A 115,343-nucleotide genomic window follows, 5' to 3' on the forward strand; every position below is an offset into this window, starting at 1 on the left:
ATTTAGGTGCCTATATCGGTGGTGTCCACCTCTTCCCATTCCGAACAGAGAAGTTAAGCCCACCAGAGCCGATGGTACTGCGGTAACACGTGGGAGAGTAGGTCGGTGCCAAATCTTAAAAGAAACCCTTTAACAGCAATGTTAAAGGGTTTTCTTTTTTTATAGGCTTTTCTATTTTTATGCCACTTGTACGGAAAGCTTAAAGGCCAAAGCATAAAATCGGTTTTCCTTCAAGCTTTTTGAATCATTAAGGAGTAAGCAAGTTAAGGTTGTTTTAGGATGGTAAGATTTATAAAGCCATTCTTAATGGCCTTAAGTTCTTCATGATAAAAAAATGTGAGTATGATACATTCTTAGATTAACAGTAGGTATCCTGCTCCTGTTAAAAAATGTAAAATCTTTTAACCTCAAGGCAATAAAACCGTATTATTGTAATATTACGTAGATATTGCTATCATGAATTTGAACCTGAAGAAACTGGCTTTCCTTGCTTTTTTATGCGGTGTTAACTTTGCTGTTTTTGCACAGAATAAAAATGTACAACTTCCTGCCAATTGGTTTAATCTCGATTTAACCGAAAATGGTTATTTCGGTATCAGTACAGAAAAGGCTTACCGCGATTTATTAAAGGATAAAAAGCCCAAACAAGAGATTGTAGTGGCCGTAATTGATGGCGGTATAGATACCGACCACCCCGACTTAAAAAATGTACTTTGGACCAATAAAAAGGAAATTCCAGGCAATGGGATTGACGATGATGGTAACGGATATATCGATGATATTCATGGCTGGAATTTTATTGGCTCAAAGAAAGGAAACCTTGAATTTGATAACCTCGAACTTGTACGGTTATTACGTATTTATACACCAAAATATCAGTCTACAACGAATTTAACACCTTTAGATAGTGCACAGAAGGAAGAGTTTAGGCTATACAAGAAAATGGTAGGAGATTTCGGTAAGAAATATGAGGATGCCAGCAATACATTCTCTGTGCTGATTGCCATTAATAAGGTTTTAGATTCTGTTGCAAAGATCAATAAAAAGGAAATTCCAACCTTAGTTGATATTGACCAATATAAAGCTGACGATGAAACGGAAGAACAGGTAAAAACGATTATCAGAAAGGGCGCCAAAGAAGATGGCGGTTTCGAGAAGTTTTATAAAAGTATCAAAGATGGCTACAAACAGTACGATGCCATGCTTAAATACAATTTAAATCCTAAATACGATGTACGGGCTGATCTGGTTGGAGATGATTACAGCGATGCAAATCAACGTAATTACGGAAATAACGACGTAAAAGGGCCCGATGCTTTTCATGGTACTCACGTAGCAGGGATTATTGGTGCCGATCGCATCAATTCAATAGGTATTTTAGGAGTGGCGAATAGCGTAAAGATTATGGCCATCCGAGTAGTGCCCACAGGCGATGAACGCGATAAGGATGTGGCGAACGGCATCCGTTATGCAGTAGATAATGGAGCCAGGGTTATTAACATGAGCTTTGGTAAAAGTTATAAGTGGGATAAAAAAGCAGTAGATGAGGCGGTAAAATATGCCGAAGCCAAAGGTGTACTATTAGTGCATGCAGCAGGAAACGATAATCAGGATAATGATTTGGAAGAGAACTATCCAAATAAATTTTTTGATAGCAAGGAAGCTGAAACCTATAAGCAGGCGCATAAAAAAGCCGTTAAACCAGATTTTACACCACCAAAACCTAATGCACAGTATGGCGGAATGGGTATGAGATCCCCTTATGACAGAACATCTGTTTTAAAGCCAATTCCGGTCGATACAGCTAAATTTAGACTCCCACACGCAAGCAATTGGATTGAGGTAGGTGCAAGTGCCTATAAGGACGATGATAACCTTAAAGCTGATTTTTCGAACTATGGAAAATACAATGTGGATGTGTTTGCTCCGGGCTTTCTGATCAGATCAACCGTTCCCGACAATAAATATGAAGAAGCTGATGGAACGAGTATGGCTTCGCCGGTTGTTGCAGGCCTTGCAGGCTTAATTTTAAGCTATTATCCCGAACTAAAACCCGCCCAGGTACGGGAAATAATTATGAAATCGGTATCGAAGGTTGCGCATAAAATTAAGTACAAAAACGAAAAGGGCGACAATGTTCGCGTTCTCTTTAGCGAGATCTGTGTAAGCGGAGGCATTGTTAATGCATATAATGCCTTAAAACTGGCCGAAAGCTACAAGTAATTAATGAACCTGCTTAGCCACGCTTATAAGTGGTTTAACAAATTGCTGAATGGTACCGAATGGATATTGTTTGGCTTTTAAATGAGCTATAAAGTTATCCGTACGGGCAATCATTTTTGTGCCGGTGTTTTTGCGTACATAAGCCGGAAAACCAAAACGTTCAAAATCATTAAGATCGGTAAATTCCCAGGGGTGAAAATAGATGTTCAGATACTTATCTTTTTTATAAGCCCATTTTGTCAATGTTTTATAAATGCCCAGTGGAAGGTTGTGAAAGGATAACCAGAACAAAGGAAATCTAAACCACGGACTTACCGAAGCCGGAAGCTGCAATACATTGTTTTGCATAAAGTAGGTTCGCGAAACGTGGAAATTATTGTAACGACCCGGTAAATAGGTTGGATTAATAGAAGAGTTATAGGCATAGCCGGCCTTTTCTACTTCACGTTCATCAACCGGCATCATCCGCGCCATGCGGTAGCCGGTAATTTCCTGTCCCGAAAGTTCTTCTAGTTTTTGTTTCGACTGCAATAAATGCTCTGGTTTAAAATCAGAGTGGTAATAACCATGCGAAGCCAGTTCATGGCCAGTATCAATAATCCTTTTGATCAGATCAGGAATGTTTTCGGCAAAAGTAACCGTACAGAAAAAGGTTGCTTTTACCTGATGTTTATCCAGAATATCCAGAATAGCAATGGTACCCTCCCTCGAAATTGAAATCTGATCTTCAAAGGAAATCGTTTTTCCATACTCAAAAGGCATATCGAACTCTTCGATATCGAAACTTAACAGAACCATTTATTACTGCTTGATATTAGTTGAACGGATAATGTAATTGGGACGGTTTTTAGCTTGCATAAACATCTTACCCACATATATGCCTATAATGCCTAAAATAATGAGCTGCAGCCCACCAAAAAATACAATAGTCATGATTACCGATGCCCAGCCAGAAACTTCGACATGGTTAACGAATGCATAAATGATATATGGGATATACAATACAGATGCAAACGACAATATAAAACCCAGATAAACTGCCGTATAGAGCGGTTTGATACTAAAAGAAGTAACACCATGCAAAGCCAGCCTCAACATCTTTTTCAGCGTATATTTACTTTTACCCGAAAAACGTGCTGCAGGATTGTATTTAATGGCAAACTGTTTAAAGCCAAGCCATTTTACCAGTCCGCGGAGAAAAGGCTCATTTTCGTGGAAATTACGAAAAACGTTCACAACACGCTGATCGAGCAGGCGGAAATCGGCCGCTCCGGGCTCCAAATCAATATCAGAAAGCCAGTTTAATATTTTATAGAACAGGCTTGAAGAGCTTCTTTTGCCTTTCGACAAGTTTTTATCGTCTTCGCGGATGGTATAAACCACTTCATAACCTGCTTCCCATTTTGCAATCATATCCGGAATCAGCTCCGGTGGGTGCTGCATATCACAATCCATTGAGATTACGCAGTCTCCGAAAGCATGATCCATACCCGCTTTAACGGCCAGCTGATGACCAAAGTTTTTAGAAAATTCGAGAAAGTATATATTCCCGGCTGTAGTAGCATACTCTTTTATTTTTTCGAGTGTATGGTCGGAACTGCCATCATCAACCAGGATAATTTCGTAATTGTAACTAAGCGTAGCAAAAACCTTTTTAATACTTTCGGCTATTACAAAAATATTATCGGCCTCGTTGTAAGCAGGGATGACTATAGAAACTAATTTCTTCATTTATCGGTAATCAGATAAGACTCAAAATCTTCTTTCATCATTTGGTAAACAATAGTAAACCAAATAATCACGCAAGGTAGGGCTTTAAGCGAATATAGACGAATAAATTCTTTAACTGCCTTCGGGAAAATGTCGGTAGGCGACAAGCTGGTGAGTATAAAAGCAAAAACAAAAAGTGCAATTATCCAGCCTTTTTTCTCTTTTTGAGTGGTAAACCAAATGGCTACGCCAGCAAAAGCAATAACGTAAGTAGGCGATTCTGATCCGCTGCTGAAAATTACCGTAAAAATTAATGTAGAAGCCAGCAACATTAATCTGAAACCAATATGTTTAAACTGCGCAGTTCTCAAATAAGGTAAGCCAAACAAGATTAATCCACCCAATAAAAAGGGCATATTGGGAATGCTAACATCGCCGGTTATTCTCCGCGCCATTCCCATCAAAGAAATATCCTGAAAGGAAGTTAACGAAGCATTTAAGTCATTTTTATGGGCAAGAGAATTGTACCAGTCGCTGTACGATTGTATAATGAATGCTGGCGACGAAATGAGCATAGGCAATGCAAACAGCAAAGCAAATGCAGCCAAACCAGCGGCAATAAATTTCAACTTGTTTTTGGTGAAAAAGAAAAAAGCAAGGCCTACAATGCCGTACAGCTTAACCAAAGTGCCTAAAGCAATAAAAAAAGCCGAATGTATCTCTTTCTTTTTAACCAGGTACGAGAAACTAAGTAATATAATTCCTGTTAAGGCAATATTAAACTGGAAACTAAACAGGGCCGTAAGGGTTTCGTGGGCACAGATCCAGGCAATAACTGATCTTTTTTTAAGGCTGATGGGAAGGCTGTAAATACCCAAAAGTAACACCGCTACGTTGGCAATATTCCATAATACTGTGCCAAGGCCATCGGGTAATAACGCAAAGGGCGCAATCAGTATCGAAAATACAGGGCCATAGTGGTTACTGTCTGCATATTCGGGATAATTGAGGTATAAATCTTGTAAACTGGTTGTATGCCAGTAAACGTATTTAAAAATAAGGTAATTGTTATAGGCGTGATGGTGGTATTGTTTATAGCCTGCTATTATAGCCAGTATAAGGTATATGGCAATTATACATTCCTTTTTTAAAAGAAATAAGATGAGTTTTCGACGTTTAACGTTTTTATCCGGAATCATTGTTTTGGCAGTGCAATATAACTATTTTAACAGTTCCGGTAATAACATATTCTATTTATGGTTGGCATTACTCCGTAAATCCATATTTCGACGATAGCCTGATGAAATCATATTTTATGCGATTTAACGCCAATTTAATTTGCAATTAATAAGGTCACTTTACTTTTGGCCTATAAATATTTGGTTCATATTTATAAGGTTTAGTTAGTTGATTATTAAAGGCCATGAAGTATGTGTCATGGCCTTTGCAATAATATTATGGTTTAAATTTAATAACCGTAAACGAATAAGCCGGTATCTCGACTGGCTGACCCGAGGTAAGCATGATGTTGGTCTTTAGTGGCAGTACTTTCTTGTCGGCAGGGTTCCCCGATAGTACTGTCTTTATTGCATTAAAACTATGCTGTTTCAAATTTAAATCCAATGTAGTATTTACCGACACAGGAAGCAGGTTAACCAGTTTAATGGTAATCTCGCCAGTTGCGGAGTCTTTTACCATTGAGCATGCCATTCTTTTTTTTACGGCTTCCTGGTTTACCGAAAGCGCAACGGTAGATGGGAAATAAATATCGCCACCATTTTGGCCGTATAACTGCTGTACGTAATAGCCAGTGGTAGGCTTAACTTCGGTGTTGTTAAAATAAATTAAATCGGGGTTCCATTGTGTGTGGCCCTCTTTCGCAATCAATGGCGCGTAAGATGCCATACTCACTACATCCCCATTGCGCTCGAGCGAGGTTAGGTATAAAGCTTCGGATAATGAGGTTTCCAGATTGGTTTTATTACCTCCAGGTAAACTTGCTGCATATTCGCCCAGATAAACTTTTGATTTGGAACGGTCGTAATTGTCATAAAAGTCCTGATTATTAATCAACCAGCCAGGCGATTGATAATAGTGTTCATCAATAACCGGAACGTTCAGCTCTGAGGCAATCTGCCAGCCTGCATCGTAATCCGTGCCTTCAAAAAATGGTCCGGCAGTACCAATAATTACAATTTCGGGATGAATCTTCTTCAATGCTTTGTAAATCATAGTAAAGTGCTCGGCAAATACTTCAGTTATCTGGTCTTCGTTACCAATGCCAATATATTTTAAGTTAAAAGGTTTTGGATGACCGGCCTCAGCCCGTTTTTTGCCCCATTTAGTTTTAACATCACCATTGGCATATTCAACCAGGTCTGCAATGTCCTGAATATAGGCATCCATTTCGCTCATTGGGATACCGCCTTGTTGCCCGCCACCACCTGTTGATGAATTTTGGCAAGGTACGCCGGCAGCAATAACCGGAACAGGAGCAGCACCAATGTCTTCACAAAACTGAAAATACTCCAAATAACCAAGCCCCATAGTTTGGTGGTAACCCCAAAGGTTACGGTCGGGTTTGCGTGATTCGAGCGGGCCAATAGTGTTTTTCCAATTATAAATATTAGCAATGCCATCGCCATGAGCTAAACAACCGCCAGGAAAACGAACAAAACGTGGTCTGATGGCTGCAATTGTTTCGGCCAGATCGGCTCTTAAGCCATTGTTACGGTTTTTAAAAGTATTTTGTGGGAATAAAGAAACCATATCTACTGCAAAACGCCCTGCAGTTTCGAGTATGAGCTCTAGCCTGGCATCTGCAACATCTGCAGACGATACCAGTGTTACAGCTTGTTTTTGCCAGTTTGCCTGACCAATTTTTAATGTAGTTTGCGCAATTAAACCAGCTTTAGCACTTGTAAGCTTTACTATTAGATTTAACCTTTCCTTGCCTGCCAGTTTTGTAAAGACCGAAAAAAGATAGGTTGCGCCTTTTTTCAAGGTAATGCCATCAAAACCACTATTGCTTAAAGTAGCGCCTGTACTTAAAGCATTTACCATTGCATAATGCGGGTTATTGGGGTGTATTGGTGCAACAGAATCAATTTGCATGCTGGCCCCCTTACCGGTTATAGCCCAGGCATATGTACCGTTCCAGTTTTTGTCGTTAAAACCTTTATCGCGTAAATTGTATTCAAAATCGCGGTTTTGAATCAGTTCAGCATAAAGGCCGCCATCGGCCGCATAGTTTAAATCTTCGAAGAAAATACCTGTTAACATGCTGCTAATGGCTTTGGGTTTCTCAGGTTCGAAGGTTATTTTGGCGGTTAAATCTTTTAATCCGCTAAAACGGAAGGCATCATCTTTGCTTTGCTCGGCATTCTGCTTGCTCTTATAATCCTGCAACTCGTAAGCTTTTTTAAGGGCTAAAATATCAGTCCAGGGTAAGTGGAACATTTGCCCATCCAATTTACCATCCATTTGAATAACAGTACTGGCATTGCGGTAAGCAGCTGCGTTTACGGGTTTTGCAGCACTGTAATGATTTAAATTTTTAGATTTTACCTCAAAATATTTTCCCTCAGCATCTGCATAAATCAGTGTATATTCATCTTCGCCGGGATTATAACTTATCACTGGTCGCAGTACATTTTTACCGCTGGTAACGTAAGGGTAGCTTTGCGGTTTCCAGCTAATCAAATTTGCCGATTGAGCAGTGGCAAACTGCATGGTTTGATTATTTAGGCTCCAGGCGCAAACCCATTGTTTATTTTTCCCCTGAATCAAATAAGGGTTTATCATTTTCTTTTCGGTACCCCAACGGCCATAATCACTTTTTAAAAAGGTATAATTATTGCCAACTGGTGTCCAGTGCTGCTTATCTAAGCTCCAGGCAAAGCGTAATCCATTTGCGTTGTAGGCAAAAAGGTAAGCTGAGTCGGGTTCATTTTTTTTAAAAGCAAATGTATTTATAACGGTAAGCAAAAGGACTGTAACCGACAATAATTGTTTGTTCATTTGTTTGAGTTAATTCGGTTAAAACTTCATGTTTAAATTCCAGTTACGGGCTAATGCTGTTGCCTCCTTTTTAGTAAGGTGTATTACCGCGCCATGTTTGGGCGAAGAGAAATTGGTCGATTTCATTACTCCTTCGTTAAAACGGCCCAGATTGGTGAAATTCGTAAAGTCGCTGGTCTCACTAAAACCGAAATTATGCGGGGTAATGCGGTAGATATCATAAATGAGCACCCATTTATTTTCGCCAATACGTTTATAAACCGTAGGCGCCTCACAACCTACTTTTTCAGGGTCGTACCAGCGGTCGTCGTATTGATAATCTTTATTGATAGATGTTGAAACCGCTTGTTTTACTCCAGATGTACCATCATGCGGAACGTAAAACATGTGAAACTTGTCGCCAACTTTAGTAATATCGGCATCGATATACGATACATCTTTCGGGTACTGAAAAAGCAGCTTTGGCTGTGATTCGAAACGGGTAAAATCTTTATCCATATAAGCATAATAGAGCTTGTCTTTCCCGTTGGCAAAACGCATGGTAAAGTAGATCATCAGCTTATTTTCTTTTTCATCAAAGATCAGTTCTGGTGCCCAGGCACAGCCAATATCGGCCAGTTCGGGGAAAGATTGATCTACTCTTAAAACCCGGTGCGACCAATGAATCAAATCTTTCGATTTCATAAGCACCAAACCGCGATTATTGCCCCAGCCATACGCTTTTCCATCCCGTTCCCATTCTGTATTGCGGTAGCCTGCCTTTTGGCCGTAAATATGCAGGTCGGTTAAGGCCATGTAAAACATGTCATCGGGGCCACGGTAAATGTGCGGATCGCGGATGCCTTTCTGTTCAGCAATGGTATCGCCTGCAATAACAGGTTTGGCCTGGTTTACATCGGTAAAACTGTAACCATCTTTACTTAAGGCCATATATAAACCATGGGTATCATCTTTAAAGTATACCATCAGGTAAGCAGCCTTGTCTTTTTCGCGCGCTTGCTGTTTTCGTTGGGCAAAAAGGTTAATCGAAAAGAATAGCGCTATCAAAAGTGTTGTGGTCCGGTAGAAAATAATCATTGGCTTTATATTTGGTTTTAGCAGATTGAACCACTAAAATAACAAATAATCGTCATTATGACGATTATTTGTTCCTGATAACATGCGCCATTAAAATTTAAGCTGTTATGAAGAAGAAGCAGCCACAGCTTCTTTATGTAATTCTTTACTCCTAATCCGGCTCAGGGTTTCCAGACGCATACCCAAATAACTGGCCAGGTAGCGCTGGGGGATCCGGTTCATATCAATTTTTTTGCTTTCTTCGAGCATGCGGTAGCGGCGCAGTGCATTAGGAATGCGCGCTAGTATCGATCTTTCTGAAGCTGCATAGTAATGCAGGGCCAAAAGCTTGCGGCCAATCACATTGGCTTCTTCGTATTTGGCGTAAGTGGCATCGATTAAAATATAAGGGATACGGATCAGTTCGCAATCTTCTAGTGCCTGAAGATATTCTACCGAATGGTAGGCTTTGTGATCGGGGTGGCGGATGGCACCTACAATGTTGTTACCGAAACTGAACCAGGTGGTAATATCTTTTGTGCCGTCTTTAACAAAGCCACGTACTATACCGCTTTTTACAAAGTAAAGTGCAGCATTACTATCAATCGGAGAAACAATGTGCTTGTTTTTTCTAACCTTAATTAGCGAGCAATGTTTTTCGTACTCTGCAATCATCGAATCAGAAACTGGATAATACTGCTCAAAAAATTGAATGAGCGGTTGTACAAAAGAGCTGTTTTGGGGATGGAGCATCATATTGTAACGTTTAGTTTGTTGAATAATGTGTTATTAATAAAAGCATCAGTTCAACACTTTTAATGGATATAGGTGGTACTTTTTAAGCAGTAAGACCACATTTACTCCATAGCGGGATGATGGGCTTTTCTAATATGTTTGTTTAATTATTCCGTATCTACGTAAAATATAGCTATTAGGTTTTTTTAAATAGGATTATTTATACAAAAAAATACTGTATTAATAAAGTTACATAATTTTTATTGTAAAAACAGATAGCCTGGTGCAATTAGCTTTTTAAAATTAACTAAAACTATCTGTTTGCGATCCGGTTAGCATAATAAGAAAGATGATAATGGAGAGAAAAGATACTAAAAGAAAAGTAATTACTGAACTTGCAACTGCCGGCTTGCAGGCTGCAGCAAAAAGGTTGGGAGCAACCGCAAGCCGTAAACAGATCAGAAAAGGCATTTCGCAAAATATTGGGGTTATTGATCAATTATTGCGGTTAACCTTGATGAAAAATATGGACCCTTCAAAAATAATGAAGAGAGATATTGAACTGAGCGCCCTAGGCGTAATTGCCATGCACAATTTTTACAAAGGTTTTAAACGGAACAAGAAACTATGGGTGCTGGAGGGTATTTTTTTATCGGCTGCACTGGCGGGAGTAATTTTGGTAACCCAGATAAACCGTAGCAGGAATAAACCCGAAAAACCCAGCTAAGCCATTTGCTTTAACTTCGATGTTTTGGCCTGTTTAATATAGTTATCCAAAAACTGACCAATGCCTGTTGTAGCATAACCCATCAGTCGCGAGTTTTCGCCCAACTCTGATGATACAATGGTTGTTTTCTCTCTGATCTGGGTCATACAATACGTATTAATAGCCTGCTGCATGGGCAAGGTAATGTATTGTTTTGCTTCGGCAATTTTGCCACTTAAAATAATCAGTTCGGGATTAAAGAGCTGAATGAGCATAGCAATGCCTTTGCCCATATGTGTGCCGATATTGGATAACAATTGAATGGCATACTGATCGCCTTTGTTGGCGGCTGCAATGATAACGGCTGGTTCTATCCTTTCGAGTTCTTCATTACTGAGCTTATTTAGCATAGAATTTTTGCCCGATAAAATGCCTTCTTTAGCCATTTCGGATAGTGCATTACCTGATGCAATGGTTTCGAGGCAACCGTGTTTACCACAGTAACACAAAGCGCCGTTTTCTACGAAAGGAATATGCCCCAATTCACCCGAAAAACCACAGGCTCCGGGTCTCAACTTACTATCCATAATAATACCCAGGCCCACACCCCAATCCATGAGTAAAATGAGCGCATTTTTTTTGCCTTTGGCCATGCCATGTGTAAACTCGGCCATCGTAGAACCATTTACATCGTTCTGGATCACTACAGGCAAATTCAACATTTTTTCGAATGCCGCAGTTAACGAAATATTTTCAGCATCATTCAAAAAATAGCTGTAGTTCTCGCCACGCGCTGCATCAATCAGGCCGGGCATACCTACACTGCAACCAATCAGTTCGCCGTTTGATATGTTTTGTGATTGAAGAATATCCTGTAAATGGGTGTTTAAAATATGGAAGAAATCGGCCCTGCTTTTTGAGATAGGAAGGGCGATAGTTTTAGGGCCAAATATGAAATTATAATTGTTGTCCATAATGGCTATTTTGGTATGGAACAATTCGATATCGATACAAACAATCAGGATTTTTTTGTCCTTTAAGCTATATAGATCAGGTTTTCTACCACCCATGGATGCACCGTAACCTTTCTTTTCAATCCAACCTTCGTCTGTTAAACTGCTAATGAGCTTCAAAATACTGGGGGTACTCATGTTCATCAGCTCACATAATGCTGAAACCGGCGATGGCCCTATACTGAAAAGGTATTTAATCAGCTCATATTTCTGGGTCAGCCTTTTATTCCCCTCATAATTGGATATGCTATTTAATAGGTTAAGATTCATGAATATTTGGTTCAATTTGGATAAATATATAGAACTTCTGTTAAAAATTTATAAAAGTTTTTTTCATACGTAAAGAAATAAACGATGTTTTGTCTTTTTAACAATTTCTTCCTAACATTAACTAACCAAATATGCTATTTAATGTCGCTGTATCCTGTTTTGAAAAAAATATAATGCATTGGCTATTAATTTTAAACTGAACCATCAGATAAGTTTATTTCTACACAACAACCAAAATGAAAACTAAAGAAGAACCACAAACAAACTCCAGAAGAGACTTTATTAAAAAAACAGCAGTGGGCCTTGCTGCCTTTACAATTGTGCCCCGTTACGTACTGGGCGGACAAGGCTTTATAGCGCCCAGCGATAAATTAACCAAGGCGGTAATAGGCGTAGGGGGCATGGGCCGTAACCACTTTGTTTACGATGGCACACAGGTAGTAGCCATTTGCGATGTAGACAGCAGGCATATTGCCAAATCGTTACCCATGCTGGATAAGGGCGTAAAAACCTTTAGCGATTACCGCGAATTACTAAAACTGCCTGAGGTAGATATTGTACACATTGCCACGCCGCCACACTGGCACGGAACCATGGCCATTGATGCGGCCAATGCAGGTAAAGACATTTGGTGCGAAAAACCGATGACACATACCATTGGCGAAGGTAAAAGGGTAATGGAAGCTGTACAGCAACACGGTCGCATGTTTCGTTTAAATACCTGGTTTAGGTTTAAAGATACTTTTTATGGCATGGGAACAACGGTAAAACCCATCAAAAAACTGGTTGATAGTGGCTTACTGGGTTGGCCTTTAAAGGTTACCGTAAGTAAGCATACGGGTTACGACTGGAAATTTTACTGGGTAGGTAAAGAAAATTTACCAGTAGAACCTGTACCTGCTGAGCTTGATTATAATTCGTGGTTAGGGCCTGCACCGTTTAAACCTTACAGTACCCATCGTGTACACGGTACTTTCCGCGGTTATTGGGATTATGATGGTGGCGGTTTAAGCGATATGGGTCAGCACTATATCGATCCTATCCAGTACTTTTTGGGCAAAGATGATACCAATCCAATCTCGGTAGAAGTAGATGCCCCACAACAACATAGTGATGCCGTGGGTACCTGGAGAAGGATTACCTATACCTATGCCGATGGTTGCCAGATTATTTTAGATGGCGAAGGCAAAGATGCCAATGTGCCTTATATAGAAGGACCAAAAGGAAAGCTTTATCCTGGCTTTAAATCCGATATTCCGGATTTGGAGCGTAAACTGGCCGCATTCCCTGATCCGGCTCCACAGATGACAGATTTTGTAACCTCGGTTAAAACCAGACAGCAATTTGCACTGAACGAGGAAAACGGACACCGCTCTTGTAATATCGTAAATATTGGTTTGGCAGCACTCCGCCTGGGCCGTTCTTTAAAATTCGACCCGGTTAAGCAGGAATTTATTGATGATGAAGCAGCCAATAAACTGATCAATCCGGTAATGCGTGCACCTTTCACCATATAGTTCATCTAAACCAAACTTTACAGAAATTTTTAATCGATAACAATGATAAAGAAATTAATATTTGCACTGTTGGCTATTGTGATGTTGCAACAGGCTATATATGCACAAGATAAAACCGATCAGCGTACCACCACTACCCGCATTGCCGATCTGCTGGCCCAATTGCCGGCGAGAGATGCCAAACAGCTGAACAGAAATATGCAGGAAATTGCCGATTTAGGCGAAGATGGCTATGTTGGCTTAATTGGTGGCTTAGCCCCTGGTGCAAAAGGAAATGCGGTAATTGAATATGCAGTTAGTGGTTTTTCGGCTTATGTAAGTAAGGCAGGGCAAGAAAGCCTGCGTAAAATGAGTGCTGCTGCTTATTGCAAGGCACTGGCAAAATTAACCGATAACCCAAACAAAGCTTTCGTAATCAGTCAGTTTGAACTGGTTGGAAACGATGCAGCTGTTAGTTGCATTGCGCCTTATTTAAAAGATGAAGTGCTTGCCGATCCGGCTGCCAGGGCTTTGGCTAAAATCAATACCGAAAATGCTACCGCTGCTTTGTTGGCTGCCTTGCCGGCAACAAGTGGCAAAGCACAGTTGGCTATTGTTGATGCACTTGGTCACAGCCATTCGAAACAAGCAGCTGAGGCGATAAAAAAACTTTTTGCAGGTAAAATGAGTGGCGATGTAGCTAAAGTTTGTCTCTATGCACTTGCTAACATTGCCGATCCGGCTTCGAAAGAAGTATTGGCGAATAGCGCCAGCAGTGTGGGCTTTAAACCCGAAAACACCAATGCCGTTGATGCTTATCTGGTATATGCCAACAAACTGTTGTTAACCGATAAAGTATTGGCCACAAGTATTGCGAAAGAAATATTAGAAAAAGCAAAAGGCGATGATTTGGTACATACCCGTACAGCAGCATTAAAAATAGTAGCTGCTACCGAGCCCGATTATTTATTGGCTGCTTTAAACGATCCTGATTTTAAATACCGTGCTGCTGCCCTGAAATTTGCTACAGCCAATTTAATTGCCGGCAAAGGAACAGCCGATGCCTGGATTGGTAAATTAGGCAAAGCCGATGCCGAAACACAGGTAGCCATTATCCAAATGCTGGCCCAGGCCAAAGTACAAGCTGCATTGCCTGCGGTAACCAAACTCATTAACAGTAAAGACCAAAGTGTAAAGTTGGCTGCTATTGAGGCTACTGGAAGCATTGGGCAGGAAGCTGCGCTGGCCGCCTTGCTTAAATCGATGACTAAGGCCGATACCTCAACATTAAGTGCCTATAGCAATGCCTTGTTGAGAATAAAAGGAGATGGAGTAACCACGCAGGTAGCTGCCTTTATTCCTAAAGCTAAGCCCGATGCTCAGGTTGCATTAATTAATGTACTGGCTGCCCGTGCAGCGCACAACGAGTTACCCGCTATTTATAGCCTGCTTAAAAATAAAAACCCCGAAGTTAAAAACGCGGCTTACAGGGCACTATCTACAACTGTAAATGCACAGGATTTACCGCAGTTGTTTGTATTGTTAAACGAAACTTCCGATCAGACTGAGCTGGTGAGTGTACAGGATGCTGTTATTTCGGCAGTAAAAGGTGGTAAAGAAGAGCAGGTAGATGTAATTTTAAAACAGATGGATGCTGCAACGGCAGAGAAAAAGCCATTGTATTATAAAATATTAGGCAGTTTGGGTGGTAAAAAAGCGTTAGCTGCCGTTTCTGCAGCTTTCAGTACTGGAGGCGATGCCGATAAGCAGGCTGCTTTACTGGCTTTATCATCGTGGAACGATAGCGGATCGGCAGATGAGCTGATTAAAATAGCACGTACCACTACCAATGCAGAATACCTTAACCAGGCTTTAAAAGGATATTTAAGATTGATTAATACTTCGGGCGCTGCTCCTGAGCAAAAACTGTTGATGTTGCGCAATGCGATGGCGGTAGCTAAAACCACAACGCAGCAGCAGGAGATTTTAAAATCTGCCGATCAGGCCAAAGCCTTCAATACTTTAATTTTTGTGGGTAAATATCTTGACGATGCAGGGCTGCAACAAGCCGCTGCCACCACGGTGATGAATGTAGTAATGGCCGGAAAATACAATGGCATCATTGTAAAAGATTTGATCAATAAAACCATCCAGGTACTAAAAGGTGCCGATGCCGAATACCAGAAAGAAGGCTTACGCAAATACCTTGCAGAAATGAAAGAAGGCGAAGGTTTTGTTTCGATGTTTAACGGAACCGACTTAACAGGCTGGAAAGGTTTAGTAGCCGATCCGATAAAAAGGGCCAAAATGGATGCCGCTACCCTGGCTACCGAACAAGCTAAAGCCGATGCCGAGATGAAAGAAAGCTGGAAAGTGGTAAACGGCGAGCTGCAGTTTCAAAGCCACGGCAATAACCTGGCTACCTTAAAAAAGTACGGCGATTTTGAAATGCTGGTAGACTGGAAAATTATCGACGATAAAAAAGGAGAAGGCGATGCGGGTATTTACCTGCGCGGCACGCCACAGGTGCAGATCTGGGATAATGCCCGTGTAAAAGTAGGTGCCCAGGTCGGTTCGGGCGGTTTGTACAACAACCGTGTAAATCCGAGCAAGCCATTGGTAGTGGCCGATAACAAACTCGATGAGTGGAATACTTTCAGGATCTTAATGCATGGCGATAGGGTTACCGTGTACCTGAACGGACAATTGGTAACTGATAACGTAGTGCTCGAAAATTACTGGGATAAAAACCTGCCTATTTTTGCCGAAGAGCAAATCGAATTACAGGCACACGGATCGCCGGTAGCTTACCGCGATATTTTTATCAGGGAAATACCAAGACCAAAACCTTTTGAGTTAAGTGCCCAGGAGAAAAAAGAAGGTTATAAAGTATTGTTCGATGGTACCAATATGCACAGCTGGACCGGAAATACAACCGATTATATTATCGAAGACGGAAATATTGCCATCAGGCCGAAACCAGGTAAAGGATCGGGAGGTAATTTATTTACCAAAGATGAGTATAGCGATTTCGTATACCGTTTTGAGTTTAAATTAACTCCGGGTGCCAACAACGGTTTAGGAATCAGAGCTCCTTTTGAAGGCGATGCGGCTTATGAGGGGATGGAGTTACAGATTTTAGATAACGAGGCCCCTATTTATAAAGATTTGCATGTGTACCAGTACCATGGGTCTATTTATGGCACTATTCCGGCTAAAAGAGGATTTCTAAAACCGGTTGGCGAATGGAATTATGAAGAGGTAGTGGTAAATGGTCCGAAAATAAAAGTAGTTTTAAACGGAACTGTAATTCTGGATGCCGATATTACCGACGCGAGAAAGAATGGTGCTGCCGATCATAAACCACACCCTGGATTACTGCGCGATAGCGGGCACATTGGTTTCCTTGGCCACGGTTCACCGGTAGAATTCAGAAACATCAGGATTAAAGAGCTAAACAATAAAGTAACCAAATAAGATTTATGACTGAAGAAATAAAAGATTCAGCTGCCGATAATTCAAGAAGAAATTTTATTAAAACCACTGCCCTTGCGGCAGCTGGTTTTATGATTGTACCACGCCATGTATTGGGAAAAGGTTACCTGGCACCGAGCGATAGGCTGCAGGTTGCGGGTATTGGAGTAGGCGGTAAAGGTGAAAGCGATTTAACAGGCGTATTTAAAGGGGGCAGATCCGATATCGCTTTTTTATGCGATGTGGACGACAGACGTGCCGCCAATTCGGTAAAACGTTTCCCTAAAGCCAAATATTACAAAGATTATCGCCAGATGCTGGATAAAGAATCCAAAAATATTGATGGCGTAGTCATTTCAACACCCGATCATAACCATGCCATGCAAGCTATGGCGGCCATGCAGTTGGGTAAGCACGTATATGTACAAAAACCATTAACCCACGATATTTACGAAGCCAGAATGCTTACAGAAGCAGCTAAGAAATACCAGGTGGTAACACAAATGGGTAATCAGGGTGCCTCAGGAGAGGGTGTACGTAAACTCAAAGACTGGTTGGATGCCGGCTTGATTGGTAAAGTACATACGGTATATTGCTGGACCGACCGTCCGGTTTGGCCGCAGGGTATTTCGTGGCCAGCTACAGGAGGCAACATCCCTGCCGAACTGGATTGGGATTTGTGGTTGGGCAGTGCCCCATTTAAACCTTATGTAGAAAAACTGGTTCCATTTAACTGGCGTGGCTGGTGGGATTACGGTACAGGTGCCATAGGCGATATGGGCTGCCATTTGGTAGAACCACCTTTTAGGATACTCGAACTCGATACCCCAACCAGTGTAGAATGTAGCGTTGGCAGTGTATATGTAGATGAGTTTAAACGCGGGTATTTCCCCGAAAGCTGTCCGCCTTCGAGCCATGTGATTATGACTTTTGATAAGACCAAAAAAACAAAAGGTAATTTGCAGATGCACTGGATGGATGGCGGTATTAAACCCGAACGTCCGGAAGAGATGCTGCCGAACGAATCATTTGGCGATAATGGCACTTTATTTATTGGTACAAGGGGTAAAATGATTTGCGATACTTATGGCGCTAACCCAAGATTATTGCCATTAACGAAAAATGCAAGCGACCGTACCAAACCTAAAGCTACCCGTGTACCGGGTGATGTGGATGGGCACTATACGCAGTGGGCCGAAGCTGCTATTGCCGGTTATGGTAAAATAGAGCTGAGCTCGCCTTTCGAAATAGCGGGCCCGCTTACCGAAACCCTTTTAATTGCCAATCTGGCCATTAGAGGCATAGATGTAAAGCGCCCTAAAGCCGATGGTAAGGGCTTTACCTTTCCCGGCAGGGATATTAAAATGCTTTGGGATAAACAGAACATGAAAGTAACCAACTTTGATGAAGTAAACCAGTTTGTAAAACGCGAATACCGAAAAGGCTGGAGCCTTGGGGTATAACCTGAACCAATGTTAAAAAAGAAAAATTTAAGCGTATTAGTGGTAGGCTGTGGCAATATGGGAGCATCCCATGCCATGGCTTATCACATTTTAGATGGCTTCGAAATCTGCGGATTAGTTTCTATAGGCAACAGTAAAAACGTATTGAATGAAAAACTGGGCGGAGGCTATCCGCTGTTCAGCGATTTTTACGAAGCTTTATCTGCTACCCGCCCTGATGCAGTATGCATTTCAACTTATCCTGATACACACGAAGCATATGCCGTAAAATCGTTTGAAAGCGGTTGCCATGTATTTATCGAAAAACCACTTGCCGATACGGTTGAAGATGCGCAGCGCGTGGCCGAAGCCGCTAAAAAGGCAGGTAAGAAATTACTGGTGGGGTATATTTTACGCTACCATCCTTCCTGGGAGAAATTTATCGAACTATCGCAGGATATGGGTAAACCACTGGTAATGCGCATGAATTTAAACCAGCAAAGCCAGGGGCCAAAATGGACGGTGCACCGTAACCTGATGAAGAGCCTGAGCCCGATTGTAGACTGCGCCGTGCATTATATCGATGTAATGTGCCAGATGACGGGATCGAAGCCTGTGCAGGTGAGCGCCATTGGCGCAAGGTTAACCGATGAAATTCCGGAATGGAACTACAATTATGGCCAGCTACAAATCCGTTTCGAAGATGGCTCTATTGGTTGGTACGAAGCGGGTTGGGGACCAATGGTAAGTGATAATGCCTTTTTTATTAAAGATGTTTTTGGCCCGAAAGGTTCGGTATCTATTGTGGCAAAAGCTGCAGCTGCTGCGGGCAATTCTGATAACATTGATGCCCATACTAAAACCGAATCGATAAAGGTGCATCATGCCGACTTAAATGAGGCAGATGAATTTGCAAAAGCAGATGAATGGATCGATCTCAGCGATGAACCCAACCACCAGGAATTGTGCAACCGCGAACAGCGTTTCTTTTTAAAAGCCATACAGGAAAACATAGACCTGACCCGGCCAACCGAAGATGCTGTTAACAGTTTAAAAATCGCATTTGCCTGCGATGAATCGGTTAAAACTGGTGAGATGGTGCGGTTGTAAGCTAATCGTCATCTCGAGCGGAGTGCAACGTAGCCGAGAAATCTATTAAGATTTCTCCATTCCGCCACCGGTGAAAAACCGGTCGCCTCCAGTCGAAATGACGATCATCGCAAAGATTAAGCATCCGGAATATTAGGCTCTACCAGTTTAATTAATTTCTCAAGAGATTCCTGCCAGCCCAGGTAACACATTTCGGCAGGGATTACCTCCGGAATACCTTCCTGCAAAACCTTAAGGTCGGTACCTACCATTGTTTTTTCCAGCCAGATAGAAGTTGTCATTACACCCGGCAAATTCGGATCATCGAATTTATCGGTGTATTTTAAAAACTCGTTGGGTTTAACCTCCAGGTATTCGCCGCCAAAAGAGTGGCCATTACCAGTGGTGAAATTATGGAACGACATTTTAAAAGTACCGCCTACCTTTACATCCATGTTGCGTACTGTGCAAAGAAAACCGTAAGGTGGTAACCACGATGCAATGGCTAAGGCTTCGGTAAAGGCCCTGTAAATCTTTTCAGGTGATGCTTTGATTACCCTGTGCAATGAAACTTTATTGGTTGACATAACATTATTTTTTGTGTTCTCTACTCATATGGCTTTTCGGTTCGCCCGTTTTTTTATGGTTGCTGCTCCACTGCCCCTTGTTGCTAAAGGACTTAACAAAGGTGGCACGAAAAACCGGTTTTAAGTGTGGTAGTATGCGACAATTTTATGGGTAATTTAAGACTGTTTTGTTCATTTTCCCAATTGCATAAGCCTGATCTAAATTTACTACTGCCGGGCGTTACAACCTTAAGCTTACAGCCTGTTACTACCAAGTTGCAGACGGCGTGGGGATAGTAAGGTTTAGCGCTTACCCAAAATGTGGCTTTACGCTACTTTTTAGGTAACCAAATGGTAAAGAAAAATCGGCATATTTTGGCCGATTTGCTGGAAAATTGCCCCTTTTATTGAAAAGGTAAATGTACTAAACAGCAAAAGCCTATCGGTTAACAGGCTTTTGCTATTTCTTTATTAAGGCGGGCTAACGTTACTCACTCATGTAAAAAATCAGCTGGCCACCTTTTGTTAGCTGCTGATGTGTAATCTGGTTCTTATTTAAAGTTTTTCCATTTAGGGTAATGCGGGCAATGTAGTTTGCCTTGCTGGTTTTTTTAATGGTTTTAATCAGCAGTGTTTTACCGGTTTTAAAAGTAATGCCCGTTTGCTTAAACGCCGGGCTGGTAATTTGATAAACACCTGAAACGGGATCGACCGGGTAAAAACCGAGGGAAGCAAATATATACCAGGCCGACATCTGCCCTGCATCATCATTGCCACTCAGGCCACCCGGTCCATCACCATATTCCTCTTCGAGTATGCGGGTAACCTGTTTTTGTGTTTTGCGTGGGGCTGCGGTATAATTGTATAAAAACGGGATCTGATGGCCGGGCTCGTTCCCATGCCAGTATTCCTTTTTATCAAAAAGCGAATCAAGTTCGTTTTCCAGTTGCTTTTCTCCACCCATTAGCTTAATAAGGCCGGGCATATCATGCGGTACATAAAAAGTGTATTGCCTTGGTGTGCCTTCGGTAATATAAGGTTCGCGATGATCGGCATGGAAGGGGCTGTACCAGCTGCCGTTTTCAAATCTTCCTCTTGCCATTCCTACCTGTGTATCGAACACATTTTTATAATTCGAAGCCCTTTCCATTAGTTTTTTATAATCATCTTTTTTCCCCAGGTCTTTTGCTATCGTTGCCAAAGCATAATCATCGTAAGCGTACTCGAGGGTTCTGCTTACCTGTTCTTTTTTATGAAAAGCATTGGGGATACTATCTTCCATTGGGATATAGCCATATTTCAGGTAACTGTTAATGCCACGGCGGCCTTTGCCATTAAGGTAATCGGCCGAATCGGGCATTCGGAATGCGTTTTGCCGCATTAAGCGGTAGGCTTCATTTACATCATAGCCGCGAATGCCTTTGTTATAGGCCGAGGCTAAAAAAGCAGTGCTATGATCGCCAATCATGGCTGCGGTATAACTGTTCCAGCAGGGAAATATGGGTAACCAACCACCTTGCTGCCCTTTTAGAACTAAAGCATTTGCAAAATCGTTGGCCAGGTCTGGCTGTAAAAGTTCTGTTAGGGGCAATTGGGCGCGGTAAATATCCCACATCGAAAAGTCATCGTAATAGTTGCCTTTTGCGATTACTTTACGAACATAATTGCCTGCAAATTGAGGGTATCCTCCATCCACATCGTTAAACAACCGTGGGTGTTGCTGGGCATGGTAAAGTGCGGTGTAGAAAATCCTTTTCTTTTTTTCGTTGGTATCGTTAATTTTAATCTGGCCAAGCGATTGTTCCCATGCCCGGCTTGTTTTGGCCACAACGGTTTCAAAACTGGCGATATTAATTTCTGTTTCGAGGTTAAGCTTTGCCGCCTCAATGCTGGTAAAAGAGGTTCCTGAGTAAATGGTAATCGTTTCGCCTTTTTGCAGTTTAAAGCCCAGATAGGCACCCAGGTCTTTTTGGTTTTCGATAGATTGGTTTGCTGATCTGCTTTCAGCGCTAAATACGCCACTTGTTTTAAACGTTTTTTTAATGCGGATAAAAAAATAACCGTTAAAACCAGCAGGCTCGCCCCAGCCCTGATAAATGCGGTGAACCGGGTTATAGCCCGATATTTCGCCTTTTTGCTGGTCAATTTTGATGTAACCTTTTCCCTGATCGCTGTTTGGCGTAATTAACAGGTAAACGCTATCGGTTTTTTGTGCCGTAACTTTGATAACACCGCATCGCAATGTGGCAGTATGCTCAGTTAACAAATTATAGCCAGGTAAAATGGCCTTATAATAAGCTGGTGTAGCTACTTCGCCTGCATGCGTATAATCGGTAGCGTAAGCATTGGGGTTGGTTTTAAGTTTGCCCGAAATGGGCATGATGGTAAAACTGCCATAATCTTGCGTACACGAACCGCTTATCCAATGACTAGCCCTGATACCGTAAAATTTCTTGTTGTTGTAATAATAGGGGGCAAGGCATTTTTTTTCCGAAAGCTGGGTTTGTGGGGTCCACTGTGTCATGCTAAAAGGTGGTGCAACAGCAGGTATGGTGTTGGCCAGTCTTTCGGTTTTATCTTCTATATGTTGGCTGGCCAGTGTTGTACTGGCCGATGTACCCGAAAATGGTTGTACATATTTAATTAAAGGCTGTTGCTGCGCAAAGGCATTGGTGCAAGCGAGTACGAGAAGCAATGAAATGCCGGTAAAAAAAGTAACAGGTTTTTTTCGGGTAGGGGTGTTGTGGCTCAACAGAATAAATGGCATTGCAATTTTCATATGGGTAAAGGTAAATCAGGGGAGTGTTTTTATCGCCTCTTTCTGGTCGGCAGGCAGTTTAATATTTTTAATCGATACCTGCCCCGTTTTTTTCAAAATGATAACGTTGGGGTTTTCTGTTTTTTCAATTTCCAGGTCAGCTAAATTGATGCTACTCACATCATCAAAAATAATGGATGGCCTAAAATCTGTATCCTTATAATTCAATTTGATGTTTTTAAAGGAAATGCCTTTTGCGTGGCGTACATAAAAACCCCAGGATGGCAATTCGCCAAACATACTAAATTCGGGATAACCAGTTTCATTTTCGGTTACCTGATCCAATTGATCAATAGGAATATAGGCAATGGCTTTGGCGGCACCGCCACCGTAGGTAATGTCAATATTTTCGAGACTTACATTTTCGATATGATGCCCTGGAATACCCACAATAACTGCGGGCAATAAATTATGAGGCGGTGTTTTAGGCAGTGGCCCTTCAATGGGGTATCCGGCATCTGGTTTGGCATTTGGAATATCAGCTTTCAAATCTGCAATACGGATATTTTTTACCGAGCTATACTGCGCATCTTTATTTCTGTGGCCAAGGCGGATAAAGATGGCATTTCCGGTGTATTTTGCTACCACGCCCGCTATGTCTACCCCATCTATAAATCCACCATCTACTGCTTCGAGCGCTATTGCAGAGCGATAGGTATTGTAAACGGTTATATTTCTAACTTTTATGTTTCTGAAACCTCCATAAGAGCCTGTACCAATCTTAAAACCACTTGCGCTTGAGCGGATGGTGCAATTGGCTACATAAATGTTCTCGCAGGTTCCGGGGCGGCCTTCCGATTTAAGGCAAATGCCATCATCGGCAGCATCAATATTGCAATTGGTAATGCTTACGTTTTTGCTGTTTACAATATCGATCCCATCATTGTTCCAGTATTCGGTACTTTCTACGATTACACTGTCTATCGTTACTTTATTGCAGCTGGCAAAGTCTTGCACCCAACCGGCGCTGTTTTTAATCTTAACGTTTTTTACGGTAATATCTTCACAATTGCTAAAGGCAATTAACCTGGGCCTGTTGTATTCAGAAGGTCGTTTAACTACCCAGGTTTCGTCGTTCAGGGTGCCATTGTGCAAGAGCTGCAATAAACTTTTAACCACTTCGCGGCCCCTGCCATTAATGGTGCCTTTTCCGTTTATGGTAATGGAGTGTTGGTTGCTGGATGAAATAAGTGCTTGTGCCGCTTCTTTGCCATAATCGAGCCGGTTGGTACTGCCCAGTAATTCGGCACCCTTGTTGAGGTAAAGTTCAACCGTCGATTTTAGCTGGATAGGACCGGTAACAAACTGCCCCTGTGGCACTATTACCCGGCCACCCGATTTGCCGGCAGCATCAATAGCACTTTGTATGGCTTTGGTATTTAGCTTTTCAAGCCCTGGTTTCGCGCCAAAATCAACAATGTTATAGGTTTTGGTTTGTGCATTAACCAGGGTGCTATACAGCAAACAAACGACGGAGAAAGTAAGGGCTCTCATAAAATCTAAATTAAATTACGGGTGTACTATGCCTATGGTTTTGCGGTATTTCTGATACATTTGGAGTGCTACAGTAACAGGATTGCCAATGGTTTGGGTTGGGTAGTCTTTTCTCTGGTTTACCCATTTCCATTCCCAGTTGCTTACTTCTTCTTTAAACAGGTTGGTATTAAAATCAGTTTGCTGGTTTAGCGACTGCGCTGCGCGGGTAAAGAAAAGCTGCCACCTGGGTTTATAAAAATCACTTAACAAGCCGCTCCATTGCCTGCAGGCATATTCGTTTAAGGGGTTTTTGGCATCACCCCAAAGGGTAATCAGGTCTTTGGCGTTCATTTCATATAATGCTTTTTCAGCGGGTGTTTGCCCCCATTGCCTTGCAGTACTTACCCAGGGGCCAAGCATAAAATCTTTTCTGGTGGCCAAAAGCCGGTCCATATCATCAATAAGCGCTATAAAATGCTGGCTTTCTGTTTTAAATTTACCGAGGTCTTTTTGGCGATAGGCAGCAACGATTTTTCTCTGTATAGGCAAAGCATAGTTGGCCATTACCTGTCTGGTAACATCAACCAGGTCGTATTGAAAGCCATCGCTGGTTTTGCAAAGTGGTGCGGCTTTTACAAACTCATCCCAGGCCAGAAGCAGATCGTGCTCCCGGTAGTTTAAGGTGGTTTTTGCCCAGCGGGTTAACGAATCGAAAGTAGGGCGGGCCTGAATAATCGATTCGGCACCATCTCTAATGTATTTATCGGCCGGAACGTTGTACACGGTTTTCCGTAATATTTCCCATCCTTTTAGCGCATTTACATTGCTTTTTCCATAGCGGTTACGTACAAATTTGGGTAACCAGCTGTTCAGTTCAATGGGCTTGGTTTGCCAAACATTATCCATCATTAGTTCGTAAAGCACGGGGTTTTGTTCTATGCCTTCCATACTCAGGCCAATGCCTTTCATTTTGCCACTTTGCGGGTTGTTAAGCGCTTCGGCCGGAGCAGTTGCCACTACATCCATCCTGCCAAACAAGTTGGTGTTTCCGCCAAAATTATGCAGCATGTTCCAGATCCAGGGTTTGCCATAAAAACCTTTGGTGCGTTTCCAAACTGGTTCTATTTCGGTAGCCAGATCGAGCAAAATCATCTTATCGTTCGGCACTGCATTTAAAAGCGCTTCGGTTTGTGCTTCTTTCCAAAACTTCCGGTCGCTGTAAAAAAGCCATCCCTGCATTACCCAAATGGCTTTTGGATCGGCAGCCGACATGCCGTCGTAAATTCGGGCACTGAGGTTACCTAAATATGCGGGGTCGGCAGATGGTGGCTCATTCTCATTAAATGTATCGGCCGAGTAAAGGTGATCGGTGCCCAGCAATTCAGTTTGTTTCTGAAGAAACTTTTTGCCAATCTGCGCAAACATAGGATCTTCTGAATCGAGAATATAGGTATCGGCAAATCCATTGGTCCAGTTGGTGGCCTTAAGCTTTGCCTGGGGGAATTTATTTTTGAAGGCAGCAGGTACGTGTCCTGTAAAGGCAGGCAATACAGGTTTCATCCCAAGCGACCGTTGCCTGGCCAGAATTTTCTTTTGCAGCTCGAAGTGGCTTTTCATCCATGCTACCGGGAGCGGGCCACCCCAGCCATCTATATTGCCCATCCAAAACCACGAAAAATAAGCCGGGCCTGTAAAAAATCCTTTGAGTTCTTCATTTGTAAAGCCCATCTCTTTATATAACAGGTACCAGGTGTACTCTTCGCCGGTTATGGCAAGCGGCATGTTAATTCCGTGTAGTGCCATCCAATCTATCTCTTTCTCCCAGCGTGGCCAGTCCCACCAGCTCATGCTGTAATTAAAGGTGCAATAGTTTAAATAATAACGGTAATCGTAGGGCGTTTCTTTCTTTATTTTTCCTCTTACAGTGGGTAGGGTAGCAGGTAATTTTAAATTGGTGCCATTCCATGTAATCTGGCAATGTGCATATTCGGTGAGGTAATGGTAAAACGCAGAGGCAAGGGCAACACCACTGCTTCCTCTTAAAACAATTTGATTGTTTTTGCTTTCAATTTCAAAAATATCCCTGCCATTTAGGCTAGGCATACTTTCAGTAACAAAAGACTGATACCGTTTGGGTAAAATCCGTTTAATAAGTTGATTAGACGAAGCAAGATAAGCCTGCGACCATAGATTGCCGGCAAACAGCACAAGCAGTGCCGAGAGTAATATTTTTAATTTCATATCAAATTTTCAGGAACCACTTTTTATCGAAGAGGAACTTTAAGCCAAACAATTGTACAACTAACACACCCGTCCAAACTCCTGCTTGCTGCCATGCGGTTGGTATGGTATTAATTATCCCGCCAAATAGGAAGCTTGAAGTAGATTCGAAATTGAATAAGCCGTGGGCGCAAACATAAATTAATATCGAGTTGGTACCCATCCAAACCATGGGCATGCTCCATTTTTGCCAGGCCAGCACGTCGATGAGGAAATAGAAAACTGCAAACAGCAAAATACTCCAGCCTCCTGCAAAGAGTACGAAAGTACTGGTCCACATGGTTTTGTTAATGGGGAAAAAGAAACTGCCGGCTAGTGCAATAACCAGGAGTGCAGTACCAGAAGCAATTAAATATAATACTTTTTTAGCTGGATTTGGAGCTACCGCCTTATGCTGCATAAATGTTCCTGTAAATATGCCCAGCATGGCCGAGCAAATAGCAGGAATGGTGCTGAGCAAACCTTCGGGATCGTAAACAATACGGTGAAGTTTGCCCGGTAGGAACAAGCGATCGAGGTAGGCCGCAAGGTTACCTTCGCGGCTGAGTACGCCACTGCCGAAACCAGGAACAGGTATAAATCGCATAATGAGGTAATAGCCAATAAGGATGGACACAAACCAGATTACCTGTTTTTTTAGTGAAGTGTTGAGGTAAATTAAGGCAGCAAAACAGGTAGCCAAACCAATGCGGCCAAGCACACTGGCGAAACGGATATTTTCGTAACCTTTCCACTGCAGCATGCCGTTAACCACTGCACCCAGTAAAATTAAAATCAGCGTTCTTTTAATCAGTGCAAAATAAATACTACCCGAAGCAGCACTTCCATTCTTTTTATCGTTAAAATATTTCTGGTACGAAAAGGGAATAGATACGCCAGAAATGAAGATGAATAGTGGGAAAATAAGATCGTAAAAGGTAAAGCCATTCCAGGGCGAATGGTGCAGCTGGTTACTGATGCCAACCAGTATACGCTCAAACACCGAAAGGTTTGGGTTGGTGGCTATGGTCCAGTCATCATGATTTTGTACCAGTGCATGGTTTTCTTTGATCCCGTTGGCCAGTCCATGGAAAATTCCTTCGCCACTCACTATCCAGAACATATCAAAACCCCTTAAGGCATCGAGCGAAAGGAGCCGTTTGGGCTTGGCTGCAGGTTGCGCTGTTACAGGTGTGGTACTGGTATTATGATCCATTGTGCAGCTGATTGATTGGTTGGTTTTTTTATTTTTTAATCAAGGTGTTATAAATAATCTCTCCCTGGTCGTTAATGGCCTGTACACGCAACTGGCTGCTGGTAACCGAAAACAACATGAATCCATAATCGGAGGCTACCATTTCGGCATCTGTAATGAGTTTTACAGGCGTTTTTTCGGAAGCGGCACCAGAAATGAAATAATGAGTTTTTCCAGCTGGTTTAATGTACTGCAGGCTGTGTTCGTGACCTGTAAGATACACATCTACACCATATTTTTCAAAGGTTGGTTTTAACGAATTCCTAACGGCTTTGGTATCGTAAGCATCGGTACGGCTGCCCCCGGTGTAAATGGGGTGGTGGCCCACTACAATTTTCCATTTAATTGCTGGGTCGCTATCGGCCAGTGTTTTGACCAGCCAGCGTTTTTGGGCTGTTGTATCCTGTCCCTTTACATTGGGGCCATATTCGGCATTGCTGTAAAATTCGGGTATGAGTGGGTTGGTATCAATAAAAGCAATGAGCACCTGGTTATTGAGGTCGCCATTGATGGGCAGTTTTTTAGCATAGTAACGTGCGGGCATTTTCCACCTGCGGCTAATTTTTGAATAGTCTACCTGTGCATCAGGGTTCGATTTATAATCGTGGTTACCCAGCACCGGATACCAGTCCCATTGTAACGAAAAATCGGTATAAATATCTTCAAAAGAATATTTGAAAGAGGGATCCTGAGCACTGATTACACCACTTGGATAAAAATTATCGCCTGTAGAAATGATGAAATTAGCTTTTACTTCGCTTGCGGTAATGCCCATTTGTTTGGCAACCTGTTTTTGATGGTCGGCCCCATTCCGGCCCCAATCACCCATGGCGATAAAGTTTAAGGCAGCGGTTTCTTTGGTTAAATTTTTGCTTAACAGAGGAGTTTCTGATGGCGATTTAACCAAAACCTGTGCCTGCAATGTTCCACAGGTAAATAGGGAAAGGAATAGTAGTAAATTTTTAGCCATGAAAATAAGTTTAGGAAATGAAAAACGGGAGGCCATTGGCTTAAATGAAAAGAAGAAAAATGGGAATTTCTCAAGGCTAAAAGCCAGAGAAATTCCCAATCATGTTTAAACCGCCAGTTAGTTATATCCGGGATTTTGTACCAGGGTATTGTTGGTAGCAATAGCTGTACTCGGAATCGGGAATATACGGCGATAAGTATCGGTATTGGTTTTCGATAAACCGTAGGTGTTCTCGAATTTTCCAAATCTGATCATATCGTTGCGGTGCCAGGTTTCCCAGGTAAACTCTTTTGAACGCTCGTTATACAAGATATCTAAAGTTAAGGCGCCAAGCGGTGCAGATGTGGTACGGTTGCTCCTTACACTGTTTACCAAACCCAATGCCGTGGCACCTAATGTTGGCGTGCCGCCTCTGAAAATGGCCTCAGCTTTCATTAATATAATATCTGAGTAACGGAACAAAGGCATGTCGTTGTTTTGGTTACGGTTAGTTGGGTTGGTGTAATCGGGTAAAAATTTAATGTTCCTGTAACCGGTATTCCATGCAATTTCATCCTTGCCCAAATCGTAAGAACCTGCGCCTAAACGCGAACTACTTAACGGAGTTAAATTTAATGCATAAGTTAACGTTCCGGCTGGTGTACCTCCGGTGTAAAACTGATCGTAACCTAAATTCGTGGTGCTCACCATAATCGGACTTCCATCTGGCCAGTATTGCGGACCGGTAAGCCATTGTTTATTTCTGATATCGTTCGCATCATTAAAATTGGCATAAAACTCGGTTGTGGTCATTCTTGGTCCACTTGGTTTGTTGTTAGCCAGCCCATTACCACTGCTTTGGTTCATAACCGGGTTGGTAAATGAGCCAGCTGTAGAGCCTGAGTACGCATAGCGGATGCCCAGGTTCCGGTTTAAATCGTAACGGGCCAAAAACATGTTACCCGAGCTGGTTGCCGCATCAAACGGAATGGCAAAAATAAACTCCTTTTGCGTTGGCCCGTTGGTGGGATAAAACATTTGCAAATAGGTAGACATGGGTTCTATAGCATATAAACCCGAGCTGATCATTTGGTCGCAGGCAGCTATACAGTCATCGTAACGCGCTGTGCCGGTATATACAGCTGCATTCAGGTACATTTTTGCCAATATAGAATAAGCCAGGTATTTGGTTGGTAAACCATATGTTGCCATACCAGAAGTGGATTTTAAATAAGGGATAGCCGCTTTAAGCTCACTTTCAATATAGCTGAAAACCTGTGCCCTGGGCGAATTTGTTTTCAATGCTGTAGCACCATATAGCGTATCTAAGGGAACATTACCATATAAATCCATCATCATAAAGTACGACAGGGCGCGCATGGTTTTTAATTCTGCAATGTTGGTGCTTTTTGCTGCACCCGCTGGCGCTGATTGGCTAATAATTGAAATGGTTTGATTGGCGGTACCAATAATGTTGGTTAGGTACGACCAGCCTGCTGCAACCCAGGCATTATCTTTTGTCCAGGTGTGGCGATGTAATTCGAGGTACTTATTCCCGTCAATCCAATCGGAAGCAAAGATGGGCAGCACCGATTCGTCTGTTGAGCAGCTTTGTAAAAAGAAATAGGTGGTGGCATAATCGCTCCTTAAATTGATATATACCGCCCCCGATGCCGATGTTAACTGTGCTGCTGTTTGGGGATAGGTTTCTGGTGTAAGTTCTGAAGTAACAGGTACCTCAATTTTTTGGCAGGAGGTGAATATTAATGCCCCGGTAAGTGCAAATAATATTCCAAATAATATCTTTTTCATGTCCTTAAAATTTGTATTTTAAAATGATGCGTTAAGACCGAGTAAAAACGTACGGGTTTTCGGGTAGAAGTTGTTATAATCTATACCCGGGGCAGCACCGCCTTGATTAATCTCAGGATCAATTCCCTTGTACCCTGTAATGGTAAATAAGTTATTGGTTGATAAATAAACCCTAACATTATTTACATACTTAACCGGGTTTTTAAAATTGTAGCCTAAAGTTGCATTATCCAAACGCACATAAGAACCATTTTCGATATAACGATCTGAGTAGAACGAGTTTCTGGTATCCGTTACTTTATCATCGGCAGCGCTGTTTAGTATGTTATTCACTGCTGCACCTGCAGTGTAAGATAAATCTGCTTTGGTGGCGTTAAATATTTTATTGCCAAAGGTTCCCCTTAAAAAGATGTTCAGCTCTAATTCTTTATACTTGAAGGTGTTGCTCCAGCCCATTAACACTTTTGGCTGTGCATTGCCCAGGTAAAAATAATCGGTTCCAATGCCCGGAGTGGTTGTTGTAGAACCATCGCGCTTATAAAACAATGAATTACCACTGGCATCTTTACCTGCATATTTTAGCGTGAAAAACTGGCCAAGCGGGTAACCCACTTTCAGGATTTGTAAAGTTGCATTGGTTTGTCCCGGTCCTTCAGGATCTGAGTAACGAATAGAATCGGCATTGGAGATTGGGCCTTGTAAGCTGGTAATTTTGTTTTTGTTGTAAGCCATGTTAATGGTGCTTAACCAAGAGAAACTTTTGGTAGTAACCGGCGATACATTTAAGCTTACTTCGATACCTTTATTGTTGATGCTACCACCGTTTGCATACAATTGGCCACCGGGAACAAGTGCAGGTGGTACACCGTATTTGAAAAGCATGCCATTTGTGTTTTTATCATACACATCTACACTACCTGTAATTTTGTTGTTTAAGAATCCAAAATCAACACCAAGGTTTTTGGTTGATGTTCTTTCCCACTTCAAATCGGGGTTTGAACCTTGTATTGGTGCATAGGCTGCTGCCTGAACGCCATTATTGTAGTAAGTACCACTAATGCCATAAATTAACTGTCCATAATAGGCACCTATACCCGATGAGTTCCCGGTAACGCCATAACTGGCACGGATTTTTAAATCACTAACGAAAGATTGTCCTTTCATAAAACCTTCTTCGCTTACTCTCCAGGCTAAACCAACGGATGGGAAATAGCCCCATTGGTTATTTTTACCAAAGGCTGAGCTTCCGTCACGTCTGATTGAACCTTGTAAAAGATATCTACCCTTGTAGTTATAGTTTAACCTGAAAAAATCGGAGATTGACAAAATTCTTGCATAGGTTAGGTCGTTTCCTAAATTAATGCGGTAAGACGGAATGGCATAGGGATTACCCAAAGTAAGGTTTTGGAAGCCAACAAAATCAGTTGGGAAATTTGTACTTGAAGTTTGAAAACCATCACCAACAATATTATCCTGATAGCTATAGCCCAGAACAGCATTTAAGGTGTGATCGCCAATTTTCTTATCCCAGGTTAAGAAGGTTTCTAATATTTTATTGGTGTTTTCGAAGGTGCTTCTTAAAGCCGATCCGTTGGTGCCAAATACACCACCAATAAGGGTGTGTGCAATGCCAATACCTGGATCGGGATTGTTATAAAAGTTCGATGTTGGGTATTTTCCAAAATAACTGCTGTAGAACTCGCCATGGTTAGCAGTTGTTTTTTGATAAGAAAGGTTAATGTTGTAGGTAAAACCGAAAGGCAGTTTAACTTCCGTATTAAAGCCGCCAATTAAAACGTTGTATTTTGTTTCGTCCTGTGCATTATCGGCAATAGCCAAAGGATTAAAGTAACCTGTGTTATTCAGGTTTTCGAAGTAAGTTCCATCTGCATTGAAAATTGGAGAAACAGGTAAGCGTTTTGCGGCCTGTAGCAATACAATGTTTTGTAATGGTTCGTTAATAGATTTGCTACTTGAGTTAGACAGGTTTAAACTGAATTTTACTTTATCGTTAAAGGCATACTGATCGATGTTTAACCGGCCAATAATACGGTTTAATGAACTTTTAGATAAAATACCCTCTTTATTAAAATAGTTTAAGCTGGCGCTGTAGTTGCTGTGATCGGTACCTCCGCTAAAGGAAAGGTTGTGGTTTTGCGAATAAGCAGTAGAACGCTCAATGGCTTTCATCCAGTTTACATTTTCGCCTTTATCATCATTTGGCGAAAATGCTACCTTGTTGGCAGTAAGGTAAGTTCTTAATTGATCGGCATCCATTAAATCGAGCTGATTACTTACTTTTTCAGCAGCTACATAGCCACTGTAGTTTAACTGTGGCTTGCCCGATTTACCACGTTTAGTGGTTACTATGATTACACCACTAGCCGCACGGTTACCATAAATAGCAGTTGCTGCAGCATCTTTTAACACATCGATTGATGCAATATCGGCAGGCGCTATCGCTGCAATATCGGCTCCGGGGATACCATCAATTACGTAAAAGGGTGCTCCCGGACTGTTAATGGTAGATGCACCACGTAAAATTACTGCCGCAGGTTTGTTTGGGTCGCCACTGGCGCTAATGTTCAGACCCGGAACTTTACCTTGTAGCAACTGGCCAACATCTGCAATTGCGCCTTTATTTAATTCTTCGGGTTTTACCGAAGTAATGGCACTCGATAGGCCCTTGCGCGAACCTTTTCCGTAGCCTACCACAACAACATCTGTAAGTGAGGTATTGGCTTCGCTAATGGTTACTTTGTAGTTAGAACCCGTACCTATGGTAAGTTCTTTTGGCTCGTAACCCATAAAGGTAAAAACAAGTTTGTCGCCCGTTTTTGCGGTAATACTAAATGCGCCATTGTCGCCGGTAACGGTAACCTTATTGGTTCCTTTAACCGAAACGGAGGCCCCTATTATAGGCATATTGGCATTATCCAATAAGTTTCCTGTAATTTTTCGTTCAGTTTGCGCAAAGGCAACGTTGAACGATTGGCTGATAAGCAGAAAGAGCAAAATAATGCAGCCATAATTTAAGCTTTTGAATTTTGATTTCATGATTCTTGTAGCATTAGGTTCATAATTTGGTTTGTTAGTTTGGTATATTAATATTTGGTTTTTTAAAACTTAATGCTGGTAGGAAGATATTTAGCCACAAGAGCTTCGTAATAAGGTTTTAGTTCTGCCCAGCTTTTTTGGTTGGGGTTTTTCGAGTAGAGGTCGTATGGATTAAAAAGTCTTACCCATTTAAACAGCTCGTGGTCTTTTTCGCTCATCAAATGATCGTAAGCGTTTTCGCGGTGCTGGGCATAAAAAGAGTGGTACCTGAGCATGTACAAACCCGCCTCTGGAATGTAGGGTTTCATCATGTGGTACACATATTCATCGTGCCCCCACGACATGTGTACGTTATCCAAACCGCAGTTTTGGGTATATACGCCCAATTTGGTTTGATATTCTGGATTATTAATATCAGGATTAAGCTTAAAGAATTCGGGATATACGATTTTATCTGAATAGGCACAGCCAACCGGAAAGGTATCGCCTACTACTGCCCATTGTGGTTCTCCGTAAAGGCAGAGCACTTTTCCCATGTCGTGTATCAGGCCAACCAGTACCATCCAATCGGGGTGGCCATCATTGCGGATCGCTTCCGATGTTTGTAAAAGATGTTGCATCTGGTCCAGATCGGTATCAGGGTCAGAATCATCAACCAGTTTATTCAGGAAATCAAAAGCACTCCAAACGGGCATTTCTTCTTTATCGAATTTCAAGTATTCAGCTTTTTTCTGCTGAACAAAATCGTAGGTTTGGTAGGTATGGTTTAATTTGTAAAATTCCTTTACGCCATCTTTCTCTGTTTCTTCGTAATTTCTGAACTGTTCTTCTTTTTTATCCGCATTAATACTTGTCGGATCCGGGTAGCGGATTAAGATATCCTCTTCCCATTGGTCAAGATTTTTCAATGGATTCTGATTGTCCTTCGAAAGTGTGTTTTCGTTGCTCATAAGACTAGAAATGATTTGGTTAAATAATATGCTTTGGTTGTATAAAGTTGAGTTTTTGAAAACTTAAACTTTTACGTTTGGCCAATTTTATTTACTTAAACGATTACGTAAATTTTTATTTTTGGTTTGTTATTTGTTGATATACAGTTGTTTAATTTAATTTCGGGTAGCTGCTCGGTTATTACAGCTTTTAGCGAAATAGATGTGTTAAATAACCGTTGTTGTTACGATTATTTTGTATTTTCGTATAAGCGGATTGGATTTGTTACATGTAACCTTTCATCCGTAATTGATAACCAGATAGTTTACCCTTTATAAGAAATGCATCAAGTTTAACCTGGTGCATTTAGGCTTTTCCTTTTTTATCCAGATCGCTAAACCTAACATCAGGAATGGAATGACGGATGGTATAAAAGACCGGAGGATTGGCTGTGTGGTTGTCGATAAATCAAACAAAAACTAACAATACTTAAGGATTTAAAGATGTCGGGAGAGGTTAATATCAAAAGGCTTGCGCAGGAGTTGAATATCTCTATTGCCACGGTTTCGAAGGCGCTGAATGATAGCTATGAGATTAGCTTAAAAACAAAGAACAGGGTGTGGACACTTGCAAAAGAACTGAACTATACACCAAACCCTGCGGCAAGTAACCTCAGGAGTAACAAAACCAAAACCATTGCAGTTATTATTCCCTGTGTAGCCAATAACTTTTTCTCTCTGGCCATTAAAGGGATTGAAGAAATAGCCAGGCAATATGGCTACCATGTGCTCATTTACCAAACCCACGAAGACACCGAAATGGAAATGTCGTTTACCAACAGCCTGCTTAACGGCAGGGTAGACGGGATTTTAACATCGGTATCGAGCAATGAATACAACAATGAGTATTATAAAAACCTGGTAAATAAGATACCAATGGTGTTTTTCGACCGCGTTTACGAAGAACTCGATACTTTTAAGGTAACTACCGATGATTACCAGATCTCGTACACGGCTACCGAACACCTGATTGAACGCGGCTGTTCGAAAATCGCTTACTTGTACGGGCTCGAAAAACTTCCGGCAGGCAGGGCCAGGTTTTCAGGCTATTGCGATGCCTTGCAGGCACATGGTTTAATGGTAAGTGAGGAATTGGTGGTGCATTATAGCGAAGATGAAGAAACCAACCTGCAAAACATCAGCACATTGTTTAAGCAACATGCACCGGATGGTCTTTTCTCTTCAATAGAAGAATTTATTATACCGGCCTATTCGGCTTGCGTGGACTTGCAGTTGCAAATTCCTCAGGATGTTAAAATACTGAGCTTTTGCAATATGAGCTCGGCTAAACTGCTTAATCCTTCGTTAACCACCATTACACAACCTGCATTCGAAATCGGAAATGAGGCTGCAAAATGCCTGTTTAAGGTTTTAAATAAAAGGGGTATTGGCGATGATAAAGATATTGTGCTTAAATCTGTACTGATTAAACGGGCATCAACAGAAGGTTAATGATTACCTGTTTTTGGGCGGTATATCCGAAAACGTTTACGTAATTAAATAAAAGCTTTAAGGCTTTAACCTTGGGGATTTTTTCTGAATTTTAAAAAAAAACCAAATATAATCATCCCTTTTATGAACCACCTTTCTGTGCTCGATTGCATCGTATTTTTTATCTACTTTATTATCGTATCTGCTTATGGCTATTGGGTTTATCGTAGTAAAAAAAAGAAACAAACCGATACCAAAGATTACTTTTTGGCCGAAGGTTCGCTAACCTGGTGGGCCATTGGGGCATCCATTATCGCTTCTAATATTTCTGCAGAGCACTTTATTGGCATGTCGGGTTCGGGTTTTGCCATGGGGCTGGCCATTGCCAGTTACGAGTGGATGGCTGCCGCTACGCTGATTATTGTAGCGGTGTATTTTCTGCCCATTTATTTGAAGAACAAGATTTACACCATGCCGCAGTTTCTCTCCAGGCGTTATAACAATACCGTAAGTACTTTAATGGCTGTTTTTTGGTTGCTGGTGTATGTGTTTGTAAACTTAACTTCTATTTTCTTTCTGGGTGCTATTGCTATTGAAACCATTACCGGCATCTCGTTTAATACCTGTATTGTATTTCTGGCTATTTTTTCGGCCATTATTACCCTGGGCGGCATGAAAGTGATTGGTTATACCGATGTAATCCAGGTGTTTGTGCTGGTTATTGGCGGATTGATTACCTGTTACATGGCATTGAAACTGGTTGCAGAGAAGCTCGATACGCATACCGTACTGGGCGCGCTTCCACTTTTAAAAAGCGAAGCATCAGACCATTTCCACATGATTTTTTCGAAAGGTGATAAGTTTTATAACGAGCTGCCTGGCATTGCCGTGCTGATTGGTGGTCTTTGGATCAATAACCTGAACTATTGGGGTTGTAACCAATACATTGTACAGCGTGCCTTGGGTGCCGATTTAAAAACAGGCAGGAACGGATTAATCTTTGCAGCCTTTCTAAAATTACTGATACCGGTAATTGTGGTTATTCCGGGTATTGCAGCCTTTGTACTGTATCAACGAGGCTATTTTCAAGCCGAAATGCTCGATGCTGCGGGGGTAGTGAAGCCCGATCATGCCTATCCGGTATTGATGAATTTGTTGCCTGCAGGCATAAAAGGTCTGGCCTTTGCGGCCTTAACGGCGGCTATTGTGGCTTCCCTGGCCGGAAAATCGAATAGTATTGCCACCATTTTTACACTCGATATTTATAAAAAATACATCAAACCCGAAGCGTCAGAACGCAGGTTGGTTGCCGTAGGTCGCTGGTCTGTGGTATTGGCCTCGCTTATTGCCATTGTGGTGGCGCCAGCTTTAAGAAGTTTCGATCAGGTTTATCAGTTTATACAAGAGTATGTTGGTTTTATTTCGCCGGGAATATTTGCCATTTTCCTATTGGGCTTTTTCTGGAAAAGAACAACCTCGCGCGCTGCGCTTGCCGCCGCTATGGTAACCATCCCCTTGTCCATTTTCTTTAAGTTTCTACCTACAATTAGCAATGGATTAATCGGTAACATACCTTTCCTTAACCGGATGTCGTGGGTTTTCGTTATCGTTATTTTACTGATGGTTGTGGTAACACTCACCGATCCAAAAAGCAAAGACAATGAACAAGGGCTGGAAATAGACCGCACTATGTTTAAGGTTAGCCCTGCATTTGCAGTATGCTCGGTAATTATCTGTGGTATTCTGGCCGCGCTGTACATTGTATTCTGGTAAACAGATACAATACCAATCGGCGGTAGTTTTATTAAGTAAGAATCAATTCAACAATAATGAAAATTAAAGTATTCATTGCGCTTGCCCTGCTGTTTTCGATTAGGGTAGTTGCACAACAAACCTATAACATTAAAAAGTTTGGAGCTGTTGGCGATGGAAAAACAAATGATGCCATTGCCATTCAAAAGGCAATTAATACCTGTAATGCTGCAGGTGGCGGGCAGGTAGTTGTACCCGCAGGCCATGTGTTTTTAAGTGGCCCGTTCGATTTAAAATCCTTTGTTGAGCTACGGGTAGAAGGCGGCGCGAAAATTTTAGCAAGCCCCGATGAAAGCCTGTACACCAAAAGTGCTTTCCGCGAAAATAAAGGCGAAGGAACCATTTGGATAGGTGGCGAAAAACTGGAGCAGGTAAGCATTACCGGCAGTGGTGTAATTGATGGCAACGGAATTTCTTTTATGGGCGAAGAGCTAAGCGATTCTTATGTATTGAAACCTTTTAACGTTGTAGATCCGCGCCCGCACCTGCTCACTTTAATCGACTGTAAAAAACTGAATATTGATGGGGTTACTTTTCAAAATTCTGCCTATTGGACAGTGCATCTGGTAGGTTGCAACGATGTTTCCATTTCGAATATTACCCTGCTAAACAGCATTAAAATAAGAAACAGTGATGGCATTGATTTAGACCACAGTAAAAATGTGAGGATCAATAACTGTTATATCGAATCGGGCGATGATTGCATTTGCCTTAAAAACCGCCGCGAATATGAAGAATATGGCGCCTGCGAAAATATTGTGATTAGCAATTGCACCATGACTTCGAGTTCCTGTGCCATTAAAATAGGCTCTGAAAATATGGACCGCATTAGCCATGTACTCATTAATAACTGCAATATCCGCAACAGTAACAGGGGGCTGGGTATCCAAAACCGCGATGAAGGAACCGTGAGTGATGTGGTTTTCTCGAATATCCTGGTCGAATCGAGGCTTTTTACTGATGTTTGGTGGGGTAAAGCAGAGCCGATTTACATTACTGCCTACCCGCGTGCTACCGCCAATAACAAAGATGCCGGCTGGCGTTTACCAAAGGGGCAAACCAAAGGCAAGGTAGGGGCTGTTACCAATATTTATTTCAGCAATATCCGTTGTACTGGCGAAAGTGGCGTGTACATTAGCGGCGAAAGCAGGAATAAGATTTCGAATATTTATTTCGATCAGGTAAGTGTGCTCCTGAATAAAACCACTAAAGAAACTGGCGGGGTGTACGATCGCCGGCCGAGCAATGTAGAGGGGCTGGTAAAAAGTTCAATTGCTGGCTTTTACTTCGAAAACACCGGGTATGTAAGTTTAATGAACAGTGCGGTAATCTGGGGTGCAAATAAACCTGCTTATGCGGGTAAAGCTATCGAACAGAAAAATACAGCAGACATCCGGGTGGTGAATTTCCATGAAAATAAAAATGCACAGTAATTGCTTTCGTAAAGAAAAAGTGACAAATGAGGCGCAGATTTACTTAAACGCTTTAGTAAGTATTTAATCGAATAACTTAAACGTTTACGCAAATAAATAGGAGTATATTGGATTTAACAACCCGATTTTTTTAACAACTTAGCCTAACAGTAGTGCTGTTTTAACCGTTTCTATTGTGTATTTATTGGTTTGAGATGAAAAAAAGTATAAACGTGTTGGTCGATTTATTTGGGCAGTCGATTATTGAGTTGCCTGTTACCTACACCATTAGCACAGATGAAGCCAGACCCACCGAAGCGATGGTGAGCTGCAAAATTACGCTGGCTGATGATGATATTCCGGGCTGGCTTTATTCCAGGAATTTCAGTTTCTTTTTCTCCCAAACCAATAACGCCAATGCCGCTATACTCTCTATTTGCCGTGCTGCCGGAAAACAAAATGTTTATTACGAACAGATGCTCAACGTGGTTTCCGATTATATCTGGTTAAAGGAACTTTATCCCGAAAAGCAGAAGAGCAAGGTAACGTACTAAAGCAGACTGCAGAGTGGGGTAACCCAACATCGAAATTGATATGACAACCAAATATAAAAAATTAGAACAAACCTGGCGCTGGTATGGGCCCAACGATCCGGTAAGCTTACAAGATGTAAAACAGGCTGGCGCTACAGGTATAGTTACGGCATTGCACCATGTGCCGCATGGCGAAGTATGGACTGTTGCTGATATTATGGAACGCAAATCGATTATCGACGCTGCAGGCCTAACCTGGTCGGTGGTAGAGAGCGTTCCGGTACACGAAGCCATTAAAACCCGTAGGGAAGATGCTGGTAAGTATATCGAAAACTATAAAATTTCACTTCAGAACCTGGCAGCTTGTGGCTTAAAAACAATATGCTACAACTTTATGCCTGTGTTAGACTGGACCCGTACGCAACTCGACCTCGAAATGACCGATGGTTCGAAAGCGTTGTATTTTAACTGGATAGACCTGGCTATTTTTGACCTGTATATACTCAAAAGACCAAATGCTGAAGCCGATTACCCGGCATCGGTTTTAACACGGGCAGCAGAACGTTTCAGCACACTCGATCAGCAAGCCCTGGATGCGCTGCGGGTTAACGTGCTGATGGGGATCCCGAACGAAAAGGAGATCGAACTCGAAACCCTTCAAAATAGTATTCAGGAGTATCAGGCCATAGGCTTTGATGGCTTAAGAGCAAATCTGGTGTATTTCCTTTCGGCTATTGCCGGGGTTTGCGAAAAGGAAGGTATTAAAATGACCATCCATCCCGATGATCCTCCATATCCCATTTTGGGCCTGCCCCGAATTGCCAGCACAGCCAATGATTTCGAATTTATATTAAAAAGTGTAGACCAGCCTTTTAACGGCGTGTGCTTTTGTACTGGTTCGCTGGGAGCGGGCGTAGACAATAATGTGCTCGAAATTTTTAACGTGGTAAAATCGCGTACTTACTTTGCACATCTTCGTAATGTAACCAAAGATAGCGATGGAAGTTTTTACGAGGCCGATCATTTGGGTGGCGATGTAAATATGTACGAGATTATGAAAGCATTATCAGCAGAAAATGCTTTAAGAGATATTGCCATTCCTTTCAGGCCCGACCACGGTCACCAGATGCTCGATGATTTGGGCAAACAAAGTAATCCGGGTTATTCTGCCATTGGCAGATTAAGAGGGCTTGCTGAGCTTCGCGGCCTCGAGGTGGGTGTAACCGGAAACTATTAAGGAGCTAATTATTATTTATCATCCATGCAGCAAAAGATATCAATAAAAGACATTGCAAACCATGTTGGAACATCTATTACAGCGGTATCTTTTGTAATCAATGGCAAAGCCAAAGAAAAACACATCAGCGATAAATTAGCTGCAAAAATACAGAAGGCGATAGATGAGCTGGGTTACCAGCCTAATTTACTCGCCCGGAGTTTAAGAACCGGAAAGTCGAACATTATCGGCTTTCTGGTTGATGATATTTCTAAACCCTTTTTCTCGGGCCTGGCCAGGGCCATAGATGAAAAGGCGGCCGTTCATGGCTATAAAATTATCTTCAGCAGTACAGGGAACGACAGGGAAAGAACAAACGAAATCCTGAATATTTACCAGGAAAGGCGTGTTGATGCTTATGTTGCAGCCCTTGCCGAAGGGTTGGAGACCGAAATTGGCAGGCTTATTGGCGGCGAAACGCCCATTGTCCTTTTCGATCGTTACCTGCCCGGACTTGATGCCGATTACGTATTAACCGATAATTTTTGGTCGACAGCTGCCGCAACGCAACACCTGCTCGATAATGGTTTCGAAAAAATTGGCTTTATTACCATCGATACCCAACAGCAACAAATGCTCGATCGCTTGCGCGGATACAGCGAAGTACTGGATCGTGCCGGGAAAGCCCAGGAGGTTTTAAAAATCAAATATCTGGATTCGGAGCGTACTACCCAGCTAATTAAAACCTTTTTACAAAACAATCCACATTTAGATGCCGTAATTTTTGCCGCTAACTACCTCACTATGGATGGACTCAAATTATCGCGCACCGGCGATGAAGCACTGCTTCAAACCAAAGGGGTAATCTCTTTTGATGATTTCGAATTGCTTGAGTTTATCAGGCCATCCATTACTGCGGTAGAACAACCCATTGAAGCTATTGCCGAAAATATTATCCAGCTCCTGCTTAAAAAACTAGCGGGTGGAGTCGGCAGTAAAGCAGCCAAACCTGTGGTGATTAACCTGCAGGCCAAACTAAATATACGGCAATCGAGTAAGCCCCTAAATGCTTAATTCTATTCTTCATTAATCAGCGATCCTGCTTCCTTAAAAAGTTAGCCCCCTTTCAGTTAATTACCTGTTGCCTGCGCATTAAAGGATTTTGCTATACTATTAAGCTAATTTGTCAAAAAAAAGATTTCTCCGCAGAGATCATTACCTTTAATTGTGAGGTAATCAAATGTGCTGTTTATTACCATCATCCCGAATAAAATTTTAACCAAATAGAAAGATTTAGCATCCGCATTTAACCATAGCCTGTTTAGGTTTTAATGTTGAGTTGCCGGATATAGGGGAGCGTTTTGTGTATCTCCGGCTTTGCAAAGCAAGATAATTAAATGAAAGAACAATCATCAGGACGCCGTGCGTTCATTAAAAAGGCTGGTATACTGGGAATAGGGGTCATGGCTGCCAGATTTCCGGTATGGGGCAATAGCATATTCGCCGCCGGCTATCCAAAGCATAATATTCCTGAAGAAAAAAATATTGATCCCAAATGGCTTGCTTCATTGTACAAAAGAGGCACAGCCACCACGTATAAAAAAAGCAGGAATGAGCTGCGCTATATTGGCATGCCAGTGGGCGGCCTGCACGCCGGAACGGTATATGTTGGCGGCGACGGACGTTTATGGCTGTGGCAGATATACAACGAAACTTTTGAAGGTGCACAAGAAGGGATAGAACCCAAAATTGTAAACTGGAACGATGGTACTACGGTACGTAAAATAAGGCCCAGAGATGGTTCAGCTTACATAGAACCAGCCATTGCCGATAATAAACGAATCCTCGATCAGGGTTTCGCACTGAAAACGGTTGTTGCGGGCAAAACTATTATTAAAGAATTGAATGCCGACCATTGGGATGAAGTGGTGTTTTCGGGTTCCTATCCGGTTGCCGATATTGTGTACACCAGCAAAGATTTTCCTTTAGAGGTGAGGTTGAAAGTTTATTCTCCTTTTATTCCGCTTGATGCGGAAAAATCTGCACTTCCCGCAACCATATTGCGTGTTGAAGTGCTGAATAAAGGAGCTAAAACATTTCCGGTTGATTTGATTGGCTGGATGGAAAATGGCGTAAATAAAGTTAGTGGCAAGCCAGGCTCGGGGAGTAAAACCAATACTGTAAATGTTGGGACTGAATCGGTTGATATTGTTTCGGCGTTTATAACTACCGATGCCAATCAAATCAATGCCAGTGATCACGGCAGCATGTGTTTTACCTATCATGGCGACTATGGCAAAGCCAATCCTGCACTGGATCCATGGCCTGTTGGTACCGCAGATTTTAATCCGTTGAAAGTAGTTACGGCAAAAGTTGATGGAGATGAAAAGCTCGTAGGAGGGATTAGCCTATCGCTGGAACTATTGCCTGGAAAAACCATGCAGGCAGATTATTCGATAAGCTGGCACTTTAACAATGTTAATCCGAAGCTTAAAAAATTGGTGAAGGATGCAGAACAAGGCTATTATTACGCCAGTCGCTTTAAGGATGCGAAAAGCGTTTCCGATTTTATCAAAACCAATTTTAACCAGCTTACTGCCGGTACTGAACTTTGGAGCAATACCTGGAAAACATCAACATTGCCACACTGGTTTTTGGAGCGAACTTTTCTAAATATCGGAACACTAGCAACAGCCAATACCTACCGTTTTGCCAGCGGCCGTTTCTGGAGTTGGGAAGGGGTGGGCGCCTGTGCCGGTACCTGTACACACGTGTGGCAATATGCGCAGGCTATGGCCAGAATTTTTCCGTCGCTCGAACGCGATTTGCGCGAAAGGGTAGATTTGGGGGTAGGGTTTGTAAAAGATACCGGTGCCATTATTTTTCGCGCAGAGAACGAATCGCGTCCTGCAATTGACGGGCAGGCTGGTACTATTTTGCGTTTCTACCGCGAGCACCAGATGAGCCAAAATGATGCCTTCTTAAAAGCTAACTGGACAAAAATAAAGCTGGCTGTACAGTTTATGCTGGCACAGGATAAAAACGGCGATGGCATGACCGATACCCCAATGGAAAATACACTGGATGCGGTATGGGAAGGAGAAATTGCCTGGATAGTTGGTTTATGTATTGCTGCGGCCAGTGCCGCACAGGCCATGGCTACTGAAGCTGGTGATACGGCCTTTGCTGCAATATGTAAGAACTATGTAGAAAAGGGTAAGCAGAACATGGAGCGTGAGCTGTTTAACGGCGAATATTTTATCCATAGGCCTGATGCCGTACAGGGAAGGAAAAAACTGGGTTCTTATAATACCTGCCATATCGATCAGGTATATGGGCAGAGCTGGGCCTTTCAGGTCGGGCTTCCGCGGGTGCTAGATGAAAAGAAAACCCTTAGCGCTCTTAGGTCGCTATGGAAGTACAATTTTACCATGGACGTTGGCCCCTACATTAAAACCCACGTTGGTGGCCGTCCGTATGCGCTGAGCGGAGAGGGTGGTATGGTTATGAATACCAATCCGCACAATGAAGAAGCGCCCTTCGGCGAAGATGTAAGCTGGCAGCTGGGCTACTTTCACGAGTGTATGAGCGGGTTCGAACATCAGGTGGCCGCTCATATGATGGCTGAAGGTATGCATGCAGAGAGCCTTATCCTTACCAACAGGATACATGACCGCCACCATGCCGCCAAACGTAACCCCTTTAACGAGATTGAGTGTAGCGACCATTATGCCCGTGCCATGGCCAGCTATGGTACCTATCTCAGCGCCTGCGGTTTTAGCTACCACGGCCCGAAAGGAATAATTGGTTTTGGACCCAAGTGGAATAAAGAAAATTTCGTTGCAGCATTTACGGCTGCCGAAGGCTGGGGAATTTATAGTCAGAAATTGCAGGGGGTAACCCAGGTGCATCAGTTTCAGTTGAAATATGGTACGTTAAGGTTAAATGAAATCAGGCTGGAAAAGATTGCGAAGCCGGAGGCAAAGCACGTTAAAGTTAGCCTCCTGGGTAAGAACATTAATGCCGTTATGGCTGGTACAGCGGGGCCGCTGAATATCAGGTTGACGCAGGAAGTGACCGTTCAAAAAGATCAAATACTCGAAATTTCAATATTTAGTTAGGGGATGATATGAATAAGCTTAAAAAAATAAAACAGTTGGGTTTAGTGGGCTTGATTGGCTGTGCCATCTGGCTGGCGGCATGCACTGGCAAATCGGAAACGAATAAAAACGAACTAGCTGCAGACTGGAGAACTGAGTTTAAAAAGAAACTCCCGCTGCTTGGGCACCGAAACTGGATCCTGGTTGTTGACAAGGCTTTTCCCCTGCAACAATCGGCTGGTATGGAATATATCTACGCTCCTGAAGGCATGGAGGTTGTATTGCGTGAGGTAATTTCAGGGATCAAAGCTTCCGATCATGTAGCGCCCATTGTTTATCGGGATAGTGAGCTCGAATATATTAAACCATTGGTAGGTGCAAAGGCCGATCAATTAATTAAAGCAACTCAGGTTATATTAAAGGGAACGGCTGTGAACACCATGCTGCACGACTCTTTTTTTAAGCAGCTCGATCGAGAGGCCGGACTTTTTAAGGTTCTGGTAATTAAAACCAACGAAACAGTACCTTATAGCTCTACCTTTATCAGATTAGATTGTGGCTACTGGGATGCAGCCAAAGAAGCAGAGTTGCGTAAGCAAATGGCTAAATAAAGACAGGTCTACTAACCTTGATTTTTCATCCTATTAACGCCATAACATTTACGGAATTCGTACGGAGTTTGGTCGCTTAATTGCAACTGAAATTCGAATAAACTCCGAAGAAAGGATAAACAAAGCCAATTTTAGTGCGAGCTCTGGTATTAAAATAAACCTTCGCAAAAAGGAGCGTTCCAACTTGATAAATTAGTCAGATCTTTCCTTATTTTTAATGCAGATCAACCAGGTCCGTAATTTAGCTCCGCAGATGTCATTAACGCCCGAAACCCTAGCTGTAAAAAATGCAGGATTAGTCTTGTTGAACAATTATTTGCCCATGCTTTTTGAAAGGCTTGGCTTGCTAATCGAAAACAAGGTTTTTACCGGTCTTGCGAGCCAGTGTAAGGCAGTGCAATACGCTGAATTTGCTGTTACGGGCTTATCTGCTACTTCCGAAACCATACTTCAGCTCAATAAAGTGCTTTGTGGTTTGCCACTGGCACAACCCGTGCCCGAAGAAATTGATATCTCCGAAGATCAGATACTGTTGATTAACGGGCTGCTCCAGGCAATGATTGGTTATTGGCCGGCTACAGGTAGCAGTTCAGTTGAAGGTTTCAGGGGCAACTGGCTGGTGCGCGAGGGGTTATTAAGAGAGCTGGAAGCATATTGGGAACTGGTTGTTGAAAAGCGGGCATACGATTTATTACTGAATCAATCGCCATTTACATTTTCAGTGATTAAGTATCCATGGATGCCTAAGCCCCTTCACGTAACCTGGCTTTAGGACTATAGCAGAGCATTATGACAAAAGTATATACCATCATTTTTAAATAAAGTATTAATTTAGAAAGCGATGAGGAAGAAAAAAGCGGCAAAATTAAAGGAAGAAGAGTTTTGGACTAATTTCTTTTATTTCAATATTCCAAGCCATATTAACGAAGTACCGGCTCGCCTTGAGCGGGCCAATTTTAGGCGCTACCATGTAGATGATGAAGAAATAGGGTGGATGATTGAATATGTGCGTAGCATTTACCAGCTTGATTTGGATGGTACCGAAATTACCAACGCCGGAATTGCCTTGTTGAGCACCCTGGATGCGGTTAACGAACTCAGGCTGAAAAACTGCCTTAATATTGATGCAGGCTGTTTGGAAGATTTGCAGCAGATTAAAGACCTTGAGCTGTTGCACATCGGCGGAACCAGCATTGGTGTGGACGATTTGATTGCGGCTCCTCTTAAATTTAAAAGCTTAAAATTCCTCTTACTGGATGACGATGAACTCAATGAAGACAAATTGCAGCTGCTTTATGTTTCATTACCTGGCGGCTGCGAACTTAATGTTAACCATCAGGTTTATCCGTTTTAAACTCCTTATTACCTATTTTTTGCCATATAAGACACATAAGGACATTTATGAACTGTTACGCTTATATGTAACTTACATGCCTTATATGGTACATAAGTGCTTTTTTGTTATCATTTAAGGGCTGTTAAGCGTTAAAATGGCGCAATTGTTTGCTTAAATGATTGAATATTAAGAACGGAAACACCGGTATATTTACAATTGACCAAGTATAGTAAGCCTCCCTAAAAATGAAAGCTTTAATTGTTAAACTGTTTTTTGCCTGCCTGCTGCTCGCATCGCTGGCTGTTAGTGCACAGCAGCGAAAACCCCACAATGTTCTTTTCATTTTAACGGATGATCAGCGTTTTAATACCATTAAAGCACTTAATAATAGCGAAATACAAACTCCCAATATCGATAAGCTGGTAAAAAGCGGAATGGCCTTTACCCAGGCACATATTATGGGATCGCTCGGCGGTGCCGTTTGCGCACCCAGCAGGGCCATGTTACTTACCGGAAGATCGGTATTTAAAGTGCATCAGGATGGAAGTTACATCCCCAATAGCGAGAAAACATTTCCCGAAGTATTTAGGGAGAATGGTTACCGTACCTTTTCAACCGGTAAGTGGCACAGTGATTATTTATCTTTTAACCGTTCCTTTTCAACTGGTGACCATATATTTTTTGGTGGCATGCATACCGAAAAGGAAGGTGGGCACTGGAACCCTAAAATAAATCATTACGATCCGTCAGGGCAATATAAAAATAGCTTTCACGCCAATAAATTCTCTTCGGAATGTTATGCAGATGCTGCGGTTAATTTTCTGGAGCAACCGCAAAATACACCTTTCCTGATGTATGTTGCTTTTACAGCCCCGCACGATCCGAGAACCCCGCCTGCAGCATACCTCTCGTTGTATGATAAGAAAGAAATTGCCCTACCCGGTAATTTTATGCCCGAACACCCTTTTGATAATGGAGAGCTAAAAGTGCGTGATGAGCAGTTATTGGCAACTCCCCGAAATGCCGATAGTGTGAAAGCTGAAATAGCGAAGTATTATGCCATGATTACAGAAGTAGACCATGAAATTGGGAGAATTTTAGATGCGCTCCGTAAAAGCGGCCAATATGAAAATACCATTATTGTGCTTGCCGGAGATAATGGCCTGGCTGTAGGGCAGCATGGCCTATTGGGCAAACAAAATCTTTACGATCACTCAATGCGGGTACCGCTTATTTTTAGTGGTCCGGGTATTCCGGCCAATAAACAAACAGATGCTTACTGCTACTTAACCGATGTTTTTGCTACACTTTGTAAAATGAATAACCTGCCAGTTCCAGGTACCGTAAGTGGCCGTTCATTAAATGAAGCGTTTACCCAAAAGAAATTCAGGGGCCGCGACCATTTGTTTACTACCTACGCTAACCTTCAGCGTGCTGTAGTAAAAGATAATATGAAACTCATCCTGTATAACGTTAACGGAAATCACTCCATACAGCTTTTTGATCTGGCAAAAGATCCTTTGGAAAAAAATAACCTTGCCAATAAGCGGGATAAGCAGGCTATAGTAAAATCGTTAAGGAATTTGCTTTACGATGATATGCGGTTGTACGGCGATTTTTGCGACCTCACAAAAGAAAACTGGGGCTACGGTGGGCGTTTAGAATTTAAAGATGCGTTACGCATCAATCCTTAAAAATAATCAATGAAAACATTAAAGCATTCCGCTCTGTTCATATTCTTCGTGCTCCTGTTTCAGACTGGTTTTGCACAATCTGACACCGCTGTAAACTGGCAAAAATTTCTTTCCCGAAACGATATGGTTTACGATAAACTGAGCACCAAATGGGAAGAAGGCATTTTTACCGGCAATGGTTTGCTGGGCACCATGCTGTACCTGAAAGATAGCAATACTTTGCGCCTAGACCTTGGTCGTACCGATGTAAGGGATGATAGGGCAGGATCGCCGTTATTTGAAAAAGCACGCCTGCCTATCGGGTATTTTGAGCTAAAACCTGTTGGAAACATTGTAAAGAATACCGCACGGATCGATTTGTGGAACGCCGAAGCCAATGGTACCATTGTAACTGATAAAGGAACCATTCAGTGGCGTACCCTTACACTTTCGCAAACAAATGTAATTGTTTTTGAAACCAGGGTGAGTGCCGGAGAAGAGCAGTTTAAGTGGCAGTTCAACCCCGAAGTTTCCATTAGCAGCCGCACAAAATACAGGGGAATTCCAACAGGATATGGTGCTAATCCACCTGCTGTTTTTGCAAATGCAGGCGCTGTTGCATATAGTAAACAACCCATGCTTTCGGGTGGCGATTACACTACGGCGTGGGTGGCAAAAAATAAAGTCGGCAGCCGAACCTATTTCCTGTCGGTAGCCATTGACAGAAAACAATCTGCTGTTAACGAAGCGGTACAAACGGTTAGCAAGGCTGCAAAAGATAACTTGCAACAGTTGCTGAATGTACACCGCCAGTGGTGGCACCAATATTATCCACAGAGCTTTATATCGCTGCCTGATGCCAGAATGGAAAGCTTTTATTGGATACAACAATACAAACTGGCCAGTGGTACAAGGACAGGCAAGCCTGTGTTAGATTTAATGGGTCCCTGGTTTCGCGATACCCCATGGCCGGCCTACTGGTTTAACCTCAATATCCAGTTAACCTATTCGCCATTGTACGCCGCCAACCGGGTTGATTTGGCCAATGGGCTTGTAAAAATGATTGATGAAGGTAAAGCAAACCTAAGCAAAAATGTACCTGCTGCCTATCAATACAACGCAATGGCCCTGGGTAGGGTAGCTACAAGTGATTTATACAGTCCCATTAAAGTGATTAGCGCCAAAGATTCGACCTTATCAGATATAGACCTCGAAATGGGAAACCTTACCTGGTGCCTATACTATTATTGGTTGCAGTACCGCTATACTATGGATCAAAGCCTTAAAGCACGGCTTTTTCCATTGTTAAAAGGAAGCATCAATTACTATATGGATGTGATGGCTAAAGAAGACGACGGTAAATGGCATTTGCCACGAACATCTTCGCCCGAATACCCGGGAGGAATTACCCGCGATTGCAATTACGATTTGTCGTTGCTGCGTTGGGGCTGCCAAACTTTATTGACCATCAATCCAAAGGATGAGCTAGCCGTTAAATGGAAAGATGTTTTAACCAATCTAACCCCTTATCCTAGCGATGCAAATGGTTTGCGTATAGGTCGCGATGTACCTTTTAACCAGTCGCACCGTCATTATTCGCACTTGTTAATGATTTATCCACTGTATACGCTGAATTGGGACCAACCGGAAAGCCGGCCTTTAATAACACAATCGCTAAGCCATTGGCATAGTTTTAAAGGCGCCTTACAGGGCTATTCGTTTACAGGTGGCGCTTCTATGTACGCCATGATGGGGAACGGCGATAAGGCGTTAACTTACCTCAACCAGTTATTTGATCAGTTTATTAAGCCCAATACCTTGTATTTAGAGTCGGGGCCGGTAATAGAAACCCCGCTTGCTGCGGCCACCTCTATACAAGAATTGTTATTGCAAAGCTGGGGCGATAAGATCAGGGTATTTCCTGCTGTTCCAACTGCCTGGAAAGAGCTGTCGTTTAAAAACTTAAGAACAGAAGGTGCATTTTTAATTAGTGCGGTGCTAAAAAATGGCGAAACGAAATGGGTAAAGATAAAAAGTCTGGCGGGCGAACCCTGTGTTATACACCCGGGTATAAACGGAAAAGTACAGGTAAAAGGTAAGGTGGAGTTAAAAGATTTGGGCGAGGGCAATTATTCTTTTCAACTGAAGAAAAACGAAGAGATTGTTTTATATCAAAAAGAGAGTGACTTATTGTTAAAGGCCGAAGCTGTAAAGCAGGATGGAAAAAGCCATTATTGGGGGAGTAAAAACTAAGCAGCCCTGGTGCAGCTTTAGTTTAAATGCTCTTAATTATAATGCCCAGTAAGGCCGCTGCAATAATGATATGTGGTTCCTGTAGTTTCTTTATATAAACGAGGGCAATACCGCTGGCTACAGCAATCAGTGCGGTAGGCAAATCGATAATAGAACGGGTGGCAATTACCACAACCGAACCCACCAATGCGCCTATTACTGCTGCGGTAATACCTTCAACAAAAGCCTTGATGCTGGTGTTTTTGGCAATCTTTTTAAAATAAGGAGCCAACACCACTGTAAAAAGGAAGCAAGGTAAAAATGTAGCCGCCGCCGCTACAGCTGCTCCCGGAAAGCCGTTTACCAGATAACCAATAAAACCAACAGTAATTACCACTGGCCCAGGGGTAATCATGGCCACTGCCACAGCATCTACAAACTGCGATTCGCTTAGCCATTTGTATTCGCTTACTACGCCACTATGTAGAAAAGGCACAATGGCCAGGCCGCTACCAAATACAAATGTGCCTGCTTTTAAAAAGAACAAGCCTATTTCTATAAGCGTAGCTTTAGAGTAGTTCCAAAAGCCCATACCGCTAAGTAATACTATAGGCAGGGCTTTGGGCCTTTTTATCCAGTGGGGAGGTGCTTTAACAGCCATGTAAAGTAGCCCGCAGCCAATAAACAATAAAATTTGTTCTTGTTGGGTAACAATGGTTGTAATAATGGCTATTAAATAAAATACCCACAGCAGCCAGTTCGTTTTTATAGCCGCAAAGTTTAGCTTACCTACCGATTTGACTGTAAGTTTATAGGCGCTCAAGGCAATGATACCAATTACGGCCGCGCCAACGCCATAAAATACCTCACTCATCCAGCTCAGACCGGCGTATGACTGATAAACCATGCCAAGCAAAACCACCATAATAAATGAGGGGAGTACAAATGCCAGGCCGGTAAGTGTGGCACCCAGCAGGCCATAATGTACAAAACCAATGTAAATGCCCAGTTGTGCAGCCAGCGGGCCTGGTGCCAGCTGAGCCAGAGCCAACCCTTCTTTATATTCTTCTTCCGTTAACCAGGCTTTTTGCTCTACCAAATCGCGGTGCATATAACCCACAAGTGCTACGGGGCCCCCAAAGCCCCAGGTACCCAATCGCAAAAAGTAAAGGGTAATATCTTTCCGTGTATATTTTTGGTTAGCCATATTTAAAATGCAATGCCAAATTGAAAGCCGAGGGTAAACGATGCCGGTTTATCGTTGCCAAAACGCAGCGGTAACGGAAGTGCTGCAAAGTAGTTACAGTTTTTACTTTTAATTACGGTTTTGTTTAAAACAGGCGTAACACCGTAACGGCCAGACGTTTCGAAAGCCAGGCGCCCGGCAAAGGTAAAGCCGCTGCCCAGGGCAAGCAATATACCGGGATGAAAGGTGAAATTGCTCATCTTGCTGCTACCGTTTTCTGCCCGCAGTGTCGGAACAAACTCCGCAGAAAAACCAACTTTCTGGCTTTTCCAGATATTGATACCCACCGGCATACCCACTACGTAATGGCCGTCGAAATTGGTATCGGTGCCTGCACTGCTAAATGTAACAATGGGATGCATTATACCAACATAAGCGGCAATTTTAGGATAACTGACCACCGCGCTGTTTTGGCCAAAAGCAGGTGCCGACAAAAATGTTATCACGATAGTTAAATAGCGGAATAAGTTCATGCCACAATATTAGCCTGAACTTAAAACCCAAAATAGAACGTGTTTTACTATTTTGTATCCTTTTTACCTAAACGCAAACTTTTTTTATAATCGAGCGGGTTTTTGCCGGTGTGTTTTTTAAAAATGCGGTTAAAATGGCTCTGATCGGAAAAGCCAGTAAGGTAAGCAATCTCTGTAAGCGAGTAATTTTCGTGACTCATGAATTGAATGGCTTTCTCTACCCGGAGTTTGCGCATGTAATCGCCAAATGTAAGGTTGTCGAAATATTTAGAAAACTCGCGAGAGAGGTAGGCCGGGTTAATTTCCAGCTCTTCTGATGCCTGCTGCAAACTCAGGGTCATGTTGGTGTCGAGCTGGTCTTGTATCATTTCTTTGAGCGTTTGCGCCCAAACCGGTGCTTTCTTGTCTTTTTCCTGTTTAAGGTATTGGTTGTAAACCTGTAACAGCAGTTGTTCTACAGGGCCACTCTGCGTATGTTTCAATTGATATAAATGGGTGGCCCAGGCATAAAGGCCATCGTAAATGGTTAGGCCAAGCTGCAAAAGCTCCTGGTCGTTTTTAATTTGGTAGGCCAGCCCCGAAAAAACAGCCTCCAGGCCTGCCGCCTGCGGTGCAAAATCGTGCCGGTCGGTATCCGCTCCGCGTACTATGGCTGCAACACGTGCCAGCGCCTCATCCTTTAAGCTGTGTTTTTTAATAAAATAATCAAAAGTACACTGGTCGTCATAATGGCTGTATTCTACCCCCGGCATATCGAAAGGTATAGCACCTGTTTCTGCAGCTTTTTCGAGTACCTCGTTGTAAGGCACATACAAAATCTCAGCATCTGCATCAATAAAGCGGAGAATAAGCCAGGGACAGGCAATACGGTCAATCTTAGGGCGTTCTCGGGTAATCCATTTCATGCTACCAAAATACAGCAGAATTCTGTTTAATTTAAGTTATGGCTAAAAATTACTGGTAAAATTAGCAATAACAAGCTCAGGCAGCAACGATACACCTGCTGCGTTTGAACCAGATTGCCAATCAATTGAACCAATAAACAAAGCCCCTTATCCTTACTATAGCCACTTTTGTAACCAACAATTGCACATTAAACAAAAACACTATGGGACTAACAGGTTTAGGAATTTTTCATACCATTATTGGTATTGTTGCCATTGCAGCGGCAATCATTTCATTTGTACGCTTTGGCAAGATCGATTTAACGCAGCTGAGCGGTAAAATATACTTTTATACCACCACTGTTACGGTTTTAACCGCACTGGGCATCTCTAAGCATGGTGGCTTTAATGCCGGGCATGTTTTTTCGGTATTCATTTTTATTTTAGTGGTAGTGGCATTTTGGCTTTCGGTGAAACGAAGCGCCAGTAATAAGGCCCGCTATGCAGAGAATTTTTTACTCTCTTTCAGTTTCTTTCTGTCGCTTATCCCTACCGTGAACGAAACTTTTACCCGCGTGCCGCTGGGGCATCCGCTGGCCAAGGGCCCTACCGATCCGGTAATTGCCCAAACATTAGGGGGGCTCTTAATCGCTTTTATTGCCGGTGCTGTTTATCAGTATATTAAACAACGCAAGGCGGTTAAGATGCGCTAAGCCAAATAGAAGCCACAATATTACCAACTTTAATTTGCTTAACTATTTAATGGTTTAAGATTCGTTTGCAGGCTGTTTCTTTTATTTATCATTAAAGGATTAAGGACATAAAGAGGGAGAGGTTTAATCCTTGTTTATTATTGTGGTTTTTCCAAACATTGCTGGTACTCTTAATCGCTTTTACCAACCCTTAACTTACTTCACTGCTTAATGGTTTAAGAGTCATTTGCAGGCTGTTTATTGATTACATTCATCATTAAGTGATTAAGGACATTAAGAGGGGGAGGTTTAAGGCTTGGGTGAAAAGCCAAACCTTACATTAGTTTTTCTATTTTTATAGCTGAAGGTTTTTTAAACATGATTATCGATCATAAAAAGTATGACTTGTTTGGCAAATCCATGGTGCAGAGCATCAGGATAAAGGCACCCTTTACCTTCGATTTCCCAATTACCGATAATGCCTGCTTTTTGTACATGCTACAGGGTGAAATGCAATACCATCGTGATGAAGACCTGGTGAACATACCACATAAGCATGCGTTGTTTTTAAATTGCATCCAGGCCAGCAAAACCATCAGCAACCTGAATACGGAGGGTGGCGTTAACGAAATTATGGTAGTTAATTTTCACCCCGATATTTTAAAACGGATTTACGACCGCGAAATGCCGGTGATACTGCAGGCACCGGAACGCGTGGTTTCGAACAAGAGTATTGAGGTTTTAAACAACAATTTTTTAATTGAAAAATATATAGAAGGCCTGCTGTTTTATTTTCAGCACCCGGCACTGGTTAACGAAGATATACTGGTTTTAAAACTGAAAGAAATTATCCTGCTACTGGCACAAACGCCTAATGCCCGGGCCATACAAACTATATTTGCCCAGCTGTTTTCGCCCACTACCTACACTTTTAAGCAAATTATTGAGGCCAACCTGTTTGCCCAACTCAGTATCGATGCCCTTGCCCAGTTGAATAATTTGAGCATTTCTTCTTTTAAACGCGAATTTGCCAGGCATTATAACGATACGCCTGCCAATTATATTAAAACCAAAAAACTCGAAAAGGCTGCGGAGCTATTGCTTATTTCAACCGAAAGGATTAAAGACATTGCTTTTAATTGTGGCTTTAACGATCTGGCTAATTTTACCAAAAGCTTTCGGGAGAAGTATCAATGTACGCCGAGTGCGTTTCGTTTGGGGTAGGTTTTGTAGTTAATGAAATTTTGTTTGATAGCGCTGTTTTTACGCAAGGCTTTGCGCACGAAAGCGAGTCTGTTGCTGATCTGTTAACCGGATAGAAAAGCGCAGCTTCTTTACTATTGCGACGCTCACTAAAGTTGGATTTAAGATTACCTTCACCTGCACAAGCGCTGGCTTGTAGTATTATTTGCGAAATCACACTCAATAACCTCTTAAACAAAAAAAGCCCATCTTTCGATGAGCTTTTAATCAAGTAGCCTTGGGAAATAGATTCACGAATGAATTTATCGAAGATTTGCGCCGTTTAGCTAGATTAAACAAACTTAAAGATTAATTCGTATTTGTTTCGCACTTGGATTTGGGACATCGAACTGCCTGGATAAAAGTTCTTCAATAGCTTTTTTAGGTAGATTGAAAATACCTGTAAAAAGGCATCGAACGGTTTGCAAGGAGCATCGCCAAAAGTGTGTATCAGGCCCGATGCACACTTTTCAGTCGTTCAAAATCCTGATAAAACTATTCTACTGACCTGAGTCGCGATACCTTTTCCATATATCTGCATAATATTGTTCATACTCTGCATATGCAACTGACAACTTCTTGGGCATTATTTGGACTATTGGAGCCATTTTTTTTGCATTTTTGCCTAATAGTAATGCTTCGCAGTACGAAACATTCAAGGCGTTATCTAAAGAGTCACTCATAAGATCAATCCTCGATTCAAGGAAGTTAAAACATTTAATTATTTCCGGGATATTATTTTCCACTATTAGATTATTAGTGTACCCCGCAAACACTTCCATACGCGTATGAACCATATAGATATCTTCCTCCTCAATATCTGTTTTTAGAATTGGAAATGATTTCGCCAAATCCTCAAAAAAATCTTCGTCGCTCATTGCTGATTATTAAAGAGGCAAATTAATGATTAATATGAATATCTCGGCAAAATTTGTTCTCTTCCGGCGTCACTAGAATAGATTGCTAGGTATACGAAACCTATTAAAATACCTGTCGAAAATCCCAAAATGCTATACAAATCTTATTGCCCCTTGCATGCGCACCGCGTGTGCACGTTTTCGATAGTTTTATTTTGCAATAACAGAAAATTTAGGTTAATTAAAGGCTCTTGTAAACCAAAAAAAGCCCATCTTTCGATGAGCTTTTAATCAGTAGGGTGCGCCGGCCAAAAAGCTAACTTCTTCGAAGACATCAAGACAGTTGTTGCAAAGGAAAAATTTATAAATAAAAACAGCAACCCTTTAATATAAACTGGTTAGAATGTATTTTGTCAGTTTAATCAAAATTAAAACATATGCTAACCAATTTTTGACAACTTATAAAAAGTGTTACATTTTAAACCGATGAAAAACTAAGCTCATCGGTTTATCTGAAATTACTCCCTCATTCTGAACATCCCCTTTACCTATATCGTCAGAAGCAGGTTTACTCCCTCAAATACTCCCTCAATTTTATCACCTGCGTTATCTCCCCATTACCATTATCTTCTTTATCTACATGTTCACTAATAGCCCGTTAATCTCTCTAATAGGAAGAACAGTAATCTTCTAGAATTTACATTATATCAAATTTATCATTTCAATGATCATATTTACTTCTCGAAATTTATCAGCTTTGACTCTGCAGTAGAATCTATCACGGTAAGTACTGAAATTGATTTTATAAATAGTTGTTTTCTTGCTGGCAATATACATATATTAGCACATTAACATCTCTCAATGCCAAAAAAGAAACGACAAAAAGCTCTAAAACCAGAGCCGAAAATCGATCCAGCCCTAAAGGGTCCTGATACCGTCATCGATACCAAAGATCCTGGTGACGATGTACTTCGGCGTTTTCGTTTCCAAATTACCTTTGCTGGCATTCTCTGTCTTTTAATGGTAGAGGATGAAACCTATCAGGAGCTATATTGCGAACAACATGAGGATGTGCTTCTCAAACATAAGGACGGCACTTTTTCGGGCATTCAGGTTAAAACGAAAGACTTGGATCTTCCCCCTTTCAACATTGAGGATGAGGCAATTATAAAGAGTTTTAAAAGATTTATTGGTTTAGAACAGTCATTCCCTAATAAGTTTACGAATTTTTCAATTGTTAGCAATCATGGTTTTGACCGCTCTAAACCTAATTTATGCATCAATACCTTAATCGAAAGTATTAAAAGTGGAACCGATGTTCTTAGGGCTCGTTCAAAAACTCTAATGTTAATCAAAAAGCTTGTCGCCGATACTGGCTGCAGTAATGACTTAGCGCTGGAGGTTATTGGTAAGACAAGGATAAAGAGCTATTCAGATTTAGATGGACTGGAAATAAAGCTGGTTAATGATTTACGGAGCTGCAATATGCTCAAAGGCGCAACCGAAAGCAAACTCTTACAAATTGCAGATCAAATCATAGTGAAATGCTTTAAAGCCTCCTCGCTATTCACTTCAGATGGGGCTACCTTGCTTAATTACATCTCTGGAAAGGTTGGGATAGAGGAAGTTGCCCAACAGTGTATCAATGATAAAAGAATTACAAGGGACGATCTATTAATATGGCTTAAGTCGGAGAAAGGTAGTCCCGTTACACTTTTACTCAAAGACAGACATAATGATCAGGAAACAACAGACGGACATCGTCTGCTAGAGATAAAAATGGACGCTGGCGGGATAGACTCTGAGAACATCACCAGTGTGAAAGATTTCAAGTATGCATTTGAACAACACGCCGCATCTTGGTTGTACAAAGATCCTGAGGAGGCTGAATCTAGGTATTCTCAAGTAATGGCAGTTACACAAAATATCTGTAAAGAAGTTTACGATGAAAAACAGGTGGCCAAAAACCAGTCGAGTGGACAAGAAATGCTTGTTGCTGTAAGAAACGAAATCAAAGATAGAAAAAAATCAGAACCAGAAATATTTCTTGATTGTTCTTATGAACACGTGATTGGCGCCGTCGGCGTGTTAACTGAAGCCTGTAAGGTTTGGTGGACTCCGAAATTCGAAATAAAAGAATGAAAGACCTATTCAACATATTGTCCAGTCTTGAAAAAGATGAACACATTCATTTGGGTAGGTTGCTAGTGCTGATCTATGTTTTTTCAGGTGAAAAAAATAAGGGGGAGATTGAGGGGCTTACCAAGTTAGCTAAGCTTGACTTTTTGCTTAGATATCCTACCTATCTCGAACGTGCGCTAAATAAGCAGCATAAAAAGATGTTCAAATCACCACCAAAAGATTATGAAAAGACCAGTGTAGAGGCGAAAATGGTCAGATTCAGATATGGCCCGTGGGATTTTAGATATCGCAGATTTATAAATACCCTAGTTGGAATGGGACAGCTATATTTGAGAAAAGAAGGTCGCTCATATTTTTTAGGAATTACAGAGGAAGGTATACAAACCGCGAATCAGCTGGCGCAGTCCTCAGAATTGACTGATATATTCGAACGATCGAGAACCATTAAAACAAATTTCGATTTTACTGGAACCAATTTGATGAGGTTCATTTATTCTACATTTCCAGAAATCGTATCACTTCAATATGGCAAAGAAATCATATGATGCAAATTAACTTTTATTCGCTGAACCTGAACTGTCGCAAAAGCCAGGAAACTATTGATTTAGACCATCAAGTGCTTTTTTTTCATGGAAAGGTAAGTTCCGGAAAATCATCGATAGCAAGATTGATCAATTTTTGCCTTGGAGGTAGTCTCGAGCGCACTATAGCCATTCAGAAGGAACTAATAAGCGTATCTCTAGAACTTGGAGTAGGTAAATATAAAGTTCTTTTGGAACGAAATGCCGCTAGCTCAGCAAACGTTACTGCAACTTGCGTGGATGACCAGGGCAAATCTTTTGCCGTTAACGTTCCTGTTAATGCCGCCTTGGCTCCTGTTTATGCAAATAAGGTCTATAGCCTAAGTGATCTCATCTTTTACCTCCTTGATATCAACGTACTTCGTGTCCCTGCAAAAAAGAATGATCAAGAGAGTAGCTCATTGGTGAGGTTGACCTTAAAAAATTTTATGTGGTACTGTTACCTAGACCAGAGCAAACTCGACAGTTCGTTCTTTCGTCTAGAAGATGGAACTAAAACAAGAAGCAGTAAAGAAATTCTGAAATATGTTTTCCAGTATTCAACTCAGAAACTGATTGAATTACAGGAAAAACTTCAAAAGAAGAAAAAGGAACGTTTTTCAAAACAACTAACAGCCGAAGGGCTTCGCGAGTTTTTGAAGAAATTTGAATTTTCCAACGAAGATGAAATCAATCTTCTCGAAACCAAAACGAAAAACAAGCTTGAAAAAGCAAAAGAAGAAAAAAAGAAAGTCGAGCAAGGATATACGAGTAGTACTCATACCGTTGACCAATTGAGGCACAGTATACGAGAAATCATTGATGATCTCACAAGATTGGAGCAAGGCGTGATCGATATAGATAAGCGGATAGAGCAGCAGGAAAGTCTAAAATCAGAATTGGTCGCGTCCAAATTTAAGGTTGCCAAAAACCAAACTGTTGCAAACGTTTTTCATGGTATTGCTTTTGTAAACTGCCCCGATTGTGGTACAAATATCTCCAAAAGAAAGGTTCAAGAGGACTCATGCAAGCTTTGTTTATCTCCGGTAGGCATTGATAAACCTGAAGCTTCTCAACAGTCTGAGTTAATCCAGATCGACCTAACCGAACGCATCAAAGAGCTTGAATCTTCGATTGACCTTCACAAAAAGGCTTTAAATAAGTCTAAAAAGGAATTTGGCGCAAAACAGAAAATTAGACGCGAGTTGGACCAAAAGCTCCAGCACGATCTCAAGCAGTATGAATCAGTTTTCCTGTCCAATGTAAGATCTCTGGACAATACCGTATCAACACTGAACGAAAGATTAAAGAGCATTCAACGCATGAAGGTCATGCCTAGAGAGATCACCAAACTTGAGAACGAAGCAATCGATATTATAAAAGAGGAACGAGAACTCAAACGCAAGATAAATGAGGAAACAGCAAATTTTGTTCGTGGTGAGCAACTTATTGAGGAACTTGAGAAAACATTTTTAAAAATAATGAATGACGTGGGCATGCCAGGCGTATCCAAAAAGGACAAGGTTTCTATAAACAGGAGTACCTGGGAAGTGAATATTTTGCCAGCTGGGGAAGACTATCTGAGATGGAATTTTTACAATGCTGGTAGCGGTGGGAAAAAGACTCTCTTCAATAGCTGTTTTCTTTTGGCTATTCATATCGTAGCATCCAAAAACAATTTGCCGTTGCCAACATTTATCATTATAGATACTCCCATGAAAAATATCGATAAAGAAGTAAATTCAGATATTTTTAAAAGCTTTTTTGATTTGCTGTATAAAGTGGCCAGTACTGTATTAGACAAAACTCAAATTATCATTATAGAAAACAACTACATTCCACCAGATAAAAAAATAAAAATCGACTTTTTTCATCGTTATATGGAATCTGGAAATGAGCAAAATCCTCCATTAATTCCCTACTATCAAGGCCCATAGTGCGATTGTTATTTTATCTAAATTTTTTTAAAAAAAAAGTAATGAAAATAGCTGTACTTGGCTGGGGCTCGTTAATTTGGGACCAGCGTGATTTGATATTGGCAGATAATATTTGGCATGAAAATGGTCCAGAATTACCTATAGAATTCGCTAGGGTGAGCCAGGGAGGGCGGTTGACATTGGTTATAAAACCAAGTTGGGAAGAAGTGAAAGTAATGTATGCGACCTCTAAGTTTCAAGATTTGGAATCAGCCATTGAAAACCTAAAAAGTAGAGAGGGAACGAAAATCGAACGTATTGGCTTTTACAATTTTGTAAGCGCTGAAAAGAATTTAAGGAGCGCAAATGAATCAATCATAAGCAACCTGATTTCTTGGAATACCAGACCTGGCTTTGATGCTGTAATTTGGACAGATCTTCCACCAAATTTTAAAGAAAAGCAAAAATTACCATACAATCTTGAAAACATATCTGGGTTTCTTTCTGGCCTTAGCGACGAGGAATTTGCTTCTGCAGAAGAATACATATTCAAAACACCTCCTCAGATTTATACTAAATTTCGTAAAAAGATTGTATCTATACTTGGCCAAATAAAAGAGGAAAGAACAAGATAAAAAGGGGATATTTCAAATAACAAGAGTATTTTGAACCTTAGTTCGGTATTTATTGGCACACCAACTATCGATAGATCAGCTTTGCTTTAAGAAATAATCCTGCATGATATCGTTGAATTTTTTTGATTTGGCTAGCCCTGATGTCTGCGTTATTTTTATAGGGTCGTAAAACTCAACTTTATATTTTTTTGTCGATTCCATTGATGTGATTACAACCTTTGAATCGTCGCTAAAGCCGCCGGTTGACCAGTATTGGAAGTGTATTTCTTTGTCATTGAGCGATGGCTGATCGAGTATCCAATTCCTAATAACGCTAAGTTTGTCATCTCTCCAAGTCTCAATTTCAGACTTCGTAACCGGATAATTATATCCTTTGCATTCGGCAACTACGATTTTGTTCCCATACACTGCGTATACATCCATTTCCCGTAATAGGTGTTCATAGGTTATTAACTTTCCGATATCAAGAGTTCCACATCCCATTTTTGAGTGGTAATAGCCGACAGCCAATTCAAATAAGTCCCCTCTTAAATTATTGGTCTTGCCGCTTACTAGAGATTTGAGTTTTTTTATCAGATCAATAAACTGCTCAGGGTTGGTTTTCAAGATGGCCCCGGCATTTACAACAGTATTGATAAGAGATTTCATTAGCGATGAATACTCATCGCCAAACAGTTGGTTAATAAATCCTACAATAATTCCATTGCTTTTAAGAGAATTTAGTGCATCAGGATCAACAGAGTCTACGATTAAAAAAGGTAAGAAGTTGGGTGTATTTTTTTGAGCTTTTAAAATATCTACCTTTTTAATAAAAAACTCTACATGGTCAACCGTGATGTTATTGTTGACCATAATATCGGCAACGATATAACCAGGAAGAAGCTTACCTTCCTTCCACTTTGTGAGCGTAGTAATATACGATGGTGCAACAAAAGCAAAACAAAAATTCCCAAACGGCGAATAAAAACTGGATGCATCATAACTTGTCAGGGCCAGTTTCCTAGCCCAATCATTATATTGCAATAGCAAAGTGTCCTTAACCAGCTGTATAGCCATTGCAAGACGTGGATTTGGTTTTATATTGCTACGAACTTCGTTCAGCGAAACTTCCTCTGAGGTATTACGAACAAGTTCAAGAGATTCGAGCTTTTCGATTGCCGATTCATAGCTTACGTGACCCTTTACTTTGCTGATCGGGTTAACACTATATGATGCAAGCTGTTCAAATGGAAGCAACCCGCGATGAAACTCCAGGGCATTTAACAAATAGTGATATTGTTTAGCATCCGATTTTATCGCATCTCTTAAACCCTCGGAAAACTCATCGCTATTGTAATCGTCCTTCATATAAAACAAGATCTGACGATGTGCAAAGTAGCCTCGGAGCCGAAAGATGTTTTCATCTTTTAATCTAGAAATCTGCTGGCGCAATGAATCATCACTTTGAGTCCAGCCAGCCTTGCGCAGCTCTAAAATTATTTGCCCAGTAAGTATTGGGCTGTTAGATCTGATAATATCTTTTATAGATGTCACACTACACTATTTATATTAAATTACTAATTAGGGCATCTTTCATTTTTTTAAAACAACTGTTTTTACGTTTAAAAAATCTAAAATCAGCGTTTGGTTTTACTGGCTTATTTTTCGTCGAATGAACAAAATATCTAACCTTATAATATGCGCTACTTTCGCCAAGTTACGAAAAACGGTCGTTTTTTAATTACTGGATTACCATGAAACTAATTTCCATCCTTTTGATTAATTTTGAGAATGACATTATTAGCCTCTTGGGTTGGGGTCGATTGTAAAAAGCATGGTCCCAAGGTTGCCTCACTTTACATAGTTTCGGATAGTAGGATAAGCTGGAACAGACGAACCTTCTTTGATCAAAACCAGAAAGTCTATGCAATGAAAAGCCATCCTGATGTTCTAGGGTTCTGCGGCGATGTTATCTTCCCCTCGAATATATTGAGTCAATTTGTATCCCAAGTCGATTCAGGCCTCATTTACTCGATAGATTCCGCCGCCGAATATAAGTTCGATCAATTGTTCAAACACATTTCTAATTCCTTCGCTGATTACCCAAAGCAACAAATCAATAAATCATTTAAAATCATCTACGGAACTCGGGATATCGATAATGAATTTTATTGTTTCACCCTTAGTTGGGATACAGCTTTAGGATTCGTATCTAAAAAAGTAGAAATGCCAATACAGTCTGATATCCTTACTGTTGAGGGTAGTGGGCGCACTGAGTTTCTAGATATCTGGGACAACAAATATGACCTTTCAAAGCATAATAATTTCGGCACCAGCCGTGCAGTTTATCATTGTTTTACCGAAACTTTGGAGGGAATTAGTGATCCGGCATGTGGCGGAGCTCCACAAATAGCGGCCATTTACAGACATGATAATGCGAAGTATATCGGCATTATAAAAGATGGTAGAAAATATTTTATGGGAAGTGAAGTCTTAGGCGACCAAATCACTAACTTTGTCGAGTGGCGCAATGATCTTTTTGAACGTTGTGACCCGCAAAATCTTGAGATCCTAAAGGCTGCAACACGCCAGCCAAAATCATAAAGGAGCAACTCCCCAGCTCTCCACCATTTAAAGTTTTTTATATGGGGGAGGGTGAGGCGCCTGGTTACCTGACTGTATGGTCGGGTATACCACTGGGGTATAATAAAGATCGTTTTGTGGTGTAACTAGCAGCACACCTGTTTTCTGAGCAGGAGGTCCCGACGCGAATTCGGGCTATTTTTTCTAAAATCTATTGAAAGCCGGCCTTCCACAGAATGTATTTTTGGCGTTTTGGATGGCTTACACAAACCTGGAATTGTGATAATTCATAGATTATTTCTGATTTTAAAAGAATGTTTGGAGAGATCCGGTCCAACAACTTTTAAGGTAACGGTTCAAAACCTACAAATCCCTGTGCCTTTAGGATCGCTGCTGTTTCTTCATTGTATCTTTTAACCGCTTCGGGATCAAAGTATCGTGTTTCAGTGCAACTGCCTTTTTCCTGGTATGTGGCGCCCATGCAGTACAAGCTGGAAAGGACATGTGGCTGATATGTGCCTTTTAGTAGAGCCAGGATGTCAAATGCAAATTCTGAAAAATAAGTTTCAGAGTAGTTCAATAATAGGCTGAAATAAGAATCGTCTTTATATTTTAAGCACTTTGATGTGGACCAAAAGGACAGCGAAGTGCTATTATTTGGCTCGACTGCAACATTTTCATTTCTGAAAAATATTTTTCCGCTATCGAGTTTGTATTCCGTTTCTGCACGGAGTATGACACCACCGAAGAATTTCTGGATCATTGTGGCATTCACTAGTTCATCTAATGCTGCAAAATCCTTTTCATCTTCTTTTCGAAGCTCAAAAAATACGGTAGCACAGAAGAAATTCGCTGGAAGATAGAGCTTACCATGGCTGTTCGGAGGATCGACTCGTGTCAATAACGGCTTCAGCTTTGACAGCTGCTCGACAGCTTTCTTGGCTGATTGTTTATTAAATGCGGATTTTACTTCTATTACTGCACGGACATATTCTACTGGGATCGCAAGCGATCTTCCCTGACCTGAGGAATCTGGATTATCTTCAACCCATAGCACAGGTGATTCCAACTGATCGTATATGATCACGTCGTAGTGCACCATGTGTTCGGAATTCGAAATACCGGGTGAAATGATGAATCCAGATGTAATGCCATAGCGTTTCGGCAAGAATTCGTTTAGCCATTTTCTAAATTCTGCCTCTGCGACAAGGCCATGCCTCGTTTTTACCGAACTGTTACTGCCTTGGTCTTTTGCTATATCATAGGCGGCAAGCATTCTTGTTCTGGCAGTCAAAAACTGTCTCCAGCCTTGGCTTGGCGTTTGTACCTGAAGTGGAGAGTCTTTGCTATTCATTTGGCTTACGTTGTTTTATTGTGTTAATATATGAATTAGTTTCTCCAATTGTATATTTCATCAAATGTAACCCCTCTTTCAGGTCAAGTTGGTCGCCAATTTAGTTGCCTGAAGTAATATATAATGTTACTTTCCCTCCCAACAAATATAAATATTGGCACCAAACTCCTTTTTTTAATCGCATACCCCGCCAGGTCTAACTCAAGATCGATGTTCTTCTAAAACCGGGCATTTACATGTCCCAAGTTAAAAGGAACAACTTAAATTTCAAAAAAAAGCGATATGATTGGCTTAAATCAATAATAAGATCACAAAAGAGTTGTCTCGCATAGAGATGCTACGCTAGAACCTTTTATTTACCGCAAATTTGAAAAGTTATTGAGGAAGAATACATTGAAAAATTTTGATCAGAAGATCAAAACGGCCGACTTGCCCTGAAATGGGTGATTAGCTTAAAATGAAACAGGGTGTCAACTTCAATGCGAAACGCGCGGCCATTTTCCTTATATACTCACACTGAGAACTTGGCGGAATTAATAAGTTCTATATTTTAGGTAAAGGAAATGGTGCCAGTTGTTGTAATTTTACTTATATAAGATATGGAAGCAACTATGTTCGATGACTGCCCATGCGGCAGCGGAAGAAAATTTACAGAATGCCACGGTCAGGGGGATTTTAATATGGATACCGAAGCGGAAGAGTATTCTGTTGATCTGGTAGCAATAAGTAACTTTATTAAGGGGTTCGATAAATCACAATTATTGGCTGTTTCAGCAGCATTGCAGCTGTCAATAAAAAATCACGGCAAAAATATTCGACTGGAAGAACTTACATACGATATTCTGCGCAATGGTATAAAGAGTGAACAGCGGGCAAGCTGGGAAGATATACAGGAGTTTTTCGAAAAGCATTTGCAGTTTGACAGTATGGAAGATCCTACTGTAAACCATTTTGTCGAGAATATTGCCTTTTACGGTGGCAATTATCGCGTACTACCAGGAATTAACACCGATGCTACTGAAATTCTGAATGGGTTTCTGGAGAGTATTTTTACAATTTCCAATGAGCTTAAGGAGTCCTTCAAAGATAAAGTGAGGGAAGCTTCTCTTTTATTGCTTTTAATAAGCGAGATCATGGTTAATCAAACCGGTTTACGTCGATATGCGATAGAAGAAGATGATGATGGACCGATCTTTGTTCCTGAATTTGAAGTGTTTAATATTCTTTTATCAGCCGTCCGTTTCGAAAAGAGCTATTTGGAAGGGATGTATAATGATTGGAAAATCCCTGTCGAAACAATAAATGAATTCTTGATCAATACAAAAGACTTGGGAGATAGTCACGATCCTTACGATTCACCCATATTTCCGTATCCGTTGTATGATGACGGTGATGAAATTATTTGCCTAGTACCTGCAACTTTATCAAAGGCACTCGCAGATTATATTAAACGATTGGCTGCAGAAATGGGTGAAGAAGAAAACTTACTTGCTGCTTATCACGACTGGCAATGGCATAAATTCCTCCAATACGCTAACGAAATGGGCTGGTCAGAAACTAATATAACTCTGCCCGTGGCCGTCTCCCCTGAAAGGTTTATAGAGAGCGTTTTTCAAATCGACCAGAATAAACTAGCTTATGTTCAATTAATCAAAGGACAGATAAAAGCTGAGCTGAATATGGCATTCATAAATTCGGAAGCTGAGGTGGTGACAAAACAGGAAACAATAAACGATAGAAATAATGTTGTAAGTAAGTATCTCAATGAGTTGCCGGAAAAGCAGGAAATGAAGGTGTTGACCTTATTTGTCGCTGGTGGTATAGGCAGTCACGCGATGTATGCCTGGCCGAAACCGGAGGAAGGCAATCAAACTCTATTTTTTTCTTTCAGTGATTTTGAAAAAATCATTTTCGAAGGTGGATTGGAACCTTTATCGCTTTGGAAATTTGCTAAAGCTTATGGAAGAGCTGCAAAAACTACCCGGTTTATGCCATCTGCTTCGTCATTAGATTTATACGTACTTTATTTAGAAAACCAGGGTTCTATGTTGCCAAGAGACGAGATGCCCGATCTTTTTTCATTTATGGGGGTAGGTACCGATTATCAACGGCGTGTGACCGTCTTTCGTGATGAACATGCTGCACGGCGATACGCTGATAATAAACCAATTGATGTTCCGGTTAGACGTGCAAGTAAATATGCTCCTATTTACAGACAGCAACAACGGTCAACCGAGAATGTCAGGTTGATAGAATCATTTGATTTTCCTTGTTGGATCGTCAACAAACAAGCCGGTAACAAATCGGAACATGATCAAATCGGCCTATATACTGAAGCTGTGGCTTTTTGGTTGCTGAAGTTTGGGGAAGTGTTGCAAGAAAAACTAAATTCAATCAGAAGGTATCCCGTGGAAATCGTTTTGGAATTGCATAATGGCCTTTATACCAATACTAATGTTGCCGATTGGCCTAAAGAATTATTAGATGAAATTTTAGAGTTTATCGTCGAAGGGCGTATTATTACAGTCGAACTTCCTTTAACATTGATACCCTCACTTGCTGAAGGTCATAATAATGGAGAGCGAACAATTATGCGTACCGTGCTAAAAGCCTTCAATGTTTTGCTGAAAGAGAACAAACAGGAAACGCTAAGTGATGATGAAATCGAAAAGGTAATTAGCGAAGTGATGTCGCCTGGTCATGCAAAAATGATCCTTATTGGGGATGGTGATCAAAACCCAATGTTAGATACCCGTGGTACTGGCTTCCGGCGTCATTTGTATGAAGCAGATCAAGCATTGGTGGACGATTATCTGATCCCCAACTTAAGCCTTACTGAACCAATTCCAGAACAAATCAAAACATCTAAAGAAAAGAACAAACTTTGTCTGACCATCGTTGATTCATTAATCAGTCAGATCCGTGGAAAAATAAGCGGCTTTAATTTATACTCTTTAATTAAATGGCTGATTACTCTAAATGAAAGTTTAATACAGGAAGATGCTGAAAATGATTTAAGATTACCTCATCAGGTTGCTTGTTATAGTGATTTCCCTACTGCAGTCGTAGACCTGCAAAAAAAGAACAGCGAAATTATCCCTACCGCCTTGGCTTGTCGATGCCTAATCGAATTTATAGCTGCTGAACCGCCGTCCGGTGCAAAACCGATAAATTTAGATGAAATGGATGAATTGATCGCTTTAATGTCTGAGGTGATCCATTATGCCAACATCGCCGATTCTATCGACCTAAGGTTAAATGATCCTGAAATGGGGCTGCTTCCCTCTGGCCGTCTTTATGTTTCGCACGATTTTTTTGAAACCTATCTTCGGCCTTTCCATCTGGCCAGAACTGAAAGCGAAGTACATGCCATGCTACAAGCCGAAGGAGATGCACCAGAGGATGATGGAAAAATACTGGTAAATAATTCGGTTACGGATAAGGCGTTTTTTGATGAATGGGGCGTTACACTGACAACTTTAACCGCCATTTGCGGAAATCTAATTAAAATGGGGATGGGTGCGGGCGAATCATTTATGATTATTGTAGAGGAAAAATTTCTGCTCGAAATCCAAAAGGATTTTGTCACACCTGTTACTGAGAAAGAATTATTAACTGGGCTGCAGTTATTGACCTTAGAAAAACGTGAGTCTTTAGATAAAGCACCGGAAGGCTTTACAAGTAAAGACATCATGCCCTGGCGCTTTAATAGGGCATTAAGTTACAATCGGAGACCTTTGATCAAAATCACACATCCTGACAACGGCCAAACATTTTATCATTGGGGCTTTCGGCATGTTTTAAAAGCCTATGATAATCTGACGAGTTTGATAACAGGGGGACGATTAGTCGTCAAAGAAGGTGGGCCGATTGAAAGGGATGTGCTTACTTCGTTTCGCCATAGAAAAGGTAAACGCTATAGGCAGCAGGTTGTCAATTGGTTAAAAAACAACACTAAACTTGAGGTTATTGATTATGAAGTAACTATTCAGGAGACGGGTGTTTTGATAGCGGATAGAAATTATGGTGATGTAGGTGTAATGGCCATAGATCACGAACGAAAAATCATTTATGCCATTGAATGTAAAAATACTGTTAGCGCCAGAGTTATTCATGAAATGAAAACAGAATTGGATAATTATATTGGTAAAGACGGTAAATCAGGACTTATAGCTAAACATCTTAACCGGGATACCTGGTTAAAAGCCAACAAAAATCAGTTAACGAAATTTGTGAAAGACCCGGAGAATTATGAAATTCAGTCTGTCGTACTTACTTCTAACGTAATACCTGTGCTGTATCTTGCGGAAAATAAGTCGGAATTACCAATTTTTTGTTTCCCTGATATGGTAAGAAAAGGTTTTGAAATTATAGCTAAGAAAAATACTGCAGATGAATAAGAAATCAAATGTTATCAAGAATAATTTAAAGTTCTTTATAGAGTCCCATGCACTTTTTAAAGATGCTGAGTGGGAAATTCAGAGAATGTAGCTGCTTATTCCGAAACAATTTAGCCAGTGATTCCGGACAAAATGCTACCTATATTCCGAATTAAAGGAGCCTTTCGGCATATTAAACCTAATTTTAATCTTTTGGATATAGAAATTATACGTAACATTTTTACGTTAAATTACAGCTTCTAAGAGCCAATATATCCGAAAGATAAGGGGCAATTCCTGCGAGTTTAAGTTGATTAAACAGGTTTATTTGCGGACAATAAAAAAGTCAGGTATTACAATTGTAGATTGACGGGCTTTTTAATTTGAAAAGTACAAACAGACGTTTTGAGTGGAGGAATCTGGTACCTGAATGAATTTTTTATATTTGTTATTCTCTTTGGTAATATGTTACCATTTCCGGTAGCCGGACCAGTAGCCATTTTGGCGCGGAATGGATGGGTTACATTTGCCGAAATATACACTTTCTGGAAAAAATGCTAAACTTTTAAAAAAAATATGCACTATTCTTATGGAAACAGCTTACCTGTATGTTCGTGTCAGTACAGACGAACAAAAAAGAAAAGGTTATTCTTTACCTGAACAAGAAGATCGTTTATTAAAATATTGTGAGTGCTACAATATAGTTGTTAAAGGAGTATTTCGGGAAGACTTTTCGGCGAAAGATTTCAATCGACCTGAATGGCAAAGGCTAATTGCAATAATCAGAAAGAAATCGAATAAAGAAGAAAATAACATTCTATTTGTAAAATGGGATAGGTTTAGTCGTAACATTCAATATGCCTATGAAATGATAGGAATATTGCGAAAGTACAACACAACAGCAATGGCTATCGACCAACCGGTTGACCTTACTATACCAGAAAGTTCAGTAATGCTTGCTGTTTATCTATCAGTACCTGAAGCAGAAAATACTAGACGAGCATTGAATACTGCGAATGGTATCCGTAGAGCAAAGCAATTGGGTAGATATCCTGGCAAGGCCCCTCTTGGTTTCGTTAATTTGACAGCTGTTGATGGGAAAAAAATTATCGCCCCCAGGCAACCAGAAGCAAGCATTATCAGGTGGGCATTTCAACAACTCGGTAAAAACCTTTATAGTAATGAGGAAATTAGAAGGATGGCAAATGCAAAAGGGCTTAGATGTTCAAGTTCAAATTTTTCAAAGATCATTCGCAATCCTGTTTACTGCGGTCTTGTTCCGATAAAATTAAATTCTCAGGAGCAACAAATGATAAAAGGTATACATGAACCATTGATTTCTCAGGCTCTTTTTTATGATATTCAACGTATCATAAATACCAAAAGAAAAATCACGCGTAGCACAGATGAACTAAAAACGATGTTTTTTTTAACAAGATTTTTAGTTTGTCCTATTTGCGGGCGCAAACTCTGTGGAAGTTTTTCGCGTGGCTCAACAAAAAGATATCCATATTACCATTGTCGTGGAAAATGTAAAACAAGGATTAATGCCCATTTGCTCAATGATCGTTATCAGCAAAAACTTCAGGAGTTGGCACTTTCAGATAAAGCGGCCGAATTATTTAATCGTATTCTAGAAGACTCAAATATAAACACTGAAAAAGTAGAGTGTTTATATGAACGTAAAATAGTATTAAGACAACTTGAAGAACAAGAGTCATTCATTTCTAAGGCCCGCAAGTTATTTGTAGCAGATATTCTGAAATTTGATGACTATACTGAACTGAAACGAGAATATCGAGCCAATTCTGGAGGTTTGAAAAAAGAGTTAGATGATATTCGTGTGAAATTAAGAAATATTGAAAAACAACGTAAACTGGGAGGAAGATCATTGATCGACATTTTCCAAGGATACTCAAATTGGGGTATAGCTGATAAAAAGCATCTAGTGAGTTTGTTTCCTCCCGTTAAGCTTGATCCCCAAACAGGTGACTTTTCCTTAGGGATGGCCAGTGGTTTATCAAAGATATTATTATTGAAAGTTAAGTCAATTTATAGGTATGAATTTTGTAGATAAAAGGATGTCAGTTAAGCGGGCCGCCGCGATATTGGCTAAAAGTGGGATGCAAGTGAATGATAATGAGACTAGTGTTATATTAGACTTTTTATATCTTTTAGCAAAGAATTACAATAAACATGAGTATGGTCGAAATGACTCTAACCCTAAGGGAAAGTCGAACCATGAAAAAACGCTGTGAGGATAGTCCCTCTCTCAGTTTTTAGACTATACTTCATTAAAGTCCAAAGGTTTTATTAGTAAAAATCGAACTAAAGATGGTAGGGGTGTAAAGATCTGACCATCAAATTTTTATGTGTATAAAAAAAGGAAACAACCATGATGTGGTGTTTCCTTAAGTAGCGGGGAGCAGGATCGAACTGCCGACCTCAGGGTTATGAATCCTGCGCTCTAACCATCTGAGCTACCCCGCCGGACTTATATTTACTAAATAACGTAAATACAGATGTGGTTATTTTTAAGAGCTGCAAATATAGGATAAATATACATTCTAATAAAAATAAATGTGAAAAAACATTTAAAGTACTATAGCACAGTAAATTTAAATGAATTGGGCCAGTTTTAATCCGGCTTTGGTTGAATGATTTGGGCTTGTTTTTGTTTGCAGGGGTGAGTGAAACCGTGTTGCGCAGTTAACTATATGCAGTTTGCAATAGATAGTTTGCATTTACCAATGAATAGCTTGGGGCATGGAGTTTGGAGGCAGTTAACCGGTTTAAACAATTAACGGGTTAATCCAATAACCAACTATTAAATCCGTTGAATTGGGTAAGTAATCAAAAAAATGATAAGAGTTGCAGATGTAGAATAAAATACCTTTCTTTAGAAAAATAACATTTAAAATAATCCGGAAATTATTCTGGTAGTGTACTAACATGGCAGAAAAGAAAAAATTTACACTAGAGTACGAAGTTAGATCGTCACCAAGAATATTATACAGCTTTATAAGCGAGCCCAACGGTTTGTCGCAATGGTTTGCCGACGATGTGGTTTTCCGCGATCAGGTATATACTTTTACATGGGACGATGAGCAGCTGAAAGCGAAAATGGTTTCGGTTAAAGAAAATAAGCTGGTAAAGTTTAAATGGCTTGATGATGAGCCTCAATGTTATTTTGAGATGGAAATTGTGCAGGATGAACTAACCAACGATGTTGCCCTCTCGATTACCGATTTTACTACCGACGAGCTTCTGGCCGAGAAGAAATTAATCTGGGATAACCAGATCGATTACCTGATTAGTGTTTTGGGTGCATAATATTATCTGCGCATTGTTTACCTTTGTAGGGTGAAAAAACTACATCTTCTATTAATAAAAGCATTCGTAAGACCATTCATTGCAACATTTTTTGTAATGATGTTCATCTTGCTAATGTTTTTTCTGTTTAAATGGATTGATGATCTCATTGGCAAAGGCTTCGAATGGTATACCATTCTGGAGCTGATGTATTATGCCTCGGCAGCAAACGTTTCGATGGCCTTGCCGTTATCAGTTCTGCTTTCTTCTATCATGACTTTCGGTTCGCTGGGCGAAAATTACGAGCTGGTGGCCATTAAATCGGCTGGTATTTCGTTGCAGAAAGCCATGCGCCCGCTTTTCGTGGTGATTTTAATCCTTACCGTATCGTCGTTTTTCTTTGCGAACTACATGTTGCCCAAAGCCAATTTAAAGTTTGGTTCGCTGTTGTACGATATCCGCAACAAAAAACTTTCCTTCCTGATAAAACCAGGTGTGTTTAATAATGCCATACCGGGTTATGCCATCCGTGTCGATTCGAAAGAGGACGACGGTACCCTGCATAACATTATGATTTACGATCATAAAGAAAATAATGGCATTCCGAAGGTAATTTTGGCCAAAGAAGGCAAGATGGAAAAAACTGCCGATGGTAAGTTTCTGGTGCTGAGCCTTAAAAACGGCGTACAGTATGAGGAGCAGGCCAGTAGCAACGGGATGTATAACCCCAGGCAGGTTTTCTCGCGCAGGAGATTTAAAGAAACTGCGCCACGTTTCGATATGTCGTCGTTTGATGGCAACACAACCGACCCTAACGCATTTGGCAATAGTACCCCGATGTTAAACCTGAAAGGGATTGTGCGCAAACGCGATTCGCTTACCAAACAGCTCGACACGATACATATGCGTACTATCGAGAATTTGACCAGTAACTTTAAGCAGTTTAACGTAACCAAAGGTTATACCAAAATAAAGGCTGCACCTGCTAAAATTGATGATGTGGTGCTGAAGAGTATCCCAAACGGATCGCGCAAGCAGGCCCTTGATAATGCCACCAATGTGGTAGCCAATATTATGCAGCATGTACCCAACTGGGCACCACGCCAAACCGATTTAACGGGCGAAATTATCTTCACTACGGTAGAGTACCAGCGTAAGTTTACCCTGGCGGCATCGTGTATCCTGCTGTTCTTTATCGGGGCACCATTAGGCGCCATTATCAGAAAAGGAGGGATGGGCTTACCTGTTGTAGTAGCCATTTCGTTCTTCCTGGTGTATCACATTATTACCACTGTTGCCGAGAAATCGGCAAGGGAGGGTAACCTAAACCCAATAGTGGGTATGTGGATGGCCATGATTGTGCTATCGCCACTGGCTGCTTTTTTAACTTATAAGGCAACAGTTGATTCGGCTCTTTTTGATGTAAATTATTACAAGCAGATGCTGCTTAAAGTGTTTAAAAAGAAGGAAAAGTAACCTCATTTCCTTTACTTACAAATGATATTTTAATCCAAAAATTGCTTAATAAGGTTGTACATTTGTACAAGTTAACGCTGCAGTATAAATACTTGTTAAAAGCTAATGAGCCGCGTTTTCTCCATAATGCTATATAAAATGCAAACGAAATTAAACACAATAGAAGAAGCTGTCGCAGATATAAAAGCTGGTAAAGTGATTATTGTTGTCGACGATGAGAATAGAGAGAATGAAGGTGATTTCTTAACGGCTGCCGAAAATGCAACACCAGAAGTAATCAATTTTATGGCTACTTATGGTCGTGGTTTAATCTGCGCCCCTTTAACCGAAGAGCGTTGTAAAGAGCTTAACCTCGATTTGATGGTGGGTAAAAATACAGCCGCTTACGAAACCAATTTTACTGTTTCGGTAGATTTGGTTGGTCATGGTTGTACTACAGGTATTTCGGCCAGCGACCGTTCTAAAACCATGCTGGCTTTGGTCGATCCTAAAACCGATCCGGCAGAATTGGGCAGACCAGGACATATTTTCCCTTTAATTGCCAAAGATGGGGGGGTAATCCGCAGGGCCGGTCATACCGAAGCTGCGGTAGATTTAGCCCGTTTGGCTGGTATGAAACCTGCTGGTTTATTGGTCGAAATTTTAAAAGAAGATGGCGAAATGGCCCGTCTTCCTGATTTATTTAAAATTGCAGAGCAACACCAGTTAAAAATTATATCAATCGAAGATCTGATTGCTTACCGTTTAAATTTAGATAGCCTGATTAAGCAGGAAGTGAGCATTGCTTTGCCTACTGCCTGGGGTGATTTTAAAATGACGGCTTATACACAATTGGACAATAATGCTACGCATTTAGCCATTTCAAAAGGCGAGTGGACTGCTGATGAGCCTATTTTAGCGCGTGTACACAGTTCTTGTGTAACCGGCGATATTTTTGGTTCGTGCCGTTGTGATTGCGGTCCGCAATTGCATAAGGCCTTAGAGATGATCGAAAAAGAAGGTAAAGGCATTGTAGTTTATATGAATCAGGAGGGTAGAGGTATTGGGCTGATTAATAAACTGCGTTCGTATAACTTACAGGATGCAGGTTTTGATACTGTTGAAGCCAACATTAAACTTGGTTTTAAAGGTGATGAACGTGATTATGGTGTAGGTGCACAGATATTAAGATCGGAAGGCGTAACCAAAATGCGCCTGATGAGTAACAACCCAACTAAAAGGGCTGGTTTAATTGGCTATGGTTTGGAGGTGATAGAAAACATTCCGATCGAAATTGCCAGTAACGTACACAATGAACGTTATTTAACTACTAAAAGAGATAAAATGGGCCATTCTATCATGAAAGGATAGTTTGGTTGGCTTTGACTATTTTCAGTTTTGATTATTGGAAAATGATTGAGGTTAATTATAAATTATTGAAAAGGCCGGCATCATATTGCCGGCCTTTTTTGTGAATATGTTCAGGCTTGTTTCTTAACGAGTGTGTGATTGGCTTAGCGTTTTTAACACTTCTTCGTACGATACAATCGTATTGCTATTTCTGCACGCGTTAGAAACGCGCGCAAGCTGAAACAGGTGGTCTAGAATTAAGAGATGCTTCACTGCGTTCAGCATTACAGTTTTGTTTTTATATGTGATGGATCGATAGCTTTGTTATTCGGTCTTATTTTAGCTGGTTATAAACCATCAGACTATAGGCCATTGACTAAAATCTACCTCCTTTGGTTTCCCTTCGTTTGATTAATAATCACATCTTTATTGAGCGATTTATTGGTTTTAACCGGTGCTTCGCTTTGTTTCCTTTTTAAGTTACGGCGATACGAGCCTGAAATTTTCTGGATAAACTCTTTAAACGTATCAAACTGCTGGGTGTACACCAAACCAAACGACGTTACATTGGCCGTTGGACTAATACCGCTGTTTAAGAAAATACTTTGTTGTGTAGGTGGTTTATTGGCTGCTTTAATGGTTAAACTTCCATCTTTCTTGATCAGGAATACAGCTTCAACTTCTCTACCTACATTGTCTTTACCAAAATCGATGATGGTAAAATCGTTTACGCTGTTACGATCTACAATACCCGCATTAATAATCAGACGGTCGTTAAAGAATTTAAATGATGCATTGGCCTCGCTTAACGAGCGAACGTTCAGATCGACAAAGTTTAAGTTTAAAGAAGAAAGTACGTTGTTGAACTGGTTAAATACCAGTTCAGTTGCTGTACTCGTAGCGGTTGAGCTCAATTGGTTTCCGATTGACTGGCCACCGTTTCCAGGTGCAAAACTTCTTCTGATAATTAAACTGAAGGCCTGCAAATTCAGGTTGTTCTGATCACTGAAATAAGTTTGCAACTCCTCTTTAATAGAAGGCTGCGCGGGGAAATTGATATCAAGTTTAATCTCCGGTTTTAATAAAAGACCAGTTAAACCCATTTCTACCTCGGTATTTACCCTTTGGTTGGCATTGCTGCTCGCATCGCGGTTGGCCGCTTTATACAAATCGTTTAAACTTGCCCTAAGCGCATAAACTGCTTTGAGGTTAATTTGCGCGGCAGTAGGGTTACCTGTCCAACGGATGGTACCGCCTTGTCTGATCTCAAATTTCTTATTAATTACTTCCTGGGCTGTAAAATCGAAACTTCCGGTTTCAATAATATAATCGCCCGACATTTCGAAATCTCCAAAACTGTTGATGTTCAGGTTCAGTTCTGCATTACCCTTTCCACTCAAATTACCTAGTGTGGTAAAAATATTGGCTGTGGTATTGGGGTCGATAGTTAATTTAAAAGTTAACGTTAAGCCATCAAAATTGGTTGTTTTCTTAACTGCAACTGTTGAATCGCGGCTTACAAAATTGATGAAATCTTTATCCGATATCGTTTCCGAGCTGTTTAAAGGTAAATTGAAAACTGTTCCTTTCTCTGTTTTCGCCTTAATATCGATTTTCATTTTATTGGTAGGCCCTGTAAACTTAAATACCCCTGTGCCGTACGCACGACCATAATAAACCGAGTTATCTTTTGCTGTAGTATTTAAGGCCATTAAGCTGTTGGCGGTTACCTTAACATCAAGGGTAGGGTAGTTAATGTTGTTCAGGTCTACAGTGCCTTCTGCAGTAGCTTCATGGCCTTCTAAATCGGCCAGTTTAAATTCTTCTCCCAAATCAATCACACTATTGCTTACCTGTACCTCATCGGTAATTACATAAGTGGTTTTGAGGTAATTTACCATCAACTGTCCTTTATCGAGGGCTACAGTACCGTTAATTTGTGGTTTATCAAATTTGCCCTTAACCGTTAAATCGGCAGAAATATTTCCTCTTAAATTAGATACCAGTTGTTTTACAAAAGGCTCTAAAATAGTGAGTTTACTTTCGTTCATTTTTATAGATAGGTCAATTTCTTTCTCTTTCAGGTTGAGGTTTCCGGTCAGTTTAAAAGTTTCAGAATCTTCGGCCACGATGCGTGTAAACACATCAATTTTATTGGTGGCGTTGTTGTACGATGAGGTATCGGTAAGGGTACCAATATAAATATCGTTAAAGTTCAGTGAATCTATTTTTAGGTCGTCGTTTACGCGTGGTGCTTTGAGGATGCCGTACAAATTGGTTTTTCCATTGGCATTACCGCCCAGTTTAATACCGGCGCCTTTGGTAAAAGGGTTCAGCGTTTTAAGGTTAAAATCTTTAAATCCTACGGTAATTAAATCTTTAGGATCTTCTGAAATCAATCCGTCGATAGTTAACTGCTGTTTTCCGTTGGTTAGGTCAAAATTGGTGATCTCGGTTTTGCCATTGTTGAGCACAATACGTACCTTCTCCTGTATGCGCCATTCTTCGTTGTTGATTTTTAAAATAGAAGGAAGCACGCTCAGGCGGGCTGTGGTGTCCTGATTTTTGGTGAATTCGACCAAACCGTTTAAATCGAGCTGGTTGTCTTCATCGGCGTTCGACATTTTAACGTTGAAAGCCAGGCTGTCGTTGCGCAGGATATTCGAAACGTTTACATCTTTAATAAACAAACTGTCGTTTAGCTGTACCCGATCGGAGGTAACAATAAGCTGGAGTTGCTGAGGAGTGGTATTTTCATCGAGGATAATGTTGTTTACCACAATGCCGTTATACTTCAGTTTTTTAACAAAACCATTCAGTGCAGCGGTATTGTTTCGCGAGTCGAAATCTCCGTTAAACGTTGCGCCTTCCTCCAGTTCTAGGCCCGGAATAAATATCTGCGCAATAGGCTCGAACTTTTTAATCAGCAGTTTAAATTTAAAAATCTGGTTTTTGTATTTAAAAATATCGGCCTTTAACGAGGGGATATAGGTTTTGGCAATCGCCTTATAATAAGAAACAATAGAGTTTAGGTCGTATTCACCCTGAATGCCCGCATCCAGAATGTCTGAACGGATATCGAGTACACGGTTAGCGCCAGTGCCATTGGCGGTTAACTGCACCGAATCGACACTGTAAATACCTTTAGGGTTTTGAAGCCTAACTTCTTCAATTAATAATTTACCCGAAATGTTGTTTAGGTTGGTGCCCGAAAAATTGGTTTTAAATTTCGCATCTACCATCAGCGAATCTTTTAGCAGCTTTAAGGCTTTCAAACGAGCTTTAGAAATGGTAGCGTTGAAATTAAATACCGGTAACTTGGGGTTGAGGTTAACACCGCCATCAAAAACCAGTTTCACGTTTCGGTCGTTTATACTCAGCTTACCGTCGAAATATTTTTTATCAAAGGTTCCGTCGATTTTTACATTGTGGTAGCGATAATTGTTAAAATCGATATAATCTACATCGCCGTTTATTTTCTCAGTGAGGTTTTTGAGTTCAGTACCACGACCTTTTACGTATAACGAAGAGCTGATACGGCCCAGGCTTTTTTCTTCAACCAGGTTGCCGAGGTTAAAATCATAACTCTTTACGTTTCCGGTGTAGGTAGGAATATCATTTTTATCGATCTTCATGTTTACATCCGAAACAATACGGCCTAGTTTAGTTTTAAACTCGCCATAGGCAATAAAATCGTTCTGGAAACCAGTGAAACTTCCGTTAAAGTTAATGTTACCAAATTTATTTACAATTGCCGGAACAATTTGTTTCTTGCTGTTTGTAATGCCAGCCAATACTTCATCCAGATCGGTCCTATTGGTGGCGGCCATTTCAATGTTCAGGTCCATAAAGGTTTCTTTCCACTTGGGTAATCCCTTTAATATAAAATCGCCTTTAATGTAAGTGGCTTTTCCTGTTTTTATCGAAAGCTTTTTAGCCCGAAGGTTATTTACCAGACCTGTTATCTGCCCGTCAACATCTAGATCGAGTTTCATAGTGCTGAGCTCGGGTGCAAAAAAAGCAACGTCTCTAGAGGTAAGGTGGCTGTCTTTAAAGATAGCCTTCATGCGTACATTATCTACATAGTGGTTAAAATCCTTGTAGCTTTTAAACCGCATCTGGTAGTAATTGGTTAGGCGGCTCTGGCTAGTTTCGAGTAACAGGTTTTTCAACTCAATTGCATTACTATCGATGGTGGTTTGTGCGGTAAGGTTTTTAAGGTAAAAGCCGCTTCTTTCTTTCAGTGTTAAATTTTTGATATTCGTTTTAACCAGGTGGTTTTTAGTGTCGAGCCCCTCAAAAATACCACTAAGTTCTTTAACATCTACGTTTTCGAAATTTACACTTTTGCCCAGGGTGGTATCTTTGGCAGCGAAATTTTTATACCTGAAAGCAAACTTGTTTAAGATAATACGGCCCAGCTTAATATCGTAAGGCTTGCTTTTCTTTTTCTTTACAGTAGGTTTACCAGAATCGAAATAGTTTATAATGAAATCGAGGTTAGAAGACTTATCTTTGAAATCCTTTAGGAAAAAGCGGCCGTTGTTGATCTGAACCGTACTGATATCAATAATGCGTTTATCAATAGATAAGCGGTTAATATCGACCATAAATTGAGGTGTGCTCAGTAAAGTGTCTTTTTGAAGATCGAGTACTAATAAATCTTCGAGTACGATAGATTTAAAAGGCTTGATGTACAGACTCTTGATTGATATGGTGGTTTTAAGCTCTTTTGATAAGTATGCAGCAGTTTTCTGCGCAAAATAAGTTTGAACAGGCTTAAATTGTAGTGAAAAAATAAGAAGCGCGAGCAGCAAAATTATTGATGCAATTACCCAAAGGAGTATTTTAAATAGTTTTTTAATAATTTTGCAGCTTAAATATTAATAATTTGTCTGTTATACTTGCTATCGAGTCCTCTTGCGATGATACTTCAGTTGCTATCTGTAACAACGGCAAAATTACTGCCAATGTTATTGCAAACCAAACAATTCATCAAAATTATGGTGGTGTAATCCCTGAATTGGCTTCGAGGGTACATCAACAAAATATTGTGCCCGCTGTGCAGCAGGCTTTAATTAATGCCAAAGTTACAAAACAGGACATTAATGCCGTTGCTTTTACACAAGGGCCGGGTTTGCTGGGTTCACTTTTGGTTGGCGTTTCTTTTGCAAAATCATTTGCACTAGCCTTAAATATACCTTTAATTTCTGTGAATCACATGCATGCACACATATTGGCGCATTTTATCGATGATCCTAAACCGAGTTTCCCTTTCTTATGTTTAACCGTTTCGGGTGGGCATACACAGATTGTACTGGTGAAAGATTACTTCGATATGGAAATTGTTGGCGAAACGCTTGATGATGCCGCCGGAGAAGCTTTTGATAAAACGGCTAAATTGCTGGCCTTACCTTATCCGGGTGGCCCCTTAATTGATAAACATGCTAAACTGGGAAATCCGCTGGCGTTTAAATTTGCTGAACCACAAATACCTGAGCTGAATTTTAGCTTCAGCGGTTTTAAAACTTCTATCTTGTATTTTATCAGGAAACAGGAAAAGGAAAACCCTAATTTTATCGCTGATCATTTAGATGATATCTGTGCATCGGTGCAGCATAGTATTGTGCAAATTTTATTAAATAAGTTAAAAAAAGCAGCAAAACAGTTTGGTATTAATGAAGTTGCCATTGCTGGCGGTGTTTCGGCAAACTCAGGCCTACGCGATGGTTTACAGCAAACCGCTGATGAGCTGGGTTGGAAAGTTTATGTGCCGGCGTTTCAGTATTGTACAGATAATGCAGGTATGATTGGCATTGCAGGCTACCACAAGTTTTTGGCAAAAGATTTTGTAGGGCAGGAAGTATCGCCAATGGCAAGGATGGAATTTTAAAGGTTTATTGGTTGGTTAACTGGTTAATTGTATAAATCGGTTAACTGGCTCGTAACTCCAAACTGTTCATCGGTAATTGCAAACTATTCATTGATGATTTGTTTATTGTTAACTGTAAACTGCCAACTGAGTTTGTACCTTTGTTGTAAAAAAGAATAGAAATAATTAATAACTGGCAATTTAAACGGCCAATTAAATCTTCCGACTTCGGACCTCTGACTTCGGACTAATAAAATTATATGAGTGGAGCATCGTTAATATTTTGGATTGTTTGTGCGGTACCTTTAATTGGTCTGTTGTATTGGCTAATCAGGAAGGATAAAAACAAACTTAAAGGGAGCTGGGGTGTAATTATACTTGGTGTTTTGGTTGTAGCAGCATTGCTGGTTATTGTTTATGTAACCAAAGATTTCAATGCTATTTTTAGTCAGAACTAAGCAAAGCATTTCTTAATATCAATCTGTTTAAAAGAAAATGGCCTCCCGAATATGATTCAGGAGGCCATTTTTATGTTTTATTGAAGCGCCGGAAGGCTTATTCTTCTACCAGCTTATCGCCGGTTACTTCGGCTTTAATTTTAGCTTCCAGTTCTTCGGCTAACTCAGGGTTATCACTCAACAGTTGTTTTACTGCGTCCCTGCCTTGTCCTAATTTGGTATCGCCATAAGAGAACCATGAACCTGCTTTTTTGATGATGCCGAAGTCAACACCTAAATCGATGATCTCACCGTTTTTAGAGATGCCTTCACCAAACATCACATCAAATTCTGCAATACGGAAAGGAGGAGCTACTTTATTTTTAACAATCTTAACTTTAACGCGGTTACCTGAAACTTCGTCAGAATCTTTGATCTGAGAAATACGGCGGATATCTAAACGTACTGATGCGTAGAATTTTAAAGCGTTACCACCGGTTGTAGTTTCGGGGTTGCCGAACATTACACCAATTTTATCGCGCAACTGGTTGATGAAGATACAGCAACATCCTGTTTTTGAAATTGTTCCGGTTAATTTACGTAAGGCCTGACTCATTAAACGGGCATGTAAACCCATTTTACTATCACCCATTTCACCTTCAATCTCGCTTTTAGGAACTAGAGCAGCTACAGAGTCAATTACAATTACATCAATAGCCCCTGAACGGATCAGGTTATCGGCAATTTCTAGTGCCTGCTCACCGTTATCTGGTTGAGAGATTAAAAGATTATCGGTATCTACACCTAATTTTTTTGCATAAAACTGATCGAAAGCATGCTCTGCATCAATAAAAGCAGCAATGCCACCTTTTTTCTGCGCTTCGGCAATAATGTGGGTTGCTAAAGTGGTTTTACCAGAAGATTCCGGGCCATAAATTTCTATTACACGCCCTTTTGGAATACCGCCAATACCTAAAGCGATATCTAAACTTATTGATCCTGTGGAAATATATTCTATGGCTTCAACAGCGGTATCGCCAAGTTTCATGATAGTGCCTTTACCATACGATTTTTCGAGCTTGTCTAAAGTAAGCTGAAGGGCTTTTAATTTATCTGGATTTGCGTTGCTCATTTCTTTTTTCATTACGGCGTAAATATAATCGATTATCGGCTAATATACTTGAATGTTGATATTTAAAATACTAATATATTTAGCTAAGGTAAATGTTTTTTAGCTAATGTCAATAGTAATGTGAAAATAATTTTTAAGCTTTTAACTTGTCTCTTTCATTTTGGGCGGTTAGTCGTTCAAAATACCTGCACATGTAGGTGATTTCGCAAACATCGCATTTGGGGCTCCTGGCCACACAAACGTAGCGCCCGTGCAAAATAAGCCAGTGGTGGGCAATGTGGATATCGTGCTCTGGCAGGTTTTTAACCAGGTCTTTTTCTACTGCTAAAGGCGTTTTGCCGTTGGTTAAACCTAAGCGGTTGGCCACGCGGAAAACGTGTGTATCTACTGCCATAGCTGGTGCATTATAAATTACCGATGCAATTACATTGGCTGTTTTACGACCAACACCTGGCATCTTTTGCAAGTCATCAATGCCCGAAGGTACAACATCGTTAAATTCGTTAAGCAGAATATTGGCCATACCCACCAGGTGTTTAGCCTTATTATTAGGATAACTGATACTTCTGATGTAATCGAAAACAATATCGGGTGTAACCTCTGCAAGTGCTTTGGCATTAGGGAAACGTTGAAAAAGGGCAGGGGTAACCATGTTTACCCTTTTATCGGTGCATTGTGCAGAGAGGATTACTGCAACTAAAAGCTGGTACGGATTGTTGTAATGCAATTCGGTTTCGGCATCTGGCTGCTTGGCCGAAAAATGTTCTACAAAAAGTTTATAACGTTCTTTTTTAAGCATGGGCAAATATAAGAGATAAACTTGTTCGATGGTTCATTAGTTGGTTAACTGGTTAATTGTTTAAATCGGTTAACTGCCTCCAAACTCTATGCCCCAAGCTCCAAACTGTTCATCGGTAACTGCAAACTGGCCAACTACCCTTGGCTTATCTCCCGCAGTAATTTATCGCACTCGGCAAAGGCATTGTACAAATATTTATTGCGGTGCTTTTCTCCCTGACCGCTAAAGGAAACTGATTTCATGATCAATCCCTGCATCCATTTTTTAGTCTGGAGGCAATATGACTGATCTTCGGTACGCAAATAATTAAAGGTATTGAAGCGGTTGTAGCAAGCCATGCGGTCTTTGAAATCGACCAGGTAAGCAATGCTGCCCAGCACATCGCAGTTGTACCAGTTAAAGGTATGGCTCGGGTCGATCGTTTTTTTACTGCCTATGGCATACATGTTCATGTCGGTTAGGCAATATTTTACCTGTTCTACAATCTTAACGGCCAGTTCGGGATCGCTCAAGTGGCCCGCTTCAAAGGCATATCTAATCTGTTCTAAGGTGCCGGTTATGGTATCTTTCGACCATATTTCGGTACTGGGTATTTCGAGATAAGTGGCATGCAGTGCTTTAGAAATTTCAATAATTTCATCAGAGAGAAAGTTTGAACTGAACGGTACTTCTACATTGTTGGCGCTGTTTGCCCAGAAAAATAGTTTAAAACTGGTTAACTCGGGGTATTTAAAAAAGTGGAATACCGGAATATCATCAGTAGTGATGGTAATGTGTTTTTGTTTGCTGTTTTTAATGGTTTTGAGATTGTCGAGTAAATCTTTAAGGTAGTTAACCATGTTCAGGTCTTCGTTTACGCTTAGATAGCTAAAAGTAACCGATAAAGATTGCCTGGGACTATATATAAAAGGTACGCTAAAACAATCAGACAGTTTAATAATCTGTTGTAATGTGAGGTTACTGTCGCCCCTTATTTTTTTATAAGCCTCATTGGTGCTGATGCCGAGTTCTTCGGCTATGCTTTGCGCCATATTCTGGTATTCGGGCAATGCCGATTTAATGGCTTCAAAAAAAAAATCCTGCTGATTATTCATGAAAGATTAATTTATAAGTTGAATATAAGGATTTTTCATAATTAGTTGAATGATTATCATGCTGTAAATTAATTTGTTTAATGCTTTATAACTTTTCATGAGATGTTTTGTGCTTGATAGATTGTTTTTGACTTATGATGTAATCTTTAAGGATTATTTGAGCGAGTGGAGTGTTTTAGCTTTGGTAGAACAATTTAAACGCATCAAAATGAATAGACAAATCTCAACCTCAACGAAGCCCAATGCTGATGGCAAAGGATTTAATCGAAAAACAACCATCGCTATTTTTACCGTCGTGCTATGTTTTTTGTTTTCTGGGTGTGCTTCCTTTTCTGATCAAATGATTAATCATCACAAAATTGATTTATTGCAGAAGAACTTATCGGAGCTTTCTGGTACCTACCAGCTGAAACCAGATTGGGAATATAATAAAGAAGGCGAAGCCAAAATGGCCCAAGGCGAATATTTAATTGAAAATGTTCACAGATACATTAGTGGAAGGAGAATCAACTTTGATACTTTGACCGGTTTACTGCTAACGGTTAAGGTTTTGGATAGTAGTAATATCACTTTTCTTTTTAAAAAAGACGAAGCGGTTCTTGATAGTGTAACGCTTTCAGTAGAACTAGGACCTGCCGGCCTGTTGTATTTAGGTAATCATTATGTAGAAACTACAGGTATCCCATATCTATGCGGAAGCACAATGAGTGAGAAGACCAGGATTGGATTGGCGAATGATGGCGGGCTCATTCTAAATCACATCTTTAATAGCTCAGGCGGATTTTTGTTGATCTTTTCTGGTAGTTATTCTTCCCAATCAGCCTATCATTTAAAAAGAATTAAATAAATATTGCCATGAACAAATTAAGATTTATAAAAGATGAAGGCTCGGCATTCTACAAGGAACTGAATGAGCAGATAGAACAGTATTTTACTGAAAATGGATTGCAGAAAACAGGGAATGCAAAGATGTTTTTCAAAATATTTCTCTACTTAGGATTGGATATCCTGTTCTATGTTTTAATGATTACCAGTCACTCGGTATTGGCATTTTATGTTTTTTATCTGCTGATGGGGCTTTCTTTTCTTTTAACGGCATTTAATGTTTCGCATGATGCTGTACATGGAGTAGCTGTAAAAAGTAAATTCTGGAACCGATTGCTGTTTTCGCTCAGTTTTAATCTGCTGGGCAACAATGCTTACGTTTGGGGCAAAAACCATAACGAATCGCATCATTTGTATACCAATGTAGAAGGTAGCGACATAGATGTACTAAATAATCCTTTGTTCAGGATGACTGAATCGCAACCCTTAAAGTGGTATCATCGGTATCAGTTTTTGTATGCTCCATTTCTATATCTTTTTTATTCGCTAAACTGGTTCTTTTTAAGGGAAACGCTGATGCTGTTTAATTTATCGAGCCGCACCATTAAAATTAAAATCCCAAAAAGTGAAGTCATAAAGTTGGTGCTGTATAAGCTCTTATATGTCGGCTATATGATTGTTTTACCAGTTTCCCTGTTGCCTTTTGGCTGGCCGACAGTTTTGCTGGCCTTTCTGTTAAACCACTTTATTGTTTCGATATTATTGGTAGCTGTATTGGGTGTTGCGCATTTATCCGATTATGTATCACACCCTGTGCCTGATGCGCAAAACAAACTGAGTATGAGCTGGCCCATGCTGCAATTGCTTACTTCTGTAGATTATCATGCGGAAAGTAAGTTCTTAAACTGGACACTGGGTGGTTTTAATGCACATGCAGTGCACCATTTGCTGCCGAATGTTTGTCATGTGTATTACCCTAAAATCATCCCGATTTTTAAGGCATTGGTCAAAAACCATAAGCTTACCTATATGGAAATGTCGTACGGCGAATCATTGGCCTCACACTTCAGGTTTTTAAAAGTAATGGGGAAAAACGAGCATTTAATCCCGACGCAATATGAAAGATAAACACATTCAGGTAGCAGCTGATAGTCAGTTGCTGAAAGCAATATATGAGCGTGTAGATGAAGAGTTAATCGTCGATAAAGAAGTTTTTATGTGGCACATTATATTTAAGTTCCTTGTGTACTTTTCACTCACGGCACTGCTTTACCTGGCCTTGTATAAAATTACCAGCCCGTTTGGCTTTATGGGCTGTTTTGTATGCTATGGATTTGTATCCTTGCTTTTTGCGTTCAACTTTTCGCACGATTTTTCGCACAATACCATTTTTAAAAGTAAACGCCTTAATCACATTTGTTTCGTAGCCATTTATACCGTAGTGGGTGCACATGCCGAAGCTTGGAAATTACGACATGTTAATTCGCACCATTATGCGCCCAATGTGGTAGATTATGATTCGGATTTAAAAATATCTAAACTAATCCGGGTGGTCCCTAATAGCAAATATTACTGGTTTCACCGTTTTCAACATCTGTACGCGCCGCTGGCCTATACCACGTATTCCTTGTTTTGGATTTTTGTAAAAGACTTTGTCATCTTATTCAGCAAAGATGATTACGCTGGTAAAAAGACTTTTAAATATTATTGCTCTTTTGTCGTGCAGAAAATGAGCTACATCACCTTGTTGCTGGTGTTGCCAATGTGTTTTTCCGCTCAATCCTGGCAAATAGTACTATTGGGTTTTCTGCTAATGCATTTAACGCAATCACTGTTTTTGCTCTTTACATTTTTTATGACACACCATGTGGAGGCGACGCAATATCCGGTAACCAATAAAGATGGATATATTAATACATCATGGCTGATGAACCAGATTAAAAGTTCTAACGACATGCATCCCTTTAGCAGAACAGCGAATTTTATTCTCGGCGGCTTTAACAACCATATTGCGCACCATTTATTTCCGCATTACCACCATGCTTTTTATCCGGAAATCAGCCAGATTTTATACCGGATACTGCAGGAACACGGTATTAAGCCAAACGCTACCAGCTATTGGGGTGGAATCCAATCGCACCTGAGGCTGCTGAAGAAAATGGGAACTGTTGCCTAAAGCTATCCATTCATCTAAATTTAATGTTATGAAATATTTAATGCTTTGTTGTTTAGTGTTTCTGTTCTCACCTGGTTTCGCCCAACAAGATACCCTGCATCAAAAGAAAAAATTTTATTATGGTTTGGGTATTGGTTTTGGACCAGGAAGCGAAAGCGGTGGTTATGCCGATGTGTATTTATATCTGCAGCGTAAAACCAATTATCTGGCGCTTAAGTCGTCTGTAATGTCTGAATTTCAAATATACAGCTATGAACCTGCACCAGGTGTTTCAGATTTGGCCTTGATTTTAGGTAAAAGCTACACCTTTAATCAATACGTCAACGTGCAATTTGGGCTTGGCCCGGCCTACACGGAGCGCATCTACCGTGGAGCGTTTTTATACAATACCTGCAACTCTTTCTTTTGTTTGTTCGGTCGCGATGTATATGAAATTGTGAAGCAGCGCGCCCTTGGCTTATCAGCAGAAACCAAGTTTAATTTTATGGTGAGCAGCAGATGGGTACTCACTTTAGGCCTTAATGCAAACCTTAATCAAGCTAAAAGCTTTTGTGGTGCCTGTGTAGGACTTCGATATGGGAGGCTTCGTGATCGTATTGCAAAAAATTAATGCATCACTACGTAGTTTTCTTCGGCTTCTTTCTCTTCAGCTTCTAAAGTTACGGTTGCTGGTTTACTACTGTTGCTTTTAATTAACCAGAAAGCGAAGAACGCACCTATCAGGGCCATGGCAGCGCCAACATATGCAGGAGAAGTATAATCGAAACCATATACCAACGGAAGGCCACCAAAAAAGGCGCCGAGTGCATTACCAATGTTAAAACTTGCCTGACTTGCGGATGCAGCTAGCATTTCGGAACCTTTGGCACTTTGGATCATGAGCATTTGGATAGGGGCAGCCAGTGAAAAAGCGACCGCGCCGGTAACAAAAGTCATGATTAAAGCCAGCGGTTGACTCGCTGATACGAAATGCACAATGGTTAAGGTGATTACCATAGTAAGCAATAAAGCAGCAGAAGCTTTTGCCGGCGAGAACTTATCGGCTAATCGACCGCCGATATAATTGCCGAACATCATACCCATACCGGCCAGCATTAATATATAAGTTACCGCATTTGAAGAAAAACCTGCAACTTCGGTCATTAAAGGAGCTATGTAGCTATACCAAGTGAATAGCCCGCCGGTACCGATCGAAATCATGAAAATAATGATCCAGGCATCTCTTTTTTTGAAGAAACTCAGTTCGGCTTTTAAATCGCGGTTTTTGGTGGCTTCTAAAGCAGGTAGCCAAAGTTTTAAGCTCAATAAAGTAACCAGGCCAACAAATACCACTACGGCAAAAGATATACGCCACGAGAAATTATGACCAATAAAAGTACCTAAAGGTACGCCAACGATATTTGCAATGGTTAAACCCATAAACATTAGTGAAACAGCTTGTGCGGCTTTTCCTTTTTCGGCAATCCTGCTGGCTACTACAGAACCAACGCCGAAAAATGCACCATGAGGTAGTCCCGAAAGCAGGCGGGCTATAAATAAAGTATCGAAAGTAGGTGCAAACGCCGAAAATGCATTAAAAACCGTGAACATCACCATTAGCGCAATTAATATCTTTTTTGGTGGATATTTACCTGCAATCATGATCAGTAAAGGCGCACCGATTACTACACCCAATGCATAGGCAGAAATTAAATGGCCAGCTTCCGGGATGCTCACCCGTAAATCGGTTGCAATATCGGGTAGTAAACCCATCATTACGAATTCTGTTATGCCGATGCCTAAACCGCCTAAAGTGAGTGGGAGTAAGTTCTTGTTCATATGCGCTTAGTGTTAAAATTACACTATGTAAAGGTAGCGCTTTTTATATTAAGGGATTGTAAAAATTAAGCCATTTGTGGGAGAGGTAAAATGGAAGAGGTAAGGGGTATAGCTGATGGTCAATGGTTGATGGCGGATTTGCTAATTACCCATCATCCATAAAAATCCATCTTCCATAAAAAAAGGTTGCCCCACCCTGTGGAACAACCTTTTCTGACTAGTGTAAATTTTATAATGACCTGCTATAAGCTAAAATCTTGTTGATGGTTTCATCTTGGGGATTTTTAGCCAGTCTATCTAACTTACTTTTGATCTGATCATAAAATAAGTCGATTTCTGCGTCAGATTCCATATCCATTTTAGGCTGAAACATGTTCGGGGTTGGTAAATTTACATTGTTTTTTGATGTAGAGGTTTTTGTCATAAGCGAATCGCGATAAGTTTTATAAACTTAACGATAGTTCAGATGCTTTATTTCGACCCCTAAAATATTTTATGTAACAATTACATTACCCTTTATAGCTCACCTCCTTTGTTTTAAGCATTTTGCGCAGATTGCTCAATGCATAACGCATACGGCCAAGGGCAGTATTGATGCTAACATCGGTTAAATCGGCAATTTCTTTAAAGCTTAAATCGGCGTAATGACGCATTAATAGCACTTCTTTCTGCTCATCAGGCAATAAATGGATCAGCGCCTTTAAATCTTTATGAGTTTGATCGCGGAGCATTCTGTCTTCTGCACTCTCATCATAAAAGTGTAGCATATTGAATACATCCATTCCATCAGAACTGGTGATGATTGGTGTTCTTTTTTCTTTCCTGAAATAATCGATAACCAGGTTGTGCGCAATACGCATTACCCATGGTAAAAACTTACCTTCCTCGTTATATCTCCCCGATCGCAGGGTGTTAATCACTTTTATAAAAGCATCCTGAAAAATATCTTCCGCCAGATATTGGTCTTTAACCAATAAGTAGATAGAAGTATAAATTTTACTTTTATGCCTTTTTAAAAGTTCCTGCAATCCATTCTCGTTCCCGGCAATATATACCTTTACCAGGTCCTGATCATTATATGATTGTAAATTCATAGGTTTACCTACACTAAATCCCGTACTGTTTGCTAAAAATTAATTTGTAGATGTATAATTTCTATAGCTTCTCTCCTATGTTTTTTGAAATGTGTTAGTTTGGTTCTGAGGTTGTTAATGTTCAAAGAAAGTTATTTTTTTATCAAAAAGCAAAAAATAAAATGTTAAAAAATAAATTAACCATCTCAGTACCCTATTTTTGTATCTTCTTAAAACCCAAATTACTTTGTTGGGTTTATACCTTTATATCCTTTACAATACATGAGCAAAAAAGAGGCCGAAAAAGATCCGCATAGAAATATTATTATAAAAGGTGCCCGTGTGCACAATCTTAAAAACATCGATGTGGCCATTCCAAAAAATAAACTGGTAGTGGTAACGGGTATGTCGGGCTCGGGTAAATCTTCGCTCGCATTCGATACTTTGTATGCTGAGGGGCAACGCCGGTATGTAGAGAGTTTATCGTCGTACGCACGCCAGTTTATGGGCAGGATGAATAAACCCGATGTAGATTATATTAAAGGTATAGCACCAGCCATTGCCATTGAACAGAAGGTAATTACTTCAAACCCGCGTTCAACAGTAGGTACCTCTACCGAGATTTACGATTACCTGAAGCTGCTTTTTTCGCGGATTGGTAAAACCATTTCTCCGGTTTCGGGCAAAGAGGTAAAAAAAGATTCGGTAAGTACCGTGGTAGATTATGTAAATGCCATGCCCGAAGATACTACCGTAACCATTTTCTGCCCGCTTTATCCGCATAATAACCGCACCATTAAAGAAGAACTGGCCATTTTATTGCAAAAAGGCTTTTTAAGGGTACGTATTAACGATAAAATTGAAAAGATAGAAGGTGTTTTAGATGATACCGGTTTTAAGGATGTTGAACTAACAGACGATAAAACGGTTCAGATTCTGATTGACCGGATTGTAACCAACCAGGAAGAAGAAACTTTAAGCCGCCTGGCCGATTCGGCGCAAACCGCTTTTTTTGAAGGTAAGGGCGATTGTTATGTAGAAGCAGAAGGCGAAACCAAACATTTTAGCGATCGTTTTGAGCTTGATGGTATCCGTTTTGAAGAACCTACACCAAATTTTTTCTCTTTCAACAATCCATATGGTGCCTGTAAACGTTGCGAAGGTTATGGAAATGTAATCGGGATTGATGAAGATCTGGTTATTCCGGATAAGAGCAAAAGTATTTATGATAATGCCATTGCTCCATGGCGCGGCGAAAAAATGGGTGTTTGGTTACAGAACTTTGTAAAAGCAGCTCCTAAATTCGATTTTCCGATACACAGATCTTACAGTGCTTTAACCGAAAAGGAGCAACAGGTATTGTGGACAGGGAATAAATATTTTGAAGGATTGGATGCTTTTTTCAAAGAACTGGAAGAGCAGACCTATAAAATACAGTATCGGGTAATGCTATCGCGCTACCGCGGAAAAACTACCTGCCCTGATTGTAAAGGCTCGCGCCTGCGCAAAGACGCATCGTATGTTAAGATTGCAGAAAAATCGATTATTGATGTGGTTTTAATGCCGCTTTCGAAAGCCCTGGTTTTCTTTAATGAATTAAAATTAAGTGTAAACGATGCCAAAATTGCCAAACGTTTGCTGGCCGAAATTGATAACCGTTTTCTATATCTAAACAATGTTGGTTTGGGTTACCTAACCTTAAACCGTTTGTCGAATACCTTATCGGGCGGAGAATCGCAAAGGATAAACCTGGCAACATCATTAGGCAGTAGCCTGGTAGGCTCTGTTTATGTTTTAGATGAGCCGAGTATTGGTTTGCACCCGCGCGATACCAATAAACTGATTGAGGTTTTACTTTCTTTGCGGAATGTTGGCAATACCGTTTTGGTAGTTGAGCACGAAGAAGAAATGATGCGTGCAGCCGATCATATTATCGATATTGGCCCGGAGGCAGGTACTCATGGTGGTAATCTGGTATTTAGCGGCGATTACGAGGCGATTTTAAAAGATAAAAATAGTTTAACAGGTCGCTATCTGGCCGGTTTGGAGAAAATAGCCATTCCTACGCAGCGCCGCAAATGGAAAGACCACATCCTGATTAAGGGAGCAAGGGAAAACAACTTGCAAAATATCGACGTTAAATTCCCACTTGGGGTGTTTACCGCAGTGAGTGGTGTTTCTGGCTCTGGAAAAACCAGTTTGGTTAAAAAGATTTTGTATCCCGCATTGCAAAAAGCCATCGGGAATTATGCAGGCGAACAAACAGGTGCTTACGATGGTATTTTTGGTAACTATGATTTAGTAAGTGGCGTAGAACTGGTTGATCAGAATCCGATTGGGCGCTCGAGTCGTTCTAATCCGGTTACTTATGTGAAGGCCTGGGACGATATCCGTGCGTTGTTTTCGGGATTGGCTGCTGCAAAAGCTGCCGGACTGAAGCCTGCTGCTTTCTCGTTTAACGTAGAAGGTGGCCGTTGCGATGTTTGCCAGGGTGAGGGCGAGGTGAAGATTGAAATGCAGTTTATGGCCGATATTTATCTACCTTGCGAAGCTTGTAACGGCAAACGCTTTAAACAACAGGTGTTAGATGTAACTTACAAAGAAAAAAATGTTTCGGAAATTTTAGACATGACCATTGATGAAGCGGTCGATTTCTTTAAAGACGAACAAAAGATCCTGAATAAGTTAAATCCGCTGGTTGATGTTGGCTTGGGCTACGTGCATTTGGGGCAATCGTCAAACACTTTATCGGGTGGTGAGGCGCAGCGTATTAAACTGGCTTCGTTCCTGATTAAAGGGAATAATGCCAATAAAACGGTATTTATTTTTGATGAGCCAACCACTGGTTTGCATTTCCATGATATTAAAAAACTCTTAAAAGCATTAAATACACTTATTGAACAAGGTAACACCATTTTGGTTATTGAACACAATATGGATATGATTAAATGTGCCGATTGGGTGATCGATATTGGCCCCGAAGGTGGTGATGGCGGCGGAAGTGTGGTATTTGAAGGGGTACCCGAAGACCTGGTTAAAGTAGAAAATTCGTACACCGGAAAATATTTGGCTACGCATTTAAATTTAAATCCATAATTTCGGCAATGCTTTTTCTAACGTTTTTCATAGGCATTATCCTTAACGCTATGGGGTATATCCCTCCGGGCAACATCAATCTCACTGTTGCACAGCTGGCCATTAACAAGGGCATGCGACAGGTTTGGTATTTTATTTTGTCTTTCTCTTGTGTAGAGGTGTTTTTTACTTTTGGTATGATGCGCTTTGCCAGATGGGCCATGAGCGATATTAACCCGAATGAGGCAGTTAGCGAAGTACGCCTGAGTACTTTGGTAGATTGCTTTATGATTGTGATGTTTTTAGTAATGGGTACAATTACCTGGAAAAACCGGAAGAAAGTACCTAAAACCAGCAATAAAAAAGAAGATAAACGGAGTGGCAGTGTGCTTTACGGATTAATTTTAGGGATACTTAATCCTGTTCAGATTCCATTCTGGTTGTTTTTTGGCAACTACGTTATTCTACACCAATGGATTCAAACGGATTACCTTTCACTGGTAATTTTCAGTTTAGGCTCGGGTGTGGGCTCTACACTTGCACTTTATTTGTATGCACACTTTGCTACCTACATTCAGGAAAAATTTGCGCTAAGCAGCTTAATCATTAATAAATCTATCGCCATATTTTTATTTGCACTGGCGGGGTACTTAATGGTGAAGCAAGCGATTGTTATTTTTTAAGATAAATGGGTCTGCATTTCGCAGACCTTTTTTATGTTTTAGAACTTAGCCACGGTATACACGGATTATTATTCATAGCCTGCAAAACTCATCAGCGAAATTTGCGTAATCAGTGGGAAACCTGTGTAATTGTCCCGCAGATTTAAGGAGATAGACGCAGATTTTTATTTTCTTTAATTATATAACAAGCCACGGATGCACGGAAATACACGGATTGTTTTCATAGCGATGGTGTGCATAGTTGGGAATATTCATCAGCGGAATCTATGTAATCAGTAAGAAACTGTCTTAGCCATAGCCTTTGTTATAAAATTGATACAGTAATACGCTGCGCTTAACCCAAACATAACATTAAATTTATGTTTAAGAAGTCCTGCCAAGCTAATATTGGACTTTATTACAAAACATATTTTCATCCTTATGTCTAACAGACGGTTTTTTCTAAAAAGTGGTCTGGCTGCTGCAGTAGTTGCCGGTTTATCGCCAGTTCTCCCTTCATTCGCTGAAGAAAACAATATTCCAGCCAGATCGGGTAAAGCACCAAAACTTCGTTTCGCAATCGCATCCGATGGTCACTACGGACAACCGGGAACTGAGTTTAAGCTGCATCACGAAAATATTGTAAAATGGCTTAACCAATCGCACGAGCAAAATCCGCTGGATTTAGTAATTATAAATGGCGATTTGGTACATGATAGACCCGAATTGTTGAAAGAAGTTAAAAAGGATTATTACGATCGTTTAAAAGTTCCTTTTTATGCGGTGCCGGGTAACCACGATCATGCCGATACTCAGCTCTGGAAATCGGTTTTTGGTTACGAGGATAACTTTTCTTTCGAAAAAAACGGCGTAGGTTTTGTTTTGGCCAATACCTCTGATACTAAGGGAGCCTATCTCTGCCCGAACAACGATTTTTTAAAGCAGGAATTAGAAAAGTTTAAGGATTTAAAAACGGTTTTTGTGGTATTGCACATTCCACCACATTTCTGGGTACCCGAAAGCCCCTTTGTAGAATGTCCGGATACCATTAAACTTTTGCACAGCTATGCTAATGTAAAAGCTGTATTTCATGGCCACGACCATAGTTTAGATGCTGTTTTTTATACCAATAAGCTACCACATTTTTTCGATGCGCACATAGGTGGCAATTGGGGTACCGCTTATAAAGGTTACCGGATTGTAGAGGTTGATGAAAATGATAAGATTAAAACTTTTCAGGTAAATGCAAGTGGAACGCCTTTATTAAATGAAACCAAATTATAAAGCTTCGGCATCTTAAAATGAAAAAAATATTCTTTGCAGCTATTCTTGCTGCATTTGCACTTCAGGGCTCTGCTCAGAACCAAACAACCGTTAACCCCGCATTAAAAACAGGTAACGAAGCTGCACAACCCTTTCTGTTTACCGTAAATACCCTTACCGCCGAAAACCCACGCTGGAATATTCATTATTCGGGTAGTTATGGCGAGCGTACAAACGGGCAATTCGGTTACGATGGTTTAGGGCAACAATTTGGTGTTAAGGGTTATTTAGGTAGCCGTTTAACGCTTTATGCTACGGCAGCACTGGGCTTTGCCAATGGTGGGGGCGTTGCTTCTGCAGAGCAGGCTGAGGTAATCAGAGATTTAATTGGTGGCAAGGGTATTTCGGGCTTTAGGCTGGGTGCAGGTTTGGGCTTAAGCCGCGACTGGTCTAATACCGGATCGGCCATAAGCCGGATTACAGCTGCATTCGATCGGACCAACTGGCGGATGGCTGGTAATTTGCGATTTGAAAAAGCTTTTGATAAAACCCGGGATAAGCTTGATTTTATTACCAGCATTGGTTTTCAGCACCGTGTTTCACATGCTTTATATTTAGGTTTCGAAGCCCTTGGGCAGGATTTGGAAGGTTTCTGGGAGAAAGATGAAGCAGAAGGAGGGGCAAAACTGTTAATCGGCCCATCCATTAATCTTGAGCCCAACCACAGTAAACTTTCGTTTTCTATTTCGGGAGGTCCGGTATTTTACGCTACTCGCAGCCAGGTTACCTCGCCTGCAGCTATACGCGAAATTGGGAACGTAGCATCAGGCAATGGCTATAGCATCAGGGCTTTGGTTAACTTTAATCTCCACCGGTAATTTTTTACAATCAAAACAATGAAAAAATCATATATCCTTATTCTTTTTAGTTTGTTGCTGGTACAACAAGGCTTTGCACAATGGCCCGGTAAAAACGAAACCACCCAACAAATTTTATTGCCTAATGGCTGGAAATTAAGTCCGGCCGGCCATTCTGTGCAACTGGGCGATTTACCTTTAAACATGCAGCTTAGTGCTTCGGGTAAATACCTGGCCATTACCAACAACGGTCAGAGTACACAATCGCTACAGCTTATAGATCCTAAAACCGAGCAAATTATAGATGAAAAGGTCCTGGCCAAATCGTGGTACGGAATTGCCTTTAGTAAAGATGAAAAACACCTGTATGCTTCAGGCGGTAACGACAACTGGATTCTGGATTTTAACATAGAAAACAATAAGCTTGGCAAGAGTGATACAATTGTTCTGGGCGAAGTTTGGCCAAAGGGAAAAATATGCCCTGCCGGAATTGTGGTAAACAAGAATAACAGCAAACTATTCACTGTTACCAAAGAAGACAGCGCACTATATATTATCGATCCGGCGGCAAAAAAGATACTAAAGCGGGTTCAGCTCCCGGCCATTGCCTACAGCTGCGCATTGGCTGCCGATGAACAGAAGTTGTATGTTTCACTTTGGGGCGGAAAAGCAGTAGCTATTGTCGATTTGTTAACTGAAAGCATTACCCAGAGCATCCCGGTTGGCGACCATCCTAATGAGCTTTTGCTCAACAAAAAGGGAAATATCCTGTATGTTGCCAATGCAAACGACAATACAGTCTCGGTAGTTAATACGCTTACCAATAAAGTAACCGAAACCATTTCTACTACACTTTATGCCACACAGTTAACTGGTTCAACCACTAACGGTCTGGCCCTGAGTAATAATGAAAAAACCTTATACATTGCCAATGCCGATAACAATTGTTTGGCAGTTTTTGATGTAAGTAAACCGGGGGTGAGCCAAAGCCAGGGTTTTATACCTGTAGGCTGGTACCCAACCAGTGTTAAAGTTTTAGGTACAAAAGTTTTGGTAACCAATGGTAAAGGTAATACATCTATGGCTAACCCGAAAGGGCCGCAACCGGTTTCGAAAGTAGATAACAGCGATTATCATATGGGTAGTACCGCCAATAGCCGGTTGCAGTACATTGCCGGACTGTTTAAAGGTACTTTATCTTTTATCGATGCACCAAAACCCGAGCAGTTAAAAATATATACCAAACAGGTTTATGCCAATACACCTTTCAGCGATAAAAGAACAATAACTGCCGATGGTGAAGCTGGAAACCCAATTCCCAGAAAACAAGGTGAAAAATCGCCCATAAAACACGTTTTCTACATTATAAAAGAAAACAGGACTTATGATCAGGTACTGGGCGACATTAAAAAAGGTAATGGCGATTCTACGTTAACGCTTTTCGGCCGAAAAGTAACCCCCAACCAGCATGCTTTAGCCGAGAATTACGTATTGCTCGATAATTTTTATGTAGATGCGGAGGTTAGTGCCGATGGACACAACTGGAGTATGGCAGCCTATGCAACCGATGTGGTAGAAAAAACCTGGCCCACCAGTTATGGTGCACGTGGAGGCAGTACCACTTTCGAGGGTGGCAGGCCTGTTACCTACCCAAAAGGAGGCTTTATCTGGGATTATTGCCAAAGAGCTGGAATAAGTTACCGCAGTTATGGCGAATTTGGTTCGTACGGTAAAGCCAATATTAAATCGTTGCAAGGGCACATGTGTCCTGCTTCTCCGGGCTTTGATATGGATATTAAAGATCAGGTACGGGTAGATGCCTGGGAGCACGATTTCGATTCGTTACTGGTTGCCGGAGCAGTACCACAATTTAGTACTTTACGCATTTCAAACGATCATACCAGCGGACAAAAGAAAGGTAAATATTCACCTCAGGCCGCGGTTGCCGATAACGATTTAGCTGTTGGCCGTATTTTGGAGCACCTTTCGCATAGTAAAGTGTGGAACGAATCGGTTGTATTTATTTTAGAAGATGATGCGCAAAACGGACCAGACCACGTAGATGCACACCGCTCGCCGGCTTATGTAATTGGACCATATGTAAAAAGAAATGCGGTAGTGCATACCATGTATTCTACCTCGGGCTTTTTGCGTACCATGGAGCTGATTTTAGGCTTGCCACCCATGAGCCAGTACGATGCAGGGGCAATGCCTTTGTACGAATGTTTTACTGCCAAGCCCGATTTTACTCCTTATAATGTATTGCAACCTTTTATTAATTTAGATACCCGGAATGTAGCTGTTAACGAAAGCAGCAGACGATCAGAATTCTTCAATTTTGCAAAAGAAGATGCTGCACCCGATTTAGATTTAAACGAAGTGGTGTGGAAATCGGTTAAGGGAGAGCAATCGGTAATGCCTGCACCAAAACGGAGTGCTTTTGTTATCCTCGAAAAGAAGAAAAAAGACGACGATGATTAACATACACAAAAAGGCAATNNATTGCCTTTTTGTGTATGTTTTTGAATTCAACTCTACACTCCAAACTAATCTACAGCTTCCAATCAGGTCTTTCGAAATGGCAGGTATAACCATAAGGGTTTTTCTGTAAATAATCCTGATGATCTTCTTCTGCATTCCAGAAATCAGTTTCAGGCACTACTTCAGTTACTACTTTTCCAGGCCATATGCCCGAGGCATCCATTTCGGCAATTAGTGTTTTAGCAGTTTCTTCCTGTGCAGCATTGGCAAAAAATATGGCCGAGCGGTAAGAAGTACCCAAATCATTTCCTTGTCTGTTACGTGTTGTAGGATCGTGGATCTGGAAAAAATATTCTAGTAATTTACGGTATGATAAAATTGTTGGATCAAAAGTAATCTCAATGCCTTCAGCATGTGTTCCGTGGTTCCGGTAAGTAGCGTTTGGCACATCCCCTCCGGTATATCCAACTACAGTCGAAATTACACCTGGGTAATGGCGAAACAATTCTTCTACTCCCCAAAAACAACCGCCAGCAAGAATGGCTTTTTCAGTATTCATATATCTTTCCTTTTTGTGTAGAATAAAGATACGGTGAAGATGTGTAAAAGGAAAGTAAAGATGAAGTGAGCCGGGCTTATCGGTTCTTCGGCGGTTGGTGAGGGCACCGACCGCTGGCGTAAAGTTTTTCCCGTTTTTTTTGTGACATTTTTTTAGGCACAATAAATATTGTCACTAAAGTTCTGAGTGGTTAAAATAAAATATGGTAAGTATCCTATCAGTTGGTGTCTTCACCAACCGAAATAGAGGAGTATCGTTTTGCAGAGAGCGCTACTTGTCCCAGCTAAAATCCATAAAACTTACATTGTTTTTGCGCGAAGAACTTACCGCAATGCCCTTTTCGGCCCTATCAGTAAAAGTAAAACCTTCCAGTTCATCTGGCTTATCGGTATCTATTACACTTAAAACAGCCTCGTGTCCGGTGGCAATTGATTTTTCCAGATCGAGGAACGTTAACCGCCATTTCCGCCCCTCAACCTGGTTTTGAATCAATACCAATATGCCTTTACTTTCTATCCAGTGCAGGTTTTGCACCCAGGGCGAGCAGGTAAATTTTTGAACTACCACACCGCTTTCGCTGGTTTTAGTGGCTTTGGCCAATGCTTGCGGGTTTAACAAGCGAACCTCGTTGGCTTTGTTGCCGTAATCGGCTGTGGCAACAAACCATTTGCCCTTATATTTAACATATTCGGGCCGTGCTCCCTGTATGCAGGCATCATCGTCGATAGTTTTAAGCAAATTGTCGTCTAATGTTCCGGTTTTTAAAAACCCATCCCAGTTAATGCAATTAATTACGGCTTTCCACAACGTTCCTGCCTCATTTTGCCTTACCGAGTTACCCACAAAAGTGGGCAATCCCTTGTGGTGCGCTATCCCTGTAGGGTGTTTAATCATATTTTCGCCTTTTATGGTAAAGCGGTATTCTTTATGCTGATAGCTTAACGAATCTTTTTGAAGTTTAAACTCGCGCATTACGCCAACCTCACGGTCGCCGTACAGGAAATAGCTTCCGTTCTGGTAGGTAATACCCTGGCAGGCACCTAGCGAATCTAACGTGATGTTTTTGGCGATTTTGCCATCAGTTTTACCAGTTCTGGCTACAAAAAACATTACCAGCAGCAGCAATATCGGATTTAAAGTTTTCATTGGCTTAAGGATCTAAAGGTTCGTCAAAATCAATTTGCAGCGATGTTGTATTTGGGTAGAATTCCGATTCGGTATCACTTAAGCGTTTGCCGTTTTTGTATGGGTAGTAACCAAGTTCTTTTTTACACCTTTCGGGCAGTATAGTGGTAATGTAAAAGCTCTGCGATTTTACGGTACTAACCATGGCTGTTTTATCAACAGGTATGCCGTACCTAAACATTAGCCTTACGCAGTTGCGCATGTTGGTAGTGGTATGGCGGGCATGGGGTTCCATAATAATGGCACTTTCTGGTATAAGTAGGGTTTCCATCAAAAATTTTTTCATTTCAAAAGCCTCGCTGTATTTGGTTTTATAAGGGTGAACGCGCCCGCCCGATACCACAATAAATGGTGCCTGGCCTTTCTGGTATTGTATAGCAGCTAAACGGCAGCGAATCATCCCACCGGCACTTAAAGCAGTTTCTTTATCTTCGGGGCCGGCACCCGGCACCAGAATTACGCTGTAAGGATATTTCTTCCAATCGGTTTTTTTAATCTGGTTAATGGCTGGCTGGTTTACCCCGCTAACCATCGGTTCATAATCGGCCGCATCATTTCTTTCGTTCAACTCTAAAGCTACCATTGCAAAATTTAATGTAGGTTCAAAAAAGAGCTCGTTTTCGGGTTGTAAGGCCAACAAAGCATTTGCGACTGTAAGCTCTGCATACTCTTTATCTTTTAAGCTAAAACTAATCGAATCTATTTTGGGGTAATTGGGCTTGTTGCCCTCCACATATACCCCAATGGCATAATTTAACGCATTGGCATCTTGCTCCCATGCTTTAACCAATAAGTTTTTGGGTGTTTGTTCGGCATACAGCGCATAACAGCCCGAAGGGATGAGGTGATTGCTTACTACCTTGCCGAGTGCATTGTTTTCGTTGTAGCTGTTGCTTAACTCCTGGCCAATAGCTGTAATTTCTTCGGCACTAAACTTTAGCGCATTGGCGTAACAGCTAATATCGGTTTTGCAGGTTTGTAAAGCTTCGGTTGCCTGGGTTCTTTTGGTATCGGCAAATTTTTTAAGCAGGCTGTTTTCTTTCAACATTTTGTTAAGCCCGGGCAATTGTTTAAAAAGCGTAAGCAAATAGTAGTTTTTGTACTGTACTGCATTATTGCTCTTTATTAACTGGTAGGCTTGAACGGGTTTATCCTGCGCCTGTAAGCCCTGCCACAGCAGGCAGGCTATAAAAAAGGGATAGAAGACTTTCATTAAAAATTTTAATGCAAAATAAAGCTCTGGCTATTAAAAAAACATTAAGCAGATGTTACCCTTTACAAATTAATAAAACGGTTTAGGAGTGCGTATAGAAGATTTAATGTAAACTTAAAATAGCTGCAAAGATCTTTGCACAGAGTTAACATAGCGGATACATAGTGTTAAAAGCACACACCTACTTTTGTCGCCGTAGAACGCTCATAAAATTAGTTGTTAACCTTTAAGGATAAGCCTATGTAAATGCATTGATCTACATATCTGCCAAAAAATACAAACCCCAGTACTATTTAAAAATCTATTACTAAGCACAAAAAGATGACACCATTTTTTTTTACCGCAAGCATAAAAAGTGCCTGCAGGAAATTGCTTTTGCCTGTTGGTATGTTAGCTGCATGCAGCCCAGCCGCTATGGCAGTAAGCAATGCCAAATTAGTTCGGGCTACTGAGCTTAACAAACGTTTTGTTGCCATTAGCGGAACCGTAACCGACGAGAAGGGGCAACCGCTGCCGGGCGTTAGCGTTTACGATAAACAGACTAAAAAAACAACAACTACAGATACCAACGGAAAATATACTATTGAAGCCACCAATGGGGCTACGCTGGTTTTCTCGTACATTGGTTTCGATACACAGGAAGTTTCGGTATCGGGCAATAGCACAATCAATATCAGGCTTAAAGAAAGCAGCAACACTTTAAATGAAGTAGTGGCAATTGGTTACCAAAAGATCAGAAAATCGGATGTTACCGGTGCTATTAGCAGTGTTAAAGCCAGCGAATTAAACTTAACCTCGCCTACAGTGGGCCAGGCATTGGTAGGTAAAGTTGCAGGTGTACAGGTATCGCAAACCAGTGGTGCACCTTATTCGGGCACAAAAATAAGGGTAAGGGGTATTGGTTCTATTAATGCCAGTTCCGATCCTTTATACGTAATAGATGGTTATCCGGCTGGCAACAACGTAGCCATTAATCCTGAGGATATCGAAACCATCGACATTTTAAAAGATGCAGCTTCGGCAGCCATTTATGGTTCAAGGGCATCGGGTGGGGTAGTGTTAATTACCACCAAAAGAGGTAATGATGGTAAGGGCCGTTTCGAATACGATGTTCAGGGCGGTATTTCCCAACTGGCTAAAAAAGTGAAATTGCTCGATGCCAATCAGTTTATTCAGCTATTGATAGATGGCCGTAACAATGCCTATAAAGATTTATGGGTAAATGCCGGTAAAACCTGGAACGATGCCATGTATGGCGATAACAATGCTACGCGTATTGCCAATGTAGGTAACGGGAGCAGTGTAAGCATACCTGCCGATCTTTATAATTTTAGCACACAACAGGCCATCCCTGCTGCTTACAACACCGATTGGCAGGATGAGTTGTACCGCAATGCAGCCTTTCAGCGCCATAACCTTTCTTTCTCTGGGGGCACTAAAGATGTAAAATACTTTTTAAGCGGCGGTTACCAGAACAATGATGGTATTGTAACCAACACCAACCAGAAGGTAACCAACTTTAGGGGTAATATTGATGGTAAGGTGAGCGAACGCTTGCATGTTGGTGCAAACATTGCTTATACTCAAAATAATAACAGAGAGGTACAGGAAGGTCGTTATAACCTAAGTCCGATGATGTCGGCCCTGATTTATTTACCTTTCCTGCCAGCCAAAGATGCCAATGGTAATCCAATCCAGTTTGGAATGGGTTCATTAGCCTCTCAATACGGTATTCAAAATCCTGAAAACCCTTTGGCTACTGTAGCGCAAATGAAAATAATGAGAAAGGGCACCAGGAGTAGCTACAATGCCAATGCCACCTATAATATTTTAGCAGGATTGGATTTTAAAGCAAACTTAGGTACACAAACTTACAACGAGAAATACGATTATTATTTGCCAACCAGTTTAAGTAGTGGCAATACCGCACCTTATTCTCCTGAATCGATTAGGGCTGCCAATGCTATTGCGCAAACGCTTAGCCAGGTAGATCAATTGGCCGAATTTACCTTAAACTATAATAAAACTTTTGGTAAGCACAACCTAAATGTTTTAGGTGGTTATTCTGCTCAAAAGGCATCAAGCGATTTAATTCGTGTGGCAGCTAACGGTTTCCAGAACGATTATATTGGCGAAATTACTGATAAAGGCGCTGATGCAGGTTTCTTTACCCTCGATAAAAGAACTGGCAAGGTAGTAACTACCCTGGTTTCTTATTTTGGTCGTTTCAGTTATAACTATGCTGGTAAATATTTTTTAACGGGTTCTTTCCGTCGCGATGCATCTTCGAGATTTGGCCCGCAAAATAAGTATGGTAATTTCCCTTCAGTAGCTGCTGGATGGAATTTATCTGACGAAAGTTTTTACAATAATTTTTTGGGCGAACAATCGCGTGTTAAACTAAGGGCGAGCTGGGGTTTGGTTGGTAATAACAGTATTCCTGATTACCGTACTTCTCAAGAGCTGAGTGCCCCGGGTGGCGTAGTTTTTGGAAATGCAATTTCGACTGCAATTTGGCCTGGTGCGATACAAGATTTGGGTTTGGGTTGGGAATCAACTTCTCAGTTTAACTTTGGTACAGACATTAGTTTGTTTAAAAACCGCGTATCTGTTATCGCAAATTATTATTTAAGTAATTCGTTCAATTTGCTGTTTAATCAACCACTATCGGCAATTTCAGGAACGTCATCTATTTTAACAAACCTTACTGATAGCAGGGTACGTAACCAGGGTTTTGATGTACAGGTAGATGGTAAAATTATTCAGAACGACGACTTTACATTTGGGTTAAGCGGTAATATTGCCGTTAACCGCAATAAAGTTTTAGATATGGGCGGTGCCAGCACAATATACACTGCAGGCGCAGAGCGTTCGTATATAACACATGTTACCCAGGAGGGCCAACCAATAGGTATGTTTTATGGGTTTAAAGTATTGGGTAGAATTACTGCCGATAACTTAGGTAAAGTTGCACCATCGGCTGCATCAACCAATCCGGCAAAAATTGGCGATTTGTATTTTCAGGATACCGATGGAAACGGCATTGTTAACGATGCAGATAAAACTGTAATTGGTACACCTTACGCTAAATTTACCTATGGTTTTGCCTTAAACACTTCTTACAAAACTTTCGATTTAAGGGCCTCTTTCAACGGTTCGTACGGTAACCAGGTGTTAGATGGGCAGGATTATTACCTATATAACTTTGAAGGTTCGGGTAACCAGTATGCAGATGTTGCTAATCGTTACCGCAATGAAGCTAATCCGGGCAGTGGCTTAAACTACCGTCCATCACGTGCAGGTACACAAAGTAACTCTACCCGTTTATCCTCATTTTACATTCAGGATGGTTCTTATTTCAGGTGTACAAACATTACGTTGGGTTATTCTTTTCCTAAATCGCTTGCCAACGCCATTAAAGTAAGTAATGTTCGTATTTATGGCAGTATTGATAATGCCTTTACCATAACCGATTATAAAGGATATAACCCGGAGGTAGATTATAGTGCCGGAAACAACCTCGCGCCTGGGGTAGATTATGGAAACTATCCATTGGCCCGCACATATAACCTTGGTATAAAATTGACTTTTTAGAATTTAAGAAATGAAAAAACATATTTATAAAGTATTGGCCCTAAGTGCTGTTTTAAGTTTGGGAGCCTGTAAAAAAGACTTTCTAAACCAAAAGAATCCCAATGCCATCGCTGTAGAAAATTATTTTAACACAGAAAACGACGTATTGTTAGCCGTTAATGGTGTATACCAATCGCTTCGGAGTAGTAATACGGTTGGCGAAAACAGTGGCTTGTTTACCGATGAGCGCTCGGATGATGCCGGAAGAAACGATAACCAAAGTAATGCCGGCGAGCCTTTTCAGTTTAACGATTTTTCGCTTTTGCCAAGCAACTCTTATTTAAAGAGCCATTGGTTAGCACTTTACGAAGCAATTGGAAGAACCAATACTGTGCTTGCCAACATTGATAAAGTTGCTTTTGCTAACCCGGCAACGAAAGAGAATTATAAAGCCGAGGCTAAGTTTATCAGAGCGTTAATGTATTTCGAACTGGTTCGGAAATGGGGAGCTGTACCAGTAGTAACCAAGCCGCTTACTACAAAAGAAGAGGTTAAAGAAAGTACTTTCCGTGTGGCCGAAGCAGATGTATATAACCAGATTGTAGCCGATTTAAAAGATGGTTTGGGTAGTACCTTGCCAAATTTCCAAACAGGTGCCAATATTGGCAGAACTTCTAAAGCCGCATTGAATGCATATTTGGGTAAGGTTTATTTAACCATGGCAGCAACGTTGCCAAATAATAAAGCCGAAAACCTAACTAATGCAAATACCTACCTGTTGGCTGCTTACAATATGAAAGCATTCGGTAATTTATCAGAAATTCCATACACAGATGTTTTTGATGTAACGAAGAAAACAACCTGTAAAGAACTGATTTTTCAGATTTCTTATAAGCAGGGTGATATTAGCTTTAGCTCGAGTATCGCAGCAAATAACCAGGCAAAAGGCGAAACCATTAATTCGTTAAAACCATCTACCGGTATTGGTGGTAATGTAAAGTTAGATTTGGTTAATGAGTACGAAACAAGCGATTTGAGGAAAGATTTTTCGGTTAAGTTTGCCAACGATAATACCGTTAAAGATTGGTTTGTTACCAAATTTCGCGATGCAAGCCAATTGGCAACAAACGCTGGTTACGGTGGTAACGATTGTATTTTAATGCGCTATGCCGATGTAATTTTAATGCTGGCCGAGGTAAATATGTTGCAGGGTAACGATGCCGTTGCCATTCAATACCTGGATATGGTAAGGGCAAGGGCTGCAATGCCGCTTTATGCCGTAGCCAAAACCGATGCCACTTACGCCGCTAAATTTCCAACCTTAAAGCTGGCTATTTTGCACGAGCGTAGGGTAGAAATGGCTTTCGAGCACCAAAGATGGTTCGATTTAATTAGAAACTTTACCGCTGCTGAGTTAGTTACTTATTTAAAGGCCAAGCCGCAAGCATCATACGGTATTGCAAAGCTGGCCAACGTAACCACAAAAGATCGTTATTACCCAATACCTTTTGATGAGGTAAAACTCGATCCGGTTAAAATGTACCAAAACCCAGGTTATTAGAAAAGTTTAAGTTTCTGTAAAATATTAAATGGGCGGTGGAGACACCGCCCATTTGCGCTTGCATGAGTTGGGTGTTCTCACCCACCTGATAGACCGGTGAATTTTTTAGTCATTTTATACAGTTTCTTAAACTGGTTAAATAAATAGATAAGCGGGCCGATTATTTGGTGTGCCCCCAAAAGTTGGACAGATTCAAAATTAAGTTTTGCGCACAAAGTTATGCCTATGATGCTACAGTAATTATTTCAAGATTATCTTCCAATACATGGACTTTTACTGCCATTCACGACCCCTTGAATAGGACACATCCTGTCAGCGGACACAGAGACTTTGGATACATCAGCAATCCGGATGGATTGTATAATTTCTATACCAGTGGAGTCGACCGACTTAGAACTAATTTTACACAACAAGCAAAAACCAAATCATTATTCTTAAAATTTAGATCCTGAAAAGAACTGAGGCTCAGTCGAAATTATAATAAATTACCTGTAGAGTACCTCTACTAAGACTGCTACAGGGTTGTCTAATACCGAATAGGCCACTCCCGTGCGCCATACACGCTGCGATATATCCGCAAAATAGCTACCAAAGTTTCAGGAACTTCTACGGCAAGTGTTTTACTGATAATGGTTTTATCTTTATCCCATATGGAGAGCATTGCGTCATTTGCAATCTGATCAGAAGGTCATCACTAATGTATATTGCAGTCACAATCGTTCGAAGTATGGAGCGCTGCAATCAGTATAGTGGCGCTAAATTGGTTAAACGAGGTATGGTTTCTGATATTTTTTCCGTAACTATTAGGTGATTGCGTGTAGTTTCTGTATTGGGAAGTAACCAATCAACGGTAAATTTAACAACGCGGGCTTTGCGACTGGTTAATTAATTTTCGTTAATAAACTCGCTCGGTGTTTTGCCAAAATGTTTTTTAAACTCTGAGCTAAAGTATTTTCTATCATTAAAACCTACTGAATAAGCAATTTCTGAAATATTACCTGCACCTTGTTTAAGTAATTGTGCAGCCCGCTTAATGCGAATCGATTTAATAAAGTCGTTTACCGAAAGATCAGTGAGTGCCCTTATTTTTTTATACAATACCGGCTGGCTCATACCAATTTCTGATGATAGGGTAGGTACATCAAAATCCGGATCGGCAATTCTATCTTCTATAACCTGGATAATTTTACTTAAGAAATTTTGTTCAGTAGTATTAATAACCATGTTTTTAGGCTCGAGTGTAATTACCTGTGCAAATTTTTGCTTTATGGTTTCTCGTGCACTGAGCAGATTTTGGATATTTAATTCCAGTATTTTGAGGTTAAAGGGCTTCATGATATAGGCATCGGCACCATTTTCTAAACCATTTACCTGATGTACATATGCAGATCTGGCGGTTAATAAAACCACCGGAATATGGCTTGTACTCTCGTCGGTTTTAAGCTTACGGCAAAGCTCCAGGCCATCCATAACCGGCATCATTACATCACTTATAATTAAATCGGGGATGAGATCTAACGCGCATGCCAGACCAGTAGCTCCATTTTCACATTCGTAAATATTATAGCTTTGGTTTAAGGCCTGTTTAATAAATGTTCTTACATCTTCATTATCTTCTACCAGTAAAATGCTATATTTTTTTGGCGTTGCGGGCAGCGGTTGCTGCAGGTTTTGCCCGGCCAGGGTTTGCGTATCTGGTATTACTTCAATATTGTAGTTTAGTGCATTATCGTAATAAACATAATCGGGTATAAAATCATCCTGATTAAAATGTGCTTTGCCTTTCTTTAAACTTACTGTAAATGTAGTAGCTCCAAAAGCATTGTCATTTTTAGGACTGCTTTGGAAAGTAATCTGGCCATGGTGTAGTTCTACAATGCTTTTTGATAAGGATAAGCCTAAACCAGTGCCAATGGTGGTGGTGGCATTGGCCTGATAAAAATTGGTAAATAAACCGGCCTGATTTTCTAAAGGGATTCCTTTGCCATTATCGCTCACCTGAATTTGGATAAGCTGATTTTCCTGACTTATTTTTAAACCGATTTTTCCGTTTGTGGGGGTAAATTTAAAGGCGTTTGAAAGCAGGTTAAACAAAACCTTTTCCATTTGTACCTTATCAAAGTACAGCTCTATTTCTGTTTGACTGGTTTCGAAACCATACTCGATATTTTTAGAAATAGCCATGTTTTGAAAGGCCAAAAATATTTCCCTGCAAAATTTTACCACATTGCCCGGGCTTACATGTAAAGTCATTTTTCCGCTTTCTGCCTTTCTAAAATCTAGCAACTCGGTAACCAGGTTCATTAAGCGGTGTGCATTGTTTTTAATCGGTTGCAAATCCCTGTTCAGCGCAGGGTCGTCTTTTGCATTTTCGATTAGTTTATCTAAGGGGCCAACAATGAGTGTTAATGGCGTACGTATTTCGTGCGATATGTTGGTGAAAAATTCGAGTTTATGTTCGTTAACCTCTTTTTCTTTTTTAAGTACAGCTTTAATTAATAAATAACGTACAAATACAAAAGATATAGCTGCAAAAGCGCAGAAATAAAACAGGTAAGCCCACCAGGTGCGGTAAAAGGGGGGTAAAATTTTAATCTGTAAGGTACTGGCATCTTTTGTCCAAAGGCCGTCGTTATTACTCCCTTTAACGGTAAGTGTATAATTGCCTGGCGAAAGGTTGGTATAGCTTGCTGATGGAATATCTACATAATTCCAGTTTTTTTCGAAACCTTCAAGCTTATAGGCATAATGGTTTTTGTTCGATTTGATGAAGTTAAGCAGTGTAAAATCAATCGAAAATACATTTTGATCGGATTCGAAGGTGATCGATTTTAAGGTACTGATGTTTTGTTTAAGCAAGCCATCGCGGCCGTTTAACGAAACAGGTTTGTTAAAGAGCTTTAATCCGGTAAAAATAATGGGTGGCGTGGTTTTGTTTACTTTAATCTGGTCGGGGTAGAAACTAATCATTCCGCTCAATCCGCCAAAGAAAAACTGCCCTTTGCTATCTTTTAAAAACGATTTGTAATTAAATTCGTTTCCGGGTAATCCATCTTTAGTATTATAAACTTTAAAGGTATGAAGTGCTGGGTTATATTTACATAAGCCTTTATCGGTAGTAATCCACAGGTTCTGAAAATCATCTTCCAAAATGCCTCTAATGGCATTGCTGGGCAGGCCATTCAGAGCGGTTATCCGCTTATACTGGTGCTTTTCGGGATGGAGTTTAAACAGCCCGTTTCTAATGGTGCCAATTAGCAGATAACCGGTCTTATTTTCGGTTATACAGCTAATTTCATTGTATTTTAAAATTTCAGGGCTGGCAGCCACACGGTGTGCAAATTTATTAGCGCCATTTTTTAATTGGTAAAGACCTGCGTTTGTTGCCACCCATAGGGTCCTTTTGCTGTCTTCGAAAATGTAAAACACCGCATCGGCTCGGCCGTTAACCCTGTTGCGTATAAATTTACCTGTTTGCGTGTCGAAACTGTTTAGCCCTCCATTGGTACCTACCCAAAACCTGCCGAAACTATCTTCAAAAACAACGGTAATTTCATCGTTGCTTAAAGAGGAAGTATCGTTTGTACGACTGGTATAACGAACAAAACTTTTGGTTTCGGGCTTAAAAAGATTTAACCCGCCGTAATGCGTGCCGATCCAAACTTTATTGTTTTTATCGCGGATAACCGATTTAACCAAATTGGCGCTTAAACTTGCAGGGTTATTGGGGTTATTTTTATAACGGGTAAAAATATTTTTCTTACGGTCGTAGTAATTTATGCCTTCACCTTCGGTTGCAATCCACAGGTTTTGGTACTGATCTTCCATAATTGAACTCACTACATTGCTGCTCAGTCCATTTGGTGTGGTGCTACTCTGGTAAACCTTAAATGGTGTGTAGTTGGGGTACACCATGTTAACGGCGCCATAATAAGTGCCCACCCAAATAATACCCTGGCGGTCCTGATAAATATCGTAAACCGAATTTTGGCTTAAGCTTGAAGGATTTTCAGGCTCGTTTTGTAAGGTGCTGAAACTTCTGCTTGCCGGGTTGTATATATTAATGCCGTGAAGGGTTCCAATCCACAGTTTACCTTCCTGATCGAGCATAATTTTGCGCACGTTATTACTGCTTATACCCTGCGGGTTAAGGCTGGAATATGTATAGTTGGTAATTTCTTCGGTGCTGAGGTTAAGTTTGCTTACACCGGTTTGTTTGGTGCCGATCCAAAGGTTGTTTTCGCGGTCTTCTACAATAGTGGTTACATGGTTATCAACGGCTTTGTTAAGCTTATCGCTATAGGCCTTAAAGTATTTGAAGGTAACTTTACTTCCGTTAATACGCATGTTCATTAGGCCGCTACTGGTGCTTAACCACAAAGTACCAGTATGGTCTTCGGTAATGGTGTAAACTTTTTGGCTTTGTTTTTTATTATATAAAAAGTGTTTAAAGCGGTATTTTGCGGTGTCGGTTAATAAATTTAATCCGCTTGCTGTACCAACCCAAACCCTGTTTTTTTTATCCTGGTAAATACAATATATCCCAGAATTGCTTAAACTGGCGGGGTCTTTGTCATCGTGCTGGTAACGGTCAAAATTGTCATCTTTTTCGTTATACTTACTCAGGCCATCCTGTGTGCCAATTAGCAACGATCCGTTTTTGAGTGATAAAATAGAAGAAAGGTAAGATGACGCACTTAGGCTTTTTTTGTTGCCCTTTTCATTGTTATAGATTTTAAAAGTTTGAGAATCGTATTTGTTTAGCCCAAAGCGGGTTCCAAACCAGATAAATCCCCTGGCATCCTGGGCGATTGATAGCACCGAACTTTCCGAAAGCCCGTTCTCAACATTGAGGTGTTTAAAAGCATATTGGTTTTGCGCACTACCTGCTATAGTAAAAAATGCAAGTATTAAGGTGAACAAGGCTTTCATGTGAAAAGAAAAATAGAAGGGTTAGCTTAACGGGATTAAATGTACAATTCTATTTTTATTATTAAAATCAAATCAGACTACCACCAGCAATTTTAACACTTTATCTGCGTATGGCCTCTTTATCATGCCAAATTTCGATGGTTTTTAGAATTTTGCACCTATTTGTTAAGGATTTTACCCCCCTCATTCGCTCCCAAAGCAACAATTTTGAATAACCAAATATTAGAGCAAAACCAAACCATTTAAGCCGATACCTTTTTTTCTTATAGCCGGAACTGATGTTCCAGCTGTTAGCAGCTGCAGGTTATGCCCATAATTTTTTGCGATTAGAAGAAAAATGTTAGTCAACTAAACAAACAATGGAAAAACTTTACAAACATCTCAAAATTGGAGAAGCAAAACGGAGCAGTTTTAACTTACCAATAAAACTATTCTCATTAATTATGCTTTTGAGTTTTACGGTATTTACTGCCTTTGCTCAAATCATAAAAATTACAGGAACAGTAAAAGATACTCAGGGGGGAGTAATGCCTGGAGTAAGCGTTACTGTAAAAGGTACTTCAACAACAGTGGTAACTGGAAGTGATGGTAAATACACTATCGCGATGCCAGAAGCCCAAAACACATTAGTATTTAGCTACATTGGTTACGATACTAAAGAAGTATTGGCTGGTAAGGCTACAACATTAAATGTTACACTGCAAGAGCAAAACAATAGCTTAAATGATGTAGTTGTAGTAGCTTACGGTGTACAGAAAAAAGTTAATGTAATTGGTTCTGTATCTAGCATTAGTGCTAAATCCATTGAAAACAGACCGGTTACCAACTTATCATCATCTCTTGGTGGTTTAAGCTCGGGTGTATTTGTTCGTCAATCGTCTGGCAAGCCAGGTTCAGATGGTGCCACCCTCAGAATTCGTGGTACCGGAACAATAAATAACAATAATCCATTAGTGGTAGTTGATGGGGTTATCGGAAGTATAGATGCCGTTAATCCCAACGACGTTGAAAGTGTTTCGGTTTTAAAAGATGCGGCCGCTTCATCAATCTATGGTTCACTTGCTGCAAATGGGGTTATCTTAATTACCACAAAAAGAGGAAATAGCGGAAAAACAGTAGTAAGTTATGCGGGATTGGCATCAATTGCAAAACCTGCAAATCTGCCAACTTTTATAACCGATTATATTACTCACATGAATTTGGTTAATGAAGGTTACCGTAATTTAGGGCAAAATCCTATTTATACAGATGCTACCATTGCACAGTGGGCGGCTGCAAACGCCAATCCTGACGGATTAACCCCACAAGGTGTACCCAATTATATTGCTTATCCAAATACAGATTGGGGCAGTGCTATATTTGAAAATAATGTTGTGCAACAACATAATATTTCCTTAAATGGTGGATCTGAAAATACAAAATTCTTATTATCTGCATTGTATCTTAATAATCCGGGTACAATGGCAAATACAGGTTCTGATAAATACAGTTTGCGTATAAACTTAGAATCGAAAGTGGCTAAATTTTTAACCGTAGGTACGCAAACCTTTGCTTCTTATCAAACCTATGGTTTAGCCAATACCGATAATGCATTTAACTTTTTGCGTCAAACCACACCGGGCGTATATCCGGTTTGGAATGGTAAATACGGTTTTCCGGCTGCTGCTGAAGAATCTTCAACTGCAAATAACATTGTTCAATATCTGTATGGTACTGGTGGTGCTGATAATGAGACCCGTATTAACACAACAGTTTTTGCACGATTTGATATTTTAAAAGGTTTAGATTTCGAAACTCGTTTTAACTATCAAACCCGACAAGAAGAATTTAATAACCATGCCGTTACTTTCGAAAAATGGAATTTTGCAACCAATACATTAAAATCTCCTAAAACTACAGCCGACCAGTTAACCACAAGTTATGGTTTTAATAAAAATTATGGGATAACAATAGATAATATTTTAAAATATAACACCACTATAGCCAAACACCATGATATTAGTTTGTTGGCTGGTTACAATCAATACTACTATAATTATTATAACATTGGTGCTACCGGAAAAGGCTTGTACGATGAAGCAGTTACAACACTTGGATCTGCTACCGCTATCACATCGGGAACAGGTGGCGAGTATGATTATGCCATGCGTTCGGCTTATGGTCGTTTAAATTATGCTTACAAAAGCAAATACCTTTTTGAAGGTGTGTTCAGGTATGATGGATCTTCAAAATTCGCGGAAGATTATCGCTGGGGATTTTTCCCTGCTTTCTCAGCAGGATGGCGTATTTCTCAGGAACCATTTATGAGTAAATTGAACGATTACATTGGGAATCTAAAACTTCGTGCCTCGTGGGGTAAAACAGGTAACAATGTAATGAATACGGTATCGGCTCTGGGTAACTACGATTATCAGGCACTTTACAGTGGTACGAACTATTCATTTAACGGTGCACAAGCCAGTGGGTTAATATCAACCAAATTTGCCAACCCATTTTTGGTTTGGGAAGCTACTACAACAACCAACCTTGGTTTAGATGGTAATTTATTCCATGGTAAAATGAATTTTGAAATTGACTTGTATAATAAATTCACATCTAAAATTTTATTTACACCAACTATTCCTATAACATCGGGAACAGCTACTGCAGCAACTCAAAATATTGCAGAAATGTCTAACAAAGGTTTAGAGCTTACTTTAGGTTATAATAGTAATATCGGCGATTTTAAATATGGTGTTTCAGGTAATTTTGCATATAATTTTAACCGCGTAACCAAGTACAAAGGTACTTATCAGGCTGGCTATACAACAGATGCATTAGGAAACAAGGTTTATACTTCAAACCTGGGTAGTGTTTCCAGCGGTGGCGCTAACCGTATTTTAGCTGATCACGAATTCAATGAATATTACATGCAAACCGTTTACAA

At 40.7% G+C, this 115,343-nt stretch carries 77 protein-coding genes, 1 tRNA gene and 1 rRNA gene (1 of these 79 running past the window's edge); 45 read left to right on the forward strand and 34 right to left on the reverse strand.

Annotation, left to right across the window (positions count from 1 at the left end):
- The first annotated feature begins 2 nt into the window (after nt 1–2).
- Nucleotides 3–114 (forward strand): 5S ribosomal RNA (rrf, locus tag DBR40_RS02655).
- Between the two features lie 342 nt (nt 115–456).
- Nucleotides 457–2,223 (forward strand): S8 family peptidase, encoded by a 1,767-nt coding sequence (locus DBR40_RS02660; protein ID WP_124558264.1) that lies wholly within the window; start codon nt 457–459, stop codon nt 2,221–2,223.
- Here the strand turns inward: DBR40_RS02660 and DBR40_RS02665 are convergent, their stop codons facing one another.
- From DBR40_RS02665 to DBR40_RS02690, 6 genes are all read right to left on the reverse strand, one after another.
- Complete coding sequence (locus DBR40_RS02665; protein WP_124558265.1) at nt 2,224–3,021, reverse strand: polysaccharide deacetylase family protein; 798 nt, start codon at nt 3,019–3,021, stop codon at nt 2,224–2,226.
- A 3-nt stretch (nt 3,022–3,024) separates the two neighbouring features.
- Nucleotides 3,025–3,954: a glycosyltransferase family 2 protein gene (locus tag DBR40_RS02670; RefSeq protein ID WP_124558266.1), complete on the reverse strand. Its 930-nt coding sequence runs from the start codon at nt 3,952–3,954 to the stop codon at nt 3,025–3,027.
- Nucleotides 3,951–5,132 (reverse strand): glycosyltransferase family 87 protein, encoded by a 1,182-nt coding sequence (locus DBR40_RS02675; protein WP_124558267.1) that lies wholly within the window; start codon nt 5,130–5,132, stop codon nt 3,951–3,953. Before DBR40_RS02675 ends, DBR40_RS02670 begins: the two co-directional genes overlap by 4 nt.
- Nucleotides 5,133–5,388: 256 nt before the next feature.
- Nucleotides 5,389–7,953 (reverse strand): alpha-L-arabinofuranosidase C-terminal domain-containing protein, encoded by a 2,565-nt coding sequence (locus tag DBR40_RS02680; protein ID WP_124558268.1) that lies wholly within the window; start codon nt 7,951–7,953, stop codon nt 5,389–5,391.
- Between the two features lie 18 nt (nt 7,954–7,971).
- Nucleotides 7,972–9,030 (reverse strand): glycoside hydrolase family 43 protein, encoded by a 1,059-nt coding sequence (locus DBR40_RS02685; protein WP_124558269.1) that lies wholly within the window; start codon nt 9,028–9,030, stop codon nt 7,972–7,974.
- Between the two features lie 105 nt (nt 9,031–9,135).
- Complete coding sequence (locus DBR40_RS02690) at nt 9,136–9,765, reverse strand: Crp/Fnr family transcriptional regulator (RefSeq protein WP_124558270.1); 630 nt, start codon at nt 9,763–9,765, stop codon at nt 9,136–9,138.
- 334 nt (nt 9,766–10,099) lie between these two features.
- On the opposite strand from DBR40_RS02690, the gene DBR40_RS02695 reads away from it, so the two are divergent.
- Nucleotides 10,100–10,471: a hypothetical protein gene (locus tag DBR40_RS02695; RefSeq protein ID WP_124558271.1), complete on the forward strand. Its 372-nt coding sequence runs from the start codon at nt 10,100–10,102 to the stop codon at nt 10,469–10,471.
- Here the strand turns inward: DBR40_RS02695 and DBR40_RS02700 are convergent.
- A complete protein-coding gene (locus DBR40_RS02700; protein ID WP_124558272.1) occupies nt 10,468–11,733 on the reverse strand; it encodes an ROK family protein in 1,266 nt (421 codons plus the stop codon). The two genes, DBR40_RS02695 and DBR40_RS02700, sit on opposite strands and share 4 nt — an antisense overlap.
- A 236-nt stretch (nt 11,734–11,969) precedes the next feature.
- Between DBR40_RS02700 and DBR40_RS02705 the strand changes: the two genes are divergently transcribed.
- The 4 genes from DBR40_RS02705 to DBR40_RS02720 are packed head-to-tail and all read left to right on the forward strand — an operon-like array spanning nt 11,970 to nt 19,255.
- Complete coding sequence (locus DBR40_RS02705; protein WP_124558273.1) at nt 11,970–13,250, forward strand: Gfo/Idh/MocA family oxidoreductase; 1,281 nt, start codon at nt 11,970–11,972, stop codon at nt 13,248–13,250.
- 42 nt (nt 13,251–13,292) lie between these two features.
- Nucleotides 13,293–16,706 carry a family 16 glycoside hydrolase gene (locus DBR40_RS02710; RefSeq protein ID WP_124558274.1) on the forward strand — a complete coding sequence of 1,138 codons (3,414 nt, stop codon included), beginning with the start codon at nt 13,293–13,295 and terminating at the stop codon, nt 16,704–16,706.
- 5 nt (nt 16,707–16,711) lie between these two features.
- Nucleotides 16,712–18,166 (forward strand): Gfo/Idh/MocA family protein, encoded by a 1,455-nt coding sequence (locus DBR40_RS02715; protein WP_124558275.1) that lies wholly within the window; start codon nt 16,712–16,714, stop codon nt 18,164–18,166.
- Between the two features lie 9 nt (nt 18,167–18,175).
- Nucleotides 18,176–19,255 (forward strand): Gfo/Idh/MocA family protein, encoded by a 1,080-nt coding sequence (locus DBR40_RS02720; RefSeq protein ID WP_124558276.1) that lies wholly within the window; start codon nt 18,176–18,178, stop codon nt 19,253–19,255.
- Between the two features lie 116 nt (nt 19,256–19,371).
- On the opposite strand, the gene DBR40_RS02725 is transcribed toward DBR40_RS02720, so the two are convergent.
- The 9 genes from DBR40_RS02725 to DBR40_RS02765 all read right to left on the reverse strand — a co-directional run bounded on the left by DBR40_RS02725 (nt 19,372) and on the right by DBR40_RS02765 (nt 34,376).
- Nucleotides 19,372–19,821, reverse strand: a complete 450-nt coding sequence (locus tag DBR40_RS02725; RefSeq protein WP_124558277.1) for an SRPBCC family protein — start codon at nt 19,819–19,821, stop codon at nt 19,372–19,374.
- 466 nt (nt 19,822–20,287) lie between these two features.
- Nucleotides 20,288–22,579, reverse strand: a complete 2,292-nt coding sequence (locus DBR40_RS02730) for a GH92 family glycosyl hydrolase (protein WP_233603779.1) — start codon at nt 22,577–22,579, stop codon at nt 20,288–20,290.
- A gap of 15 nt (nt 22,580–22,594) precedes the next feature.
- Nucleotides 22,595–24,112 carry a glycoside hydrolase family 28 protein gene (locus DBR40_RS02735; protein WP_124558278.1) on the reverse strand — a complete coding sequence of 506 codons (1,518 nt, stop codon included), beginning with the start codon at nt 24,110–24,112 and terminating at the stop codon, nt 22,595–22,597.
- A 15-nt stretch (nt 24,113–24,127) separates the two neighbouring features.
- Complete coding sequence (locus tag DBR40_RS02740) at nt 24,128–26,335, reverse strand: alpha-N-acetylglucosaminidase (RefSeq protein ID WP_124558279.1); 2,208 nt, start codon at nt 26,333–26,335, stop codon at nt 24,128–24,130.
- A 1-nt stretch (nt 26,336) separates the two neighbouring features.
- Nucleotides 26,337–27,569, reverse strand: coding sequence for an acyltransferase family protein (locus tag DBR40_RS02745; RefSeq protein WP_124558280.1), 1,233 nt, complete (start codon nt 27,567–27,569; stop codon nt 26,337–26,339).
- A 28-nt stretch (nt 27,570–27,597) separates the two neighbouring features.
- On the reverse strand, nt 27,598–28,578 hold the full coding sequence (locus DBR40_RS02750; protein ID WP_124558281.1) for a purple acid phosphatase family protein: 981 nt from the start codon (nt 28,576–28,578) through the stop codon (nt 27,598–27,600).
- 117 nt (nt 28,579–28,695) lie between these two features.
- Entirely contained in the window at nt 28,696–30,369 is a 1,674-nt protein-coding gene (locus DBR40_RS02755; protein ID WP_124558282.1) for a RagB/SusD family nutrient uptake outer membrane protein, read from the reverse strand.
- A gap of 18 nt (nt 30,370–30,387) precedes the next feature.
- Entirely contained in the window at nt 30,388–33,426 is a 3,039-nt protein-coding gene (locus DBR40_RS02760) for a SusC/RagA family TonB-linked outer membrane protein (RefSeq protein WP_124558283.1), read from the reverse strand.
- A 62-nt stretch (nt 33,427–33,488) separates the two neighbouring features.
- Complete coding sequence (locus tag DBR40_RS02765; protein ID WP_124558284.1) at nt 33,489–34,376, reverse strand: inositol oxygenase family protein; 888 nt, start codon at nt 34,374–34,376, stop codon at nt 33,489–33,491.
- Between the two features lie 483 nt (nt 34,377–34,859).
- Between DBR40_RS02765 and DBR40_RS02770 the strand changes: the two genes are divergently transcribed.
- The 12 genes from DBR40_RS02770 to DBR40_RS02825 all read left to right on the forward strand — a co-directional run bounded on the left by DBR40_RS02770 (nt 34,860) and on the right by DBR40_RS02825 (nt 50,792).
- Nucleotides 34,860–35,867 carry a LacI family DNA-binding transcriptional regulator gene (locus DBR40_RS02770; protein ID WP_124558285.1) on the forward strand — a complete coding sequence of 336 codons (1,008 nt, stop codon included), beginning with the start codon at nt 34,860–34,862 and terminating at the stop codon, nt 35,865–35,867.
- A gap of 123 nt (nt 35,868–35,990) precedes the next feature.
- Entirely contained in the window at nt 35,991–37,619 is a 1,629-nt protein-coding gene (locus DBR40_RS02775) for a sodium/sugar symporter (RefSeq protein WP_124558286.1), read from the forward strand.
- Nucleotides 37,620–37,675: 56 nt separating this feature from the next.
- Complete coding sequence (locus DBR40_RS02780) at nt 37,676–39,091, forward strand: glycoside hydrolase family 28 protein (RefSeq protein ID WP_124558287.1); 1,416 nt, start codon at nt 37,676–37,678, stop codon at nt 39,089–39,091.
- A gap of 194 nt (nt 39,092–39,285) precedes the next feature.
- On the forward strand, nt 39,286–39,624 hold the full coding sequence (locus tag DBR40_RS02785) for a hypothetical protein (RefSeq protein WP_124558288.1): 339 nt from the start codon (nt 39,286–39,288) through the stop codon (nt 39,622–39,624).
- A 40-nt stretch (nt 39,625–39,664) separates the two neighbouring features.
- A complete protein-coding gene (gene uxuA / locus DBR40_RS02790) occupies nt 39,665–40,840 on the forward strand; it encodes a mannonate dehydratase (protein ID WP_124558289.1) in 1,176 nt (391 codons plus the stop codon).
- A gap of 24 nt (nt 40,841–40,864) precedes the next feature.
- Nucleotides 40,865–41,893 (forward strand): LacI family DNA-binding transcriptional regulator, encoded by a 1,029-nt coding sequence (locus DBR40_RS02795; RefSeq protein ID WP_124558290.1) that lies wholly within the window; start codon nt 40,865–40,867, stop codon nt 41,891–41,893.
- A 323-nt stretch (nt 41,894–42,216) separates the two neighbouring features.
- Nucleotides 42,217–44,940, forward strand: coding sequence for a GH116 family glycosyl hydrolase (locus DBR40_RS02800; protein WP_124558291.1), 2,724 nt, complete (start codon nt 42,217–42,219; stop codon nt 44,938–44,940).
- 8 nt (nt 44,941–44,948) lie between these two features.
- Complete coding sequence (locus DBR40_RS02805; RefSeq protein WP_124558292.1) at nt 44,949–45,530, forward strand: hypothetical protein; 582 nt, start codon at nt 44,949–44,951, stop codon at nt 45,528–45,530.
- Nucleotides 45,531–45,747: 217 nt separating this feature from the next.
- On the forward strand, nt 45,748–46,302 hold the full coding sequence (locus tag DBR40_RS02810; protein WP_124558293.1) for a contractile injection system tape measure protein: 555 nt from the start codon (nt 45,748–45,750) through the stop codon (nt 46,300–46,302).
- A gap of 69 nt (nt 46,303–46,371) precedes the next feature.
- Nucleotides 46,372–46,884, forward strand: coding sequence for a hypothetical protein (locus DBR40_RS02815; protein ID WP_124558294.1), 513 nt, complete (start codon nt 46,372–46,374; stop codon nt 46,882–46,884).
- Nucleotides 46,885–47,111: 227 nt separating this feature from the next.
- Nucleotides 47,112–48,560, forward strand: coding sequence for a sulfatase-like hydrolase/transferase (locus DBR40_RS02820; RefSeq protein WP_124558295.1), 1,449 nt, complete (start codon nt 47,112–47,114; stop codon nt 48,558–48,560).
- 9 nt (nt 48,561–48,569) lie between these two features.
- Nucleotides 48,570–50,792, forward strand: a complete 2,223-nt coding sequence (locus tag DBR40_RS02825) for a glycosyl hydrolase family 95 catalytic domain-containing protein (RefSeq protein ID WP_124558296.1) — start codon at nt 48,570–48,572, stop codon at nt 50,790–50,792.
- A gap of 22 nt (nt 50,793–50,814) precedes the next feature.
- Here DBR40_RS02825 and DBR40_RS02830 read toward each other — a convergent pair whose 3' ends face one another.
- From DBR40_RS02830 to DBR40_RS02840, 3 genes are read right to left on the reverse strand one after another with little or no spacing between them, the layout of a single operon-like run.
- Entirely contained in the window at nt 50,815–51,978 is a 1,164-nt protein-coding gene (locus DBR40_RS02830; protein WP_124558297.1) for a chromate transporter, read from the reverse strand.
- Between the two features lie 2 nt (nt 51,979–51,980).
- Nucleotides 51,981–52,490 (reverse strand): hypothetical protein, encoded by a 510-nt coding sequence (locus DBR40_RS02835; RefSeq protein ID WP_124558298.1) that lies wholly within the window; start codon nt 52,488–52,490, stop codon nt 51,981–51,983.
- 47 nt (nt 52,491–52,537) lie between these two features.
- A complete protein-coding gene (locus DBR40_RS02840) occupies nt 52,538–53,395 on the reverse strand; it encodes a chromate resistance protein ChrB domain-containing protein (RefSeq protein WP_124558299.1) in 858 nt (285 codons plus the stop codon).
- Nucleotides 53,396–53,598: 203 nt separating this feature from the next.
- On the opposite strand from DBR40_RS02840, the gene DBR40_RS02845 reads away from it, so the two are divergent.
- Both DBR40_RS02845 and DBR40_RS02850 read left to right on the forward strand, forming a co-directional pair.
- The gene (locus DBR40_RS02845) at nt 53,599–54,087 is read left to right on the forward strand and encodes a hypothetical protein (protein ID WP_124558300.1); all 489 of its coding nucleotides are present in this window, start codon (nt 53,599–53,601) and stop codon (nt 54,085–54,087) included.
- Nucleotides 54,088–54,444: 357 nt separating this feature from the next.
- Nucleotides 54,445–55,290, forward strand: a complete 846-nt coding sequence (locus DBR40_RS02850; protein WP_124558301.1) for a helix-turn-helix domain-containing protein — start codon at nt 54,445–54,447, stop codon at nt 55,288–55,290.
- Nucleotides 55,291–55,808: 518 nt separating this feature from the next.
- On the opposite strand, the gene DBR40_RS02855 is transcribed toward DBR40_RS02850, so the two are convergent.
- On the reverse strand, nt 55,809–56,186 hold the full coding sequence (locus DBR40_RS02855; protein ID WP_124558302.1) for a hypothetical protein: 378 nt from the start codon (nt 56,184–56,186) through the stop codon (nt 55,809–55,811).
- Nucleotides 56,187–57,026: 840 nt separating this feature from the next.
- Here DBR40_RS02855 and DBR40_RS02860 point away from each other — a divergent pair.
- The 4 genes from DBR40_RS02860 to DBR40_RS02875 are packed head-to-tail and all read left to right on the forward strand — an operon-like array spanning nt 57,027 to nt 61,418.
- On the forward strand, nt 57,027–58,307 hold the full coding sequence (locus DBR40_RS02860) for a dsDNA nuclease domain-containing protein (protein ID WP_124558303.1): 1,281 nt from the start codon (nt 57,027–57,029) through the stop codon (nt 58,305–58,307).
- The gene (locus tag DBR40_RS02865) at nt 58,304–58,852 is read left to right on the forward strand and encodes a hypothetical protein (protein WP_124558304.1); all 549 of its coding nucleotides are present in this window, start codon (nt 58,304–58,306) and stop codon (nt 58,850–58,852) included. Before DBR40_RS02860 ends, DBR40_RS02865 begins: the two co-directional genes overlap by 4 nt.
- The gene (locus DBR40_RS02870) at nt 58,849–60,804 is read left to right on the forward strand and encodes an AAA family ATPase (RefSeq protein WP_124558305.1); all 1,956 of its coding nucleotides are present in this window, start codon (nt 58,849–58,851) and stop codon (nt 60,802–60,804) included. Before DBR40_RS02865 ends, DBR40_RS02870 begins: the two co-directional genes overlap by 4 nt.
- Before the next feature lie 41 nt (nt 60,805–60,845).
- Nucleotides 60,846–61,418: a hypothetical protein gene (locus DBR40_RS02875; RefSeq protein ID WP_124558306.1), complete on the forward strand. Its 573-nt coding sequence runs from the start codon at nt 60,846–60,848 to the stop codon at nt 61,416–61,418.
- A gap of 75 nt (nt 61,419–61,493) precedes the next feature.
- Here the strand turns inward: DBR40_RS02875 and DBR40_RS02880 are convergent, their stop codons facing one another.
- Nucleotides 61,494–62,951, reverse strand: coding sequence for a hypothetical protein (locus DBR40_RS02880; protein ID WP_124558307.1), 1,458 nt, complete (start codon nt 62,949–62,951; stop codon nt 61,494–61,496).
- A gap of 237 nt (nt 62,952–63,188) precedes the next feature.
- Between DBR40_RS02880 and DBR40_RS02885 the strand changes: the two genes are divergently transcribed.
- Entirely contained in the window at nt 63,189–64,001 is an 813-nt protein-coding gene (locus DBR40_RS02885) for a hypothetical protein (protein WP_124558308.1), read from the forward strand.
- Nucleotides 64,002–64,323: 322 nt separating this feature from the next.
- Here the strand turns inward: DBR40_RS02885 and DBR40_RS02890 are convergent, their stop codons facing one another.
- Nucleotides 64,324–65,334, reverse strand: coding sequence for a DUF6602 domain-containing protein (locus DBR40_RS02890; RefSeq protein ID WP_124558309.1), 1,011 nt, complete (start codon nt 65,332–65,334; stop codon nt 64,324–64,326).
- A 599-nt stretch (nt 65,335–65,933) separates the two neighbouring features.
- Here DBR40_RS02890 and DBR40_RS02895 point away from each other — a divergent pair.
- The gene (locus DBR40_RS02895) at nt 65,934–69,734 is read left to right on the forward strand and encodes an SEC-C domain-containing protein (protein WP_124558310.1); all 3,801 of its coding nucleotides are present in this window, start codon (nt 65,934–65,936) and stop codon (nt 69,732–69,734) included.
- Nucleotides 69,735–70,302: 568 nt separating this feature from the next.
- The gene (locus DBR40_RS02900) at nt 70,303–71,790 is read left to right on the forward strand and encodes a recombinase family protein (protein WP_124558311.1); all 1,488 of its coding nucleotides are present in this window, start codon (nt 70,303–70,305) and stop codon (nt 71,788–71,790) included.
- A 339-nt stretch (nt 71,791–72,129) separates the two neighbouring features.
- Here DBR40_RS02900 and DBR40_RS02910 read toward each other — a convergent pair.
- A tRNA-Met gene (locus DBR40_RS02910) sits at nt 72,130–72,203 on the reverse strand.
- A 462-nt stretch (nt 72,204–72,665) separates the two neighbouring features.
- Here DBR40_RS02910 and DBR40_RS02915 point away from each other — a divergent pair.
- From DBR40_RS02915 to DBR40_RS02925, 3 genes are all read left to right on the forward strand, one after another.
- The gene (locus DBR40_RS02915; protein WP_124558313.1) at nt 72,666–73,046 is read left to right on the forward strand and encodes an START-like domain-containing protein; all 381 of its coding nucleotides are present in this window, start codon (nt 72,666–72,668) and stop codon (nt 73,044–73,046) included.
- A 30-nt stretch (nt 73,047–73,076) separates the two neighbouring features.
- A complete protein-coding gene (locus tag DBR40_RS02920) occupies nt 73,077–74,501 on the forward strand; it encodes an LptF/LptG family permease (protein WP_124558314.1) in 1,425 nt (474 codons plus the stop codon).
- Between the two features lie 138 nt (nt 74,502–74,639).
- The gene (locus DBR40_RS02925) at nt 74,640–75,851 is read left to right on the forward strand and encodes a bifunctional 3,4-dihydroxy-2-butanone-4-phosphate synthase/GTP cyclohydrolase II (RefSeq protein ID WP_124558315.1); all 1,212 of its coding nucleotides are present in this window, start codon (nt 74,640–74,642) and stop codon (nt 75,849–75,851) included.
- A gap of 362 nt (nt 75,852–76,213) precedes the next feature.
- Here the strand turns inward: DBR40_RS02925 and DBR40_RS02930 are convergent, their stop codons facing one another.
- A complete protein-coding gene (locus DBR40_RS02930) occupies nt 76,214–80,647 on the reverse strand; it encodes a translocation/assembly module TamB domain-containing protein (RefSeq protein WP_124558316.1) in 4,434 nt (1,477 codons plus the stop codon).
- Nucleotides 80,648–80,721: 74 nt separating this feature from the next.
- Here DBR40_RS02930 and tsaD point away from each other — a divergent pair, with 74 nt between their 5' ends.
- Both tsaD and DBR40_RS02940 read left to right on the forward strand, forming a co-directional pair.
- Nucleotides 80,722–81,723, forward strand: coding sequence for a tRNA (adenosine(37)-N6)-threonylcarbamoyltransferase complex transferase subunit TsaD (gene tsaD, locus DBR40_RS02935; RefSeq protein WP_124558317.1), 1,002 nt, complete (start codon nt 80,722–80,724; stop codon nt 81,721–81,723).
- A 239-nt stretch (nt 81,724–81,962) separates the two neighbouring features.
- A complete protein-coding gene (locus tag DBR40_RS02940; RefSeq protein ID WP_124558318.1) occupies nt 81,963–82,160 on the forward strand; it encodes a hypothetical protein in 198 nt (65 codons plus the stop codon).
- A gap of 97 nt (nt 82,161–82,257) precedes the next feature.
- On the opposite strand, the gene recA is transcribed toward DBR40_RS02940, so the two are convergent.
- The 3 genes from recA to DBR40_RS02955 form a co-directional block, all read right to left on the reverse strand.
- Nucleotides 82,258–83,271: a recombinase RecA gene (gene recA / locus DBR40_RS02945; RefSeq protein ID WP_124558456.1), complete on the reverse strand. Its 1,014-nt coding sequence runs from the start codon at nt 83,269–83,271 to the stop codon at nt 82,258–82,260.
- Nucleotides 83,272–83,404: 133 nt separating this feature from the next.
- A complete protein-coding gene (gene nth / locus DBR40_RS02950) occupies nt 83,405–84,070 on the reverse strand; it encodes an endonuclease III (protein WP_124558319.1) in 666 nt (221 codons plus the stop codon).
- 134 nt (nt 84,071–84,204) lie between these two features.
- Complete coding sequence (locus DBR40_RS02955; RefSeq protein ID WP_124558320.1) at nt 84,205–85,164, reverse strand: hypothetical protein; 960 nt, start codon at nt 85,162–85,164, stop codon at nt 84,205–84,207.
- A gap of 208 nt (nt 85,165–85,372) precedes the next feature.
- Here DBR40_RS02955 and DBR40_RS02960 point away from each other — a divergent pair, with 208 nt between their 5' ends.
- The 4 genes from DBR40_RS02960 to DBR40_RS02975 are packed head-to-tail and all read left to right on the forward strand — an operon-like array spanning nt 85,373 to nt 88,775.
- Nucleotides 85,373–86,011 (forward strand): hypothetical protein, encoded by a 639-nt coding sequence (locus DBR40_RS02960; protein ID WP_124558321.1) that lies wholly within the window; start codon nt 85,373–85,375, stop codon nt 86,009–86,011.
- Between the two features lie 8 nt (nt 86,012–86,019).
- A complete protein-coding gene (locus DBR40_RS02965) occupies nt 86,020–87,117 on the forward strand; it encodes a fatty acid desaturase family protein (RefSeq protein ID WP_124558322.1) in 1,098 nt (365 codons plus the stop codon).
- Nucleotides 87,107–88,165: a fatty acid desaturase family protein gene (locus tag DBR40_RS02970; RefSeq protein WP_124558323.1), complete on the forward strand. Its 1,059-nt coding sequence runs from the start codon at nt 87,107–87,109 to the stop codon at nt 88,163–88,165. Before DBR40_RS02965 ends, DBR40_RS02970 begins: the two co-directional genes overlap by 11 nt.
- 28 nt (nt 88,166–88,193) lie before the next feature.
- On the forward strand, nt 88,194–88,775 hold the full coding sequence (locus tag DBR40_RS02975) for a hypothetical protein (RefSeq protein WP_124558324.1): 582 nt from the start codon (nt 88,194–88,196) through the stop codon (nt 88,773–88,775).
- Here DBR40_RS02975 and DBR40_RS02980 read toward each other — a convergent pair.
- The 3 genes from DBR40_RS02980 to DBR40_RS02990 form a co-directional block, all read right to left on the reverse strand.
- Nucleotides 88,772–89,983, reverse strand: coding sequence for an MFS transporter (locus tag DBR40_RS02980; RefSeq protein ID WP_124558325.1), 1,212 nt, complete (start codon nt 89,981–89,983; stop codon nt 88,772–88,774). The genes DBR40_RS02975 and DBR40_RS02980 overlap by 4 nt on opposite strands.
- Nucleotides 89,984–90,212: 229 nt before the next feature.
- Nucleotides 90,213–90,407: a hypothetical protein gene (locus DBR40_RS02985; protein WP_124558326.1), complete on the reverse strand. Its 195-nt coding sequence runs from the start codon at nt 90,405–90,407 to the stop codon at nt 90,213–90,215.
- An 85-nt stretch (nt 90,408–90,492) separates the two neighbouring features.
- The gene (locus DBR40_RS02990; RefSeq protein WP_124558327.1) at nt 90,493–91,077 is read right to left on the reverse strand and encodes an RNA polymerase sigma factor; all 585 of its coding nucleotides are present in this window, start codon (nt 91,075–91,077) and stop codon (nt 90,493–90,495) included.
- A gap of 261 nt (nt 91,078–91,338) precedes the next feature.
- On the opposite strand from DBR40_RS02990, the gene uvrA reads away from it, so the two are divergent.
- The 5 genes from uvrA to DBR40_RS03015 all read left to right on the forward strand — a co-directional run bounded on the left by uvrA (nt 91,339) and on the right by DBR40_RS03015 (nt 99,394).
- Nucleotides 91,339–94,152 carry an excinuclease ABC subunit UvrA gene (gene uvrA, locus DBR40_RS02995; protein ID WP_124558328.1) on the forward strand — a complete coding sequence of 938 codons (2,814 nt, stop codon included), beginning with the start codon at nt 91,339–91,341 and terminating at the stop codon, nt 94,150–94,152.
- A gap of 50 nt (nt 94,153–94,202) precedes the next feature.
- Complete coding sequence (locus tag DBR40_RS03000) at nt 94,203–94,814, forward strand: LysE family transporter (protein ID WP_233603781.1); 612 nt, start codon at nt 94,203–94,205, stop codon at nt 94,812–94,814.
- 420 nt (nt 94,815–95,234) lie between these two features.
- Nucleotides 95,235–96,077, forward strand: coding sequence for a metallophosphoesterase family protein (locus DBR40_RS03005; protein ID WP_124558330.1), 843 nt, complete (start codon nt 95,235–95,237; stop codon nt 96,075–96,077).
- A gap of 17 nt (nt 96,078–96,094) precedes the next feature.
- Nucleotides 96,095–96,934 (forward strand): hypothetical protein, encoded by an 840-nt coding sequence (locus DBR40_RS03010; RefSeq protein ID WP_124558331.1) that lies wholly within the window; start codon nt 96,095–96,097, stop codon nt 96,932–96,934.
- 18 nt (nt 96,935–96,952) lie between these two features.
- Nucleotides 96,953–99,394: a bifunctional YncE family protein/alkaline phosphatase family protein gene (locus DBR40_RS03015; protein ID WP_124558332.1), complete on the forward strand. Its 2,442-nt coding sequence runs from the start codon at nt 96,953–96,955 to the stop codon at nt 99,392–99,394.
- A gap of 70 nt (nt 99,395–99,464) precedes the next feature.
- Here the strand turns inward: DBR40_RS03015 and msrA are convergent, their stop codons facing one another.
- The 3 genes from msrA to DBR40_RS03030 all read right to left on the reverse strand — a co-directional run bounded on the left by msrA (nt 99,465) and on the right by DBR40_RS03030 (nt 102,351).
- The gene (msrA, locus tag DBR40_RS03020; protein ID WP_124558333.1) at nt 99,465–99,953 is read right to left on the reverse strand and encodes a peptide-methionine (S)-S-oxide reductase MsrA; all 489 of its coding nucleotides are present in this window, start codon (nt 99,951–99,953) and stop codon (nt 99,465–99,467) included.
- Between the two features lie 270 nt (nt 99,954–100,223).
- Entirely contained in the window at nt 100,224–101,099 is an 876-nt protein-coding gene (locus DBR40_RS03025) for a hypothetical protein (RefSeq protein WP_124558334.1), read from the reverse strand.
- 4 nt (nt 101,100–101,103) lie between these two features.
- Nucleotides 101,104–102,351 carry a YdcF family protein gene (locus DBR40_RS03030; protein WP_199748263.1) on the reverse strand — a complete coding sequence of 416 codons (1,248 nt, stop codon included), beginning with the start codon at nt 102,349–102,351 and terminating at the stop codon, nt 101,104–101,106.
- Nucleotides 102,352–102,672: 321 nt separating this feature from the next.
- Here DBR40_RS03030 and DBR40_RS03035 point away from each other — a divergent pair, with 321 nt between their 5' ends.
- Together DBR40_RS03035 and DBR40_RS03040 are read left to right on the forward strand one after the other, a co-directional pair.
- Nucleotides 102,673–105,945: a SusC/RagA family TonB-linked outer membrane protein gene (locus tag DBR40_RS03035; RefSeq protein WP_124558335.1), complete on the forward strand. Its 3,273-nt coding sequence runs from the start codon at nt 102,673–102,675 to the stop codon at nt 105,943–105,945.
- A gap of 10 nt (nt 105,946–105,955) precedes the next feature.
- Entirely contained in the window at nt 105,956–107,485 is a 1,530-nt protein-coding gene (locus DBR40_RS03040; protein WP_124558336.1) for a RagB/SusD family nutrient uptake outer membrane protein, read from the forward strand.
- 885 nt (nt 107,486–108,370) lie between these two features.
- On the opposite strand, the gene DBR40_RS03045 is transcribed toward DBR40_RS03040, so the two are convergent.
- Nucleotides 108,371–112,417: a two-component regulator propeller domain-containing protein gene (locus DBR40_RS03045; protein ID WP_124558337.1), complete on the reverse strand. Its 4,047-nt coding sequence runs from the start codon at nt 112,415–112,417 to the stop codon at nt 108,371–108,373.
- Nucleotides 112,418–112,776: 359 nt separating this feature from the next.
- Here DBR40_RS03045 and DBR40_RS03050 point away from each other — a divergent pair, with 359 nt between their 5' ends.
- Nucleotides 112,777–115,343, forward strand: partial view of a SusC/RagA family TonB-linked outer membrane protein gene (locus tag DBR40_RS03050; RefSeq protein ID WP_124558338.1) — the 5' portion only. Its footprint extends 751 nt past the window's final position; the window shows 2,567 of its 3,318 coding nt (coding positions 1–2,567); it begins with the start codon at nt 112,777–112,779; the stop codon falls past the right edge of the window.

Origin of the sequence: Pedobacter sp. KBW01 (assembly GCF_003852395.1) — a bacterium.
GTDB lineage: Bacteria > Bacteroidota > Bacteroidia > Sphingobacteriales > Sphingobacteriaceae > Pedobacter.

What these genes read in the sequence shown, in the direction of transcription:
- DBR40_RS02925 (WP_124558315.1), top strand. Translation starts at nt 74,640, where the DNA reads ATGCAAACGAAATTAAACACAATAGAAGAAGCTGTCGCAGATATAAAA.
- DBR40_RS02885 (WP_124558308.1), top strand. Translation starts at nt 63,189, where the DNA reads ATGACATTATTAGCCTCTTGGGTTGGGGTCGATTGTAAAAAGCATGGT.
- DBR40_RS03005 (WP_124558330.1), top strand. Translation starts at nt 95,235, where the DNA reads ATGTCTAACAGACGGTTTTTTCTAAAAAGTGGTCTGGCTGCTGCAGTA.
- DBR40_RS02830 (WP_124558297.1), bottom strand. Translation starts at nt 51,978, where the DNA reads ATGGCTAACCAAAAATATACACGGAAAGATATTACCCTTTACTTTTTG.
- DBR40_RS02955 (WP_124558320.1), bottom strand. Translation starts at nt 85,164, where the DNA reads ATGAATAATCAGCAGGATTTTTTTTTTGAAGCCATTAAATCGGCATTG.
- DBR40_RS02970 (WP_124558323.1), top strand. Translation starts at nt 87,107, where the DNA reads ATGAAAGATAAACACATTCAGGTAGCAGCTGATAGTCAGTTGCTGAAA.
- DBR40_RS02825 (WP_124558296.1), top strand. Translation starts at nt 48,570, where the DNA reads ATGAAAACATTAAAGCATTCCGCTCTGTTCATATTCTTCGTGCTCCTG.
- DBR40_RS02695 (WP_124558271.1), top strand. Translation starts at nt 10,100, where the DNA reads ATGGAGAGAAAAGATACTAAAAGAAAAGTAATTACTGAACTTGCAACT.
- DBR40_RS02745 (WP_124558280.1), bottom strand. Translation starts at nt 27,569, where the DNA reads ATGGATCATAATACCAGTACCACACCTGTAACAGCGCAACCTGCAGCC.
- DBR40_RS02900 (WP_124558311.1), top strand. Translation starts at nt 70,303, where the DNA reads ATGGAAACAGCTTACCTGTATGTTCGTGTCAGTACAGACGAACAAAAA.
- DBR40_RS02740 (WP_124558279.1), bottom strand. Translation starts at nt 26,335, where the DNA reads ATGAAATTAAAAATATTACTCTCGGCACTGCTTGTGCTGTTTGCCGGC.
- DBR40_RS02975 (WP_124558324.1), top strand. Translation starts at nt 88,194, where the DNA reads ATGAAATATTTAATGCTTTGTTGTTTAGTGTTTCTGTTCTCACCTGGT.
- DBR40_RS02980 (WP_124558325.1), bottom strand. Translation starts at nt 89,983, where the DNA reads ATGAACAAGAACTTACTCCCACTCACTTTAGGCGGTTTAGGCATCGGC.
- DBR40_RS03030 (WP_199748263.1), bottom strand. Translation starts at nt 102,351, where the DNA reads ATGAAAGTCTTCTATCCCTTTTTTATAGCCTGCCTGCTGTGGCAGGGC.
- DBR40_RS02750 (WP_124558281.1), bottom strand. Translation starts at nt 28,578, where the DNA reads ATGGCTAAAAATTTACTACTATTCCTTTCCCTATTTACCTGTGGAACA.
- DBR40_RS02875 (WP_124558306.1), top strand. Translation starts at nt 60,846, where the DNA reads ATGAAAATAGCTGTACTTGGCTGGGGCTCGTTAATTTGGGACCAGCGT.
- DBR40_RS02845 (WP_124558300.1), top strand. Translation starts at nt 53,599, where the DNA reads ATGGGACTAACAGGTTTAGGAATTTTTCATACCATTATTGGTATTGTT.
- recA (WP_124558456.1), bottom strand. Translation starts at nt 83,271, where the DNA reads ATGAGCAACGCAAATCCAGATAAATTAAAAGCCCTTCAGCTTACTTTA.
- DBR40_RS02710 (WP_124558274.1), top strand. Translation starts at nt 13,293, where the DNA reads ATGATAAAGAAATTAATATTTGCACTGTTGGCTATTGTGATGTTGCAA.
- DBR40_RS03045 (WP_124558337.1), bottom strand. Translation starts at nt 112,417, where the DNA reads ATGAAAGCCTTGTTCACCTTAATACTTGCATTTTTTACTATAGCAGGT.
- DBR40_RS02895 (WP_124558310.1), top strand. Translation starts at nt 65,934, where the DNA reads ATGGAAGCAACTATGTTCGATGACTGCCCATGCGGCAGCGGAAGAAAA.
- DBR40_RS02840 (WP_124558299.1), bottom strand. Translation starts at nt 53,395, where the DNA reads ATGAAATGGATTACCCGAGAACGCCCTAAGATTGACCGTATTGCCTGT.
- DBR40_RS02890 (WP_124558309.1), bottom strand. Translation starts at nt 65,334, where the DNA reads ATGAATAGCAAAGACTCTCCACTTCAGGTACAAACGCCAAGCCAAGGC.
- DBR40_RS02765 (WP_124558284.1), bottom strand. Translation starts at nt 34,376, where the DNA reads ATGAGCAACGAAAACACACTTTCGAAGGACAATCAGAATCCATTGAAA.
- DBR40_RS03010 (WP_124558331.1), top strand. Translation starts at nt 96,095, where the DNA reads ATGAAAAAAATATTCTTTGCAGCTATTCTTGCTGCATTTGCACTTCAG.
- DBR40_RS02785 (WP_124558288.1), top strand. Translation starts at nt 39,286, where the DNA reads ATGAAAAAAAGTATAAACGTGTTGGTCGATTTATTTGGGCAGTCGATT.
- DBR40_RS02990 (WP_124558327.1), bottom strand. Translation starts at nt 91,077, where the DNA reads ATGAATTTACAATCATATAATGATCAGGACCTGGTAAAGGTATATATT.
- DBR40_RS02720 (WP_124558276.1), top strand. Translation starts at nt 18,176, where the DNA reads ATGTTAAAAAAGAAAAATTTAAGCGTATTAGTGGTAGGCTGTGGCAAT.
- DBR40_RS02960 (WP_124558321.1), top strand. Translation starts at nt 85,373, where the DNA reads ATGAATAGACAAATCTCAACCTCAACGAAGCCCAATGCTGATGGCAAA.
- DBR40_RS03035 (WP_124558335.1), top strand. Translation starts at nt 102,673, where the DNA reads ATGACACCATTTTTTTTTACCGCAAGCATAAAAAGTGCCTGCAGGAAA.
- DBR40_RS02670 (WP_124558266.1), bottom strand. Translation starts at nt 3,954, where the DNA reads ATGAAGAAATTAGTTTCTATAGTCATCCCTGCTTACAACGAGGCCGAT.
- DBR40_RS02915 (WP_124558313.1), top strand. Translation starts at nt 72,666, where the DNA reads ATGGCAGAAAAGAAAAAATTTACACTAGAGTACGAAGTTAGATCGTCA.
- DBR40_RS02795 (WP_124558290.1), top strand. Translation starts at nt 40,865, where the DNA reads ATGCAGCAAAAGATATCAATAAAAGACATTGCAAACCATGTTGGAACA.
- DBR40_RS02775 (WP_124558286.1), top strand. Translation starts at nt 35,991, where the DNA reads ATGAACCACCTTTCTGTGCTCGATTGCATCGTATTTTTTATCTACTTT.
- DBR40_RS02685 (WP_124558269.1), bottom strand. Translation starts at nt 9,030, where the DNA reads ATGATTATTTTCTACCGGACCACAACACTTTTGATAGCGCTATTCTTT.
- DBR40_RS02725 (WP_124558277.1), bottom strand. Translation starts at nt 19,821, where the DNA reads ATGTCAACCAATAAAGTTTCATTGCACAGGGTAATCAAAGCATCACCT.
- DBR40_RS02865 (WP_124558304.1), top strand. Translation starts at nt 58,304, where the DNA reads ATGAAAGACCTATTCAACATATTGTCCAGTCTTGAAAAAGATGAACAC.
- DBR40_RS02780 (WP_124558287.1), top strand. Translation starts at nt 37,676, where the DNA reads ATGAAAATTAAAGTATTCATTGCGCTTGCCCTGCTGTTTTCGATTAGG.
- DBR40_RS02850 (WP_124558301.1), top strand. Translation starts at nt 54,445, where the DNA reads ATGATTATCGATCATAAAAAGTATGACTTGTTTGGCAAATCCATGGTG.
- DBR40_RS02690 (WP_124558270.1), bottom strand. Translation starts at nt 9,765, where the DNA reads ATGATGCTCCATCCCCAAAACAGCTCTTTTGTACAACCGCTCATTCAA.
- DBR40_RS02680 (WP_124558268.1), bottom strand. Translation starts at nt 7,953, where the DNA reads ATGAACAAACAATTATTGTCGGTTACAGTCCTTTTGCTTACCGTTATA.
- DBR40_RS02855 (WP_124558302.1), bottom strand. Translation starts at nt 56,186, where the DNA reads ATGAGCGACGAAGATTTTTTTGAGGATTTGGCGAAATCATTTCCAATT.
- DBR40_RS02940 (WP_124558318.1), top strand. Translation starts at nt 81,963, where the DNA reads ATGAGTGGAGCATCGTTAATATTTTGGATTGTTTGTGCGGTACCTTTA.
- DBR40_RS03015 (WP_124558332.1), top strand. Translation starts at nt 96,953, where the DNA reads ATGAAAAAATCATATATCCTTATTCTTTTTAGTTTGTTGCTGGTACAA.
- DBR40_RS02665 (WP_124558265.1), bottom strand. Translation starts at nt 3,021, where the DNA reads ATGGTTCTGTTAAGTTTCGATATCGAAGAGTTCGATATGCCTTTTGAG.
- DBR40_RS02860 (WP_124558303.1), top strand. Translation starts at nt 57,027, where the DNA reads ATGCCAAAAAAGAAACGACAAAAAGCTCTAAAACCAGAGCCGAAAATC.
- DBR40_RS03000 (WP_233603781.1), top strand. Translation starts at nt 94,203, where the DNA reads ATGGGGTATATCCCTCCGGGCAACATCAATCTCACTGTTGCACAGCTG.
- DBR40_RS02675 (WP_124558267.1), bottom strand. Translation starts at nt 5,132, where the DNA reads ATGATTCCGGATAAAAACGTTAAACGTCGAAAACTCATCTTATTTCTT.
- DBR40_RS03040 (WP_124558336.1), top strand. Translation starts at nt 105,956, where the DNA reads ATGAAAAAACATATTTATAAAGTATTGGCCCTAAGTGCTGTTTTAAGT.
- DBR40_RS02835 (WP_124558298.1), bottom strand. Translation starts at nt 52,490, where the DNA reads ATGAACTTATTCCGCTATTTAACTATCGTGATAACATTTTTGTCGGCA.
- DBR40_RS02705 (WP_124558273.1), top strand. Translation starts at nt 11,970, where the DNA reads ATGAAAACTAAAGAAGAACCACAAACAAACTCCAGAAGAGACTTTATT.
- DBR40_RS02700 (WP_124558272.1), bottom strand. Translation starts at nt 11,733, where the DNA reads ATGAATCTTAACCTATTAAATAGCATATCCAATTATGAGGGGAATAAA.
- DBR40_RS02730 (WP_233603779.1), bottom strand. Translation starts at nt 22,579, where the DNA reads ATGAAAATTGCAATGCCATTTATTCTGTTGAGCCACAACACCCCTACC.
- DBR40_RS02660 (WP_124558264.1), top strand. Translation starts at nt 457, where the DNA reads ATGAATTTGAACCTGAAGAAACTGGCTTTCCTTGCTTTTTTATGCGGT.
- DBR40_RS02985 (WP_124558326.1), bottom strand. Translation starts at nt 90,407, where the DNA reads ATGACAAAAACCTCTACATCAAAAAACAATGTAAATTTACCAACCCCG.
- DBR40_RS02815 (WP_124558294.1), top strand. Translation starts at nt 46,372, where the DNA reads ATGAGGAAGAAAAAAGCGGCAAAATTAAAGGAAGAAGAGTTTTGGACT.
- DBR40_RS02820 (WP_124558295.1), top strand. Translation starts at nt 47,112, where the DNA reads ATGAAAGCTTTAATTGTTAAACTGTTTTTTGCCTGCCTGCTGCTCGCA.
- DBR40_RS02965 (WP_124558322.1), top strand. Translation starts at nt 86,020, where the DNA reads ATGAACAAATTAAGATTTATAAAAGATGAAGGCTCGGCATTCTACAAG.
- DBR40_RS03025 (WP_124558334.1), bottom strand. Translation starts at nt 101,099, where the DNA reads ATGAAAACTTTAAATCCGATATTGCTGCTGCTGGTAATGTTTTTTGTA.
- DBR40_RS02760 (WP_124558283.1), bottom strand. Translation starts at nt 33,426, where the DNA reads ATGAAATCAAAATTCAAAAGCTTAAATTATGGCTGCATTATTTTGCTC.
- DBR40_RS02770 (WP_124558285.1), top strand. Translation starts at nt 34,860, where the DNA reads ATGTCGGGAGAGGTTAATATCAAAAGGCTTGCGCAGGAGTTGAATATC.
- nth (WP_124558319.1), bottom strand. Translation starts at nt 84,070, where the DNA reads ATGCTTAAAAAAGAACGTTATAAACTTTTTGTAGAACATTTTTCGGCC.
- DBR40_RS02870 (WP_124558305.1), top strand. Translation starts at nt 58,849, where the DNA reads ATGATGCAAATTAACTTTTATTCGCTGAACCTGAACTGTCGCAAAAGC.
- DBR40_RS02800 (WP_124558291.1), top strand. Translation starts at nt 42,217, where the DNA reads ATGAAAGAACAATCATCAGGACGCCGTGCGTTCATTAAAAAGGCTGGT.
- DBR40_RS02805 (WP_124558292.1), top strand. Translation starts at nt 44,949, where the DNA reads ATGAATAAGCTTAAAAAAATAAAACAGTTGGGTTTAGTGGGCTTGATT.
- DBR40_RS02715 (WP_124558275.1), top strand. Translation starts at nt 16,712, where the DNA reads ATGACTGAAGAAATAAAAGATTCAGCTGCCGATAATTCAAGAAGAAAT.
- DBR40_RS02755 (WP_124558282.1), bottom strand. Translation starts at nt 30,369, where the DNA reads ATGAAAAAGATATTATTTGGAATATTATTTGCACTTACCGGGGCATTA.
- uxuA (WP_124558289.1), top strand. Translation starts at nt 39,665, where the DNA reads ATGACAACCAAATATAAAAAATTAGAACAAACCTGGCGCTGGTATGGG.
- msrA (WP_124558333.1), bottom strand. Translation starts at nt 99,953, where the DNA reads ATGAATACTGAAAAAGCCATTCTTGCTGGCGGTTGTTTTTGGGGAGTA.
- DBR40_RS02735 (WP_124558278.1), bottom strand. Translation starts at nt 24,112, where the DNA reads ATGAGAGCCCTTACTTTCTCCGTCGTTTGTTTGCTGTATAGCACCCTG.
- uvrA (WP_124558328.1), top strand. Translation starts at nt 91,339, where the DNA reads ATGAGCAAAAAAGAGGCCGAAAAAGATCCGCATAGAAATATTATTATA.
- DBR40_RS02810 (WP_124558293.1), top strand. Translation starts at nt 45,748, where the DNA reads ATGCAGATCAACCAGGTCCGTAATTTAGCTCCGCAGATGTCATTAACG.